This window comes from Aureivirga marina (assembly GCF_015767265.1).
Classification (GTDB): Bacteria; Bacteroidota; Bacteroidia; order Flavobacteriales; family Flavobacteriaceae; genus Aureivirga; species Aureivirga marina.
Genome location: NZ_JADPIB010000001.1, coordinates 346028 through 461370, shown reverse-complemented (window position 1 = coordinate 461370; position 115343 = coordinate 346028). Strand labels below are relative to the sequence as shown.

General features: G+C 29.3%; 90 protein-coding genes and 4 tRNA genes (1 of these 94 cut by a window edge). 70 read left to right on the top strand and 24 right to left on the bottom strand.

All coding sequences use genetic code 11. The features are described from left to right. A protein-coding gene (locus tag I1A51_RS02105) for a hypothetical protein (RefSeq protein WP_196890716.1) crosses the window boundary here: on the bottom strand, window positions 1-79 show its beginning. 200 nt of this gene lie to the left of the window's left edge; only the first 79 of its 279 coding nucleotides appear in the window; it begins with the start codon at window positions 77-79; its stop codon lies off the left edge, out of view. Window positions 80-86: 7 nt separating this feature from the next. Next, window positions 87-854, bottom strand: a complete 768-nt coding sequence (surE, locus tag I1A51_RS02100) for a 5'/3'-nucleotidase SurE (protein WP_196890715.1) — start codon at window positions 852-854, stop codon at window positions 87-89. Window positions 855-1349: 495 nt separating this feature from the next. Between surE and I1A51_RS02095 the strand changes: the two genes are divergently transcribed. The 3 genes from I1A51_RS02095 to I1A51_RS02085 are packed head-to-tail and all read left to right on the top strand — an operon-like array spanning window position 1350 to window position 5010. After that, window positions 1350-3482: a carboxy terminal-processing peptidase gene (locus I1A51_RS02095; protein ID WP_231373937.1), complete on the top strand. Its 2133-nt coding sequence runs from the start codon at window positions 1350-1352 to the stop codon at window positions 3480-3482. A 47-nt stretch (window positions 3483-3529) separates the two neighbouring features. After that, window positions 3530-4573, top strand: coding sequence for an ABC transporter permease (locus I1A51_RS02090; protein ID WP_231373936.1), 1044 nt, complete (start codon window positions 3530-3532; stop codon window positions 4571-4573). Window positions 4574-4578: 5 nt separating this feature from the next. Next, a complete protein-coding gene (locus I1A51_RS02085; RefSeq protein WP_196890713.1) occupies window positions 4579-5010 on the top strand; it encodes an acyl-CoA thioesterase in 432 nt (143 codons plus the stop codon). 28 nt (window positions 5011-5038) lie between these two features. Here I1A51_RS02085 and I1A51_RS02080 read toward each other — a convergent pair whose 3' ends face one another. Next, window positions 5039-6016 (bottom strand): polyprenyl synthetase family protein, encoded by a 978-nt coding sequence (locus I1A51_RS02080; protein WP_196890712.1) that lies wholly within the window; start codon window positions 6014-6016, stop codon window positions 5039-5041. A 329-nt stretch (window positions 6017-6345) separates the two neighbouring features. On the opposite strand from I1A51_RS02080, the gene I1A51_RS02075 reads away from it, so the two are divergent. Next, on the top strand, window positions 6346-6981 hold the full coding sequence (locus I1A51_RS02075) for a LysE family transporter (RefSeq protein ID WP_196890711.1): 636 nt from the start codon (window positions 6346-6348) through the stop codon (window positions 6979-6981). Window positions 6982-7042: 61 nt separating this feature from the next. On the opposite strand, the gene I1A51_RS02070 is transcribed toward I1A51_RS02075, so the two are convergent. Genes I1A51_RS02070 through I1A51_RS02060 form a run of 3 tightly spaced genes read right to left on the bottom strand, consistent with a single transcriptional unit; the run spans window position 7043 to window position 9112 of the window. Beyond that, window positions 7043-7729 carry an RluA family pseudouridine synthase gene (locus I1A51_RS02070; protein ID WP_196890710.1) on the bottom strand — a complete coding sequence of 229 codons (687 nt, stop codon included), beginning with the start codon at window positions 7727-7729 and terminating at the stop codon, window positions 7043-7045. 2 nt (window positions 7730-7731) lie between these two features. After that, window positions 7732-8343, bottom strand: coding sequence for a ribosome biogenesis GTP-binding protein YihA/YsxC (gene yihA, locus I1A51_RS02065; protein ID WP_196890709.1), 612 nt, complete (start codon window positions 8341-8343; stop codon window positions 7732-7734). Window positions 8344-8347: 4 nt separating this feature from the next. After that, entirely contained in the window at window positions 8348-9112 is a 765-nt protein-coding gene (locus I1A51_RS02060; protein ID WP_196890708.1) for an alpha/beta fold hydrolase, read from the bottom strand. 224 nt (window positions 9113-9336) lie between these two features. Here I1A51_RS02060 and mraZ point away from each other — a divergent pair, with 224 nt between their 5' ends. The 15 genes from mraZ to I1A51_RS01985 all read left to right on the top strand — a co-directional run bounded on the left by mraZ (window position 9337) and on the right by I1A51_RS01985 (window position 25354). Further along, a complete protein-coding gene (gene mraZ / locus I1A51_RS02055; RefSeq protein WP_196890707.1) occupies window positions 9337-9810 on the top strand; it encodes a division/cell wall cluster transcriptional repressor MraZ in 474 nt (157 codons plus the stop codon). Beyond that, window positions 9797-10693 (top strand): 16S rRNA (cytosine(1402)-N(4))-methyltransferase RsmH, encoded by an 897-nt coding sequence (rsmH, locus tag I1A51_RS02050; protein WP_196890706.1) that lies wholly within the window; start codon window positions 9797-9799, stop codon window positions 10691-10693. The genes mraZ and rsmH overlap by 14 nt, the downstream gene beginning before the upstream one ends. 2 nt (window positions 10694-10695) lie before the next feature. Beyond that, window positions 10696-11028 (top strand): FtsL-like putative cell division protein, encoded by a 333-nt coding sequence (locus I1A51_RS02045; protein ID WP_231373935.1) that lies wholly within the window; start codon window positions 10696-10698, stop codon window positions 11026-11028. 53 nt (window positions 11029-11081) lie between these two features. Then, window positions 11082-13049 carry a penicillin-binding protein gene (locus I1A51_RS02040; RefSeq protein ID WP_196891373.1) on the top strand — a complete coding sequence of 656 codons (1968 nt, stop codon included), beginning with the start codon at window positions 11082-11084 and terminating at the stop codon, window positions 13047-13049. A 40-nt stretch (window positions 13050-13089) separates the two neighbouring features. After that, window positions 13090-14556 carry a UDP-N-acetylmuramoyl-L-alanyl-D-glutamate--2,6-diaminopimelate ligase gene (locus tag I1A51_RS02035; RefSeq protein ID WP_196890705.1) on the top strand — a complete coding sequence of 489 codons (1467 nt, stop codon included), beginning with the start codon at window positions 13090-13092 and terminating at the stop codon, window positions 14554-14556. A 10-nt stretch (window positions 14557-14566) separates the two neighbouring features. After that, window positions 14567-15808 carry a phospho-N-acetylmuramoyl-pentapeptide-transferase gene (mraY, locus tag I1A51_RS02030; RefSeq protein ID WP_196890704.1) on the top strand — a complete coding sequence of 414 codons (1242 nt, stop codon included), beginning with the start codon at window positions 14567-14569 and terminating at the stop codon, window positions 15806-15808. 1 nt (window position 15809) lies between these two features. Continuing rightward, window positions 15810-17141, top strand: coding sequence for a UDP-N-acetylmuramoyl-L-alanine--D-glutamate ligase (murD, locus tag I1A51_RS02025; protein WP_196890703.1), 1332 nt, complete (start codon window positions 15810-15812; stop codon window positions 17139-17141). 6 nt (window positions 17142-17147) lie between these two features. Beyond that, on the top strand, window positions 17148-18371 hold the full coding sequence (locus I1A51_RS02020) for an FtsW/RodA/SpoVE family cell cycle protein (RefSeq protein WP_196890702.1): 1224 nt from the start codon (window positions 17148-17150) through the stop codon (window positions 18369-18371). After that, window positions 18355-19446: an undecaprenyldiphospho-muramoylpentapeptide beta-N-acetylglucosaminyltransferase gene (gene murG, locus I1A51_RS02015; protein ID WP_196890701.1), complete on the top strand. Its 1092-nt coding sequence runs from the start codon at window positions 18355-18357 to the stop codon at window positions 19444-19446. The genes I1A51_RS02020 and murG overlap by 17 nt, the downstream gene beginning before the upstream one ends. Continuing rightward, window positions 19443-20795: a UDP-N-acetylmuramate--L-alanine ligase gene (murC, locus tag I1A51_RS02010; protein WP_196890700.1), complete on the top strand. Its 1353-nt coding sequence runs from the start codon at window positions 19443-19445 to the stop codon at window positions 20793-20795. Before murG ends, murC begins: the two co-directional genes overlap by 4 nt. Next, a complete protein-coding gene (locus tag I1A51_RS02005) occupies window positions 20779-21501 on the top strand; it encodes a cell division protein FtsQ/DivIB (RefSeq protein ID WP_196890699.1) in 723 nt (240 codons plus the stop codon). The genes murC and I1A51_RS02005 overlap by 17 nt, the downstream gene beginning before the upstream one ends. Before the next feature lie 3 nt (window positions 21502-21504). After that, a complete protein-coding gene (gene ftsA, locus I1A51_RS02000; RefSeq protein WP_196890698.1) occupies window positions 21505-22842 on the top strand; it encodes a cell division protein FtsA in 1338 nt (445 codons plus the stop codon). Between the two features lie 11 nt (window positions 22843-22853). Beyond that, window positions 22854-24689, top strand: a complete 1836-nt coding sequence (gene ftsZ, locus I1A51_RS01995; protein ID WP_231373934.1) for a cell division protein FtsZ — start codon at window positions 22854-22856, stop codon at window positions 24687-24689. A gap of 109 nt (window positions 24690-24798) precedes the next feature. After that, complete coding sequence (locus I1A51_RS01990; protein WP_196890697.1) at window positions 24799-25251, top strand: GatB/YqeY domain-containing protein; 453 nt, start codon at window positions 24799-24801, stop codon at window positions 25249-25251. Between the two features lie 29 nt (window positions 25252-25280). Next, window positions 25281-25354 (top strand) — tRNA-Arg (locus I1A51_RS01985). Between the two features lie 30 nt (window positions 25355-25384). Here I1A51_RS01985 and I1A51_RS01980 read toward each other — a convergent pair. Next, window positions 25385-26419 carry an N-acetylmuramoyl-L-alanine amidase family protein gene (locus I1A51_RS01980; RefSeq protein WP_196890696.1) on the bottom strand — a complete coding sequence of 345 codons (1035 nt, stop codon included), beginning with the start codon at window positions 26417-26419 and terminating at the stop codon, window positions 25385-25387. A 343-nt stretch (window positions 26420-26762) separates the two neighbouring features. Between I1A51_RS01980 and I1A51_RS01975 the strand changes: the two genes are divergently transcribed. The 4 genes from I1A51_RS01975 to I1A51_RS01960 all read left to right on the top strand — a co-directional run bounded on the left by I1A51_RS01975 (window position 26763) and on the right by I1A51_RS01960 (window position 31658). After that, window positions 26763-26981, top strand: a complete 219-nt coding sequence (locus I1A51_RS01975) for a hypothetical protein (RefSeq protein WP_196890695.1) — start codon at window positions 26763-26765, stop codon at window positions 26979-26981. Between the two features lie 180 nt (window positions 26982-27161). Further along, window positions 27162-28808, top strand: a complete 1647-nt coding sequence (locus I1A51_RS01970) for an ABC transporter transmembrane domain-containing protein (RefSeq protein WP_196890694.1) — start codon at window positions 27162-27164, stop codon at window positions 28806-28808. A gap of 103 nt (window positions 28809-28911) precedes the next feature. Further along, the gene (locus I1A51_RS01965) at window positions 28912-30273 is read left to right on the top strand and encodes an HlyD family secretion protein (RefSeq protein WP_196890693.1); all 1362 of its coding nucleotides are present in this window, start codon (window positions 28912-28914) and stop codon (window positions 30271-30273) included. Continuing rightward, the gene (locus tag I1A51_RS01960) at window positions 30270-31658 is read left to right on the top strand and encodes a TolC family protein (protein ID WP_196890692.1); all 1389 of its coding nucleotides are present in this window, start codon (window positions 30270-30272) and stop codon (window positions 31656-31658) included. The genes I1A51_RS01965 and I1A51_RS01960 overlap by 4 nt, the downstream gene beginning before the upstream one ends. A gap of 74 nt (window positions 31659-31732) precedes the next feature. On the opposite strand, the gene I1A51_RS01955 is transcribed toward I1A51_RS01960, so the two are convergent. Further along, complete coding sequence (locus I1A51_RS01955) at window positions 31733-33073, bottom strand: OmpP1/FadL family transporter (protein ID WP_196890691.1); 1341 nt, start codon at window positions 33071-33073, stop codon at window positions 31733-31735. Between the two features lie 37 nt (window positions 33074-33110). Beyond that, entirely contained in the window at window positions 33111-34250 is a 1140-nt protein-coding gene (locus I1A51_RS01950) for a hypothetical protein (RefSeq protein ID WP_196890690.1), read from the bottom strand. A gap of 110 nt (window positions 34251-34360) precedes the next feature. Between I1A51_RS01950 and proS the strand changes: the two genes are divergently transcribed. From proS to I1A51_RS01920, 6 genes are all read left to right on the top strand, one after another. After that, the gene (gene proS, locus I1A51_RS01945; protein ID WP_196890689.1) at window positions 34361-35839 is read left to right on the top strand and encodes a proline--tRNA ligase; all 1479 of its coding nucleotides are present in this window, start codon (window positions 34361-34363) and stop codon (window positions 35837-35839) included. A gap of 207 nt (window positions 35840-36046) precedes the next feature. Then, window positions 36047-36118 (top strand) — tRNA-Glu (locus I1A51_RS01940). A gap of 21 nt (window positions 36119-36139) precedes the next feature. Next, window positions 36140-36211, top strand: a tRNA-Glu gene (locus tag I1A51_RS01935). Between the two features lie 23 nt (window positions 36212-36234). After that, window positions 36235-36306: transfer RNA gene (locus tag I1A51_RS01930), tRNA-Glu, on the top strand. 25 nt (window positions 36307-36331) lie between these two features. Continuing rightward, on the top strand, window positions 36332-36583 hold the full coding sequence (gene rpsT / locus I1A51_RS01925; protein WP_196890688.1) for a 30S ribosomal protein S20: 252 nt from the start codon (window positions 36332-36334) through the stop codon (window positions 36581-36583). A 139-nt stretch (window positions 36584-36722) separates the two neighbouring features. Next, window positions 36723-37946 carry a bifunctional folylpolyglutamate synthase/dihydrofolate synthase gene (locus tag I1A51_RS01920; protein ID WP_196890687.1) on the top strand — a complete coding sequence of 408 codons (1224 nt, stop codon included), beginning with the start codon at window positions 36723-36725 and terminating at the stop codon, window positions 37944-37946. 14 nt (window positions 37947-37960) lie between these two features. Here I1A51_RS01920 and I1A51_RS01915 read toward each other — a convergent pair whose 3' ends face one another. From I1A51_RS01915 to I1A51_RS01900, 4 genes are all read right to left on the bottom strand, one after another. Continuing rightward, entirely contained in the window at window positions 37961-39103 is a 1143-nt protein-coding gene (locus tag I1A51_RS01915; protein WP_196890686.1) for a glycosyltransferase, read from the bottom strand. Next, on the bottom strand, window positions 39093-40184 hold the full coding sequence (locus I1A51_RS01910) for a glycosyltransferase (RefSeq protein WP_196890685.1): 1092 nt from the start codon (window positions 40182-40184) through the stop codon (window positions 39093-39095). The genes I1A51_RS01915 and I1A51_RS01910 overlap by 11 nt, the downstream gene beginning before the upstream one ends. Window positions 40185-40221: 37 nt before the next feature. After that, window positions 40222-40449 carry a uroporphyrinogen decarboxylase gene (locus I1A51_RS01905; RefSeq protein WP_196890684.1) on the bottom strand — a complete coding sequence of 76 codons (228 nt, stop codon included), beginning with the start codon at window positions 40447-40449 and terminating at the stop codon, window positions 40222-40224. 630 nt (window positions 40450-41079) lie between these two features. Beyond that, window positions 41080-43446: an outer membrane beta-barrel family protein gene (locus tag I1A51_RS01900; protein ID WP_196890683.1), complete on the bottom strand. Its 2367-nt coding sequence runs from the start codon at window positions 43444-43446 to the stop codon at window positions 41080-41082. 139 nt (window positions 43447-43585) lie between these two features. Here I1A51_RS01900 and I1A51_RS01895 point away from each other — a divergent pair, with 139 nt between their 5' ends. Then, window positions 43586-44461 carry an MBL fold metallo-hydrolase gene (locus tag I1A51_RS01895; RefSeq protein WP_196890682.1) on the top strand — a complete coding sequence of 292 codons (876 nt, stop codon included), beginning with the start codon at window positions 43586-43588 and terminating at the stop codon, window positions 44459-44461. Here the strand turns inward: I1A51_RS01895 and I1A51_RS01890 are convergent. Next, window positions 44458-45894 carry an arginine deiminase family protein gene (locus tag I1A51_RS01890; protein WP_196890681.1) on the bottom strand — a complete coding sequence of 479 codons (1437 nt, stop codon included), beginning with the start codon at window positions 45892-45894 and terminating at the stop codon, window positions 44458-44460. The two genes, I1A51_RS01895 and I1A51_RS01890, sit on opposite strands and share 4 nt — an antisense overlap. Window positions 45895-46087: 193 nt before the next feature. Here I1A51_RS01890 and I1A51_RS01885 point away from each other — a divergent pair, with 193 nt between their 5' ends. From I1A51_RS01885 to I1A51_RS01840, 10 genes are all read left to right on the top strand, one after another. Beyond that, the gene (locus I1A51_RS01885) at window positions 46088-47179 is read left to right on the top strand and encodes a helix-turn-helix domain-containing protein (protein WP_196890680.1); all 1092 of its coding nucleotides are present in this window, start codon (window positions 46088-46090) and stop codon (window positions 47177-47179) included. A 128-nt stretch (window positions 47180-47307) separates the two neighbouring features. Further along, a complete protein-coding gene (locus tag I1A51_RS01880; protein ID WP_231373933.1) occupies window positions 47308-48102 on the top strand; it encodes an SDR family NAD(P)-dependent oxidoreductase in 795 nt (264 codons plus the stop codon). Then, a complete protein-coding gene (locus I1A51_RS01875) occupies window positions 48095-49063 on the top strand; it encodes an NAD-dependent epimerase/dehydratase family protein (protein WP_196890679.1) in 969 nt (322 codons plus the stop codon). The genes I1A51_RS01880 and I1A51_RS01875 overlap by 8 nt, the downstream gene beginning before the upstream one ends. A 10-nt stretch (window positions 49064-49073) precedes the next feature. Further along, complete coding sequence (locus I1A51_RS01870) at window positions 49074-49730, top strand: SRPBCC family protein (protein ID WP_196890678.1); 657 nt, start codon at window positions 49074-49076, stop codon at window positions 49728-49730. After that, the gene (locus I1A51_RS01865) at window positions 49730-50185 is read left to right on the top strand and encodes a DUF2062 domain-containing protein (RefSeq protein WP_196890677.1); all 456 of its coding nucleotides are present in this window, start codon (window positions 49730-49732) and stop codon (window positions 50183-50185) included. The genes I1A51_RS01870 and I1A51_RS01865 overlap by 1 nt, the downstream gene beginning before the upstream one ends. A gap of 238 nt (window positions 50186-50423) precedes the next feature. Next, window positions 50424-51314: a sensor histidine kinase gene (locus I1A51_RS01860; protein ID WP_231373932.1), complete on the top strand. Its 891-nt coding sequence runs from the start codon at window positions 50424-50426 to the stop codon at window positions 51312-51314. Window positions 51315-51317: 3 nt separating this feature from the next. Then, entirely contained in the window at window positions 51318-52025 is a 708-nt protein-coding gene (locus I1A51_RS01855) for a LytR/AlgR family response regulator transcription factor (protein ID WP_196890675.1), read from the top strand. 5 nt (window positions 52026-52030) lie between these two features. After that, on the top strand, window positions 52031-52468 hold the full coding sequence (locus I1A51_RS01850; RefSeq protein WP_196890674.1) for a hypothetical protein: 438 nt from the start codon (window positions 52031-52033) through the stop codon (window positions 52466-52468). 118 nt (window positions 52469-52586) lie between these two features. Further along, window positions 52587-53678, top strand: a complete 1092-nt coding sequence (locus I1A51_RS01845; protein WP_196890673.1) for a T9SS type A sorting domain-containing protein — start codon at window positions 52587-52589, stop codon at window positions 53676-53678. A gap of 1 nt (window position 53679) precedes the next feature. Beyond that, a complete protein-coding gene (locus tag I1A51_RS01840; RefSeq protein ID WP_196890672.1) occupies window positions 53680-54735 on the top strand; it encodes a T9SS type A sorting domain-containing protein in 1056 nt (351 codons plus the stop codon). Between the two features lie 19 nt (window positions 54736-54754). Here I1A51_RS01840 and I1A51_RS01835 read toward each other — a convergent pair whose 3' ends face one another. Beyond that, entirely contained in the window at window positions 54755-55585 is an 831-nt protein-coding gene (locus I1A51_RS01835) for an SIR2 family NAD-dependent protein deacylase (RefSeq protein ID WP_196890671.1), read from the bottom strand. Window position 55586: 1 nt separating this feature from the next. Further along, window positions 55587-56129, bottom strand: coding sequence for a hypothetical protein (locus I1A51_RS01830; RefSeq protein WP_196890670.1), 543 nt, complete (start codon window positions 56127-56129; stop codon window positions 55587-55589). A 188-nt stretch (window positions 56130-56317) separates the two neighbouring features. Between I1A51_RS01830 and I1A51_RS01825 the strand changes: the two genes are divergently transcribed. From I1A51_RS01825 to I1A51_RS01795, 7 genes are all read left to right on the top strand, one after another. After that, window positions 56318-56740 (top strand): HYC_CC_PP family protein, encoded by a 423-nt coding sequence (locus I1A51_RS01825; RefSeq protein WP_196890669.1) that lies wholly within the window; start codon window positions 56318-56320, stop codon window positions 56738-56740. 140 nt (window positions 56741-56880) lie between these two features. Continuing rightward, a complete protein-coding gene (locus tag I1A51_RS01820) occupies window positions 56881-60567 on the top strand; it encodes an efflux RND transporter permease subunit (RefSeq protein WP_196890668.1) in 3687 nt (1228 codons plus the stop codon). Window positions 60568-60652: 85 nt separating this feature from the next. Then, window positions 60653-61885, top strand: coding sequence for a TolC family protein (locus I1A51_RS01815; RefSeq protein ID WP_196890667.1), 1233 nt, complete (start codon window positions 60653-60655; stop codon window positions 61883-61885). Window positions 61886-61921: 36 nt separating this feature from the next. Next, on the top strand, window positions 61922-65011 hold the full coding sequence (locus tag I1A51_RS01810) for a copper-transporting P-type ATPase (protein ID WP_231373931.1): 3090 nt from the start codon (window positions 61922-61924) through the stop codon (window positions 65009-65011). Between the two features lie 80 nt (window positions 65012-65091). Then, window positions 65092-66771 (top strand): efflux RND transporter periplasmic adaptor subunit, encoded by a 1680-nt coding sequence (locus I1A51_RS01805; RefSeq protein ID WP_196890666.1) that lies wholly within the window; start codon window positions 65092-65094, stop codon window positions 66769-66771. 23 nt (window positions 66772-66794) lie between these two features. Then, window positions 66795-67139, top strand: a complete 345-nt coding sequence (locus I1A51_RS01800) for a heavy metal-binding domain-containing protein (RefSeq protein ID WP_196890665.1) — start codon at window positions 66795-66797, stop codon at window positions 67137-67139. A 189-nt stretch (window positions 67140-67328) separates the two neighbouring features. After that, on the top strand, window positions 67329-70802 hold the full coding sequence (locus I1A51_RS01795; protein ID WP_196890664.1) for a LamG-like jellyroll fold domain-containing protein: 3474 nt from the start codon (window positions 67329-67331) through the stop codon (window positions 70800-70802). A 54-nt stretch (window positions 70803-70856) separates the two neighbouring features. Here I1A51_RS01795 and topA read toward each other — a convergent pair whose 3' ends face one another. Next, window positions 70857-73355: a type I DNA topoisomerase gene (topA, locus tag I1A51_RS01790; RefSeq protein WP_196890663.1), complete on the bottom strand. Its 2499-nt coding sequence runs from the start codon at window positions 73353-73355 to the stop codon at window positions 70857-70859. An 824-nt stretch (window positions 73356-74179) separates the two neighbouring features. On the opposite strand from topA, the gene miaB reads away from it, so the two are divergent. From miaB to I1A51_RS01730, 12 genes are all read left to right on the top strand, one after another. Further along, on the top strand, window positions 74180-75616 hold the full coding sequence (miaB, locus tag I1A51_RS01785; protein ID WP_196890662.1) for a tRNA (N6-isopentenyl adenosine(37)-C2)-methylthiotransferase MiaB: 1437 nt from the start codon (window positions 74180-74182) through the stop codon (window positions 75614-75616). Between the two features lie 20 nt (window positions 75617-75636). Next, window positions 75637-76890 carry a sigma-54 interaction domain-containing protein gene (locus I1A51_RS01780; protein ID WP_196890661.1) on the top strand — a complete coding sequence of 418 codons (1254 nt, stop codon included), beginning with the start codon at window positions 75637-75639 and terminating at the stop codon, window positions 76888-76890. Between the two features lie 45 nt (window positions 76891-76935). Then, window positions 76936-77439, top strand: coding sequence for an LptE family protein (locus I1A51_RS01775; RefSeq protein ID WP_196890660.1), 504 nt, complete (start codon window positions 76936-76938; stop codon window positions 77437-77439). Window positions 77440-77443: 4 nt separating this feature from the next. Next, a complete protein-coding gene (locus tag I1A51_RS01770; protein WP_231373930.1) occupies window positions 77444-78154 on the top strand; it encodes a hypothetical protein in 711 nt (236 codons plus the stop codon). Beyond that, window positions 78151-78510: a preprotein translocase subunit SecG gene (secG, locus tag I1A51_RS01765; protein ID WP_196890659.1), complete on the top strand. Its 360-nt coding sequence runs from the start codon at window positions 78151-78153 to the stop codon at window positions 78508-78510. The genes I1A51_RS01770 and secG overlap by 4 nt, the downstream gene beginning before the upstream one ends. A gap of 164 nt (window positions 78511-78674) precedes the next feature. Further along, window positions 78675-78953, top strand: coding sequence for a co-chaperone GroES (locus I1A51_RS01760; protein WP_196890658.1), 279 nt, complete (start codon window positions 78675-78677; stop codon window positions 78951-78953). A 14-nt stretch (window positions 78954-78967) separates the two neighbouring features. Beyond that, window positions 78968-80602 carry a chaperonin GroEL gene (gene groL / locus I1A51_RS01755; protein ID WP_196890657.1) on the top strand — a complete coding sequence of 545 codons (1635 nt, stop codon included), beginning with the start codon at window positions 78968-78970 and terminating at the stop codon, window positions 80600-80602. A 189-nt stretch (window positions 80603-80791) separates the two neighbouring features. Beyond that, window positions 80792-82054: a polysaccharide deacetylase family protein gene (locus I1A51_RS01750; RefSeq protein WP_317192828.1), complete on the top strand. Its 1263-nt coding sequence runs from the start codon at window positions 80792-80794 to the stop codon at window positions 82052-82054. Beyond that, window positions 82023-82904, top strand: a complete 882-nt coding sequence (locus I1A51_RS01745; RefSeq protein WP_196890655.1) for a GNAT family N-acetyltransferase — start codon at window positions 82023-82025, stop codon at window positions 82902-82904. Before I1A51_RS01750 ends, I1A51_RS01745 begins: the two co-directional genes overlap by 32 nt. 38 nt (window positions 82905-82942) lie before the next feature. Then, window positions 82943-83623: a YjjG family noncanonical pyrimidine nucleotidase gene (locus I1A51_RS01740; RefSeq protein ID WP_196890654.1), complete on the top strand. Its 681-nt coding sequence runs from the start codon at window positions 82943-82945 to the stop codon at window positions 83621-83623. 11 nt (window positions 83624-83634) lie between these two features. Continuing rightward, the gene (locus tag I1A51_RS01735) at window positions 83635-84171 is read left to right on the top strand and encodes a hypothetical protein (protein ID WP_196890653.1); all 537 of its coding nucleotides are present in this window, start codon (window positions 83635-83637) and stop codon (window positions 84169-84171) included. 52 nt (window positions 84172-84223) lie between these two features. After that, the gene (locus I1A51_RS01730) at window positions 84224-85555 is read left to right on the top strand and encodes a DUF5723 family protein (protein ID WP_196890652.1); all 1332 of its coding nucleotides are present in this window, start codon (window positions 84224-84226) and stop codon (window positions 85553-85555) included. A 31-nt stretch (window positions 85556-85586) separates the two neighbouring features. Here I1A51_RS01730 and I1A51_RS01725 read toward each other — a convergent pair whose 3' ends face one another. Further along, window positions 85587-86864 (bottom strand): replication-associated recombination protein A, encoded by a 1278-nt coding sequence (locus tag I1A51_RS01725; RefSeq protein ID WP_196890651.1) that lies wholly within the window; start codon window positions 86862-86864, stop codon window positions 85587-85589. 332 nt (window positions 86865-87196) lie between these two features. Between I1A51_RS01725 and I1A51_RS01720 the strand changes: the two genes are divergently transcribed. From I1A51_RS01720 to I1A51_RS01695, 6 genes are all read left to right on the top strand, one after another. Continuing rightward, window positions 87197-90217: a SusC/RagA family TonB-linked outer membrane protein gene (locus I1A51_RS01720; RefSeq protein ID WP_196890650.1), complete on the top strand. Its 3021-nt coding sequence runs from the start codon at window positions 87197-87199 to the stop codon at window positions 90215-90217. 19 nt (window positions 90218-90236) lie between these two features. Then, a complete protein-coding gene (locus I1A51_RS01715; protein ID WP_196890649.1) occupies window positions 90237-91652 on the top strand; it encodes a RagB/SusD family nutrient uptake outer membrane protein in 1416 nt (471 codons plus the stop codon). A 19-nt stretch (window positions 91653-91671) separates the two neighbouring features. Beyond that, window positions 91672-92643 carry a hypothetical protein gene (locus tag I1A51_RS01710; protein WP_196890648.1) on the top strand — a complete coding sequence of 324 codons (972 nt, stop codon included), beginning with the start codon at window positions 91672-91674 and terminating at the stop codon, window positions 92641-92643. A gap of 11 nt (window positions 92644-92654) precedes the next feature. Then, entirely contained in the window at window positions 92655-93518 is an 864-nt protein-coding gene (locus I1A51_RS01705; RefSeq protein ID WP_196890647.1) for a hypothetical protein, read from the top strand. Window positions 93519-93615: 97 nt separating this feature from the next. Then, window positions 93616-94359: a 23S rRNA (guanosine(2251)-2'-O)-methyltransferase RlmB gene (rlmB, locus tag I1A51_RS01700; protein WP_196890646.1), complete on the top strand. Its 744-nt coding sequence runs from the start codon at window positions 93616-93618 to the stop codon at window positions 94357-94359. Between the two features lie 87 nt (window positions 94360-94446). Then, a complete protein-coding gene (locus I1A51_RS01695) occupies window positions 94447-95253 on the top strand; it encodes a septal ring lytic transglycosylase RlpA family protein (protein ID WP_196890645.1) in 807 nt (268 codons plus the stop codon). Between the two features lie 27 nt (window positions 95254-95280). Here the strand turns inward: I1A51_RS01695 and I1A51_RS01690 are convergent, their stop codons facing one another. After that, window positions 95281-96627 (bottom strand): UDP-N-acetylmuramate--L-alanine ligase, encoded by a 1347-nt coding sequence (locus I1A51_RS01690; RefSeq protein ID WP_196890644.1) that lies wholly within the window; start codon window positions 96625-96627, stop codon window positions 95281-95283. A 353-nt stretch (window positions 96628-96980) separates the two neighbouring features. On the opposite strand from I1A51_RS01690, the gene I1A51_RS01685 reads away from it, so the two are divergent. From I1A51_RS01685 to I1A51_RS01670, 4 genes are all read left to right on the top strand, one after another. Further along, window positions 96981-99059, top strand: a complete 2079-nt coding sequence (locus I1A51_RS01685; protein WP_196890643.1) for a gliding motility-associated C-terminal domain-containing protein — start codon at window positions 96981-96983, stop codon at window positions 99057-99059. A gap of 33 nt (window positions 99060-99092) precedes the next feature. Further along, on the top strand, window positions 99093-100013 hold the full coding sequence (locus tag I1A51_RS01680) for a PorP/SprF family type IX secretion system membrane protein (protein ID WP_196890642.1): 921 nt from the start codon (window positions 99093-99095) through the stop codon (window positions 100011-100013). A gap of 17 nt (window positions 100014-100030) precedes the next feature. Then, a complete protein-coding gene (locus I1A51_RS01675; RefSeq protein ID WP_196890641.1) occupies window positions 100031-101899 on the top strand; it encodes an OmpA family protein in 1869 nt (622 codons plus the stop codon). A 199-nt stretch (window positions 101900-102098) separates the two neighbouring features. Then, the gene (locus I1A51_RS01670) at window positions 102099-108368 is read left to right on the top strand and encodes an alpha-2-macroglobulin family protein (RefSeq protein ID WP_196890640.1); all 6270 of its coding nucleotides are present in this window, start codon (window positions 102099-102101) and stop codon (window positions 108366-108368) included. A 368-nt stretch (window positions 108369-108736) separates the two neighbouring features. Here I1A51_RS01670 and I1A51_RS01665 read toward each other — a convergent pair whose 3' ends face one another. Genes I1A51_RS01665 through I1A51_RS01650 form a run of 4 tightly spaced genes read right to left on the bottom strand, consistent with a single transcriptional unit; the run spans window position 108737 to window position 113794 of the window. Beyond that, window positions 108737-109633: an XdhC family protein gene (locus I1A51_RS01665; RefSeq protein WP_196890639.1), complete on the bottom strand. Its 897-nt coding sequence runs from the start codon at window positions 109631-109633 to the stop codon at window positions 108737-108739. Between the two features lie 10 nt (window positions 109634-109643). After that, window positions 109644-110084, bottom strand: a complete 441-nt coding sequence (locus tag I1A51_RS01660; protein WP_196890638.1) for a hypothetical protein — start codon at window positions 110082-110084, stop codon at window positions 109644-109646. A gap of 57 nt (window positions 110085-110141) precedes the next feature. Next, window positions 110142-112394, bottom strand: a complete 2253-nt coding sequence (locus I1A51_RS01655; protein ID WP_196890637.1) for a xanthine dehydrogenase molybdopterin binding subunit — start codon at window positions 112392-112394, stop codon at window positions 110142-110144. Window positions 112395-112402: 8 nt separating this feature from the next. Further along, window positions 112403-113794: an FAD binding domain-containing protein gene (locus I1A51_RS01650; RefSeq protein ID WP_196890636.1), complete on the bottom strand. Its 1392-nt coding sequence runs from the start codon at window positions 113792-113794 to the stop codon at window positions 112403-112405. A gap of 144 nt (window positions 113795-113938) precedes the next feature. Here I1A51_RS01650 and kdsA point away from each other — a divergent pair, with 144 nt between their 5' ends. Continuing rightward, a complete protein-coding gene (gene kdsA, locus I1A51_RS01645) occupies window positions 113939-114757 on the top strand; it encodes a 3-deoxy-8-phosphooctulonate synthase (protein ID WP_196890635.1) in 819 nt (272 codons plus the stop codon). A gap of 39 nt (window positions 114758-114796) precedes the next feature. Here the strand turns inward: kdsA and I1A51_RS01640 are convergent, their stop codons facing one another. Next, entirely contained in the window at window positions 114797-115255 is a 459-nt protein-coding gene (locus I1A51_RS01640) for a DUF1572 domain-containing protein (protein ID WP_196890634.1), read from the bottom strand. Window positions 115256-115343: the final 88 nt, after the last annotated feature.

Here is a 115343-nt window from a genome sequence, read left to right as displayed (position 1 = left end):
ATAGTTGTAAGTATAAAAACAGACCTACTGCTGTTGCAATAATTCCTGAAAAAAATCCGATTGTTATTTCTTTTTTCATATTCATTTTAAAAATCCCAAGTATTTAAGTTTTGTATAAAGTGATGTGCTGTTAAATCAAATTGCACAGGAACAATTGAGATATATCCATTTGCCAAAGCCCATTCATCAGTATCTTCACCTTTGTCCATGTTTACAAATTTTCCAGTAAGCCAATAATATTCTTTTCCTTGTGGGTTTACTCTTTTATCAAATTTTTCTTCCCAGTTAGCTCTGGCTTGTCGGCAAATTTTAACTCCTTTAAAATCTGATTCAACTTTTGGAAAATTTACGTTTAAAACGATTCCTTCAGGTACATTATTTTCTAAAACATTAAGAGCAATTTGTTTTACAGCACTTTTTAGTTTCGAAAAATCGGCATTCCAAGAATGATCTAAATAAGAAAAACCAATTGCTGGAATTCCTTCGATTCCTGCTTCGATAGCAGCACTCATTGTACCAGAATAGATAATATTTACAGATGAATTTGTACCATGATTGATTCCAGAAACGCACAAGTCAGGTTTTCTTTTTAAAAGTTCGCTTTTTGCCATTTTAACGCAATCGGCTGGAGTTCCTGAAATTTTGTATTCTGTTTGTGGTCCGTCATCAATAACTACTTTTTGGCAACTTAGTGTAGAATCAAGTGTAATTGCGTGTCCCATTCCGCTTTGTGGGCTATCGGGAGCAACCACGATTACATCTCCGATTTCGTTCATAATTTCAATTAAATTACGAATACCAGGAGCTGTAATTCCATCATCATTTGTTACCAAAATTAGAGGTCTTTCTTTCATCAAAAATGCTTTTTTTAATTAGAACAAAGCTAATTAATTTAATGATGTAAAATAAAAATATATTTTAAAAAATAGGCATAATTATGAAATTTAGAAAAGAAATTTGGAATAAATGAGTTTTAAAAAGAGCGTTTTATGTTTAAAAATAAATGAAAAACGCATAAATTAAAAATAAAATAAACCAAAAACGGAAGCTTGTTAGTGTGAAAACTATGAAAATTGTAGTGTTAAAATATTGATTTTTAATGTTTAATAAAATGGTTTGATTTTTGAAGATTTGAAAATTGAAAATAATAATGAATTATTGAAAACTTGTTTAGAATTTAACGACAATTTTAATAATAAATAAAAAATGAAATTTAAAATAGGTATAGTTGTTAAATATGAAAAAAAATATTTTTATGTACCTTTGAAACATTACATTTTAACATATTTTTTACTAATCTATAATAGTATTGACGCTAATTTTATACTTTAGTTCAAAAGACTATTTTAATGCACAAAATCATCAAATTTATGAGGCGAAATTATAAAATCATTATACCAATAATTTTATTGGCAGGAATTTTATTTGGTTTCCAGATAAAAAAAATAAATGATCAGAATGAGGAAGATCGTTTAAAGATTGGTTTAATCCGACTTATTTTAGAAAGATATCATTATGAACCACATAGAATCGATAATGATTTTTCGATTGCTTTATACGATAACTTTATCACGAATCTTGATCCGTCGAAAAGATATTTTACACAAGAAGACGTAGATGAATTTTCGATGTATAAAACACATTTAGATGATCAGATTAAAAATGAAGATTTATCATTTTACAAATTAGTTTATAGTAGATATAAACAAAGAGTTTCTGAAGCGAAAGAATATTATAAAGATATTTTAGCAAATCCATTTGATTTTTCAAAGAATGAAACGTTAGATTTAGATTATGAAAATGCGCCTTTTGGAAAAGGAAAAGATGGTGTTTATAAGATTTGGGAAAAGCAATTAAAAGCAAGCGCTTTGGCATCTTTGTATGATAAAGAAGAAATTCAAAAAGCAAAAGAAAAAGATGGAGAAGAATTTAAAAAGAAATCTTTTACGGATTTAGAAAAAGAAGCTCGTGAAGATGTTCAAAAGAACATGGAAAGATTTTATGAGCTTTGGGGAGATATTGATGATGCACAGTGGTTTTCTACTTATTTAAATAGTATGACAGCGGTTTTTGATCCGCATACAAATTATTTTACACCAAAAAATAAAGAAAGATTTGATGTAGATATGTCTGGAACTTTTGAAGGAATTGGTGCAAGATTAAGTAAAGAGGGAGATTATACAAAAGTTGTGGAATTAATTTCTGGTGGTCCAGCTTGGAGAGATGGAAAATTAGAAGTTGGTGATATAATTTTAAAAGTTGGGCAATCAAATGAAGAACCAATTGATATTGTTGGAATGCGTTTGGATAATGCGATTGAATATATTAAAGGTAAAAAAGGAACAGAAGTTCGTTTAACTGTAAAGAAAATTGATGGAAGTATCAATGTAATTCCAATTATTCGTGATGAAGTTGAATTAGAAGAAACTTTTGCTAAATCATCTACTGTAGAAAAAGGAGGAAATCTTTATGGATTGATTAAATTACCTAAATTCTACATTGATTTTAAAGAGAAAGAAGCTAGAACTGCTGCAACAGATATGAAGCAAGAAGTGGAAAATCTGAAAGCACAAGGAGTAAAAGGATTAATTATCGATTTAAGAAATAATGGAGGAGGTTCTTTATCTACAGCAATTGATATTGCAGGATTATTTATTGATAAAGGTCCAGTTGTGCAAGTAAAATATAGAGGAAGAGATGCAGATGTAAAATCAGATAAGAGTAATAAAATTATTTGGGATGGTCCATTAGTAATTTTAGTTAACGAATTATCCGCTTCTGCTTCGGAAATTTTAGCTGCTGCAATGCAAGATTATAAAAGAGCTGTAATTGTTGGAAGTAAACAAACTTTTGGAAAGGGAACTGTACAAACATTAACTTCTTTAAATGATTTATATAAATATCCAAAACCTTTAGGAGATTTAAAAATTACAATTCAAAAATTCTATAGAATTAACGGAGGTTCTACGCAATTAAGAGGAGTTAGTTCTGACATTGTGATTCCAGACAGATATGAATATATGGAGATTGGAGAAAGAGAACAAGAAAATCCACTTCCTTGGGATATGATTGAGAAAGCAACTTATAGTATTTGGAATGGATATGAAAATTATGAAAATGTAATTAAAGAAAGCCAAAAGGAAATTAATGCAAATACTTATTTCAATTTAATTAATGAAAATGCGAAATGGTTAAAGCAAATTCAAGATGATAATACTGCATATTTAAATTATGATGTGTATAAAAAAGACATCGAAAAAAGAGATGAAGAAGGTAAAAAGTTTGATGGAATCAAAGATTTTAAAACAGATTTAGTTTTCAAATCACCAACGTATGAATTGCCTTTAATTGCAGTAGATTCTCTTTTAGAGAAGAAAAGAAAAGTTTGGCATAAAAACTTAGCAGAAGATGTTTATGTTGATGAAGCTTTAAAAGTATTAGAAAAACTTAAAGTAAAATCACCTAAATTAGTGCAAAATTAGATTTTGTTATTTTGGTGAAAAAATATAAAAATAAAATGCTCCAAGTAATGAGAACTCAATTACTTGGAGTTTTTAGTTTAAGTTGGATTATCATCCTATTTTTTATTGCTGTTTTTGCATATGTAATTGCTCCAGATAATTCTTCCAATGCGAATGCAATGCATTTAGAAATACATTCTAAAAAACCGGGTTTTACAGTTGAAATTTTAAAATTTCCAGAAACACAAAAACAAGAAACAGGTTTTTTTGAAACATTACTTCATGGAAAAAAAACAACAGCTTCAGAATTGGCTATTTCTAGTTATCAAATAAAAAAAGATAGTATTTTTATTAAAGAATATGCAGTAAATCCAGAAATGGCTCAGGAAAAAGTCTTTCCAATTTCCCTTTGGAAAGGAGATTTAAAACAAAATTTATTTCAAAAAACATTTTATTTAGGAACTGATAAATACGGAAGAGATTTATTAAGTAGAATGATTATTGGAGCAAGAATTTCTTTTTTCATTGGATTTATCGCTGTGTTTATTTCTTTATTAATTGGAATTCCGATTGGAGCAATAGCTGGGTTCTATGGAAAGAAAATAGATGCTGCAATTATGTGGATTATCAATGTAACATGGTCAATTCCGACTTTATTATTAGTAATTGCAATTACATTAGGACTAGGAAAAGGTTATTGGCAAGTTTTTATCGCTGTTGGATTAACGATGTGGGTTGAAGTTGCAAGAGTTGTTCGTGGACAAGTCATGAGTGTAAAAGAAATGCAATATATTCAAGCTGCAAGAGTTTTAGGGTATTCAGATATTAGAATTATAATTAAACATATCTTACCAAATATTATCGGACCAATTATCGTGATTTCTGCGGCAAATTTTGCCGCGGCAATTCTTGTAGAAAGCGGATTGAGTTTTCTTGGAATTGGTGCACAACCTCCGACACCTTCTTGGGGAGGAATGATTAAAGATCATTATAATTATATTATTCTAGGAAAACCATATTTGGCAATAGTTCCAGGAATTGCAATAATGTCTTTAGTGATGGCATTTATGATGATTGGAAATAGTTTGAGAGATATTTTAGATGTAAAATAAAAAAGATGAAATTACAATATTCGTTTAAAAGTAAATGGTCAGATTTTGACCCAAATAGACATATGAGACATTCTGCATATAATGATTATGCAGCCGAAGCAAGAGTTCGTTTCTTGATGGAAAATGGTTTTGATATTTTAAAATTAAACAAAATGAGTCTTGGGCCAATTTTATTTCGTGAAGAAACAAATTTCTTTAGAGAAATAAATTTAGGAGAAGATATTACAGTTACAGTTACTTTAGCTGGAATGTCTGAAAAAGGAGATAAATTCAAATTTAAACATCATATCATTAAACCAAATGGAGTAGTAGCAGCCGAATTGATTGTTACAGGAGCTTGGTTAGATTTGACAAAAAGAAAACTTACAACACCTCCAGAAGATATTTTGAATTTATTAGAAAAAGTAGATAAAACAGAAGATTATATCGTTTTATAAAATAGAAATAGTTTGAGAAATTCTCAAACTATTTTTTTCTTTCGATTACATAATTAACCATCGTTTTTAAAGAAGTTTTGTATTCAGATTCTGGATATGTTTCTAAAATATCCATTGCTTTTTGATGGTATTCATTCATTTTTGCAATCGTATATTCCATTCCACCATTTTCTTTTACAAATTTGATGACTTCTTTAACTCGTTTCTTATTATGATTATGTTTTTTTACTGATTTAATCAACCATTTTCTGTGTTCATCTGAGCAAGTATTTAAAGTATGAATTAAAGGTAATGTCATTTTTTGTTCTTTAATATCAATACCTGTTGGTTTTCCAATTTTTTCTTCACCATAATCAAATAAATCATCTTTGATTTGGAAAGCAATCCCAACATATTCACCAAATAATCTCATTTTTTCGATTTCCTCTTTAGAAGCATCTACTGAAGCAGCTCCAATTCCACAACAAGCAGCAATTAAAGTTGCAGTTTTCTGACGAATAATTTCGAAATAAACATCTTCAGTAATATCTAATCTACGAGCTTTTTCAATTTGTAATAATTCTCCTTCACTCATTTCTCTTACAGCGATAGAAATAAGTTTTAAAACATCAAAATCATCATTATCAATAGAAAGTAATAAACCTTTAGAAAGAAGAAAATCTCCAACAAGAACAGCAATTTTATTTTTCCAAAGTGCATTAATAGAGAAAAATCCACGTCTTCTATTACTATCATCCACAACATCATCATGAACTAAAGTTGCTGTATGAATTAATTCGATAATAGATGCTCCTCTATATGTTCTTTCTTTAAAATCACCATTTGAAACCATTTTGGCAACTAAAAAAACAAACATTGGTCGCATTTGTTTCCCTTTTCTTCTAATTATATAATGTGTAATACGATTTAATAGGGGAACTTTCGTCTGCATTGCTTCTTTGAATTTGTCTTCAAAGAGCTCCATCTCTTTTAAAATAGGCTGTTTAATTAACTCTACTGGTTTCATCTGTTTTATTTGGAATGTCAAAGATAAGATTTTCTACAAATTTCTATTCCAATGAAAACACTTAATCTTTTAAATTAGAAAAAGTTTTATCAAATAAAGATGAATTAAGAAAAAAGCACAGTTTGAAAGTAAAAATTTAAGAATAAATGAAACAAATTTTAAAGTGAATCGTCTTATGTGTTAAAGAATTCGGAAAGTAAATTAAGATAAAAGAGTTGTTTATGAATCTTTTTGGTTTTTTTTAGAAAAAACCGTCTTACTTTTGTAATGAACACTTAGAAATACTACTAATTAGAAGACATTGAAATGAAATAACTGAGTTTAGGATTATGATTGGGTTTTTATATTTATTTTTTGGAGTCTCCCTTGCTTTTTTAGGAGCTCTACCTTTAGGAACTGTAAATTTATCAGTTGTGCACACCACGATTCGATATAATTTAATTTCTGCGATGAAAATTGTAATTGCCGCAGCTTTTGCAGAAATAATTTTATCATTTTTTGCACTACATTGTAGCATGTATGTAAATGATTTTATAAGTAAAAATCAAATTATCAATGTAATTATTGCAGTTGTTTTAGTTTTAGTAGGTTCTGCTTTATTTTTTGTGAAGAAAGAACAGAAAGAAAAAGATGAAAACGCAAAACATCCATCATTTTCCAATGCTGTAAAAGGGTTTTTATTAGCATTATTAAATCCGCCAGTTTTAGTTTTTTGGTTATTCGCCTTTACATTTGTAGAAAGTAAAGAATGGTTACATATTAATATAATGCGTCCAATTCATGAATTAATTTTATTCTTTATTGGTGTATATGTAGGAAAATTTTTAGCTTTATTCTTATATGGAAAATTGAGTGTTTTAATTCAAAATAAAGTACAGAATATTTCCAAATATTTAAATAAAGGAATTGGAGCAATTTTATTTATTATTGGAACTTTCCAATTGGTAAAGATGTTCCTTTCATAAGAAGTAAATAAATTTATAGATGAAAAAACTCTCAGTGATTTGCTGAGAGTTTTTTTATTTTTTAATTACAAGCATTCCAAACAGGATCATTTGGTAAATCTGCTGTAAGTGAAATTTTTTCTTTTGAAACAGGATGTGTAAATTCTATAAATCTAGAATGAAGATGAATTCCTGCATTTTTATTACTTCTTTTAAATCCATATTTTAAATCACCTTTTATCGGACAATTAATTGCAGAAAGTTGACAACGAATTTGATGATGTCTTCCTGTTTCCAATAAAACTTGGACTAAATAATAATTCTCTAATTTCTTTAAAACTTCATAATGTAAAATAGCTTTTTTACTACCTTCCACATGTTTAATAAAATGAGAAGCTTTATTGTTTTTTGGATTTTTCTTTAAGTAATGAGTTAAAGTATCTTTAGATTTTGGAGGTTCATTTCGAACAATTGCCCAATATGTTTTTTGAACTTTATGTTCGCGGAACATTTTATTCATTCGCTCCAAAGCTTTAGAAGTTCTTGCAAAGACCACAATTCCAGTTGTTGGTCGATCCAAGCGATGTACAACACCTAGAAAAACATTTCCAGGTTTGTTGTACTTTTCTTTAATATATTGTTTTACAATGTCGCTAAGAGGAGTATCACCAGTTTTATCACCTTGAACGATATCACCAACTTTTTTATTTACGACAATGATATGATTATCTTCATAGATAACTTGTAAATTTTCCTTTGTAGATGCCATTTTTATTTAAAATTATCTTTGACATCCTGATTTACAGAGTCGATAAATTGTAATAATTCTTCTCCACCTTTTTTATGAGCAGAAGAAGTGACAAAATTAATAGGAAGTTCTTCCCAAGTTTTTAATAATTCTTTTTTATACGATTGAATATTTTTATTCAATTGAGAAGATTTTAATTTGTCAGCTTTTGTAAAAATAATTCCAAACGGAATTCCATTTTCACCAAGCCATTGCATAAATTCTACATCAATTTTTTGTGGAGCATGACGAGAATCTACTAAAACAAAAGAGCAAACTAATTGTTCTCTTTGTAAAAAGTAATCTTTTATAAATTTTTGAAATGTTTGTCTTTTTGATTTAGAAACTTGTGCATAACCATATCCAGGTAAATCCACTAAAAACCAATTATCATTAATTTTAAAATGATTGATTAATTGTGTTTTTCCAGGTGTACTAGAAGTTTTTGCAAGACTAGTTCTTCCTGTAATCATATTGATTAAAGAAGATTTTCCAACATTTGAACGACCAATAAAAGCATATTCTGGAATAGCGTCTTTCGGGCATTTACTTACATCAGTATTGCTTATAACAAATTCGCTTTTAGTAATTTTCATAAAATTAGATGTTTCTTTTAGTAAACCAACTATCTAGAATTTCATTAAATGTATCAGGTAATTCCATCATTGCAGCATGACCACATTTGTCAATCCAATACAAGTCGGAATTAGGTAATAATTCATGAAATTCATCTGCAACTTCAGGAGGTGTTACAGTATCATTTTTTCCCCAAATTAAACAAACAGGAATTGTAATATTTGGAAGATCTTTGGCCATGTTATGACGAATTGCACTTTTTGCAATAGCTAAAGTTTTGATTACTTTATTTCTATTATTTACTGTTTCAAAAACATCATCAACAATCTCTTTTGTAGCAACTTCTGGATCATAGAAAACATCTTGTGCTTTCTTTTTAATGAAGTCATAATCACCACGTTTCGGGTAAGTATCGCCCATAGAATTTTCGTATAATCCTGAGCTTCCTGTAAGAATTAATGCTTTTACTCTATCCTGATATAATTTTGTGAAATATAAAGCAATATGTCCTCCTAAAGAGTTTCCTAAAAGGATGACATTTTCAAGTTCTTTATGATCGATAAATTCTTTAACAAATTTTGCTAAATTTTTGACATTTGTTTTGATTAGTGATAATGAATAAATTGGTAATTCAGGCACTAATAACTTATATCCTTTTTTAGGAAAATAGTCTAAAACACCATCAAAATTACTTAATGTTCCCATCAAACCATGTAGTACAACGATAGGTTGTCCTTCACCAATTTCTATATAACTGAATTTATCTTCTTTTATTAGTTTATAGCTCATCAATATTTGGGTTTAAAGCAAGCACAAATATAGCTTTTTTATGATAAAAACATATTTTTTTAAAACTATATATAAATACTCTTCAATTTAAGTTTTAAGATTTTGGTTATCAACTTTTTAACTAAAAATTAAAAAAAACTCATAAAAGTTATCAACAAAGTGGTTTATTGTGGGAAAAAGTGGTAAATTATTGTTACTTTTGATGATTAAAGCAAACATTATCAATGTTGAATCTAATTGGGACATATGAAGGGAAAATGGATGCTAAAGGTAGGATTATGCTGTCCGCTCCATTAAAGAAACAACTCGACGCTGTTTTGCATAAAGGCTTTGTGTTGAAAAGGTCTGTGTTTCAGTCTTGTTTAGAACTTTACCCAATAGATGAGTGGAACAAGATGATGACAAAAATAAACAGTTTAAACCGATTTGTAAAGAAGAATAATGACTTTATTAGAAGCTTTACAGCCGGTGTGAAAATGATTGAATTAGACGGTTCAGGAAGGTTACTTATCCCTAAAGATTTGCAACAATATTCCGGAATTACAAAAGAAATAGTCCAAGCATCTGCGATTAATATTATTGAAATTTGGTCAAAAGATGCTTATGAAAAAACAATTGAAAATACAGTTGATGACTTTGCAGCACTTGCTGAAGAAGTCATGGGAAATTTAAATAATATTGAAGATGGAATATCATAACCCTGTGTTGTTGAAAGAAAGTGTTGATGGATTAGATATAAAACCAGATGGAATTTATGTAGATGTGACATTTGGTGGGGGAGGGCACTCAAGAGAAATTTTGAGTAGACTTGGAGAAAACGGAAAATTATACGCTTTTGATCAAGATGAAGATGCACAGAGAAATGTTATTGAAGACGAAAGATTTACATTAATTCCGCAGAATTTCAGATTTATAAGTCGTTTTTTACGATTTTATGGAGTTCAAAAAGTGGATGGCATACTTGGAGATTTAGGAGTTTCATCGCATCAATTTGATGCTGCTGAAAGAGGATTTTCAACAAGATTTGACGGAGAGTTGGATATGAGAATGAATCAAAGTGATGGACTTTCAGCGTATGAAATCGTAAATAATTACGAAGAAGAAGAAATAGCAAATATTTTATTTCAATATGGTGAATTGCGAAATTCGAGAGCAATTGCAAAAAAAATTGTGGAAGTTCGAGAAGAATCGCCAATTAAAACAAGTTTTCAGTTAAAGGAAGCTTTAAAACAATTTTTACCAGAAGCAAAAGCTCATAAAATTTTAGCACAAATTTATCAAGCAATTCGTATTGAAGTAAATCAAGAATTAGAAGTTCTAAAAGAATTTTTATTACAAACAACAGATTTGTTAGAAAAAAATGGACGATTAAGTATTATTTCATATCATTCTTTGGAAGATCGTTTAGTAAAACGATTTATAAGAAATGGAATGTTTGAAGGAGAACCTGAAAAAGATTTTTACGGAAATATAAGTGTTCCTTTCAAAAAAGTAGGAAAGATGATTGTTCCGGCAAATGAAGAAATAAAACTAAATAATAGAGCTAGAAGTGCCAAATTAAGAATCGCAAAACGTATGTAATCATGATGCAATTATTAAAACAAAAAATTTATGATTTCTTAAAAGTAAAGTTTCTTGTAAGTAAAGATTCTATTAGAAATTGGCAAATTATTGTTTTTGTAGTGATTTTATTTTTAATCATGATTGGAAGTTCGCATAGAGCGGACAGAAAAGTGATGCGAATAGCAAATTTAAATCAAGAAATATTAAAGCTTACTGCTGAATATGTGGATAATCGTTCCAAAGTAGTAAAGATGAAATTGGAATCAACTATCCGAAAAAAAGTTTCAGATAAAGGATTAATTCCATCGAATCATCCTCCAAAAAAAATTAAAGTAATAACAAAAGAAGAATAACCTTGGTAGAGAAAAAGTACATATTGAAACGACTTTACATCATTTTTGCAATGATGTTTATATTCTTTATTACTATAATTTTCAAATTGTTTAATATCCAATTTGGAGAAGGAGAAAAATACCGTAGTCTTTCTGCAAATGAAATTAAACGTGATACAATTCAGGCAAATCGAGGAAATATTTATGCAGAAGATGGAAGTTTATTAGCAACTTCTGTAACAAAATATGAAATTCGAATGGATGCTGCTTCACCAAATATTTCAGATTCTTATTTTGATAGTAATATTGATTCTCTTGCTATTAAATTAGCTGATATGTTAGGGAATACACCAAAGCATTATAAAAATAAAATAACAAGAGCGAGAAAAAATAAAAATAGATATTTATTTATCACGAGAGGATTGGGATATAATGATTATCTAAAGATGAAACGATTTCCAATTTTTGAAAGAGGTGTTTATCGTGGAGGATTTATTGCTGAGCAAAGTACTGTTAGAGAACATCCGCTTGGAAGAGTTGCTGAAAGAACTATAGGTTATGATGATTATCGTGGGAGAGTTGGAATAGAAGGTGCTTTTAGTAAATATTTACGAGGAAAAGATGGTTGGCGAATGAAACAGAAAATCGCCAAAGGACAATATAAACCGATAAATGACGATAATGAAGTAGAGCCAAAAAACGGACAAGATGTTGTAACAACCATTGATGTGAATATTCAAGATATTGCAAATACAGCATTGATGGAGCAATTACAAAAATTTAATGCAGAACATGGCTCAGTTGTTGTGATGGAAACCAAAACTGGTGAGATAAAAGCAATTTCAAATCTTGCCAAAACATCCAAAGGAACTTATTACGAAAAGAGAAATTATGCAGTATATGAATCGCATGAACCAGGTTCTACTTTTAAATTGATGAGTTTAGTTGTTGCTTTAGAAGATAAAGTAATAGATACTGGTCAAGTTGTAAACACTGGAAATGGAATTTATAAAGTTTATAATAGTAATGTAATCGATTCTCATGCTGGAGGTTTTGGTAAAATTTCAGTTGCAAAAACCTTTGAAGTTTCTTCTAATATTGGGATTGTAAAAGTAATTCAGGAACATTATAAAAATAATCCTAAGAAGTTTGTTGATGGTTTAATTCGTATGCGATTAGACAAGCCAATTGGATTAGAAATTAAAGGAGAAGGGAAGCCAAAAATCAGAAAACCTTCTGATAAAGATTGGTCGAGAATTTCTTTACAATGGATGGCTTGGGGATATGGAGTTTCTCTAACACCACTTCAAACATTAACTTTTTATAATGCTGTTGCAAATAATGGAGTAATGGTAAAACCTCAATTTATCAAAGAATTAAGAGGACAAAATGCAGTTGTAGAATCTTTTAATAAAACTGTTTTAAAAGATAAAATTTGTTCGCAAGAAACTATTGATAAAGTTAAGGTGATGATGGAAAACGTTGTGAAACGTGGAACAGCTGACAATATTTATACTTCAAATTTTTCTATGGCTGGAAAAACAGGAACTGCAAAAAAATGGATTCCAATTGAAAGAGATGCTAATGGGAAGAAAATAGGAGGTGGATATTATTCGAATCAAAAATATATTTCCTCATTTGTAGGTTATTTTCCTGCGGATGAACCAAAATATTCATGTATTGTAGTAATTCATGAACCTTTAAAAGAAAAAGGATATTATGGAGCTACAGTTGCTGCGCCAGTTTTTAAGAAAATTGCGCAAAAGATTTATACAGACACTCCATCAGAAATCGAAATTGAATCGGGTTCTTATGGTTCGGAAAAATTGAATCAGAAATTTGATAAATATTTTGAGATTTCAGACAAATATGTAACAATTGTTCCTAGTGTAGTTGGGCTGCCAGGTATGGATGCTATTTCTATTTTAGAAAACTTAGGTTTAAAAGTAAAATACAAAGGAACTGGAGTTGTCAAAAAACAATCAATTAAAAAAGGAGAAAAAATTAAAAAGGGTAATACAATTTATTTGGATTTATTGTAGAATGATTAAAGGAATAAATAATTGATCTAACAAAGGAAGTATGAAATTATTAAAAGACATATTATTAAATGTATCCATAGAAGAAATTCTAGGAAATATGGATACATCTATTAATAATATAACTTTTGATTCTAGAAAAGTTACAGAAAATGACCTTTTTGTTGCAATAAAAGGAACTGTTGTTGATGGACATCAATATGTTGAAAAAGCAATAAAATTAGGAGCTTCTGTAATTGTTTGCGAAGAAAAACCAAAAGAACCAAAAGATACTATTACCTATATAATTGTACAGAGTTCAACAAAAGCTTTGGCAAGAATGGCTTCTAATTTTTATGGAAATCCTTCAAAAAAGCTAAAGTTAGTTGGAATTACTGGAACAAATGGAAAAACAACAATTGCCACATTGTTGTATAATTTATTTGAAAAAGCTGGATTTAAAACAGGACTTTTATCTACTGTTATAAATAAAATCCATGGAGAAAATGTTAAAGCAACTCACACAACACCTGATTCTCTTTCAATTAATTATTTAATGAGAAAAATGGTAAATGCTGGTGTGACACATTGTTTTATGGAAGTAAGTTCACATGGAATTCATCAAAATCGTACAGAAGCTTTAGATTTTGATGGTGCAGTTTTTACAAACCTTACACATGACCATTTAGATTATCATGAAACTTTTAAAGAATATCGTGATGTGAAGAAAATGTTATTTGATAATTTATCTAAAGAAGCATTTGCTTTGGTAAATATTGATGACAAAAATGGTCCAATAATGTTTCAAAATACAAAAGCGAAGAAATATTCCTATGCATTGAAAACAATGGCAGATTTCAAAGGAAAAGTTTTGGAAAATCAAATTTCTGGAATTTGTATTGAAATTAATAATATGCCCGTTTGGACAAGATTGATTGGTTCTTTTAATGCATATAATTTATTAGCAATTTATGGTGTTGCACAACTTTTAGGTTTAGAACAATTAAGAGCTTTAGAACTTTTAAGTGAATTAGAAACAGTTTCGGGACGTTTTCAATACCAAATTTCACCAAATGGAACAATCGCAATTATTGATTATGCACATACTCCAGATGCATTGAAAAATGTATTAGAAACAATTCATGATATCAAAGATGAAAGAGCAAATGTAATTACAGTTGTTGGTTGTGGAGGAGATCGAGATGCAGAAAAACGTCCAAAAATGGGACAAATTGCTTCTAATTTAAGTGATCAAGTTGTATTTACTTCTGATAATCCAAGAACAGAAGACGAAATGCAAATTTTAGATCAAATTATTGAAGGAGTTTTGCCTGAAAACAAGCCAAAAGTAGTTTCAATTCCTGATCGAGAACAAGCAATTCGAATGGCAATTAAATTAGCTGAGAAATCGGATATTGTTTTAGTTGCAGGAAAAGGTCATGAAACATACCAAGAAATTAATGGAATAAGAAACAATTTTGATGATTATCAAGTTGTGGAGAAAATATTTTTAGAACAAGTTAAAATTTAGAGAAGAAGCAATGCTATATTATTTATTTGAATATTTACACAAACATTACCAATTGACTGGAGCAGGAGTGTTTCAATACTTGACATTCCGTTCTGCAATGGCATTTGTTTTCTCTATTTTAATTTCGACAATTTTTGGAAAAAGAATCATAAACTTTTTACGAAAACAACAAATTGGAGAATCGGTAAGAGATTTAGGATTAACAGGACAAGTAGAAAAAGCAGGAACTCCAACAATGGGGGGAGTGATTATTATTTTGGCAACATTGATTCCTGTTTTATTATTTAATAAACTGGATAATATTTATATTATCATTTTGATTATTACGACTGTTTGGATGGGAGCAATCGGATTTATTGATGATTATATTAAAGTATTTAAAAAAGATAAAGAAGGATTAAAAGGAAGATTTAAAGTTCTTGGTCAAGTAGGTCTAGGATTAATTGTCGGAGGAATGTTGTATTTCAACCCACAAGTTACAATTAAAGAGAAACTACCAAAAGATGAAGTATCGAAAATCATTCAAACAGAACAAACTCATGATGCGAGTAAAGTATTTGGAGATGCACATAAATCAATGAAAACTACGATTCCATTTTTAAAAAATAATGAGTTGGATTATAGTTCGATTTTAGGTTCCATAAGTGACAATTTACGACAGTATTCATGGTTAATTTTTATTCCATTAGTGATTTTTATTATCACAGCTGTTTCTAACGGAGCGAATTTGACAGATGGAATTGACGGACTTGCAGCAGGTTCTTCTGCGATTATTGTAGCAACTCTAGGAATTTTTGCTTGGGTTTCTGGAAATATTGTTTTCGCAGATTATCTCAATGTAATGTATATTCCGAATTCAGGAGAAATGACTGTTTTTATCAGTGCAATGACTGGAGGTTTAGTTGGATTTTTATGGTATAATACTTATCCAGCACAAGTTTTTATGGGAGATACAGGTAGTTTGACGATTGGAGGAATTATCGCTGTTTTAGCAATTGCAGTTCGAAAAGAATTATTAATTCCAGTATTAGCAGGGATTTTCTTAATTGAGAATTTATCTGTTGTAATGCAAGTAAGCTTTTTTAAATATACAAAGAAGAAATACGGCGAAGGAAGAAGAATATTTAAGATGGCACCATTACACCATCATTATCAAAAACTAGGTTATCATGAAAGTAAAATTGTAAACAGATTTTGGATTATCGGAATTATGTTGGCAGTTCTTACAATAGTTACATTGAAGTTAAGATAAGATGAAATTAGTTGTTCTAGGTGCAGGAGAAAGTGGTGTTGGAACAGCATTGCTTGCTAAAAGTAAAGGATTTGAAGTTTTTGTTTCGGACAAAAGTGAAATAAAGGAAAATTATAAAAAAGTTCTTTTAGATAATGAGATTCCATTTGAGGAAAAAAAACATTCTTTAGAGAAAATTTTTCAAGCAGATGAAGTGATGAAAAGTCCAGGAATACCAGATAAAATTTCTTTAGTTCAAGAGTTAAAAGAAAAAGGAATTCCAGTGATATCTGAAATCGAATTTGCAAGAAAATATACAAATGCTAAAATTGTTGGAATTACAGGTTCAAATGGAAAAACGACAACAACTTTGCTAACGCATCATATTCTAAAAAAAGGAAAATTAAATGTTGGAATAGCTGGAAATATCGGAGATAGTTTTGCTGCCAGTGTTTTAAAAGATTCTTTTGATAGTTATGTTTTAGAATTAAGTAGTTTTCAGTTGGATGGTATTCAAGATTTTCGCCCAAAAATTGCGATTATTACGAATATTTCTCCAGATCATTTAGATCGATATGATTATAAAATGGAAAACTATATAGCTTCGAAGTTTCGAATCACAATGAATCAAACAGAAGAAGATTATTTAATTTATGATGCAGATGATTTAGAAATCCAGAAATGGTTGGAAAATCATGAAGTAAAGGCGCAATTATTACCTTTTTCAGTTTCTAGAAAATTGGAAAAAGGTGCATATCTAGATGGAAATAATTTAGTGTTAAAATTAAATACAGAAACTTTTACTATGGGAATAGCAGCATTAGCAATACAAGGTAAGCACAACATCAAGAATGCAATGGCAGCCGGAATGACAGCGCAGCTATTAAATGTAGAAAACGAAATAATTCGTGAAAGTTTAGAAGATTTTGAAGGTGCTGAACATCGTTTAGAATCAGTTTTAAAAATTAGCGGAGTACAATATATCAATGATTCTAAAGCAACAAATGTAAATGCAACTTACTATGCTTTGGAAAGTATGAAACAACCAACAATTTGGATTGTTGGAGGTGTAGATAAAGGAAATGATTATATGGAATTAATGCCATTAGTCAGAGAAAAAGTTAAAGCTATTATTTGTTTAGGAGTAGAAAATCAGAAGATTATTTCCACTTTTGAAAATGTAATAAAAACAATTGAAGAAGCAAATAGTGCAGAAGAAGCAGTTCAGAAAGCATATAGAATTGCTGAAAAAGGAGATACTGTTTTGTTATCTCCAGCGTGTGCTAGTTTTGATTTATTTTCGAGTTACGAAGATCGAGGAGAACAATTTAAAAATGCAGTTAGAGAATTGTAAGATTTTATGAAAGAATTATTAAAACAATTAAAAGGAGATAGAGTAATTTGGGCTGTTGTAGCTGCGTTGGCAATTTTTTCATTTATGCCAATTTACAGCGCTAGTACCAATTTAGTTTATGTTGTAGGAAATGGCTCAACAACGGGACATTTGCTTAAACATGCTTTTTTATTGTTTTTTGGTTTCGGAATCATTTATTTCGTACATAAAATCCCTTACAGATATTTTAGTGGAGGATCTATATTGATGCTCTATATTGTGATTCCTCTCTTGGTTTATACGTTATTTCAAGGACAAGTAATTGCGGGAGCAAACGCTGCAAGATGGGTAAGAATCCCTATCGTAAATTTCACTTTTCAACCTTCAACTTTAGCAAGTGTTGTTTTGATGATTTATGTAGCCAGATATTTAGCGCAAAGAAAAAATGAAGATATTGATTTAAAAGAAAGTCTTTGGAAACTTTGGCTGCCTGTTGCAGTAGTTTTAGCATTGATTTTACCTGCTAACTTTTCAACAACGGCAATCTTATTTACAATGGTTCTTTTAGTTTGTTTTATAGGAGGTTATCCATGGAAATATTTGCTAGGTGTTTTAGGTTCAGGTTTAGTTGTTTTGTTAATTTTTGTATTGACTTTTAAGGCTTTTCCTTCCATTGCTCCAAACCGTGTTGATACTTGGATAAATCGAATTGAAAATTATTTTTCAGGAGAAACAGAGAAAAATTATCAAGTAGAAAAAGCAAAAGTAGCAATTGCAACTGGAGGATTGACTGGAAAAGGATTCGGAAAAAGTGTTCAGAAAAACTTTTTACCACAATCTATTTCCGATTTTATCTTTCCAATTATTGTTGAAGAATCTGGATTAGTTGGAGCTTTTATTGTAATGACTTTATACTTTTTACTTTTAGTTAGAATTATAATTGTAGCACAAAAAGCTTCCACGATTTTTGCAACTCTAGTTGTTGTTGGAGTTGGCCTCCCCATTGTTTTTCAGGCGATGATTAATATGGGAGTTTCTGTAAATCTTATTCCAGCAACAGGACAAACTCTTCCATTAATTAGTAGTGGAGGAACGTCTATTTGGATGACTTGTATTGCACTTGGAATTGTACTGAGTGTAAGTACTGCAAGAGATGAAGAAATTTCAGAAGAATTAGAAGAAATAGAACAAAAAGATAATAAGAATTTATACGATAATCCTTTACAAATATTGAATGAAAAAATCGGTTAACATATTACTGAGTGGAGGTGGAACTGGTGGACACATTTATCCAGCAATTGCGATAGCGAACGAATTAAAAGAACGATATCCAGATGCAAATTTTTTATTTGTTGGAGCAAGTGACCGAATGGAAATGGAAAAAGTTCCACAAGCAGGTTATGATATAAAAGGATTATGGATTTCAGGAATTCAACGAAGATTAACTTTAAAAAATTTAATGTTTCCTTTTAAATTAATTTCAAGTTTATGGAAAGCAAAAGGAATCATTAAAAACTTTGAACCAAATATTGTAATTGGAACTGGAGGATTTGCGAGTGGACCAACATTACATGTTGCAAACAAAAAAGGAATTCCTACTTTAATTCAAGAACAAAATTCGTTTCCTGGAATCACAAATAAGCTTTTATCTAAAGAAGTAGATAAAATTTGTGTTGCATATGACAATTTAGAAAGATTTTTTCCTAAAAATAAAATCATAAAAACAGGAAATCCTGTAAGGAATGACTTACTAAACGTGTCAGATTATAGAGAAGAAGCTTTAAAAAGGTTTCAATTAGATACAGAGAAAAAGACTTTATTGATTTTAGGAGGAAGTCTTGGAGCAAGAAGTATTAATAAATTAATCGCTGAAAATATTCAGTGGTTGGTGGAACGAGAAATACAAGTGATTTGGCAAACTGGGAAATTGTATTTTGAACAGTATAAACATTTTGAAGATTTAGAGGGTGTGCAAGTTCATGCATTTTTAAATGAAATGAATTTAGTTTATGCAGCTTCTGATTTTGTGATTAGTAGAGCAGGAGCAAGCTCGATTTCTGAATTATGTTTGGTTGGAAAACCTACAATTTTTATCCCATCACCAAATGTTGCAGAAGATCATCAAACCAAAAATGCACAAGCAATTGTAGATGAAAATGGAGCGATATTAATCAAAGAATCAGAATTAGATTCGTTTCAATTGGTTTTTCAAAGTTTAATTTCAGATAATGCTTATCAAAATGTATTAGCGGAAAATATCAAGAAATTGGCTTTACCAAACGCAACAAAAGATATAGTAAACGAAATAGAATTATTATTAAATTGAATTTAAATAGAATACATACAATATATTTTATAGGTATCGGAGGAATCGGTATGAGCTCGCTTGCGCGTTATTTTAAAAATAATAACAAGCTTGTAGCTGGATATGACAGAACTGCGACACCTATAACGCATGCTTTACAACAATCTGGAATTACAATTAATTTTGAAGATAGATTAGATGTAATTCCGTCGGAGTTTTTGGATGTTGCGACGACTTTAGTTGTATATACACCAGCAATTCCAAAAGATCATAAACAATTTAATTATTTCAAAGAACATGGATTTCATATTTTAAAAAGAGCAGAAGTTCTTGGAGAAATTACACGAAATTCACTTTGTTTAGCAGTTGCAGGAACACATGGAAAGACAACAACATCGACGATGTTAGGTCATATTTTACATGATAATGGAATTAATGCAACGGCATTTTTAGGAGGTATTTCAGAGAATTATAATTCAAATTTAATTCTTGGAGGAGATGATATTTCAGTAGTAGAAGCAGATGAGTTTGATAGATCATTTATGAAGCTTTTTCCAGATATTGCTTGTATTACTTCTATGGATGCTGACCATTTAGATATATATGGAACAAAAGAAGAGTTAGAGGATACATTTGTAGATTTTTCGAATAATGTTAAAAAGGCCTTATTTGTCGAAGAAAATTTACCAATTAAGGGAATAAAATACGGATTTTCAGAAAATGCAAAATATAGGGCTATAAATTTGCAAATTCATAATGGAGTTTATACTTTTGACCTTGTATCCCCAAATAATACAAATAAAAAAATAGAGTTGCCTTTACCAGGAATGCATAATGTAAAAAATGCATTGGCTGCTATTGCAATGGCGTGTGAATATGGAGTTTCTATTGAAAAAATTGCAGCATCTCTAAAAAGGTTTAAGGGAATTAAGCGAAGATTTTCTTATAAGATTAAAACAGATGATTTTGTTTTAATAGATGATTATGCTCATCATCCAACAGAAATTAACGCTGTAGTAGAAACTGCTAGAGAAATGTATCCAGAGAAAAAAATATTGGGGATCTTTCAACCGCATTTGTTTTCTAGAACTCTTGATTTTGCTGATGATTTTGCAGAAAGTTTGTCTAAATTTGACGAACTAATTTTGTTGGATATTTATCCTGCAAGAGAATTACCAATTGAAGGTGTAACTTCTAGTTGGTTATTAGATAAAGTTACTTTAGAAACTAAAAAAATAGGAACTAAAGAAACTGTGTTACATGATATAAGAAATTCTGAAGCTCAGGTTATTGTGATGATTGGAGCTGGAGATATAGGAGAATTAATTAATCAAATACAGTATGAATTAAAAGATGAAGTTGAAAATTAGCCATATTAAAACAATTTTATTAATTGTCTTTATTTCATTTTTATATGGATTTGCAATGCATAGAAATAAAAATAGAGTAATTGATGATATTAACGTGGAATTTGAAAAAGGAAGTAATTTTTTCATGACTACGAATAATGTGGTAAATCTTTTAAATCAAAAAGGAAATAAAGTTTCTAAAAAGAAAAAAGGAGATATTGATGTCCAACTTTTGGAAGAAAAATTAAAAAAGCATCCAATGGTTGAAGAAGCAGAAGTTTATGTTTCTATTGACGGAAAATTAAATACTAGAATAAAACAAAGAGATCCTATTGGTAGAATAAAAACAGATAAAGAAGTTTTCTATATAGATAAATTAGGTAAAAAAATGCCTTTATCTAAAAATTATTCTGCTAGAGTTCCTTTAGTTACTGGAAATGTTGATACGAAAAACTTTAAAGATGTATTTAAATTATTACATTTTGTAAGTAAAGATGAGTTTTTAAAGAAACAAGTTATAGGAATTAAAAGAGATAAAAAGAAAGAATTTTCTTTGGATTTAAGACAAGGAAATCAAAAAGTTTTATTAGGTAAAATAGATAATTTGGAAAATAAGATTTATAATTTAAAAGCATTATATAAGAACCTTATTTTACAAAAAAAAGAAAATAAATATAAGTTGTTGAATTTAAAATACAGCAATCAAGTTGTCTGTGTAAAGAAATAAAATATGGAGTACAATGACGTTTCGGTTGGATTAGATATTGGTACGACAAAAATTGTAGCAATAATTGGCCGTAAAAACGAATACGGAAAAATAGAATTGCTTGGACTTGGTAAAGCTCCAAGTCGTGGTGTACATAGAGGAGTGGTGAATAATATTACACAAACTATCGAATCTATACAGAAAGCAATTGACGAAGCAGTTGCTGTGTCTGGTATTCAGATACAAGAAGCAATTGTTGGTATTGCAGGACAACATATTAGAAGTTTACAGCATAGTGATTATATTACAAGACAAAATGCTGATAAAGTAATTGATGAAGAAGATATTGATTTATTAATTAATCAAGTATATAAATTAGTAATGCTTCCAGGGGAAGAAATTATTCGTGTTTTACCACAAGAATATAAAGTGGATGGTCAAGCAGAAATAAAAGAACCTAGAGGAATGTATGGTGGTCGATTAGAAGCTAATTTTCATGTAGTAATCGGTCAAGTGTCTTCTATTAGAAATATTGGAAGATGTATTAAAAATGCTGGTTTAGAATTATCAGGAGTAACTCTTGAACCTTTGGCTTCTGCAGATGCAGTTTTAAGTCAAGAAGAAAAAGAAGCAGGTGTTGCTTTAATTGATATAGGTGGTGGAACAACAGATTTAGCAATTTTTAAAGATGGAATTATCAGGCATACAGCTGTAATTCCATTTGGAGGAAATGTTATTACAGAAGATATAAAAGAAGGTTGTTCTATCATTGAAAAGCAGGCAGAATTACTGAAAATTAGATTCGGTTCTGCTTGGCCTGGAGAAAATAAAGATAATGAGATTGTTTCAATTCCTGGATTAAGAGGAAGAGAACCAAGAGAGATAACACTAAAGAACTTGTCTAAAATTATTCATGCACGAGTTGTAGAAATTATTGAGCAAGTATATTTAGAAATTAAAAGTTATGGTCATGAAGAACCAAAGAAAAAATTAATTGCAGGAATTGTATTGACAGGTGGAGGTTCACAATTAAAACATGTGAAACAACTTGTAGAATACATTACAGGAATGGATACCAGAATAGGATATCCAAATGAACATCTTGCAGGCAATTCAAATGAAGGTTTTTCGAGTCCTACCTATGCAACCGCAGTAGGATTGCTGATGAAAGGTTTAAGTCTGAAAAATAAAAAAATTCAAGTTGTAAAAGAACCTGAACCTGAACCAGAATTAGAGCCAGAACCAGTAGAAGTACCAATAGAAGAAATCCCTGAGATAAGGGAGGAACCAAAAGAAGTAAAAAAATCTATTCTTGAAAAATGGGCAGACAAATTTCGAGAATTTCTTGATAACGCAGAATAAATTTTAGTATTATGGGGAGTACAGAATTTAACAACATTTCATTTGATTTACCTAAAAATCAATCGAACGTGATTAAAGTAATAGGTGTTGGAGGTGGAGGAAGTAACGCAGTGAATCACATGTATTTACAAGGTATAAACGGCGTTGACTTTGTAGTTTGTAATACAGATGCACAAGCATTACAAAATAGTCCAGTCCCTCACAAAATACAACTAGGAGTATCCTTAACTGAAGGATTAGGAGCAGGAGCAAACCCAGAAATTGGAGAGCAATCTGCGATGGAAAGTATTGAAGAAATTAAATCAATGCTTAGTACAAAAGCAAAAATGGTATTTATTACCGTAGGAATGGGTGGTGGAACTGGAACAGGAGCTGCACCAATCATTGCTAAAATGGCTAAGGAGCTTGATCTTCTTACTATTGGTATTGTAACAATTCCGTTTTCTTTTGAAGGAAAAATGAGAAATGACCAAGCACAAGTTGGTATTGAAACTTTAAGAAATTATGTAGATTCTCTTGTTGTTATTAATAACAATAAATTAAGAGAAGTATATGGTAACTTAGGATTCAAAGCAGGTTTCTCTAAAGCTGATGAAGTATTATCTACTGCTGCAAGAGGAATTGCAGAAGTAATTACACATCACTACACACAAAATATTGACTTGAAAGATGCTAAAACTGTATTGTCTAATAGTGGAACAGCTATTATGGGATCAGCAACAGCATCAGGAACAGGAAGAGCTTCAGAAGCAATTTCTAAAGCTTTAGATTCACCATTATTGAATGATAATAAAATCACAGGTGCTCAAAATGTATTATTATTGATTGTTTCAGGAACAAATGAAATTACAATCGATGAAATTGGAGAAATCAATGATTATATCCAATCAGAAGCACAAACAAATGTGAATATTATCATGGGAGTTGGAGATGATGAAGCACTTGGAGATGCAGTTTCAGTTACTGTAATTGCTACAGGTTTTAATTTAGATCAACAAAATGATATTTCGAATACAGAAGCAAAAAAAATCATTCATAATCTAGATACAAACGAAAAAGAAACTCCAATTATCAAAGAGACAACACCAGTTATTGAAACTCCAGTAACAGAAGTTCCTGAGGAAACAATTTCTTTGAAAACAACATCTAATCCACCTAAAGATAGTGGAAATGCTATTCATGATATGGATGTAACTTTTGAGGAAATAAGAATTCATGATGTTGATGAAGTTCCTTCGTTTGATATTCAACAAGAAGTTTTGAAAAAAGAAAATCAAGAAGCTTCAAGCGATACACAAACTTCTTTTAGTTTTGATTTAAATCCTTCGACGGATATTAAAACAGAAAAAGATGTACAGAATTCTATTCAGGATATCGAAGTTGTAGATTACAAACAAATTGAACCAGAACAAAAAGTAGATGAAAAAATTTATTATAGTTTAGATGATTCTGATTCTACAGATGATGATAAAAATCTTCAATCTAAAAATGATTTGTTTGTAACAGAAGATGATTTAAATTTTAATATCAGAACTGAAAATGAGCCTGAAGCAGCTGATGATTCAAGAGAAATTTCTCCTTTAGATTTAACTATTTCTGAATTACAGAAAAGAGCTAGAGAAAGAAGAGAAAAAATGAAAGAATTCAATTATAAGTTTGTAAATAAAGTGAATCAAAATATTGATGATATCGAAAAAGAACCAGCTTATAAGAGAATGGGAGTAGAATTAAATCAAAATATTTCCTCTTCTCAAACTAATCAATCTAGAACATCTTTAGAAACAGATGATAAAGATGATTTAAAATTTAGATCAAATAATTCTTTTTTACATGATAATGTAGATTAAGATAAAAATTATCCCCAGAGTTAAGATTAATAAAACGACTCGAAATTCTTGAGATAAAATTTAAGAATTTCGAGTTCCTTTTTTATATTCGTATCCTAAAAATAAAATTATGAGCTTACAGAAACAAATCATGACGAGCATGAAAGAAGCAATGAAATCGAAAGATACAATTGCTTTAGAAGCTTTAAGAGCTGTCAAATCAGAGATATTATTAGCACAAACTAAAACAGGAGGATCGGAAGGTTTATCTGAAGACGAAGAAATTAAGTTATTACAAAAATTAGTAAAACAACGTAAAGATAGCGCTGCATTATATACAAAAGAAGGTCGTGAAGACTTAGCAGAGCCTGAAATTGCACAAGCTGAAGTAATTTCTAAATTTTTACCTGAGCAATTAAGTACTGATGAATTAGAAAAATTCATCGAAGGAATTATTGCGGAAACTGGAGCTTCTTCAATGGCTGATATGGGAAAAGTAATGGGAATTGCTTCTTCTAAATTAGCAGGTAAAGCAGATGGAAAATCAATTTCTACTGTTGTTAAAGCGAAATTATCTAACTAAAAATATAAGCTCTTTTTTTAAGAGCTTTAGGCCGTGTAGTTCAACTGGATAGAATATCGGATTTCGGCTCCGAGGGTTGAGGGTTCGAATCCTTCCACGGTCGCAAAGAACTTTGGAACTAAATTCCAAAGTTTTATTTTTTGTACTTATTATAATCTTCTAAAACTCCTTCTTTAATCCATTTAGCCATTGCTTCTCTGTTTTCTGGATTAATAATTCTTTTACGATCTCTAGAATTTCTAATATTTCCTAATTCTATATATACCATCGAAGGATATGTATTTTTAATCATATATAAATTTCTTGAACTTACAGTTCCTTCATAACTTCTTTTTGGTTGATATTTTTTATAATTTCTCTTAAAAGTGTTTCTTAAAGTTGTTGCTAAAGATTTCCCTGTATTACTTCCTTCATAATGATAAAAGAAAACATCAATATTCTGTCTTTTACTTCGACTATCCACATGTAAAACTAAAAGTCGTTGGAATTTCTTTTTATTTTGTTTGTACAATTTATTAATTGCATCTGTTCTTTGTTTTAATCTTTTTCCTTGGTGTAATGGAATTTTTAAATTAGGATGTACAACTTCATCTTTATCTAATTCTAAAATAACATCATCTCTAATTCCATCATTTTTATCCTTAACAATCAAATAAACGGTTGCTCCATGCTGAATTAATTTCCTTGCTAAACGTAAAGTAACATCATAAGCATACTCGTCTTCACAAAGCAATTTTCCTTTATATTTATCAATTGCTCCAGGATCTGGTCCACCATGTCCAGAAACTAAATAATAAACAGCTCCTTCCAATTTATTATCAATCAGTTTGACATCTTTGTGTTTTTTTCCAAAAATATCATAAGTCATGACAATTTTATTTTTATCCTCTTTTTCCTTTACTTTTTCTACAGGTTTTTTAGCATTTTTATTAATAGGAAGTTTATATTTTCTACCAGCGAATAATTGCTTTTTCTTCCCAATACTTTTCTTATTTAATTTGATAAAAGCATAATAATATTTTCCTGGATCTAGTCCATGTTTTCTTAATAAAGAATATATTCCATCTCCTTTTCTTGCCGTAACTATTAAGTTTTTAGTCTGCCCTTGTACTGTAAAAGAAAAAATTAAGAGTGTTATTAGAATAAATTTCTGGACTATTTTTTTCATAAGTTTTAAGCTAAATATTTTAATATTTAAATTACAAATTTTTGAGTAAAGATTAATAAATACAAGGAGAAAATGACTTATAGATTATATAAGTTCATGAAAAAACAAATATACATTAAATAATTTCTTAAGACTGATTAAACGTTTTTAAGTAAAAATAATTGTTAAATATTAGTTAAACAATCAGAATTAATAGTAATACTATTATATTTGCATAGAATTATTTCAGCAAAAATAAAACTTAAAAATGAACTTAAAGAAAAAACACATACAAATATTGCTTAGAATACTGGTAATTCCAGTGTTTTTGTATGCTTTTTTTATAAAGCCAGTTCACTTTTTTATGGCTGATGAAATAAAATCTTCTTATGAATTAGTAGATTTTGAAGAAAATTCTGAAAAAGAAGTCAAAGAAAAAGAAGTAGAATTCGAATTGTTTTTCGAATTTTCAGATAGTTTTCAGCTTTTAACAAATCAAAATCACAAATTCGATAATTATAACTTATTCAAAAAGAGACAACTCTATTCTAAAATCGTCTCACCACCACCAGAATTATCTTAATGAATTTGTCGTAATAATTCCATCAAAAACCAATTTGATAGGAAATATGCGTCGCTGCAATTTATTTTACAAAATCTTTTAGTGAAAAAAATAGAATAATCATCCTAAAAGATAAGGTGTTAATCGATTCATTCAATTTTTTATTCAAAAATCTCTGGCTACACTCAGAGCTGGTAATCTATGAACAAACAAATAAAAATTTCATGGAAGCGTTTGGTTGGAATGCTTTCACTTGATAAAAGAGATATCAAACAAATCTGTTATTACGCAATTTTTGTCGGAATTGTTTCCTTGTCGATTCCTTTGGGAATTCAAGCAATTATTAATCTTTTACAAACAGGTCAAATCTCCTCTTCTTGGGTAGTTTTGGTTGTTTTAGTAACAATTGGTGTTGCTTTTCAAGGAGTTTTACAAATGATGCAGATTCGAATTTTAGAAAATATTCAACAAAAAATATTTACAAGAACTTCTTTTGAATTTTCTTATCGATTTCCAAAAATCAATTGGAAAGCTTTTCAAAAGAAACATACATCTGAATATGCCAATTATTTTTTCGATGTAGTTGGAATCCAAAAAGGTTTATCAAAGATTTTACTTGATTTTCCAGCAGCATTATTACAAATTGTATTTGGTCTGCTTTTGCTTTCCTTTTACCATTCTTTTTTCATCTTTTACGGTTTGTTATTTGTTTTCATCATTTATTTTCTTTTCAAATATTCCATTGAAAAGGGATTAGAAACGAGTTTGGAGGAATCAAATACAAAGTATAGTGCTGCTGTTTGGATTCAGCAAATTGCTTCTCAAGTGCGAAGTTTTAAAACTTCGAATAGCGAAGAATTTATTTTAAATCGAAATAATGAATTGACAGATGCTTATTTAAAATCAAGAGAAAAACATTTCCGATTATTATTATTTCAATTTAAAAAAATGATTGCTTTTAAAGTTTTCATTACTGTTGGATTGTTATTAATTGGTGGAATTTTGGTTTTAAATCAAAAACTAAATATCGGTCAATTTGTTGCCTCTGAAATTATCATTTTAATGATTATTAATTCTGTTGAAAAAATGGTTACAGGATTGGAATCTTTTTATGATGTTTTAACTTCTTTGGAGAAAATCGCTTATGTGGTTGACAAAGATTTAGATGAAGCTAAAAATCCAGATATTCAAGTTTTCAAAGAATCGAATAACAAATTGGAAGTAAAATATATTCCAGAAATGGATTTGCAACAATCGGTTTTTGAACAAGGAAAAACATATATTTTACAAAGTGATTCTAGACATACAGAATCGATGTTTTTTGAAATATTAAGTGGTTTTTCACAAAAGTCAAAACAAGCTATTTTACTAAATGATATTCCTTTTTCACAACTAAATACAGTGGAATATCAAGAAAAAGTAGCAACTGTTTTTGCACAAGAAATGCCATTTAAAGGAACAATTTATGAGAATATTTCCTTCGGAAATAAAAATATTTCTAGAATGGAAGTTTTAGAATTATTAGAAAAATTAGGCTTAAAATCTTTTATACAAAATTTAGAAAATGGTATAGAAACTTTGATTCAACCTTATGGAACAAATTTGCCAGATGCTGTAGCGAAGAAAATTTTATTAGCTAGAGTAATCATGATGAAACCGAAAATTTTGATGTTAGATCATATTTTTTCGCATATGTCCAAAGAAGAATCTCAAGAGATTATTGCATGTTTAGAAGAAGAAAAGAAATGGATTTTGCTGATTGCAAGTAACCATGATTTTTCAAAACATAAAGATGCAATTCCAGTTTCTGTTAGAGAAAATTCATTGAATTTAATTACTAAAAATTAATAACAGTCATCTTTTCCCACTTGTTGAGTTGGAGTTTTTACGAAAGTGAAACTCCAAACTCTTCAAGGTTTATGTATAAAGAAAGATTTAAAGAAAAAGAATTATGCTTAATATATCGAGAAATAAAAATATCAATAAGAAGGAAGTTGATTTGCATAAATTTTCTTCTTTTCAAAGAATAAAAAGAAAGAAAGACTACAAAATATTCAATCGTTTTTTGATTGCTTTTTCATTAATTATTTTAATCACACTGTTTTTACCTTGGACACAAAATGTAAAAGGAAGTGGATTTGTAACTGCACTTTCACCTGATCAAAGACCGCAAACGATTCAATCACCAATTCCTGGAAGAATTGAAAAATGGTTTGTAAAAGAAGGAGATTTTGTGCAAAAAGGAGATACGATTTTGTTTATTTCTGAAATTAAAAACGAATATCAAGATCCAGAATTATTAGAAAAAACAGTAGAGCAAAAAGAAGCAAAAAGTGCGTCAATTCTTTCCTATAAAGAAAAGCAAAATGCTTTAAAAAAGCAGATTCAAGCTTTAGAACAAGAGCGAACGAATAAGATTGCACAAACAAAAAATAAGCAAAAACAATTGGCTTTGAAATATGAGAATGACAGTATTTATTTAATTGCTTTAAAGAATAATGTTGATATAGCTAAAATCCAATTAGACAGAACAAGTTCTCTTCATAAAGAAGGTTTAAAAGCCAAAAAAGATGTTGAAGAGAAAAATTTAAAATGGCAAGATTCGAAAGCAAAATATATTTCTCAGCAAAATAAAATGAATATCACACAAAATGAAATTCAAAATGCAGCTTTTGAAATTAGCAAATTAAAGGCAACTTATTTAGATAAAATAGCAAAATTACAAGGAGAAATTTTTAGTGTAGAATCTGTTTTATTAAATACAAAAGCACAAGTTTCAAAATTAGAAAATCAAACAGCTAGTTATAAAATTCGTCAAGATCAATTATATATTACTGCTCCACAAAAAGGAATAATCAATCGAGCGATTCGAGTAGGAATTGGTGAAGCATTTAAAGAAGGAGAAAAGTTGGTTAGTATTATGCCGATAAATTATGATTTGGCTGTAGAAACTTTTGTAGATCCAATTGATTTGCCTTTGATTCATGTTGGAGGTGAGGTGCGAATTCAGTTTGAAGGTTGGCCAGTTTTATTTTTTAGTGGTTGGCCGAATACTTCTTATGGAACTTTTGCTGGAAAAGTTGTGACAATTGAATCTTTTATGAGCGAAAATGGAAAATTTCGTTTGTTGGTTGTTCCAAATGAAAATGATAAAGAATGGCCAAAAAACGTACGAATTGGAACAGGAGCAAATACAGTTGCTTTGTTAAATGATGTTCCGATTTGGTATGAATTATGGCGACAACTTAATGGTTTTCCAGCAGATTTTTATAAACAAAATGTTGAAAAAAAGAATAAAGAGAAGAAAAAATGAAGTGGATAATTAGTGTTTTCGTTTTATTGTTATTTCAGTTTTCTTTTGGACAAGAAAAATGGAGAGATACATTATCTTTTGAGGAATTTATTTCGATTGTAAAAAAACAACATCCTTTAGCTAAGCAAGCTGATTTGAAAATTCAAGATGCAGAAGCGAAATTGTTAAAAGCAAAAGGATTATTTGATCCAAAATTAGAATCAAATTTTTCGCAAAAAGAATTTAAGAATACAAAATATTATAAAGAATTTTCTTCGACTTTTAAAGTTCCATTATGGTATGGAATTGATGTAAAAGCAAATTATGAAGATAATGATGGAAAATATTTAGATCCGAGTTTGACAGTTCCAGATAATGGATTATATGCGGTTGGAATTTCAGTTCCTTTAGCTCAAGATTTTATCTTTAATAAAAGAGATATTTCTGTAAAAAAAGCTAGAGAATATGGAAATTTAGCAAAAGCGGAACAACAAAAATTGGTTATTGATTTATTATCAGATGCAAGTTTGGCTTATTTTCTTTGGTATAAAACAGATTTAGATGTTGTTGTTTTTCAGAATTCTTTAGAAAATGCAAAAACGAGATTTGAAGCAACAAAGAAAAGTTTTTTGGAAGGAGAAAAAGCAGCCGTTGATACTTTAGAGGCGAAAATCAATTTAGATAATCGAAGATTGGATTTAGAAAATGCTTATTTATCAAGAAATAAAGCGAAATTAAATGTTAGTAATTATTTGTGGATTAATGACATTCCAATGGAAATTCAAGAAGAAATTTTACCTTCTGAAATAGATTTGGAAGAATGGCGATTGAGAACATTTTCAGCTTTAGAAAATCAAAATATCATTGAAAATCACCCGAAAATTCAAATGTTAAATTCAAAATTAGATATTTCAAAGTTTGATAAGAAATTGAAGAAAAATAAGTTATTACCTAAGATAAATTTAGAATATAATTTTTTGAGTTCTAATTTTGATGAAGGTGTACAAGCTTTAGATGTAGATAATTATAAATTTAAAGTAAAATTTAGTTTTCCAATATTTTTGAGAAAAGAAAGAGGAGAATTGAGAATAATTAAGAATAAAATTCAAGATTTAGAATACCAATCGAAATATGAAACTTTAGTTTTACAAAATAAAATAACAGCATATCAAATTGAGTTAGAATCTGTTTCAAAACAAAGAGAAATTGCGATAATAAACACAAAAAACTATGAGAAATTAGTAAAAGCAGAAGAACGAAAATTTTTCTTAGGAGAAAGTGCTTTATTTACGATTAATTATCGAGAGCAAAAATGGATTGAAGCGCAATTGAAAAATAATATTTTGTTATATAAATTAATGAAATCTAAAATAAGTTTATTACAAACTGCTGGAATAGTTTTATAAAAAAAAGAGGCTTTTTAGGCCTCTTTTTTAATAATAATATAAAAACTTATTATGTTGAAAATTGCGTTCTGATTTTACAAATTAATAGATACAGTTGCTAAAATTGAACTTGTATTTACTTTTAATTTAGTTAAGTCCACTTCTTGATATTGTGGGTAAAAATCATAATAAGTATCGTATTGTAAATTTTGATAAGCTAAATCAACTTTTACATTTCCAAAATTATAACCTAAACCAAAAGTAATTCGATTTTTATCTTCTGAACTTGTTGCATTTTTAAATGGACTTTGCTCATAATTATAACCTCCTCTAAGGCTAAAGTTTTTAATTCTCCATTCTGTACCAACTCTTAATTGCGAAACTCCATTTAAATAATCCTCAAAGAATCTATTTTCATCTCTGAAGCTATCATATGGATCATCTAGTTTGATATTTCTATAATTTTGATATGTATAATCCACACTGATTAATCCTTTTTTTCCAAAAATATAAGCAAAACTCAAAGTAGTTTTACTTGGAGTTCTTAAATCATAATCGAAAAAGTTAGGATCAAAATTATTCACATAAGTTGTTTCATCAATACTATAATATTTTCTTTCAATATCATGTGCAGCTTCTGAAACAGAATACCATGTTGGAGATTGGTAAGAAAGACCTAAACGAAATTCCTGAATTGGTTTATAAATAATACCAACTCCAAGAGAAACTCCATTTGCACTTGTTTCTAAAAGCTGATCCAAAGTTGCATCTAATTCGTTTCCTTCATTATCATCATTGAATTCTTGAAGAATTACATTTTGACGATAATCTGTTGCATAAGTTGTAATAGAACCTCCGATTTGGAATTTTTCATTTATTTCTGCTGCAACAAAGAATTCGTATTTATTTTTCTGTCCATCATTCACATTTTGAAATCTTTGTCCAGTTGTATATGTATATGGTTGATTTTCTCCATCTTGATCATAAGTAAAAGTTGCAAAACCACTGTTTCCATTTGCTCGCCAATTATTTTCATAATCACTTGCTAGTGTATAATTTACACCAAAAGCAACTTTATACCAAGTACTAGAATTATATTCTGTCACAAAAACAACACCTGCTTGCTGTAAGTTAAAATAGCTTTCATCAGAAGTGTTTGTTGTTCCATAATAATTTGATTTTAAAGATGTAGATCTTAAACCAATTGTTCCAGAAAATTGAGAATCCATAAAAACTGCAGCACCAGCTGGATTAATCGAAATAGCAGAAATATCTCCACCTAATGCACCAAAAGCTCCACCCATACTAACGAAACGAGAAGTACCGTTTAAATCTTCTGTAGTGAATAAGTTTCCAACATCTGTATAACTAGAAATCTGTGCTTTTGTTTGATATCCAGCAAATATAATAAGTGCTAATGCTAAAATTTTTTTCATAGTTGTGTCAAGTTAAAAATTAAAAATCTAGATAAAATTACCTTCTTGAACCACCTCTTGATGATCCTCCACTTCTAGAAGAACCTCTGTTGTAAGTTCCACTGTTGTTTCTGTTGTAATTGTTACTACTTCTAGATTTATATTGATATTCATTATTTCTTCTAGAAGATCTATTATAATCATTTCTTTTGTTATAAGAATCATTTCTCTTATTATAACTGTTCGATCTTGAATTAGATCTAGTGTTATTTCTATCTTTTTGAGAATAATTATAATTTCTTCTACTGTTGTTTTGTGTAGAATTGCTTCTAGATTTTGAATAATTTGGTGAAGAAGTACCTCTTTTATTGTTATAAGTTGCAGAACTTGGTCTTTTACTTCTAGAATAATAGTCTGAAGTTCTTGACGTACCTCTTTTATTGTAATAATTAGTATTTCTTTTTCCGTAATAATAGTTTGTATTACGGTAAGGAGAATGATAATATCCAGGATTTCTGTGATAATTATAATATGGATAAGGTCGGTTCCAATGATTCCAGCGATTCCAACGATTCCAATAACGGTAAGGGTAGTAACCTGCGTAATAATACGGATTATATGGATAATAGAAATCTGGATAAAATCCAAATCCTACACCCCATCCACCAAAGGAATTCCAATATAAATAATCATAAGTTGGGTAAGTGTAAACATTAACATTTACATTATCTGTATAACCCCAAGGAGCTTCAGAACCTAAATTATTTGGCTGGTATTCGTAAACTGTTTCACTTACAGTTTCACCATTTTCATTTTCTCCACCTTCTTCTTCACTTGAATAAGCATCAATATCTGTAAAGATTTGATTATTCTGTTCTTGTTGGTTTTGAACTTCCTGTAATTTATATGAAAAGTAGTTTTGTGAATTGTTTGTTGAATTTGAGTTATTTGTTGAATTATTAGAATTATTCTGCTCAGAATCTGGAGTTTTATCAAGATATGTATAATTATCATTTGTATTTCTCTCGTATGTATTGGAATCATCCGAGACATATCTTTTAGATGGAGATGCATAAATTCCATCATTATCAGAATATTGAGAATTGTCGATGCTACCGCATGAAACTATTGTCATTGCGAGGGACGCAAAAACAAAGAAACGGAGCTTTTTCTTTTTTTTAAAATCTGAAGCTTTCATAATCCTTATAAGTTTTTATTGTTGAAGAAATCAAAATTAATTAATTTTGTCCAAAATTTTATCGATATTGTGTTAAAAAGCAACAATATTTATGCCAAATAACGTAGGGAATGAGTAAGAAACTAATTAAAAGAGAAGACGATTATTCTAAGTGGTACAATGACTTAGTAGTAAAGGCAGACTTAGCTGAAAACTCAGGTGTAAGAGGTTGTATGGTGATTAAACCATATGGTTTTGCAATCTGGGAAAAAATGCAAGCTGAATTAGACAGAATGTTCAAAGAAACTGGACACGAAAACGCATATTTTCCACTTTTTGTACCTAAAAGTTTATTCGAAGCTGAAGAAAAAAATGCGGAAGGTTTTGCTAAGGAATGTGCTGTAGTAACACATTATAGACTTCAAAATGATCCTGATAACAAAGGAAAGTTAAGAGTTGATCCCGAAGCAAAATTAGAAGAAGAATTAGTAGTTCGCCCTACATCTGAAGCAATTATTTGGAATACTTATAAAGGTTGGGTACAGTCTTATAGAGATTTACCAATTTTAGTAAATCAATGGGCAAATGTTGTACGTTGGGAAATGCGTACAAGATTATTCTTACGTACGGCGGAATTCTTATGGCAAGAAGGACATACTGCACATGCAACAAAACAAGAAGCTATTGCAGAAGCAGAACAAATGCAAAGAGTTTATGCTGATTTTGCAGAAAATTTTATGGCAATGCCTGTTATTAAAGGTGTAAAGTCAGAAAGTGAAAGATTTGCTGGAGCAGATGAAACTTATACAATTGAAGCTTTAATGCAAGATGGTAAAGCATTGCAAGCTGGTACTTCTCACTTCTTAGGTCAAAATTTTGCCAAAGCTTTTGATGTTAAATTTACTTCAAAAGAAGGAAAACAAGAACATGTTTGGGCAACTTCTTGGGGAGTTTCTACTCGTCTAATCGGAGGTTTAATTATGACTCACTCTGATGATAACGGATTAGTACTTCCTCCAAAGTTAGCACCAATTCAAGTTGTAATTGTTCCTATTCATAAAACAGAAGAACAATTAGATATGATTTCTGAAAAAGCAAACGAAATCATCAAAGGATTAAGAGCTAAAGGAATTTCGGTAAAATTTGACCATAGAACAACGCATAAACCAGGTTGGAAATTTGCAGAATATGAATTAAAAGGTGTTCCTGTGAGAATTGCAATGGGACCAAGAGATATGGAAAACGGAACTCTTGAGATTGCAAGAAGAGATACTTTAGAGAAACAAAGTATGGCACAGGAAGGAATCGTTGAGCATATCGAGAAGCTTTTAGAAGAAATTCAAGAAAACCTTTATACAAAGGCTGTAAACTATAGAAATGAGCATATTACAGAAGTAAATTCTTTTGATGAATTTAAAGAAGTAATTGAAAATAAAGGCGGATTTGTTTCAGCACATTGGGATGGTTCTATTGAGACAGAAGAAAAAATCCAAGAGCTTACAAAAGCAACGATTAGATGTATTCCTTTGAGTTTCAAAGAAGAAGATGGAGTTTGTATTTTTTCAGGAAAACCATCTAAGAAAAGAGTGTTATTTGCAAAGGCATATTAACATTAAAAAAAACAAAAAAAGTTTTAAAAATTTCTTGTAGAAATAAAAAAAAGATTTACTTTTGCAACCGCAAATCGAAAGAAATGCGGTTGTTTTTTAACAATTTGTTCTTTGAGAATTTTAAAAAAAGTTTTAAAAGATATTTTGAGATTAAAAAAAAATATTATATTTGCACCGCTTTAGAAATAAAGACAAATATAAAATAATGGTCCGTTCGTCTAGGGGTTAGGACGCCAGGTTTTCATCCTGGTAACAGGGGTTCGATTCCCCTACGGACTACGATTTTTTAATAACTTTAATGGTCCGTTCGTCTAGGGGTTAGGACGCCAGGTTTTCATCCTGGTAACAGGGGTTCGATTCCCCTACGGACTACGATTTTTTAATAACTTTATAATGGTCCGTTCGTCTAGGGGTTAGGACGCCAGGTTTTCATCCTGGTAACAGGGGTTCGATTCCCCTACGGACTACAACTTGTAAAAATATATAACTAAAATGGCAAATCATAAGTCAGCGCTTAAGAGAATAAGAAGTACAGAGACTAAATATCTTAGAAATAGATATTACCACAAAACTACAAGGAATGCTGTAAGAAAATTACGTGCAACTGAAGATAAAGCTGTTGCAGAGGAGTTATTCCCATCTGTGGTTTCTATGTTAGATAAGTTAGCAAAGAGAAACATTATTCACAAGAATAAAGCAGGAAACTTAAAATCTAAATTAGCTAAACACGTAGCTTCTTTATAAGATTTTAATTACGATAAAGAATTTGAACATGTTAAGGTAAATCTTAACATGTTTTTCTGTTTATACATACTTCATTTTATTTAAAAGTATTTTCTTTTAAATTAATATATTTCAAACTTCACTTTTTAAAAATTTTATTTTGACATATCAAGAGACAATTAATTGGATGTTTTCTCAATTGCCAATGTATCAGCAAAAGGGAAAAACTGCATATAAAGCAGATTTATCAAATACGATAAAATTGGTTGATTTTCTTAAGAATCCTGAAAAAAACATTCGAGCAATTCATGTAGCAGGAACAAATGGAAAAGGTTCTACAAGTCATATGATTGCATCTATTTTACAGGAAGCAGGTTATAAAGTGGGTTTATATACTTCACCACATTTAAAGAATTATACAGAAAGAATTAAAATTAATGGAGAAGAAATAGAAGAAAGATTTGTTGTAGATTTTATAGCAGACAATAAACATTTTTTTGAAGAAAATAGTTTGTCTTTTTTTGAAATGACAGTTGGTTTAGCTTTTAGTTATTTCAAAGAAAAAGAAGTTGATTTTGCTGTCATTGAAGTTGGTTTAGGAGGAAGATTAGATTCTACAAATGTTATTCATCCAGAAATTTCAGTGATTACAAATATTGGAAAAGATCATATTCAATTTTTAGGAGATTCTTTACCAGGAATTGCAAAGGAAAAAGCTGGAATTATCAAAGAAAATGTTCCAGTTGTAATTGGAGAATATCAAGAAGAAGTTTTTCCTGTTTTTGAAGCAAAAGCAAAGAAAGAAAATGCAAAATTATATTTAGCAGAAAAAGAAATAATAGAAAATTATAAAACAGATTTATTAGGTTCTTATCAGCAAAAAAATTTAAAAACAGCTGTTCAAACAATCAAAGTTTTAAAAGATTTAAATAAAATAAACATTAGTGAAAATCAATTAAAATTAGGTTTAACAAAAGTTGTTGAAAACACTGGTTTAAAGGGAAGATGGCAGATTTTACAAGAAAAATCTCCAAAAGTGATTTGCGATACAGCACATAATAAAGAAGGATTGTTTTACACCTTAAAACAACTGGAAGAAGAAGATTTTGAAAATTTACATATTGTTTTAGGATTTGTAAATGATAAATCTGTGGAAGAAGTTTTGACAATGTTTCCAAAAGATGCAATTTATTATTTCTGTAAACCAAATATTCCAAGAGGTTTGGAAGTTGAAAAGTTAATTGGAATTGCAGAGAAATGTAATTTAAAAGGAAAAAAATATATTAGTGTTTCTGAGGCTAAAAATGCCGCTTTAAAGCAAAGTTCTGAAAAAGATGTGATTTATATCGGTGGAAGTACTTTTGTAGTCGCAGAAGTAGTTTAAAATAAAAAAGTGTCCTATGAAAGGACACTTTTATTTTTTTTGGAAACTATTAATTCTTTTATTTGAAGCGCATTTTGTTGCGTATTAAATACTCTCAATCCTTCTTGTCTTTGTTTGAATTCTTCTTCTGTAAATTCTTTTTTGGCTAGTTCCATTACTTTTTTTCTAAACTCTTCTTTTGAGTTTGCTATATGACATAAAGATTCTAAACCTGTATCAGAAATCATTTCATCATTTACAATTGCAAACCGACCAGAAAAGAGAACATTAATCAATTTTAATTTGATTCCAGTTTTTTGAAAAGTTGGTAAAATATTGATGTGAGCGCTTTGGATATAATCATCCAATTCTTGCTGTGTTTTAATTTGAATAAAAGAAATATTTTCATATTTATCAGCAAGTTCCATTAATTTTTTATTTTGATGACTACTAACAATTTTTAGAGGATATTTAATTTTAGAAAAAATATCTATTGCAAATTGCGCAGCTCGCTTATTATCTGCTACTCTTAAATCGCCATGATATAAAGCAAATTTTTCACTACATCCTTTATATTTCATTTGATTGTGTTTATGAAATACAGGAATATATCTTACAGAATTAAATTTCTGATTAAAATAATTATGTTCAAAAGGTGAAATGCTTAAAACATAATCCGTTTTAGACAATATATCTTCATAATTTTTTAGTCGAAATGATTCCAATAAAAAGAAGTATTTCTTCAATTTATTCGTTTCACTTTTATACAAACCATTGTAATAATTATGTTCGATATTATGTGCTCTAATCAGCGTAATTCTATCCGAAAAATGTTCTAAAAGTGGTGCTGTTGTGTGTAAACCTTCAAAAAGTATTGGTGCTTCATTCGTTTTAATATTTTTTATAAGATCATCGCTATATCTAGATTGTATAAGAAAAGGTTTTCGTGAGATAAGTTTGGATAGAGAGTTATTTCTAGGATAATAAAATACTTTTTTACAATATTTTTCTAGTTCTTTTTGTTGACCTCTACCATATTCAAAAGTATGTAAAAAAATCTCAACTCCAATTTCGGAAAGTGCTTTGAGTTTGTAAAAAACATCAATTACACCTCCATAATTCGCAGGGTATGGAACATCAAAAGAAATGATATTGAGTTGTAATTTTTTAGATTTCATTAAAAATAGTTAATAATTTGGTTGATTCATGATTCCAGTTTAGATCTTTTTTTGCCTTTTGTAATTGTTGTGTAAAAGACCTAATTTCAAAACTCATAATTTGTTTTGCTATTGTTTCAGAATCTCGTTTTTTTATAATCTCACCGATATCATACTTTTTAACAATATTTGCCATTTCTGGTAAGTTGGAAACAAGAACTGGAATTTCTGCGTGAATATAATCAAAAAGTTTGTTAGGCAACGCAAATTTATAGCTCATTCCTAAGTCTTCTTCAAAGCTAAGACCGATGTGAGCTTTTTGTGTTAGAGTTTTGAGTTTTTTAGGAGTAATTTTTCCTAAAACTTTAATACGATTTTGTAGTTTTTTTTCTTGAACAATAGATTGAATTTTGTTCATAATATCGCCATCTCCAGCGATTAATAAAATATAATTTGATGGAAGAAAATCCATCATTTCTATCATAAGTTCTATTCCTCGTCCTACATTAATAGCACCTTGATAAATAATTACTTTTTTATTGTTTAAATCTAATTCGTCATTTGTATATTCTTCTGTTTTTGGATTTAAAAGAGGAACATTTCGAATGACTTTAAAATTGGAATTATACTTTTTATTATAAAAATCAGCAATCGAATTACAAACTGTATAAGAATGCTTTATTTTTGGTAAAATAGCTTTTTCCAAGGATTCCCAAATAGCCTTTGACTTAGGTCTATGAATTAATTCTGGCACTTCTGTGAACAATTCATGACTATCATAAACTAAAGTTGTATTCGAAATTTTGGAAACGAGATAATTACCTAAAATAGTATCAAGATCATTAGAAAGTAGAATATCTTTTTTAGTGAAAAGAAGCTTCCAAAATAATCGGATATTATATTCTAAATAAAATAATTTTCCTTTTTGAAAAAAAAGTCGCATTCGATGTGTTTTGTAACTTCTATTGATAGGAAGACTATTTGGTAATTTTCTCCCTATCAATAAAACATCATAATCATTTTGAAAAAGCGTATTTGCTACTTTTTCTACTCGTTGATCTGTAACTAAATCATTGATTACTGATATTACAACTTTTTTCAAAAATTATTTGTTTTGATTCATAAATAAGGCTACGAATCTACTCTTTTTTCAGAAATAAATAGTATAAATTAGTAATAAAAATAAAACCGTTAGTTATTACAATAGGCCAAGCAATATCAAGAAGAACTCCATAAACTATAAATGTAAAACAACCTAAAGTATTCACAATACGCAAAGAACGCATATTTTTAAGAGTAAAAGCAATGATTAAAAAAATAGAGGCCAAATATCCTACCATTTCTACATACGTCATATCTATATCCATTTTCTATAATTTCGCGCAAAATTAGAAGTAAATCTGAAATAATGATAGTTAAAACAAAATTTTAACAAAAGAAGATGAATTAGTCTTTTAAAATAGGAAAGTCTATAAAAAAGAAAACCCCACTTGTGTGGGGAAAAATTGCTATGAAAAAGAGGGTAGGAGGGCTCCTACCTGACGACAAATATAAATGCTTTTTTTTAAATAAAATGGATTTTAACAGAAAAAAATAAAATTTAACATTATGTGAAGCTTTAGAAATAATTAGCAAAGTACTTAATTACTGTTAGACTTTTGTAATAATAATTTAAAACTTATTGATAATCAAAAGTGTATTTATTTAGGAATAAAGAAAATTAAAATTTAAAAAAAATAAAATCAAATTACAAAAAAGAAAGAAAAGTTGAATTTTAACATTTTGGAATTTTAAAGAAGAGGTTTTAAACTAAAATTACAGGTTTTTTAAAAATAAGAAAGTTTATAAAAAAGAAAACCCCACTCTAATGAGCGGGGAAAAATTGCTATGAAAAAGAGGGTAGGAGGGCTCCTACCGGTTACAAATATAAATATTTTTTTCTAAATAACAAAAATTACTTTTTAAAAATACGCTTATTTTTTATAAGCGTATTCTTTTTAAAACCTTTTGTGCCCTGAGAATTCCATTGCTTCTCCTTTACCAAACCCGAAGCTAACTCCGAATGTTACAAACCTTCCTCTTTGGTAAGTGCTAGTAACAGTTGTTCCATTAATATCTCTTGTAAAATCAAATGTTCTTGAAGCAAATAAATCACGTACACTTAAATTTAACACCATTCGTCCTTTTAGTATTTTTTTACGTAATCCGACGTTGGCAAACATATTATCCTCATTCTCTCCTTGAATTGTCTGATATTTTGATCTGTAATCTCCACTAAGTTCTAAATCAACAGAAGCTGGAAGTTTAAATTTTCCTGTTACCCTTGTTGTAAAACGATCTCCTGTAAAATCAAAAGATGTGTCTTCATATTGTCCTTTTCTATCAAAATAATTATAATTAAAGTTCCCTGTGAATGTAAACCATCTGAAAGGATTGTATTTTAAATTTAATTCCAATCCAGTTGCTCCATTTGTTCCAATATTTTCTGGCTGTGAAATGAATACCAATCCATCTGTTGTACTGATTCTTTCCATTACATCTGTTGTGTATAAATGATAAACTCCAAGATTTACATTTCCTTTATGAAACTTGTAAATTGCTGTAAACTCATAAGAATCTGTAAATTCTGGTTCTAAATTTGGGTTTCCTGTTGAAATATTATATTTATCTCTAAAAGAAGTAAACGGATTTAAATTCCAAAGATTTGGTCTACGAATTCTTCTAGAATATCCAGCTTGTACAGAAAAATCATCATTAAACTTAAAAGAAGAATGTAAGCTTGGGAAAAGATTTGTATACTTTTGATCATTCGATTCGTTTGTGTTTTTCAATAATGTTTTCACATTCGTGTCTTCCAAACGAAGTCCTAACATAATTCCCCATTTTTTACCCTCATAAGAAGTTGTTCCATAAACTCCTAAAACTTTTTGATCATAATCAAAAATGTTTGTAAAATTTGGATCAATAATAAATTCTCCATTTTCTAAATTAGAAACTGCATAATCATTCGAAACATCATTCATATCATATTGAAAACCAGTTTCAAATTTGTTTTTTTCCAAAAATGGATGTGTATAATCTAGTTTAAAAGAATATTCAGCTTCTTTAAAATCAGTTCTAGTTTTTTGTAAATCTGTACTTGAATCTGCATATAAATCTTCAAATAATGACTCTTTATCTTTTCCAAAGAAAGAACCTGTTGCACTCAATAAAAGTGAATGTTCTTTATGATCTTCAAAGTCTTTTTTATACTGTAAATCGTATTGCCACTTTGGATTGGTTGCTGTTGTATTTTCAAAACGATATGATGTTTCGTCTAAAATATTTGAAAGGTAATTATAATAAGTAAAATCAGAATTTTCACTCTCATCTTCAAATGCAAAATTTCCCGATAAAGTAATCACATTATTTTCATTGATATGATAATCTGTTCCTAAAACAACATTGTAAAATTTTTCATTTTTATCACCTTCACCATCGATAAATAATCTTTCTGTTGCTGTTGCGTTTGTTCTTTCTGATTCAAAAGGGAAAGTTCTTCTTCCAATTCCAAACTGACTGAAAATATTGAATTTTTCTGTTCTTTTGTTTAAACTTAATCCAACACTATGATTATTTGGCGAACCTGTATTTAAAGTTACAGATCCATTTAAACCTTGTTTTTCTTCCTTTTTTAAGATTAAATTGATAATTCCTGAAGTTCCTTCTGCATTGTATTTTGCTGATGGATTTGTAATTACTTCCACTTTTTCAATCATATCTGCTGTAATCGTTCCTAAAGCATTACTATCTCCATTTGTCAAAACAGAAGGTTTTCCATTTATCAAAATTTGAACACCTTGACTTCCTCTTAAACTTATGTCTCCTTCAATACTAACATTTACCGAAGGAACATTATTTAAAACTTCCATCGCGCTGGCTCCAGAACTGATCAAATCTTTTCCAACATTGAAAACTTTTTTATCTAATTTAAATTCTGTTTGCGATTTTTCTGCAATAATTGTTACATCTTCTAACGTTTCTACATCAGCTTTTAAAACAATTTTACCTAAATCTGCTTGCTTATTATTAGTTGAATAATTTTTGATTGTTTTTGTAGTAAACCCCATAAAACTTATTTCAATATAAAAATTGGGATTGTTACTAAGTATTTCAAAAGTTCCATCATCAGAGGTTGTTGTTCCTGTAATGTTTTCATTTGTTGTTTTATCTTTCACGATAATTGTAGCAAAAGCAATTGGCTCTTGGTTTGCTTCTTCGACAACTTTTCCTACAATTTGAATATTTCCTTTTTGTGCGATACTTTGCTGTATTCCGAAAATCACAAAAACGAAAAATAACATATGTGTTACAAATCGATTCATTCTACCTGTTTTATAAAATTATATTCAAAAGTCATTTTTTTTGAAATAACCAGAAAAAAGAATCGATAAACGACCAAAAAAGTTGGGTGAACATCGAAATTCTAATTTTATTGAAAAATTTATAGCTTTGAAGAAAAAAATGAATTTGACAATTACAGCCTATTCTACAGGCTTATTTTCTACATGGATTTTTATCGAAGAATTAGGAATTTTATTAGATGCTGGTGATGGTGTTAGTTCTGGTTTATTGCAAAAAACGAGAAAAATTAAACAAGCTTTTATTACACATCCAGATCGAGATCATATTATGGGATTATTTCAATTGAATCCATTAAGCGCAAGAGAAGGTTATCCAAAAATTTATTATCCTAAAGATTGTGGTTCTTTTCCATATATGCGAGATTTTCAGAGAAAATTCGATGTGCAAAATAATTTTGTTGAATGGAATCCGATTGAAAATTTAAGTGAAATTCCTGTTCGCAAGGATTTTTATGTAAAAGCAATTCGAAATGAACACATCAAAGCTGCTCCAGAAATTTCGAAAAGTTTGAGTTATAAACTCTATGAAACAAAGGAAAAATTAAAGAAAGAATATGTTGATTTAGATAAAAAAACATTGCAAAATTTATTTCAAAAAAAAGGAAAAGAAAATCTTGTGAAAACTATTGAAACGAATATTCTTTCTTATTCAGGTGATACACCTGTAGATGATTATGAAAAATGGAATGGCTCGAAAATTTTAATTCATGAAGCTACTTTTTTAGAAAATTTCGATGATATTAAAATTAACAAAGAAAATAAGCATAGTAAATTGGATGAAGTTTTAAAAATGGTTTCTGAAATTGAAATTGAACAATTGATTTTGTGTCATTTTTCTTCAAGATATTATAAAGAAGATATTGATAAAAATATCTTAGAACTCTGTAAAAAATATCAAATTAAAATTCCAATTCGAGTGATTTACCCAGGAGAAATTCACCGAGATATTTTAAATCAAAAACCTGTAAATTATTAAAAATGTTCTCGTAAAAGAGGCATACTCATACAATGTGTTCCTCCTCTGGCTCTGGAAAGTTCAGAGGATGGAATTGTAATAAATAAATTTTCTACTGTTTCTGGATTAAACTTTCCTGTAAGAAAATCTTCTATGATTTCTGTTGATTTTCGAACTGAAAATCCTTTTTTTCTAAATTCTTCTAATGTTTTTTCATTTCTATCATAACCAATTACAACACCTTCTTTTAATGCTAATAAATTGCAAGAGTCTGTCCATTGCTCTCTTTCATCAAATGGGAATTTTTTTCCTCCACTATAAATAAAATCAATTTCTTCCGTGCAACCAAAATCTTCTTTACTGATATTTTTACATAATTCTTTTATCGATTCAAATTCTTCAACAATTACACCTTCTTCGCAGTTTTTATATTGTTTTACCAATACTTTCTTTTCTTTTGTTTTAGGAATTAAATCTCTTTTAATTTCATCCAATTCTATTTCTGGAGCACAAAGTGGTTGGTATAAAAGCCAAAGATTTCTTTTTACTTGCGAAAAAATAGTATCAATATGCATACAATTACGTTTATTCGGAATTTGAATTACAGAAACTTTCTGAACATCTGTTTTCCTTTGATAAAATAAAGTGTCAATTAATGCATGAATTGCATGTGAAGTCGTACGCTCACTACAACCGACAATCAAATGATTTTTATGAATCATCAACACATCTCCTCCTTCAATGCAAACTTTTGCTTCTTTCTGTTCTTTTTTGGTAAGTAAAGTAAAATTATCATTTTCATGAATGAAAATCAATGGTTTCTTAGAACCAAACAATTCTTTTCCAATAAATTTTGCAAAAATACTTTCTCTTCCACGAGCTTTAAACATGGTTTTACTAATCAATAAATTTTTTCCAATAGTTATACAAATATCTCGAGTAAAAATAAAATTTGGAATCGCAGGAAAAAGATATTTTTCTTCATGATAACCAGTAATTAAAGCTTTTGTCAACTTTGAAGTATCTTTTATTTTTAGTAAATAATCCTTTAAATAAAGCACATTTTCATATACACAAATTGCTTTTACCAATTCGCGTCTGGTTTCTTTATTTTCTAAGACATTTTTTAAAATAGTTTGTGTATCAATTACAAATTCTGAATTGTAATATTCTGGATGATTTGGTTTAAAATAATTCGGACGATTATTTTCAAAATAATCTTTATTTATAGAAGAAATTATTTCTGGAGTAATTTTCTCAGAATCAAGAAAAATCAATAAAACTTTTAAATATTCGTCATATTCTTGTTGCATTTTCTTCAAATCAACAATATCCTCATATAAAAGTTCTTGTGCTTTTTTAGGTGTAATTTTTCCGATTCCTCCGTCTGGACTATGTATTAAAATTCTTCGTAATCTTCCAATTTCCGACTGTACTTCTATGGGTGTTTCCATAATTCCAAAAGATAAAGTGAATCTTTTGCAAAATTAAGTTATATAATCTTAAATGATTTGGTTTTTAGGTGTTTACAAGTGATTTTTAAGAGTTTTTTTAACGTTTGAAAAGAAATATGAATTAAAGTGAAATTTGATAAATACTAAAGTTTATCTTTGCTTTAAAGTGTTTTATAAAAGAAATTTTTAATAAATGATTGTTTATATTTTAGATATTTTAATTTTCGGTTCTTTAGCATTACTATCATTTTTATTGCTAACAAATCCGTTGAAAATTAACAAAAAAGCAAATTTTTATATTGGTATATTCATGCTTCTTTGGGCTTCTTATTGGGTGGATCAAATTTATTTTGCTCTAACACAAAAACCAATTTCTGAACTTTTAGCTTTCATTTTAAAATTCCCACAATTTCTTTTACCAACTTTCTTTTATATTGGAATTCTGCATTTTACAAATCCGAATTATAAGTTTACCAAAAAGAGTTTAATTTTTATCCCATTACCAATTATTTATTATTCATTATTGATATTTGATTATTTGAAAGCTTTTGATGATGACTGGATTCAGCTTAGTTTGGTTTTAATTCAAGGAATTATTTATATCACTATTTCTTATTTGAGAATTCGAAAACACAAAAAGCAAATTCAACTTTTTTCATCAAATACAACAGAAGTTAATTTAGATTGGTTAGAAAAAGTCATTATTGTTTCTTTATTTTTGGTATTTTCTATGACAATTTTTAATATTCTATTTTATAATTTTCCTTTAAATATTTGGATGAATTTGATTGTTATTTTTACCATTTATTTTATTGCTTATTATATTTTAAAACAAAAAGAAATCTTCCCAATTAATGAAAAACAGAAAGAAGAAATTGAAATAATTCAGGAAGCTCCAATACAAAGTCATGCTAAAAAACAATTAATTTCAGATGAAAAATTAGTGAATTTAAAATCGAAATTAAATACTTTAATGCTGGAAAAAGAGCTTTATTTAGATAGTGAAATCAACTTAATCATTTTGTCAGAACAACTGGAAGTAACTTCACATCAATTATCTTATATAATCAACAATGGATTTAATCAAAACTTCTCACAATTCATTAATAAATATCGTGTTGAAAAAGCAAAAGTTTTATTGCAAGAAAAAGAATCAGACAAATTATCCATGTTAGGAATTGCATTTGAATCTGGATTTAATTCAAAATCATCTTTTAATACAACTTTTAAAAAAATTACTGGAAAAACTCCGAGCGAGTTTAAAAAAGAGCGTTCAGGATTATAATTTTATACTTAAATAAATTATAACTATTTGATTTTTAATTCTTTATGAATTATGTTTAACTTTATAATATGGGATAATTTTCCTTGAGTTTGACGATAATTTTGTGTTTGAATTTTAAATCGAATAAAATGAAAACTCCATTGAATGAGAAATATGCAGTTGTAACTGGAGCAAGTCAAGGCTTGGGAAAAGAGTTTTGCATTGAACTCGCTAAGCGAAAAAACAATCTCATACTTGTTAGTTTACCAAATCAAAATTTAGAAGAATTTTCGGATGAAATTTCTGAAAAATATAATGTGAAAACAGATTATTTTGAAACAGATTTATCTTGTGATGCTAATTTAATTGAATTGACAAATTGGTTAAATGCAAATTATGAAATTCATATTTTAATTAATAACGCTGGAATAGGAGGAACTAGAAATTTTGATGAAGTGGATGTAAACTATATCAATAATATCATCCAAGTAAATGTAAAAGCAACTTCTATTTTAACACATCAATTGTTGCCAAATTTAATGAAACAAAGCAATGCTTATATTTTAAATGTTTCAAGTATGGCAGCGCATACACCAATTGGTTATAAAACAGTTTATCCTGCTTCAAAATCGTTTATTCATTCTTTTTCTCTTGGTTTAGCTTCCGAATTAAAAGATACATCTGTTTCGGTTAGTGTAGTAAATCCTGGAGCGATGAAAACCAATCCAGATGTTACTTTTAGAACAGAAAAACAAGGTTTTTTTGGGAAAATAACATTGTTAGAACCACAAAAAGTCGCTAAATATTCCATTCAGAAATTGATGAAAAAAGAACGATTAATTGTGGTAAATCCATTGATGTGGTTATTGACAATTTTACTTCCAAGTAGAATTAAAGTGCCAATTATGACAAGAATTTTAAAAAGAGAAGTAGGAAATGCGTAAGATTTTTGTAACAGGAATAAACGGATTGTTAGGAACAAATTTGGTTCATGAATTACTGGAAAAAGGATTTGAAGTAAAAGGTTTTCTTAGAAATAAAAAGAAGTACAAAGGAAAATTACATTCAAATTTAGAATTAGTAGAAGGAACTTTATTTGATGATTTTACAGAGATTTTAAAAGATATAGATGCTGTAATTCATATTGCTGCTGTAACAGATATGAATTTGTCTTCTTATGAAAATTACTGGGAAATCAACACAAATGCTACAATTCAATTATTTCATGCTGCAATTAAGGCAAAAGTGCAAAAATTTGTGTTTGTAAGTACGGCGAATACATTAGGTTTCGGAACAAAAGGATTAGATGGAACAGAAAAACAACAGATGAAATTTCCTTTTACAAAATCCTTTTATGCAAAAAGTAAAAAAGAAGCCGAAAATCGCTTGTTAGAGAATAAAGATAAAATAGAGACAATTATTGTAAATCCAACTTTTATGCTTGGAAGTTATGATACAAAACCAAGTTCAGGTCAGATTATTTTAATGGGTTGGAAAAAGAAAGTACTATTTTATCCTTCTGGAGGTAAGAATTTTGTACATGTGAAAGATGTCGCAAACGGAATTATTCAAGTTTTAGAACATGGAGTTTCTGGTGAAAAATATCTTTTAGCAAATGAAAATCTTACCTATAAACAATTTTTTCAAAAACTAAATAGCATTACAAATCAACACCCAATAATGATTCAAGTTCCAAAAGGAATTTTGATGTTCGTTGGTTATTTTGGAAATGTTTTACGCTTTTTTAAAGTGAAAACAGGAATAAGTTCTGTGAATATGAAATCACTTTGTATCGAGAATTTTTATTCCAATCAAAAATCAAAGGAAGCATTGAATTTGCAGTATCAACCAATTGAAAATGCAATTCAAGATGCTATTCAATTTTTTGAAAAGTCTAAATCTTAAAATACTATTTATGAAAAAAATATTTTGTATTGTTTTCTGCATTTTAGCTTTAAATGTAGAAGCGCAAACAGGCATGCTACATTCTTTTACAGACTTAAAACAATTTACAGAATTAGCATCCAAAAGTAAATGGGAAGTAGCAAAAAAACGTAAAGGAATTACTTTAAAATATCGAAAATTAAAATTTAGTGATACGTTAGAAGTTCGTGAAATGAAAGCGGAATTTTTTGTAGATGGAACACTTTCTAAAATCTATGAAAACTTGAAAAATCCGAAACAAATTTTGGAATGGAATGTCAATATGAAAGAAGTGAAAGTATTAAAATCTTCAGATTCTGTTTGGGTTTCACATTATGTTTATAAAATTCCACATCCATTTTCGCAACAAGATTTGGTAGCAGAATATGATGCAAAAATGGTAGATGATAATTTGATTATTACTTCTTATGCAAAACCTAAATATATTCCAAGTTTAGAAGATGTTAAGCGAGAAAAATTCTATTTATCAAAATGGGAAGTTATTCCGATGAATTCAGATCAATTTATGGTAGAATTTTCGGTTGTTTCTATTTCAAATTCCAAAATTCCTCGATTTATCAAAGATCCAATTATTCAGAAAAAACTAATTAATTCATTCGTAAATCTCCAAAATCTCTTAAAATCATAATGAAAAACCCCATTAAACTTTTTAAAAGCATTTTTAAAATTGAAGATCATCCAGAGAAAATAGCGAAAGGATTTGCCATGGGTTCTTTTATCGGAATGATGCCAATTCCAGGTTTTCAAGTTTTAGTTTCTCTAGCTTTTGCATCTCTCTTTAAATTAAATAAAAAAGCAGCTTGTGTTGCGGTTTTTAATACAAATTTAGTTACAGGATTATTTATTTTTTCTTTTAATTATTGGCTAGGAAAGAAAATTTTAGGAATTGAATCTGGTTTTACATTTCCTGAAAAATTAGATATACATTTTATTTCTACTATTTTTAAAGCAGGCTCTGAAGTATATATTTCGTTGATTGTTGGCGGAATTGTTACAGGAATTGTATTTGCAATTATCGCATATTACATTCTAAAAAATATTTTATCTCGTAAGCTTAAGCGTGAATATTCAGAATTAAGCTAAAAACAGTTTATACATCGAAAAATGTTGTTTTCATGTTTAAAAATGCTGTTCAACGGTTTTTTGTTTCTAATCCCTTGATAAAGCGTATTTTTGTAATATGAAGTCACGACGTTTTATAAATAAATCAAAAACAGTAAAGGAAATTATTTACCAAACAATAATTTTTATTTTACTGTTTTTATTTTTTTCTTTTGATAAGAAAAATCCGCATTTTCAGTTTTATAAACTGGTTTTCTTCATGAATTATGCTGTGATTGCTTATATCACTAACTATTTTTTGTTGCCTAAATATTTTTACCATAAAAAATATATACACTTTTTTGTAGGCGCAACGATTCTTTTTATTTTTTCAGCTTTAATGGAAGAAGGAGTTTTAGAAGTCATTTATTTTCCAGATACAAGAGGTAAATATTTTCATGGAATTCTTTATAATATCATTGAAATCGTACCAATTTTAGCAATTTTTGTAGGAGCAAAATTTGCTTATGATTCTATTGAGAAACAAAAGCAATTAGAAGAGTTACAATCTTTGGTGAAAGAAAGTGAATTACAGTATTTAAAATCGCAAATAAATCCACATTTTTTATTTAATAATTTAAATAATCTATACGCTTATGCGATAGAAAATTCTCCCAAAACCCCAACCATCATTCTAGAGCTTTCTTCTGTGTTGCGTTATATGTTGTATGATTGTAGAGAAGATTATGTTTCTTTAACAAAGGAAATTGACCATCTGAAAAACTTTACAGAGTTGAGTAAATTACAGATAGAAAATAGAGGAAATATCACTTTTGACATCGATATTGAAAATTCAGATTTTAAGATTGCTCCATTAATCCTAAATGTTTTCATCGAAAATGCTTTTAAGCATAGTACAGCAAGTCAATCTGAAAATATTTCTATCGAAATTTCACTTTTTGTAAATACAGAAGGAAAGCTTCATTTTAGTTGTAAAAATAGTTTTTTAGCAACTTCAAATACAGAAGCAATTTCTGGAGGAATTGGTCTGGAAAATGTGAAAAAACGTTTGAATTTATTGTATCCGAATCAACATAAATTAAAGATTGATTCCGCTTCTGATTTTTATAAAGTAGATTTAGAATTAGAGTTAACCAAATTAAATTCTTAGAAAATGGCTTTACGTTGTATTATCATAGAAGATCAACCTCCTGCACAGCGAATTTTACAGAAATATATTGCTGATTTAGGAAATTTGGAATTGACAGGAACTTTTTCAGATGCGATTTCTGCGATGACTTTTTTGAATGAAAATGATGTAGAAATTATTTTTTTAGATGTGCATTTACCAAAAATTTCTGGGATGGAATTTTTAGAGATTTTAAAAAAAGATACGCAAATCATTTTAACAACAGCTTTTTCTGAATATGCTCTGAAAGGCTATGAATTTAATGTTGTGGATTATTTGTTAAAACCTTTTTCATTTCAGCGATTTGTGAAAGCAGTTTCAAAAGCGGAAACTATTTTAAAAGCAGAAAATAAGGGAGTGAAAACGCAAGCTGAAAATGATTTTATTTTTATCAAATCTGGACATGATTTTATCAAAGTTCTTTTTGAGGAAATTCAATATATAAAATCGGAAGCAGACTACACGGAAATATTTACAAATACGAAAAAGCACCTGACGTCATATCCACTAAAGTTTTGGCTAGAAAAATTAAACAAGAAGCAATTTTGTCAAGTGCATAAGTCGTATATTCTAAACATCCAAAGTATACAAAAAGTTTCAGGAAATCAAATTTTTATAGGAAATAATGTTGCAATTCCATTGGGTAGAGCTTACAAAGAATATTTCCACGAAAATTTTATCAAGAAGATTTAAATTATATGAAAAAGTACGAATTAGTTTCATTTGAAGAAGTTTGGAAAGTTTTAAATGAAAATTATAAAGATGATGATTTTTATGAAATTTCTGGTTATCCTTTTGGACCAAATATTGACCAATTAATAAGATTGTTTTATGAAGACCAAGAATTTCCATTTTTAAATGAAGAAATAAGAGATGAAAAATTGGCAGAATTATTAATTGGGAACCAAAATTTAAATGAAGAAGAATCAATTTATATTTTGATTGATAAATGTTACTCTTTAAGAAAAGTATTTAAAGTGAAAGCAAATTTGTTTTATGAGTTTGTACATGAAATTTTTCCAAGAGATTTCGATGAATCATTTTTTAATAGCGGAGACTTTATTTTAATCACAGAAAAAGAGTTTAAAATTGCTTTTTTACATCATGAAAACCTATTTTCTTCATTTACAATGTGAAATGAAAAACGTTACATAAATCTTTAATTGAATATTGAAAATATAATATAAGATAGAAAGCTATTGAGAAAAAGTAGCTTTTTTACATTAATAATATATATTTGTAAAAAAAATCTAAATGAAATCTTATATTAAATTGCTATGTGCATTATTTATAGTAAATATGTATGCACAAACTTCAGTTGTTGATAATTTGAATAGACCAATCGATTTATCTTTGAGTGAAACAGGTGAAATTTATTTATGTGAATATGGAAATACGGTGGATAGGGGTGAAATTTCAAAATTAATTTTTAATGAAGATGGAACAGTTGACAAACATGTCTTTATTTCAGATATTGTTTATCCACGTGCTATTTGCGTGGTAGGAGATTATTTATATTATCCTTTATATGCAAAACTGTATAGAATTAATATAACGGAACAAAACCCAGTTCCTGAACTAATTTCAGATTCTTGGAATACTAGAGATATATTATTTCATGATGGAATTCTTTATCTAGGAGAAGAAGGAAGGTTAAGTAAAATTGATTTGACACAAGAAAATCTTGTTTTAGAGCATATTTTGGAAGATTTGAATTTTAGTATCCTTTCTCTAGCGATAAAGGATGAATATCTTTATTTTAATCAGGAAAATAATATTTGGAGAATTGATATTAATGAAGAAAATCCTGAACCCTTCGAAATTATTTCTGATATGGAAAAGTCTCCTTATGCAATGATTTTTATAAATAATCAATTGCTAACAGCTACAAGTCATACTTTCCCAGAATCTTCAACATTTATCACATATGGGAAAATTACTCAATATGATATGAATTTTGAAAATACACCATCTTCAACTTTTTTTTATGAAGAAGATTATGATACTGTTTGTTTTTTAGTTAAGGATGAAGAATTATACATGACTAGATCAAAAATTAACTCTGTACAGGAAGTATTTAAAATTACTCTTGAAAATCTAGATATTCAAAAAAATAACACTTTAATAAAAGGTGTTTATCCAAATCCATCCATAGATAAAATTTTTATATCAGGAATAGAAAAAGATTTTACGTATAAAATTTTTGACATAAATGGTCATCTTTTGTTAAAAGGAAAAAATACAAATCAAGAAGAAATTAATATTGATTCTTTGAAATCAGGAATTTATTCTATTATGATTAAATCAGGAAATAGTACACTATTTAAAAAAATTCTAAAAAAATAATATGAAAAAAATTATTACTCTTTTAATTCTAATTAGTTGTTTTAACTTAAAAGCACAAAGAACAAATGTTTTAGATGATTTAAGACATCCAATAGATTTAACTTTAAATCCCGAAGGAAGAATGTTTCTTTGTGAATATGGTGGAGTTTATATTAAAGGAAGAATCTCTGAAGTTGTTTTTGATGAAAGTGGTCAAGCAGAATTATCAGTTTTAGCTACTCTACAACAATACCCTAGATGTATTCAAATCGTTGGAAATGATTTATATTTTGGAAAAGATCATTTATATAAAATTGATATTTCACAAGAAAACCCAGAAGTTGAATTAGTATCGGAAGTTGTTGAAGAATCATATGATTTATTGTTAAAAGAAAACTATCTATACATTGCTGGAAATAACAATATTTTGAAAATGAATCTTGACACCAATGAAATTACAACAGTAATTAGTGGTTTAACAAGAGTTTTGGCTATGGCTTCTAGAGATAATGAACTGTATTTTAGTCAAGGTAAAGAAATTTTTAAAATTGATTTGAATGATGAAGCATCTGAAATGGAGCAAGTAATTGCTAATGTGCCTTTACAACGTGATATTTATGGATTAACTTTCCGATATAATCAATTGATGATTTCTACAAGAGAAAATGTACATTATATGACTCTCAATTTTGAAAATCCTTTATTAATTCATTTTTTTTATGAAAAACATATAAATACACTTGGAATGGTAATTCTTAATGATGAATTATATATGGCAAATGCTACATCAAATGAAGAAATTTATAAAATTAGTGTTAGTACTTTGGATATTGAAGAAAATGAAAATAAAGAATTTAATAAAATTGTTCCAAATCCTTCAACTGATTTTATTAATGTTCTAGGTGTAAATGATGATTTTTCCTACGAAATATATGATCAAAAAGGTCTTTTAGTTGTGAAAGGAGAGAATAAAAAAGAATCTAAAATTGATGTAAGAAAATTAGATTTTGGAATTTATATTTTAGAAATAAAAACAGAAGACAATAGAATTCATAAAATGAAATTTATTAAAAAATAAAAATGAAAAAGCTACTTAATTAATAAGTAGCTTTTTTTATGATTTTCAATATTTCAGGTAAAATATTTTCACTTTTATCTCGAATGATTAGCTTATTCTTTTTGTTTTCTAAAAGCTTGGTGAAATGATTATTTTCTAAATTAATATCTATTACAAAACCTCCATATTTCAAGACATTTCTAGCAATTTGCATAGGAAGATTTGTAGCTCCAGAAGTTCCTAATACAAACAGAACACCAGTATTTTTAGCAACTTTTAAAGCACTATATTTTTTATGTGTTTTTTCATTATAATATTCATCAAACCAAAGTAAATTTGGTCGCATCCAACTTCCACAAGTTTTACATTTTAATTGCGCAATTTCTTGAGAGGTTATATCTTCCTCCAAATTTTTTGGTGAAATAACTTTAGGAATTGGGATTATTTCTTTACAATCATTAGAACATTTCATTTCACGATTATTTCCATGAATTTCAAATAAATTTTCACTTCCAGCTCTTCGATGTAAATTATCGATATTTTGTGTTATTAAATGAAATCTTTCACCAAGCTCTTTTTCTAATTCTACTAAAATTTCATGATTTTTATTTGGCTTCGCTTCTAAAAACATTTTCTTTCGAAACATTGTGAATTGCCAGACTTCTTCTGGATTTTTTAAAAAATATTCAAAAGTTCCAAATTCTTCTGGTTTATGAAATTTTGTTCCTTTTATCCAAATTCCATCAGATCCGCGATATGTTGGAATTCCACTTGCAGAAGAAATTCCAGCGCCAGTTAAAAAAGTAATTTTATTACGATATTCTTTTTGAAGTACTTTTTCTACAATAGATTGAATTGTTATCTTTTCCATATTATTCCATATTTGAGAAAGTCGTTTTTTTTCCATTTAAATTTAATTCAGACACCGTTTCCCTTCTTCCTATTAAATTGGTTTTTATTTCTGAAACAAATGAATAAGAGATTTGATAAATTTTCAAAATGTTATCTAACTTTTCTTTTTTAGGAATTATACTTTTTCTACTTGAATTATAAAATTTATACGCTCCAGTTCCATATCCGATAATAGTTCCACCAATTAAAAATAAAGACAACGAGATTGTAGAAATGACACCAACTTCAAAAATTCGAATTGTGATAAAATAATTTAAAATCCAAACACCAATCCCAATCAAAGAATAAAAAATTAGATTTGAATAAGCATGTTTTTTCATGTATTTCAAATTTTCATATTCTTGATTAATTTCTACAATTTTTTCTTCTAATTTTTCACCAAATTGAATCTTAGAACATCGATTTTTAAATGTTGCTTTTTCTTTTGTTAAAGAACATGTAATTCCATTTATAAAATCAAAACTTTGTAATTCACAAAGCTCACAATGCATATTTTTATTCATAACTTCTTTTTTTTGCAAATATAAATGAAAAAAATAGTATAAAAATTTTATTATTTAATATTCTGTTATTAAGGTTTTTAAGTTTTATAATTCTGATATTTACTTTAAGATTTAAAAGCTTTTCACATTTTTTTAATACAACGGATTTGAAAAATTCCTACCTTTGCAGATACAAACATGAAGAACTCATGAAATCTGCAACAATTAGAATAGCGTCTTGTTTTTTAGCATTTGTAGTGCTTCTTTCTACGTTTTCATTTACGATAGAAAAGCATTTTTGTGCTGAAGAATTAGCGTCAATTTCTTTCTTTGCAAATGCAGATAATTGTGGAATGGAAGCCGAAGAAGGTGAGCAAAATGCAATTTGTCATCAGGTTTCTAAGAAAAAATGTTGTGAAGATGAAGTTTCAAATCTGAAAGCAACAAATACAGATACACAATGTTCTCATGAAAATATCAAACTTCCAAAGTTAGATTTCATCGCTCCTTTTTTATACACTTTTGTGTTTAATTTTGAAGAAAAGAGTATTGAAATTATTCCTAACAAAAAGCACGATTCCCCACCAATTACAAAGGACAGACCAGTTCTTTTTCAAACTTTTTTACTGTAGGATTTTGTAACATTTTAAGAATTCACATACCATAATGTGTGTGAAATGAATTGTCGTATTCGTATGCGATGTATTCACTTGTTTTAATTTAATTTTTTAATCAAAATAGATGTAAAGTCTGTTTTAAAGAAAATTAGCAAATGTTACATAAGATTATACAGTTTCTAATTAAACATAAATTAGTCTCATTTTTAATAGCCGTAATTATTATCGGTTGGGGAGTTTATACAGCTCCTTTCGATTGGAAAGTTGGAAATATTCAACGAAATCCAGTTGCTGTGGATGCAATTCCTGATATTGGAGAAAACCAACAAATTGTTTATACCAAATGGGCAGGACGTTCACCACAAGATATTGAGGATCAAATTACCTATCCTTTAACTACTTCATTACTAGGGATTCCTGGTGTGAAAACAATTCGTAGTTCATCGATGTTTGGTTTCTCAACAATCTATATCATTTTTGAAGAAGATGTAGAGTTTTATTGGAGTCGAAGTCGAATTCTAGAAAAACTGAATGCACTTCCAGCAAATCTTTTACCACCTAATGTACAACCAACTTTAGGACCAGATGCAACAGGTCTTGGACAAATATTTTGGTATACTCTAGAAGGAAGAGATGCAGAAGGAAATGTGACAGGAGGTTGGGATTTGCATGAACTTCGTACAATTCAAGATTATTATGTGAAATATGGATTGAGTGCTGCAAAAGGTGTTTCTGAAGTTGCTTCTATTGGAGGATTTGTTCAAGAATATCAAGTAGATGTGAATCCGAATGCTTTGCAACAATATAATATTTCACTTGCAGAAGTTGCAAATGCTGTAAAGAAAAGTAATAAAGATGTTGGTGCGCAAACTTTAGAAATTAACAATGTAGAATATATTGTTCGAGGTTTGGGGTATGTAGAATCTATTTCAGATATCGGAAATGAAGTAGTTGTTGCAAATGAAAATACACCAATTCGAATTAAAGATATTGCGAAAGTACAACTTGGGCCAGCAGAACGACGAGGAATTTTAGATAAAGAAGGAGCAGAAGTTGTAGGTGGAGCTGTAGTTGCTCGTTATGGTGCAAATCCGATGGAAGTGATTCAAAATGTAAAACAGAAAATTGAATCTATCGGAAAAGGTTTACCTTCCAAAGTTTTAGCGGATGGAAGAACTTCGCAACTAACTATCGTTCCTTTTTATGATCGAACGGAATTAATTCAGGAAACTTTAGAAACTTTAAACGAAGCTTTAATTCTAGAGATTTTAATTACAATTCTAGTAATTGTTGTGATGGTAATGAATTTACGAGCTTCTTTATTAATTTCAAGTTTACTACCAATTTCCGTTCTGATGGTTTTTATTGGGATGAAATTATTTCATATTGATGCGAATATTGTAGCGCTTTCAGGTATCGCAATTGCTATCGGAACTATTGTAGATTTAGGGGTAATTCTCTCCGAAAATATTATTCAACATTTAGATAAATATCGGGATAAACTTTCTGTAAATAAAATTGTTTATAACGCAACAAAAGAAGTTTCAGGAGCAATTCTAACTGCGGTGATTACAACAATTGTGAGTTTTATTCCAGTATTTACAATGGAAGCAGCCGAAGGAAAATTATTTCGACCTTTAGCTTATACAAAAACCTTTGCATTGGTTGCTGCAATTTTAGTTACACTTTTTATTTTGCCACCTTTTGCCGCAGTTTTATTTAAAAATCAAAAAATAAATAAAGGATTAAAATGGTTTTTTACTTCTATTTTAGTTTTAGGAGGAATTGCTTTATTGGTTTTCGGATTTTGGCAAGGAATCTTTATTATTCTTTTAGGAATAGGCTCTTATTTATACAAAAAAGAAAAAATCTCAAAGAAACAATGGCAATACGGATTGATTGGATTAATATCGTTATTAGTTACATGTTCTTTAGCACTTTATTGGAGTCCTTTAGGATTACAAGTAATTCCATTAAAAAATATCTTATTTGTAGGAATTATTGTTTTTGGAATTTTAGGTGGATTTCTTCTTTTTAGAAAATATTATACACAAATTTTACAAAAAGCATTACAATTTAAATTAGCTTTTTTAACGATTCCAATTATTCTTTTTGTCCTTGGTTTAGGAGCTTGGAAGTCTCTTGGAAAAGAATTTATGCCTGCTTTAAATGAAGGTTCATTTTTATTAATGCCAACATCATTGCCACACGCAGGAACTGCTGAAAATAAAAGAGTTTTACAGCAATTAGATATGGGAGTTGCTTCTATTCCTGAAATTGAAACTGTTGTTGGAAAGGCTGGACGAATTGAGTCTGCTTTGGATCCTGCACCGCTTTCTATGTATGAAAATATTATTAATTATAAATCGGAATATATTCAAGATAAGGATAGAAATCAGTTGCGATTTAAAGTAAATGATGATGGAGCATTTGAATTGAAAAATGGAAAAACAACTCAAGATAATCGAGCAATTGAAGTTTCAGAATTGATTCCAGATGAAGATGGAAAGTTTTTCCGTCAATGGCGTTCTCATATAAAATCACCTGATGATATCTGGCATGAAATCGTTAATGCAACAAAACTTCCTGGTGTAACTTCTGCACCGAAATTACAACCAATTCAAACGCGTTTGATTATGCTTCAAACAGGAATGCGTTCACCGATGGGAATAAAAGTAAAAGGAACGAATTTACAAGAAATTGAGAATTTTGGTTTAGAGTTAGAGAAAGTTCTTCAAGGTGTAAAAGGTGTAAAACCTGAAACTGTTTTCGCAGAAAGATTGGTTGGAAAACCTTATTTGCTTTTAGAAATTGATCGACAAGAAATTGCACGTTATGGATTGCATATTGAAGATGTTCAAGATGTAATTGAAATTGCAGTTGGAGGAAAAATCAGTTCGCAAACTGTGGAAGGACGAGAGCGTTTTAATGTTCGTATTCGTTATCCAAGAGAATTACGAAATTCTCCAGAAGCTTTGGAAGATATTTATGTGAAAACTCCAACAAACGGTCAGATTCCTTTAAAGAATTTTGTGAAAATAAAATATGAAAAAGGAAGTCAGGCAATCAAAAGTGAAGATACATTTTTAGTTGGTTATGTGCTTTTTGATAAACAAGATGATTTTGCAGAAGTTTCTGTGGTAGAAAATGCGCAGAATGAGATTGAAAATTTAATCCAAACAGGAGGATTGAAAGTTCCAAAAGGAATCAGTTTTGATTTTACGGGAACTTATGAAAATCAATTACGCGCGGAAGCAACTTTACAAATTATTGTTCCTTTAGTTTTAGTAATTATTTTCATTATTCTTTATTTCCAGTTCCAATCAATTCCTGTTTCTCTAATGGTTTTTAGCGGAATTGCTGTAGCGCTTTCAGGTGGATTTATGTTGCTTTGGTTGTATGGTCAAGATTGGTTCATGAATTTTGATTTGTTTGGAATTAATCTTCGTGATTTGTTTCATATTAAAACCATAAATATGTCTGTTGCTGTGTGGATTGGATTTATTGCCTTATTCGGAATTGCAACGGATGACGGTGTTGTTATGGCAACGTATCTTTCGCAAACTTTCAAGAGAAATAATCCAAAAAATAAACAAGAAATACGAGAATCTGTAATTGAAGCAGGACAAAAAAGAATTCGTCCTTGTTTGATGACAACAGCGACAACTTTATTGGCTTTACTTCCAATTTTGACAGCTTCAGGAAGAGGAAGTGATATCATGATTCCGATGGCAATTCCAGCTTTTGGAGGAATGTTAATTGCTTTAATTTCTCTGTTTGTAGTGCCTGTACTTTTCAGTTTGTATCAGGAAAAAAGAATGAAACTTATTAGTAAAAAATAGAAGAATTTATGTGCTACGAATTTGTAAAGAATTTCAACAATGAAGAATTTTATGAAGAGCGCAAGATTAATTAAAATATAAAAACATGAATTCAAAAAAGGTAAAATATTCAATTTTAGTTTGTTTGTTCTTGTTGTTTTCTTTTTTAGGAAAAGCACAATCTTTGGACGAATATATTCAGATTGCTGTAGAAAATAATTACGGATTACAATCAGAAAGTTTAGAGATTGAAAACTTTGAAAATAAAAAAGAGCAGGTAAAAAGCTTAAAAGACACAAAAATTGATTTTGGTTATTTCATTTCAGAACCAGAAACAAGAGTAGGAAGTCAGCGAGCAAAAGTTGGCGTTGGACAAGAATTTCCTTGGTTTGGAACTTTTAAAGCGAGAGAAGAAATTGTGAATTCTGAAAAAGAAGAGAAGAAGATTTTACAGAATTTAACAAAGAAAGAATTGATTTCTCAGGTGCAACTTTCGTATTATAATTTGTATAAAATTCAAAGTGAAATTCAGACATATGAAGAATATATTAAGAACATTTCTTTATATGAAGAATTGAGTTTAAAAGCTGTGGAAACAAATAAAATGCAATTGACAGATATATTGAAAATTCAGATAAAAAAAGAGGATTTTTTAAATATGTTGGCAAAAAAAGAGCAATTGTTTGTTTTGGAAAAGCGAATTTTTAACAAATTATTACAACGAAATCAGCAAGATAGCATTGTAATTCCTTCAAGATTAGAGATAAAAAATCGTATCTTTAGTAGTAATTCATTGGAGAAAAATAATCCGATGATTTTAAATATTGAACAACAAAAAAAGACGGCGAGTAAGAACGAATTTTTGACCACAAAAGAAAATAAGCCAAAAATTCAGGTAGGAATGGAGTATGTTTTTGTTGATGAAATCAAAGGAATGCAAATTCCAGATAATGGTAAAGATGTTTTTATGCCAAAATTATCTTTAACTATTCCAATTCTTTCCAAAAATTACAAAGCCAAAAAACAACAATTTAAAGTTACGCAAGATGCTTTAGACTTGAAGAAAAAAGAACAAGTAAAAGCATTGGAAATAGAATATAGAAAAGCAGAAACTGCATACAAGAATGCGTATTTAGATATGCAAACAGAACAAAAGAAAATTTCAAAAATGAATGAAATTATTGATGTGAGTTTGACATCATTAAGTACGGGAGATATTGACTATTTAGAGATTCTTTCTTTGGAGGAAGAAAATTTAGAATATGAATTGAAATATAGCGAAAAGGAATATGAGTTTTTTAAAAATGAAGTGATTTTACAGTTTTTGACAGAGGAGTGATTCTTTGTTGAAATTAATTCCAAACACAAAAATAAGATGGATAATAAGAAAGATCAAACAGCAAATAACAATGCAAAATATCATTGTCCTATGTATTGTGAAGGTGACAAAACATATGATGCACCTGGAAGTTGTCCTGTATGTGGGATGTTTTTAACTCAAAATGAAGAAAAACATACACATCAAGAAAAGGAACATAAAGCAGAAGAAAAGCATTCTGAGGAAGAGTTAATACATGATAAACAGTATTATTGTCCGATGGGTTGTAATAATAATAAGCGTTATGATAAACCTGGAAATTGTCCGACTTGTGGAATGACTTTATTGGAAGAAGATGAAAAATCTAAAATGCAAAAGCAAGAAGAGCCAAAGCTTTTTTATTGTCCGATGCATTGTAATAATGATAAGCATTATTCTAAGGCTGGAAATTGTCCAACTTGCGGAATGGATTTATTAAAAGAAGAAACATTAACAACAAAAGAACATCAAAAATATAGTAAAGAGCATTCTATAAAAGAAGCTAAAGAAACGAATAAATTATATTATTGTCCGATGCATTGTAATAATGATGCTCATTATGCAGAAGAAGGAGATTGTCCCAGTTGTGGAATGTCTTTAGTGAAAGAGAAATCTGCTGGTGATAAACCAGACACAGAAATTTACTTCTGTTCGATGCAATGTGAAGGAGATAAAAAATATGATAAACCTGGAAATTGTCCTGTTTGTGGGATGCATTTAGTGACAGAAGATTCTTCAAATGATGAAATTTCTGGAAATGAAAAAGCTTCAAATCCAGAGAACAAAGAAGAAGCTCCAAAAATGAGTTGTTGTGGTGGAGAACATCATAATCATGAACATCACCATAAACAGGAATCAAATTCTGGTTCAGGAGATGGAGCATATTTTTGTCCGATGCGATGTGAAGGAGATAAAATGTATGAAGAGCCAGGGAATTGTCCTGTTTGTGGAATGCATTTAGAAAAAGATTTGACAAAAGTAGTTTCTACAGCAGGAAAATATACATGTCCGATGCATCCAGAAATTATAAAAGATGGACCAGGAAATTGTCCAATTTGTGGAATGGATTTAGTTCCAATGCAAGCAGAAGAAAATGAAGATGATAAAACGTATAGAACCTTGGTGAAAAAACTGAAAATTTCCATTTTATTCACAGTTCCAGTGTTTTTAATTGCAATGATTATTGATTTAATTCCAAATAATTTCTTGTTAAATATTTTACCACAAGAAGGATGGAATTGGATTTCATTTGCCTTGTCAATTCCTGTAGTTTTTTATGGAACATTTATGTTTTTCCAAAGAGCTTGGATTTCTATTAAAACATGGAATTTAAACATGTTTACATTGATTGGAATTGGAGCTGGAGTTGCTTATTTGTTCAGTATTTTCGGATTAATTTTTCCAGAAGTTTTTCCAGCAGAATTTAAAACAGCAAGCGGTACAGTTTATACTTATTTTGAAGCAGTAACTGTAATTCTAACACTAGTTTTAATTGGACAAGTTTTAGAAGCGAGAGCACATAGTCAAACAAACGGAGCTATTAAAGCTTTACTACAATTAGTTCCTTCAGATGCAACTATTGTGGAAGATGGAAAGGAAAAAGTAATTCCAATTTCAGAAATTCCACATGGAGCAACATTAAGAGTAAAACCAGGAGAGAAAATTCCTGTAGATGGAGAAATAATTGAAGGACATGCTGTCGTAGATGAATCGATGATTTCTGGGGAACCAGTTCCTGTAGACAAAAATGTAGAAGATAAAGTAGTTGCAGGGACAATTAATGGAACAACTTCCTTTTTAATGAAAGCAACAAAAGTAGGAAGTGAAACAATGCTTTCTCAAATTATTGAAATGGTAAATAATGCAAGTCGCTCAAAAGCACCAATTCAAAAATTGGTGGATAGAGTTGCAAAAATATTTGTTCCAATTGTAATTGTTGTTGCAATCATCACTTTTATTATTTGGTATTTCTTTGGTCCAGAACCAGCTTTTATTTATGCTTTTGTAAATGCAATTGCAGTTTTAATTATCGCTTGTCCTTGTGCTTTAGGATTGGCAACGCCAATGTCTGTAATGGTTGGAGTTGGACGAGGAGCAAGAGAAGGAGTTTTAATTAAAAATGCAGAAGCTCTGGAAAAGATGAAGAAAGTTGATACAGTTGTTGTAGATAAAACAGGAACTATTACGGAAGGAAAACCATCTGTGGAAAATATTGTTTCTGTAGGAAGTCATTCGGAAACAGAATTAACAGAATGGTCTGCTTCTTTAAATAAAGCTTCAGAACATCCATTGGCATCTGCTGTGGTGAAATATGGAAAAGCGAAAGAAGTTCCTTTTAAAGAAATTAAAAACTTTGAAGTTGTTGCAGGAAAAGGAGCAATTGCTGAAGTTGATAATTTAAAAATTTTGGTAGGAAATGATAAATTGTTAAAACAGTTTAATGTTTCTCTTTCTGAAAAAATAGAAAATGAAGTTGAAGAGCAACAAAAACTTGGTAAAACAATTTCATATATCGTTGTTGGAAATCAAGTAGAAGGATACATTGTTTTTGTAGATGCAATTAAAAAATCTAGTAAAGAAGCAATTCATACTTTGATACGTAAAGGTGTAGATGTGATTATGCTTACTGGAGATAATGAAAATACAGCAAAAGCAGTTGCAGAACAATTAGGTTTAGAGCATTACAAAGCTGGTTGTTTACCAGAAGATAAATTAGAAGAGGTAAAGCGATTGGAAGAAGAAGGTAAGAAAGTTGCGATGTCTGGTGATGGAATTAATGATGCGCCAGCGCTTGCACAAGCTTTTGTTGGAATTGCAATGGGAACTGGTACGGATGTTGCAATTGAGAGCGCCGAAATCACTTTAGTGAAAGGAGATTTACAAGGAATTGTAAAAGCAAAAGTATTGAGTGAAACTGTATTGAAAAATATTCATCAAAATTTATTCTTTGCTTTCTTATATAACACACTTGGAATTCCTGTAGCTGCTGGAGTTTTATTCCCATTCTTTGGAATTTTATTATCTCCAATGATTGCAGCTGCGGCAATGAGTTTGAGTTCACTTTCTGTAATTAGTAATGCATTAAGATTAAAAAGAGCACGTATTTAAAATATAAAAAAGGGTGCTTGATAAATTAATTAAGAGCATCCTTTTTACAAGAATTTAGAATCAAGAAACACGAATTAAAAATGAAATATTTAAAACAAATAATAGGAATTATAGCAATTCTTCTTATAGGTATTTTTATAGGGAAAATTGTTTTTCAAGATACGCATGAGCATACGGAGGAAGAGTTAGCTGCTGAAGGAAGTATAGAATGGACTTGCTCAATGCATCCGCAAATTAGACAAAAACAACCTGGTGATTGTCCAATTTGTGGAATGGATTTAATTAAAGCTTCTGAAGTTTCAGATACAGAGAATACAACGACATTTTCATTGACAAAAGATGCTTTGGCTTTAGCAAATATTCAAACTTTAAAAATTGGAGATGCTGAGGTGAATTCAGAAGATGCTTCTAAGACTGTTTTTGGTAAAATTCAAATTGCAGAAGATTTAGAAGAAACACAACCTGCACATTATTCAGGACGAATCGAAAAGCTTTACATCAATTATTTAGGACAAAAAGTAAATAAGCATGATAAAATTGCTGAGGTGTATTCCCCAGAATTGTTAGTTGCACAAAAGGAGTTTTTAAAAGTTGCAGAAAACAAAGAAAAGCAACCAGAATTATATAATGCTGTTTACAATAAATTGAAACTATGGAAATTTTCCGATAGACAAATTCAACAAATTGAAGCTTCTAATAAAATTATAGATTATATTCCAATTTATGCACATGTTTCTGGTGTTGTAACTGAACAAATGACAAAAGAAGGAGATCATATAATGGATGGAAAAGCAATTTTTAAAGTTGCAAATTTAGATAAAGTTTGGGCTGTAATGGATGTTTATGAATCGGATATTGCAAACTTTAAAATTGGTGATGCAATGAAAATTTATACGAAAGGATATCCAAATGAAACTTTTGAAGGAAAGATTACATTTATTCATCCAACTGTTGATAAGATGAAAAAAACAATTCAAGTTCGTGTTGAATTAGATAATAAAAAAGGTTTATGGAAGCCTGAAATGTTGGTAAATGCAAATTTATTTCCTACAAAAATTAAAGAGAATAATGAGCAAATTACGATTCCGAAATCGGCAGTTTTATGGACAGGAAAAAGATCAATTGTTTACACAAAAACAAAAGATGCACAACCACATTTTGAAATAAAAGAAGTTGTAGTTTCACCAATTTCAGAAACGATGTATCAAGTTCATAAAGGATTAGATTCAGAAGATGAAATTGTAGTTTCAGGAACATTTACAGTGGATGCAGCAGCGCAATTACAAGGAAAGAAAAGTATGATGAAAGTTGTTGCAAAGCAGGAAATAGAACAATCAGAAGTTGAGAATTTAAATTTAATAGTAGATGATTATTTAAAAATAGCTGAAAATATGGTTTCTGGTAATGAAAGTGAAATTAAAAAATTAACAATTCAGACAACAAAAGATCTTCAATTAATAGAGAAGAGTATAAAAGATAAAAAAGTCAAAGAATTGTTAAATAAGGTAAGTAAAGAGTTTCATATATTTGCGAGCCAGCCAGATTTAAAAGCACAAAGAGCTGTTTTCGATAATTTGTCAAAATCTGTAATTCAGTTGGTTGAAAAAGTTTCACTTCAAAGAGAATTAAATGTTTTTTATTGTCCGATGGCAAATAATAATGAAGGAGGGAATTGGATAAATTCGAAAACAGAAGTATTAAATCCATATTTTGGAGAAGCAATGCTTTCTTGTGGAACCTTAGAAAAAGTACTTAATTAACCCTATATAATATTATAACAAAAATGAAAAAAACAATTTTAGCAGTAGTATTTATCGCTACATCATTAGTTGCAGTATCTTGTGGAGAAGCTCCAAAAACAGAAAATAATGAAGCAACAACTCCAAAAACGGAAGCAGTAAAAAAGGAAGAAGCTCCAAAGAAAGTTGAAACTAAAGAGATTGCAAGTGCAGACATTTATCAATGTCCAATGGATTGTGAGAAAGGAAAAACTTACGAGAAAGAAGGAAAATGTCCAACTTGTAAAATGGATTTAGCGAAAGTTGCTAAAGATGCTTCAGAGACTCCTGCAAAGGAAGAATCTCATAAAGGTCACGGTCACGATAGCCACGAAGGACATGCACACTAAGAATTAAAAATTATACATTTTATGTGTGAAAAGCGTATTACTTTTAAAAGTAATACGCTTTTTTATTTATGTTAAAAATATATAATATGTTAATATTATTAAAAACTAATACTATTTTAACGTAAATCATGTTGTTAGTGTAATAATTTAAATGATTGTATATATTTACAATAATTTAAATTTAACAATATGAAAAAACTATTATTTTCTATGCTCTTGGGAGCTTTATTTTCTAACTCACTTTCTGCTCAATCTGTTGGAGACAGTATTACAGTTCAGGCGTTTGATTACTCTGAAACGCATAGTACAAATCCATGGGGAGGTGAGATTCGTGAAAAAGAACTTGACTTCTCGGTACTTCCAGAAGATGCTACATTTTCAAAAATTTTAATGCTTTACTCAATGCGTTGTAAAGACGGATTGGTTTCTGATGCTAATGATCGTAATAAAGGATGTGGGGAGTGGGATTATTCTTGTAACACCTTCCTTCATGATCCTACAAAAAGAGATGAAGTTTTATATACACATCCGAATTATAAAATAGGAGGTTTTGATGGAGATAGCTATGCATATTCTGAAGATCCTACGTTTACGCATTATCAATACACTCATGAAGAAGCTGTAATTACAAGTACAATTAGTGAAACAATTGGAGGAATTGGATCTGGATCTTCTTCTTTATCTGATGTAATTTCTGTGCAAAATAAATCAGGAAAAAGTCAATTTTTAATTACTGCTTCTGAATTATCTTCTGCGGGAATTTCTGCTGGAGAAATTACAGGATTACGTTTAAATGTTTTAAGTGGAACAAATGAAGCAAAATTTTTAAGAATTCGATTTAAAGGAATTTCTGATGCGACGATTGAAGCAGGAAATTTAAATTTAGATGGATTTACACAAGTTTATTTTAATGATTATACAACTTCTGTTGGTGAAAATCACTTCCAATTTACAAATGCATTCAACTGGGATGGAACTTCTAATATTTTGGTGGAATTAAATTTTACAGCGGATTCTGAAACTGGAGCGATTTCAATTGAAGGAGGAAATGCAACTTCAAATACTGTTTTAACAAGTGATATTACAGATCATTATTTAGAATTAGGAGGAACAAATCAATATATTGATGTTCCTGATGCAACTTATGATTTTTCTGAAGGAATGTCTTTTACTGCTTGGGTTTATTATGATTCATTCAAAAAATGGTCGAGAGTTTTTGATTTTGGAAATGGAGCCGGAGTTGATAATATTTTAGTGGCGAATGATGGAACAAATCCACATTTGGTTTTTAGCACTAGAATTGGAAGTGATAGTAAAAGTTTAAAAGCAGAAAATGTTTTAGAAACAAATAAATGGATGCATATTGCAGGAAGTGTAGATCCTTCAGGAAATGGGAAATTATATGTTAATGGAGTTTTAGTGGCTTCAGGAGATTTACATTTACCAGAAAGTATTGAAAGAACAAATAATTATATTGGAAGAAGTAACTGGACAAATGATAAATATTATGATGGAAAGTTAGATGAATTAACAATGTGGAATACAGAATTAACATTGGAAGAAATTCAAGAAGTAATGTATTCAAAAGCTGGAAATTCACATGCGGAATATGATAATTTATTATTCAGTTATACTTTTGATGATGCACATGAAACAGAAGCAATTGATGAATCTTCAAATAGTACAGATGCTGTTTTAATGAATTATATGGTACAACCTGTTTTTGATGGAAAAGAAATTTTTAAAAATATTACAACAAAAACATTAAGACCAAATATTGATTTTGTTCAAGGTGAATATGAGCAAACAATAAATGAAACTACAGAAATTATTTCTGTGCAAAATGAACCTAATTTTGTACAGGAATATGAAATTGTTCCAGATGCAGATGCTTTAGAATCTGATGAAGTTAGCGAAATTAGTGCGACAAATTATTGGCAAGCAATTCCTGAAGAAACTATTGATGGAGAAACAGGTGAAGTTATTTCTACATCGGATGTAACTCCTGATGGAACTTTTGAAATTGAAGATTTAGAATATATCAAAAGATGGGATTCTAAGTTTGAAATTATGTCTTTTGTTACTCCTTATGGATTATTCTTAGATTTAGGAATGGCAGGTAAAACATGGACATTTGATGTAACAGATTTTGCTCCTGTTTTTAAAGGAACGAGAAAAATTACAGTAGAAGATGCTGGAAGATGGCAAGAAGATATGGATATTAAATTTGTATTCATTTTAGGAACACCACCAAGAGATGTGATTGATATTGAACAAATCTGGAGAAGCCAAGGAAGAAATTATGAACAAATTTCAACAGATAGATATTTTGCACCAAAAGATATTACTTTAAATGCAGATGGAGAATTCTTTAAAATTAGATCTGCAATTACTGGACATGGTCAAAATGGTGAATTTGTTCCAAGAACACACCATTTAAATTTAGATGGAGGTTCAAATGAATTTAGTTGGCAAGTTTGGAAAGAATGTGCTGAAAATCCAATTTATCCTCAAGGTGGAACTTGGCTTTTTGATAGAGCGGGATGGTGCCCTGGAATGCCAACAGATGTTCAAGAATCTGATATAACTTCTTATGTAACTCCTGGAGGAACTGTAAATATTGATTATGGTGTAACTGCAACTACAGAAGAAACTAGCTACAAAGTAACACATCAATTGGTTACTTATGGTGCAATTAATCACACATTAGATGCAGAAATTGTTGAAATTATGGAACCTTCGAACAGAGTTGAATATGCTAGATTTAATTCTATTTGTAATGATCCTAAAGTTGTAATTAAAAATACAGGTTCTACAACATTAACTTCATTAAATATTGAATATTGGGTGAATAATGGAGGAGAAAAATTAACACATAACTGGACTGGAAATTTAGATTTTAATGAATCTGAAGTAGTGAATTTACCAACTTCTCCTGAATTATGGTCTTCTGCAGTTTCTACAACGAATACTTTCTTTGCTGAAATTAGTGCACCAAATGGTGGAGCAGATGAATATGTGCATAATAATCTTTATAAGTCTAAATTTGAATTACCAGAAGTTTTACCTTCTACTTTTTCTATCAAATTTAAAACGAATAAAAGAGGAGGAGAAAATGAATATAGAGTCTTAAATGCAAATGGAGATATTGTTTTTGAAAGAACGAATATGCCAAATAATATTGAGCAAACTTTTGAAGATCAAATTACATTATCACCAGGTTGCTATACTTTCGAAGTTACGGATAGTGGAGATGATGGATTAGATTATTGGTTCTGGGCTGCAATTGGACAAGACAGAGGAACAGGATATGTAAGATTCTATGAAAATGGAAATCAAATTAAAGAATTTGAGCCAGATTTTGGAGATAATATTAATTACAACTTTACGGTAGAATATCCGTTATCTTATGAAGATATTAAAGCTGTTTCTAACATTGATATTTTCCCAAATCCTGCTACAGATGAATTCTTTATTACTGGTGAAAAAGTAGAAGAAATGGAAATTACAATTTTTGATAATTTAGGTAGAAAAATAGAAATTCCAATGACAGTTTCTAAAGATAAATTATCATTTAATACAAGAAATACAGCTTCTGGAGTTTATTTTGTAAATATCAAAAAAGGTTCTGGAGTTGAAATCAAAAAGATGGTTATTGAATAATAGTATAAAATGCTGTTAAATGAAAAATCCCTCTATTTTAGAGGGATTTTTGTTTTATTTTTTTGTCGTTTTTTTCTTTGTTGTCGCTTTCTTACGAGTTGTTTTTTTCTTTGGAGCTTTTTCTTCAATAATTTTCTTTACTTCTTCTAAAGTTAAAGCTTGAGCATCCGTTGTTTTAGGCATTTCAATCTTTATTTTTCCCTGAATAATATTGAATCTTCCCCAACGTGCTTTTTCAACTCGAATTCCTTCTTCTTCCCAATTGTGAATTACTTTTTCAATTTCTTTTCTCTTTTTCTCTTCAATTAATTCTACGATATTATCATATGTTAAATTGTCGAAATCATATTTTTTATTCACATTGATAAAAATTCCATTCCATTTGATAAAAGGTCCAAATCGACCAACTCCTTTTTGAACTGGAAGATTTTCATATTCTGCAATTGGAGCATCCGCTTTTTGCTTTGCTTTAATTAATTCAATTGCTCTTTCTAAATCAATGTCTAATGGGTTTTCATCTTTTGGTAGAGAAACGTACATCGTTCCATATTTCACATAAGGACCAAATCTTCCATTAGAAACTACAACATCTGTTCCTTCAAAAATTCCTAAATCTTTTGGTAAAAGGAATAAATCTAAAGCTTCTTCTAATGTAATTGTTCCTAATTGTTGATCTTTCTGTAAACTTGCAAATTGCTTGTTTTCATCTTCTTTATCACCAATTTGAGCCATTGCCCCAAATCTACCAAGACGAACGCTAACTTGCTTTCCTGTTTTTGGATCTGTTCCTAAAATTCTTTCTCCACTTTCTCTTTCAGCATTTTCAGCAACATTTTGAACTGTTGGATGGAATTCTTTATAGAATCCTTTAATCATCTCTGTCCAATTTTCATTTCCAATTGCGATTTCGTCAAAATCTGCTTCTACTTTTGCTGTAAACCCGAAATCTAAAATATTTGAGAAATGTGCAACTAAGAAATCATTTACAATATTTCCGATGTCTGTTGGGATTAATTTTCCTTTTTCAGAACCAACTTTTTCCGTTAATTGCTTAGAAGAAATTTCATTATTAGTTAATACTAATTGTGTATAATTTCTTTCTGTTCCTTCCATAGTTCCTTTTTCGATATAACCTCTTCTTTGAACCGTAGAAATTGTCGGAGCATAAGTAGAAGGTCTACCAATTCCAAGTTCTTCTAATTTCTTCACTAAAGCAGCTTCTGAAAAACGATAAGGAGCTTTTGAATATCTTTCCGTTGCAGAAATATAATTGTTTAAAAGTGTTTCACTTACTTCTAATTTTGGTAACATTCCAGATTGTTCATCATCTTCATTATCAGTTCCTTCTAAATATACTTTTAAGAAACCTTCAAAAGTGATAACTTCTCCATTGGAAACAAAAATATAATCATTTTTATCATTGGAAATCTTCACATTTGTACGCTCTAATTGTGCGTCGCTCATCTGAGAAGCAATTGTTCTTTTCCAAATTAAATTGTATAATCTATCCTGATCAAAATCAACAGAAATTGTTTGTTTTGTTAAATCTGTCGGACGAATTGCCTCGTGTGCTTCTTGTGCTCCTTTAGATTTTGTTTTAAAATTTCTTGGATTGCTAAAATTCTCACCATACGTATTTGAAATTACTTCCTGAGCAGTTGCAATTGCTTCGTTTGATAAGTTCAAACTATCTGTTCTCATATACGTAATCAATCCTGCCTCATATAATCTTTGTGCAATCATCATTGTTTTTGCAACTGGAAAACCTAATTTTCTTGAAGCTTCCTGTTGTAAAGTAGATGTTGTAAATGGTGCTGTAGGCGATTTTTTAGCTGGTTTTGTTTGAATGTCTGAAACCTTAAAGTTTCCATTCATACAAGAATTTAAAAAAGCAGTCGCATCTTCTTTTGAATCGAAATTACTGGTAATTTTTGCTTTAAATTTCTTTCCATCAGTATTTGAAAATTCTGCTTCAATTTTATAAGATGCTTTTGGAGTAAAAGCTTGAATATCTCTTTCTCTTTCTACAATTAAACGAACGGCTACAGATTGAACGCGTCCTGCTGATAATCCTCCTTTTACTTTTCTCCATAAAACAGGAGATAGTTCATATCCTACAATTCTATCTAACACACGTCTTGCTTGCTGTGCGTTTACTAAATCGTAATTTATTTGTCTTGGAGTTTCTACAGCTTTCAGAATTGCTTTCTTAGTAATCTCATGAAATACAATTCTTTTTGTTTTATCTTCTTTTAATTTTAATTGTTCTTGTAAATGCCAAGCAATTGCTTCTCCTTCACGATCCTCATCACTTGCTAACCAAACAGTTTCGGCTTTTTTCGACAAATCTTTTAGTTTCTTTACAACTGCTTTCTTATCAGAGGAAACAATATATTTTGGACTAAAATCACCATCTGTATCAATTCCCAATTCATTTGAAGGTAAATCTGCAATATGTCCGAAACTAGACTCTACTTGAAAATCTTTACCTAAAAATTTTTCTATTGTTTTTGCTTTTGCTGGTGACTCTACTATTACTAAATTCTTTGCCATAAAATCTTAAAATTTGTTTTATAAATAACCCTTACAATTCATTTAAAAATTCTACATCTTGAGTTATTGGGCTACAAAAGTATATAGAAATTTTAATTATACTAATCTTATTCCTAATAAGAGTTAATTATAAGAGAAAATTAACTAAGTGTTAATCAAAAGATTAAGCTTCTTGTTTTTAAAATTAAAAATAATCTTTCTGTTTTTGTAATTATTTGTAAATCAAATTTTTACAAAAAAATAGTGTTAAATTTTTTTAAAAATAATAGGTTTTTTCATCTTCAAACTCGAAAAAATACATTTTACACAATTTCCGTGATAAAAATCAGGTTTGAATTATCACTTGTTTCCGTGAAATGTTAAAATTTTAGCAAGTGAAAATTTTTTTTAGGGAGCATAAAGATAGTTTTTTTATCTAAATACAAATGATAATTCTTGTATTTTGACTTTTGAAGAAGAAATCAAGATGTAAAACTTAACAATTATTTTAATCCTGACTTCTTTTTAAAATTAATTATAAAAAAATATGATAAAAAACACAGGAGGTCTGTCGTAACATTTTTTGAAAGCTTACTTTTCTATTTTTAAGATTAAAATTTTCTTAAAAAAAAAGAGTAGAAGACTTATTTAGAATTGATTTTAGCTAATAAAAATTTATTTTTTTTACTGAAAATATTATAACATCAAAAAAATCAATGAATTAGTTTCTGAAATTGAAAAAATATAAGAAAACTGATGCTGAACTGATGAAAAATGTAAAGCTACTGTCAATATGTCATAATTAAAAATATTAGTTATATCTTTGCCCCACAATTTGATATAGAATGAGTACTGAAAAAGTTATCGAAGCTAAAAAGCAAGGAAATGCTTTAATGACAGAGCATAAAGAAGAAAACACAAAGAAGTTATATATAGAGAATTACGGATGTCAAATGAATTTCAACGATAGTGAAATCGTAGCATCTATTTTATCTGAAGAAGGATATAACACAACACAACACATGGATGAAGCTGACTTAGTGTTGGTAAATACATGTTCGATTCGTGAAAAAGCGGAGCAAACAGTTCGTAAGCGTTTAGAGAAATTTAATGCTGTAAAAAAGATTAATCCGACGATGAAAGTTGGTGTTCTTGGTTGTATGGCTGAGCGTTTAAAATCTAAATTTTTAGAAGAAGAAAAAATTGTTGATTTAGTTGTTGGACCAGATGCTTATCGTGATATTCCGAATTTATTAAAAGAAGTGAATGAAGGAAGAGATGCAGTAAATGTAATTTTGTCAAAAGATGAAACATATGGTGATGTTTCTCCAGTTCGTTTGAATACAAATGGTGTTTCTGCTTTTGTTTCAATTACGCGTGGATGTGATAATATGTGTACATTCTGTGTAGTTCCTTTTACAAGAGGAAGAGAAAGAAGTAGAGATCCACAAAGTATTTTAGAAGAAGTACAACAATTAGTTGATAAAAATTATAAAGAAGTTACGCTTTTAGGACAAAACGTAGATAGTTACCTTTGGTATGGAGGAGGATTGAAAAAAGATTTCAAAAATGCTTCAGAAATTGCCAAGGCTACAGCTGTTGATTTTGCACAATTATTAGACATGGTTGCAACTCGTTTTCCTAAATTACGCATTCGTTTCTCTACCTCAAATCCTCAAGATATGTCATTAAATGTTTTACACGCAATGGCAAAACATGAGAATATTTGTAAATATATTCACCTTCCAATTCAATCAGGAAGTGACAATATGTTAAAAGCAATGAATCGTCAACATACAAGAGAAGAGTATATGGAATTAATCAGAAATGTTCGTGAAATAATTCCAGGATGTGCTTTATCTCAAGATATGATTGCTGGTTTCTGTGGAGAATCAGAAGAAGATCATCAGGATACTTTAACAATGATGGATTTTGTTCGTTATGACTTTGGTTTCATGTTCGCTTATTCAGAAAGACCAGGGACTTTAGCGGCGAAGAAAATGCCAGATGATGTACCAAATGATGTGAAAAAACGTCGATTAAATGAAATTATTAATAAGCAATTAGAACACAGTTTACAAAGAGCACAAGCTTTTGTAGGGCAAACTGTTGAAGTTTTAATTGAAGGGAATTCTAAAAAGTCTGACCAACATTGGATGGGTAGAAATTCTCAAAATCATGTAGTAGTTTTTCCTAAAAATGGAGAGCAAATTGGAGATTTTGCGATGGTAGAAGTAGAAGATTGTACTTCTGCAACACTTATTGGTAAAGCTGCTAAATAATATTTTTTGAAAAAGAAAATATGGAGTCATTACAAGCAATAAAGCAACGCTTTGGTATCATAGGAAACGATTCACATTTGAATCTAGCCTTGGAGAAAGCCATTCGCGTTGCTCCAACAGATATTTCTGTGTTAGTAACAGGAGAAAGTGGTGTTGGAAAGGAAAGTATTCCGAAAATTATTCACCAACTTTCTCATAGAAAACATGCAAAATATATTGCAGTCAATTGTGGAGCAATTCCAGAAGGAACAATTGATAGTGAATTATTTGGGCATGAAAAAGGAGCTTTTACAGGAGCAACTGCAACTCGAAAAGGATATTTTGAAGTTGCAGATGGAGGAACCATATTTTTAGATGAAGTAGGAGAATTACCACTTACAACACAAGTTCGTTTGCTTCGTGTTTTGGAAAATGGAGAATTTATTAAAGTGGGTTCTTCTGTTGTTCAAAAAACGAATGTTAGAATTGTTGCAGCCACGAATCTAAAAATGATGGAAGCGATACAAAAGAACAAATTCCGTGAAGATTTGTATTATCGTTTAAGCACTGTAGAAATTCAATTACCACCTCTAAGAGAACGAAAAGGAGATATTCATTTATTATTTAGAAAATTTTCAGCAGATTTTGCACAAAAATATCGAATGCCAACAATTCGATTGACAGATGGTGCTGTTGATTTATTAAGAAATTATAATTTTCCTGGAAATATTCGTCAATTACGAAATATTGCAGAACAAATCTCTGTGGTAGAAGAAGGAAGAGAAATTACACCTGAAATATTAAGTGGTTATTTACCGAATTTTGGTTCTAATCTTCCAACAGTAATAGAAAATAGCTCTTCAAGTGGAGGAAGTGATTTTGCAAATGAAAGAGAAATCATGTATAAAATTCTATTTGATATGCGAAACGATATCAATGATTTAAAGAAATTAACACATGATTTATTACAACATGGTTATAATGAACATGTTCATGAGCGAAACCAACATGTAATTGAAAAAATTTACAAAGACCAAGATACATCTAATAATGATGAAGGAGATGTGGAAGTTTTACAAATTTCACATAATCCTACTTATTCAGAACCTTCGGATAATTCGATAAAATATATTGAAGCAGAAGATACAGATGAATCTTTATCACTTCAAGAAAAAGAAGTAGAAATGATTAAAAAGTCTTTGGAAAGAAATAATGGAAAGCGAAAATTGGCTGCAAAAGAGCTTGGAATTTCAGAGAGAACTTTATACAGAAAAATAAAACAATATAATTTATAGATTTTCCAAAACAATTTATAAATTTGATATAATACACGATTGTAAATGAGGATATTAAAACAAATAAGCGTATTGGTAGTTTTGTGTGCGATTACGATTTCATGTGGAGTTTATTCTTTCACAGGAGCGAATACAAATGCAAAATCGGTACAAATTAATTTCTTTCCAAATAATGCTCCATTGGTTGAACCAACTTTGAGTCAGGAATTTACATTAGCTCTTCAAGATTTATTTTTATCTCAGACAAATTTAAGTTTGGTAAAAACGGGTGGAGAATTAGTAATTGATGGAGAAATAACAGGATACAGAATTACGCCAATGAGTGCAACAGCAAACCAAACTGCAGCACAAAATAGATTGACAATTACTGTGAATGTTCGTTTCTACAATACTTTGGATGAAAATGATGATTTTGAAAGGAATTTTTCTTTCTTCTATGATTATCCAGCGGATAGACAATTAGTTGGAAGTACTTTAGCAGATGCTTATCAAGTTATTTTTGAAAGAATTACACAAGATATTTTTAATGCTACTGTAGCAAAATGGTAAGAATATGATTAGCTCAAATGATTTTTTAAAACTTTTAGAAGAAACTTCTGTAATAGAAGAAAAAGAAACAAAAAAAATAGAGGAAATTTTAGAGAAATTTCCATATTTTCAAGCTGCTAGAGCTTTGTATTTAAAAGGATTGAAGAATCAGGAAAGCTATGAATATAATAGAGAATTAAAAAAAGCAGCTGCATACACGGCTGACAGAAGTATTCTATTCAATTTTATTACTTCTGAGAATTTTACATTTAAGAAAGAAGAAGTATTAAATGAAAGTCCAGAACCAAAAATAGAAGAGAAAGAAGTAGAAGAAATTTTAGATTTAGGAAAACCTCTTGATTTTGAAAAGAATGATTATTTGTCTTTTACAGAATGGCTTCAAGTAGGAAGTGTAAAAAAAGTAAATCGTTCAAAGATTGCAGAGATTCCTAAGAATATTACGGAGAAATTTGAATTAATAGATAAGTTTATTGCAACGAATCCGAAAATAAAATCACCAAATTCAAACGAAAAAAACGAAAATATTGCAGTAGAAAGTACCAAGATAAATGACCATATAATGACTGAAACATTGGCAAAAGTTTATCTTGAACAAAAGAAATATGATAGTGCAATTAAAGCATATCGCATATTAAGTTTGAAATATCCAGAAAAAAGTGTTTTATTTGCAAATCAGATTAAAGCAATAAAAGTTTTACAAAAAAATAAATCATGACAACATATAGTATATTTTTAGTTTTAATTATGATTGTAGCATTTTTGCTAATCTTAATTATTATGGTTCAAAACCCTAAAGGAGGAGGATTATCTTCATCTTTTGGAGGCGGAGGTTCTCAATTAGGTGGTGGTGTGCAGAGCACAAATGACTTTTTAGATAAAGGAACATGGACTTTAGCAATCGTTTTATTAGCTTTAATTTTATTATCAAATTTTGCAGCACCTAAACAATCAAGTGCAGCATCGGAGTCTTCAATTAAAAATAAAATTGAAAACAGAGAGATTTTAGAAACTGAAATTCCTACAACAACTCCAGCTGAAACAACTACGACAGCACAAGATACTGCTAAATAATTTTTATATTTTGTAAAATTATTTAATAGATAAAAAACATATTTCAATTTAAAAAAATGCCAACGTGTCATCGTTGGCATTTTTTTTTAACCATTTGTCAGGAAAAATCCAATGGCATAATTTTCGTAAATTAGACATCGTTGAAATTAAAAACTAAAAATCAAATGAAAGAAGTAAATATAAAACCATTAGCAGATAGAGTTCTTATCGAGCCTTTAGCAGCTGAAACTACGACTGCTGCAGGAATTATTATTCCAGATTCAGCAAAAGAAAAACCACAAAAAGGAACTGTGGTAGCTGTAGGAGCAGGAACGAAAGACGCACCATTAACTGTAAAAGTTGGTGACACTGTTTTATATGGTAAATATGCTGGTACTGAGTTAAAATATGAAGGTACTGATTATTTGATTATGAGAGAGAGTGACATTTTCGCAATTCTATAAAAAATTAAACAAAAATGGCAAAAGATATAAAATTTGATATTGAAGCACGTGATGGTTTAAAACGTGGTGTGGATGCTTTAGCAAACGCAGTAAAAGTAACTTTAGGACCAAAAGGAAGAAATGTAGTAATTGAGAAACCATTTGGTGGACCAACAATTACAAAAGATGGAGTTTCTGTTGCTAAAGAAATCGAATTAGAAGATAAAATCGAGAACATGGGAGCTCAAATGGTAAAAGAAGTAGCTTCTAAAACTAATGATATTGCAGGAGATGGAACAACTACTGCAACTGTTCTTGCACAAGCAATTGTAAAAGAAGGTTTAAAAAATGTTGCTGCTGGAGCAAATCCTTTAGATTTAAAAAGAGGAATTGACAAAGCTGTAAATGCCATTGTTGCTGAATTAAAATCAACTTCTCAAGAAGTAGGTGATAATTCAGATAAAATTAAACAAGTTGCTTCTATTTCTGCTAACAATGATAGTACTGTTGGAGATTTAATCGCAGAAGCTTTTGATAAAGTAGGAAAAGAAGGAGTAATTACTGTAGAAGAAGCAAAAGGTAGAGAAACTTATGTGGATATTGTAGAAGGAATGCAATTTGACAGAGGATATTTATCTCCTTATTTTGTTACTGATTCTGAGAAAATGGTAGTTGACTTAGAAAATCCATATATCTTATTATTTGAGAAGAAAATTGGATCATTAAAAGATTTATTACCAATTTTAGAGCCAGTTGCAAAGAGTGGAAAACCTTTATTAATCATCGCTGAAGATGTGGAAGGAGAAGCTTTAGCTACTTTAGTAATGAATAAATTAAGAGGAGCTCTTAAAATTGCTGCTGTAAAAGCTCCAGGATTTGGAGATAGAAGAAAAGCAATGTTAGAAGATATTGCTATTTTAACAGGTGGAACTGTAATTTCTGAAGAAAGAGGATTTACTTTAGAAAATGCTACAGTTGAAATGTTAGGAACTGCAGAGAAAGTAACTATTGATAAAGATAATACTACAATCGTAAACGGAGCAGGAGCTGAAGATGCAATCAAGAATCGTGTGAATCAAATTAAAGCACAAATTGAAACTTCAACTTCTGATTATGATAAAGAAAAACTTCAAGAGCGTTTGGCTAAATTAGCTGGAGGTGTTGCTGTTCTTTATGTTGGAGCTGCTTCTGAAGTAGAAATGAAAGAAAAGAAAGATCGTGTGGATGATGCATTACATGCAACTAGAGCTGCTGTTGAAGAAGGAATTGTTCCTGGAGGAGGAGTTGCTTTAGTACGTTCTAAAGCTGTTTTAGGAAATGCAGCAGCAGAAAATGCAGATGAAGAAACAGGAATTAACATTATTGATAGAGCAATCGAAGAGCCATTACGTCAAATTGTGCAAAATGCAGGAGGAGAAGGATCTGTGGTTGTTGCGAAAGTAATAGAAGGTTCAGGAGATTTCGGATATAATGCTAAGAATGAAGAGTATGTTCAAATGCTTTCAGCTGGGATTATTGATCCAACTAAAGTAACTCGTGTTGCTTTAGAAAATGCAGCTTCAGTTGCAGGAATGATTTTAACAACTGCTTGTACATTAGTAGATGTTAAGTCGGAAGGAGATGCCCCAGCAATGCCACCAATGGGTGGAGGAATGCCAGGAATGATGTAAAATAGATGTTTAAATAAGATTTGAAAAAGGCTATCTCATTTTGAGATGGTCTTTTTTGTTTTTTTAAACTACCTTTGTAATAAACCAATAGCACTCAAGCGACCAAATTTTAATGCTTTGATTTTAGTTTATTCACATAAAATTACACCGCGACTGACCTATATTTTCCGACATTTTTTTGTCAGAATATTGCAAGTTCCAGTTTCATTTACAACTAATATTTCTGAATTTGTAGCTTTTAATGGACCAAAATTAACTTATGCAAAACAAGCATTAGGTAAAGAGTTTTTTATTCGAAGTCATGATTTACTTTTTCAGCAAGGTATTCAAGATGTAGAAATTAGCATGAATTCTTGGGATGACATTCCATGTTTTTTTTCTACGGTAAATTCTACAATTCCTTTTGATATTTTTGCAGCAGGATTTTATCTTTTAAGTCGATATGAAGAATATTTTCCACATAAAGAAGATCAATATGAACGATTTCCTGCAAATGAAAGTTTAGCGTATAAAAGTGGTTTTTTAGAACTTCCAGTTATTGATATTTGGGCATTTAAATTTTTAAAGGTTTTACAAGATAGATATCCAGATTTTGAACCAAAAAAAAGAGAATTTAATTATATTTCGACTTTTGATGTAGATATTGCTTTTGATTATAAACATAAAGGAATGATTAGAACTTTAGGAGGAACATCAAGAGATATTTTAAACTTAAGAATTGGAAAATTAATTCATCGTTATTTATCGATTTTTGGCTTAAAAAAAGATCCTTTTGATGCTTTTGATCGTATTCTTCAGATTCAAGAAAGATATAATATTAAAACGCTATTTTTCTTTCAAATAGGAGATTATACAACATATGATAAGAATATTTCTGCAACAAACACAAAGTTTCGCTCTTTGATTAAATCCGTTTCAGATTATGCAGATATCGGATTACATCCGTCGTATTTTACCATGCGAAATGGAGATAAATTAAAGAAAGAAAAAAATAGATTAGAAAAAATAGTAAATAGACCAGTTTGTAAATCACGCCAACATTTCTTGCGATTAGACTTACCAGAAACATACCAGAATTTGATTGATTTAGAAATTATGGAAGATTATACAATGGGATATGCAAGTCATATAGGTTTTCGTGCAAGTACTTGTACACCTTTTTATTTTTACGATTTAGATTATGAAATTCAAACACCGTTGAAAGTTTTTCCTTTTGCTGTGATGGATGCAACTTTGAGAGATTATTTAAAGTTAAAACCAAAAGAAGCTTTTCGAAAAATGGTGGCAATCAAAAATGAAGTTCGAGCAGTAAATGGAACTTTAATTACACTTTTTCATAATGAAATATTTAGTAAGAATGAGCGCTGGAAAGGTTGGGAAAATATGTATGAAGGATTTATAAAAGAAATGAAATTAGCAGATGATAAATCTAAAAAGAAAGAACGAACTTAATATTGAGAAATATAATAATTGTATTGAAAAAGCGAAGAATTCAAGAATTTATGCGTTTAGTTGGTATTTAGATGAAGTTACTGAAAATTGGGAAGTTTTAGTTTATAAAGATTATGAAATGGTGATGCCTTTGCCAATTCGAAAAAAATATGGAATTAAATATGTTTACCAACCTTTTTGGGTTTTAGAATTAGGAATATTTTATTTGGAAAAAAACGAAGAAATTGAAAGAGAATTTTTAAAAATGGTTTCTAAAAAATATTTGTTTTCAGAATTTCGCTTAAATACAGAAAATGTTCAAGTTGAAAATTTGGGAAATATTAGTATAATTGATTTACGTTTTGACTACGATTTTATTTCTAAAAAATATAACAAAGGAAGAAGAAAAGATATTCGAAGAGCAAATGAAGCTAATTTGAGGATAGCTTCAGATGGAACTATCGAAAATTTAATAAAATTGTTTAGAGAAAATATCGGTTCAAGAGTCTCAAATATTCTTGAAAACGACTATGAAAATCTTAAAAATGTATTAAAATTATGTTTAGATAAAAAGTTGGGAGAATTACATACAATTAAAGATGAAAACTCTAATATTGTGGCAATTGGCTTCTTTTTACTGCATAAAACAAAGGTAACAACACTGATTACAGCCACAGATTTTAAAAATAGAAAGAATGGAGCAAATACTTTTTTGCTAGATTCTGTCGTTAAAAAATATATAGAAAAAGATTATTTTTTTGATTTTGGTGGCTCAAATATTCCTTCAATAGCAGACTTTTTTAATAGTTTTGGTGCTGAAGAAAAACAGTACACTTTATTTAAGTCTGGAATTCTATCAAAAATTAAATAATTGCTTTCTATACTGATAGATAAAATAAAACATGATAGATGAATAATATTAAACACATTTTTTTTGATTTAGATCATACTTTGTGGGATTTTGAAGCGAATTCTGATTTGGCTTTAGAAGCTATTTTGAAAGAAAATACGACCATAAATGTTACTGATTTTATTGAAAAATACCGTCCAATAAATTCGGAATATTGGAAGAAATATGCAGTACATGAAGTGACAAAAGAAGCTTTAAAATATGGACGATTAAAAGATACTTTTGATGCATTAGATTATGAAATAGATGATGAATTAATTCATTTTTTAAGCGAAGAATATCTTAGAAAATTACCAGATTTTGATAAGCTTTTTGACAATACACATGAGGTTTTAAACTATTTAAAAGAAAAATATAAACTTCATATAATCACTAATGGATTTAAAGAGGTTCAAAATAAAAAAATTGAAAATTCTAATTTGAAAGCATATTTTGATGTAATCATTACATCGGAATGTGTAGGAGTAAATAAGCCAAATCCAAAGATTTTTAATCATGCAATGGAAAGTGCAGCAGCAGCAACTGAAAATTCATTAATGATTGGTGATAATTTGCAAACAGATATTAAAGGAGCTCAAAGTATAGGTATGAATGTTATTTTTTGTAACTTTAATAGAGAGCCTCTCGAAGAAGAAATTATTCAGATACATGAATTAAAGGAATTGCTTAATCTTTTATAAAAGACGGATGTATGAAGAACTGGAAATTGTTAATAGGTCTATGGACCTTATTATTCGTTTTTGCATCATGTACAGATAGCTTGGATTTTGATCAGGCAGATGGTGCAGAATTTTTGACGCAGAATAAACTTTCGATTGTTCATTTTAAATTGGACGGAATTGACTTTGTAGATCATCAAGATTTGAATTTAGTTACAGCAAAAGACAGTACAAGATTTGATGTTTTTCAAGAAGAATTTATACAAAATCACTTAGTAAAGTTAGACTTACAATTCACTATTAATAATAAATTTAATTACAACACTCTTGTGAATCTTTATTTTAAAAATCAACAAGGAGTGAGAGAATATCAAGTTGGGCCTTTATTAGCTCCAGCTGGGCAAGAAGAAATGTTTATTCATGAAATTGATGACGCTGGATTAGAAGCTTTGAAAAGATCTAATGAAATTGTTATTGAATTGACATCACAAAAAGATAGTGATGCTTTTAATGAAGAAATGTTTTTAGATTTTCAGTCTTCAGGTATTTTTTATTTAAATATTCATTAATATGAAAAAGAGTGTATTTTTAGTCATAGCTTTTATTTGTTCTTTAAAAGCTATGAGCCAACAGAAACCTGTGTTATATAATTTTAGAGAAATTCCACAAGCACAATTGTTGAATCCTTCCATAATTCCTGAATATAAATTTCATATTGGTTTTCCAGGATTGTCTGGTGTTTATACAAATGTAGGATTGAAAAATGTGTCTGTTTATGATGTTTTTTCTAAAAATAATAATGATTTTGTAGAAAAACTTCGTGAAATAGCGTATGATTTAGATAAAAATGACTTTTTTGAAATTACACAACAAGTAGATGTTTTTAATGTTGGATTTCAACTTCCTAAATCGAAACTTTATATTTCTACAGGAATTTACCAAGAATTAGATTTATTTATGTATTATCCTCAAGATGCTGTACAATTTTTCTTTGAAGGAACTTCTGTTTTAGATAAAAGATATAATTTGGGAGATTTAACTGTAAAAGGAGAATTATTAGGAGTTTTTCATATTGGAGTTGCAAAGCAATTGAATGAAAGATTGTCTGTTGGAGGTAGATTTAAGCTATATTCAAGTGCGGCAAATATTCAAATTAAAAACAGCCGAGGAACTTATTATACAACTCAAGGAACAGATAATTATTATTCACACAATTTTGAAGATGTTTATGTAAAACTTCAAACTTCTGGAATTATTTATGAAGATGATCAAGAAGATCCAACAACAAGTGATTATATCAAAAATACATTTTTTGGTGGAGGATTAGGAGTTGGATTAGATGGAGGTTTTACTTATAATGTTACCGACCAATGGACAGTTACTGGAAGTTTTCAAGATTTAGGATTTGTAAATAATACAGTAAATACAAAAAGTTATACAGCAAAAGGGAATTTTGAAACACAAGGAATTGATTTTCAATTTAACCCAGATGAGCCTTTAGATTATTGGCAACAATTAGAAGATGATTTGGATGAAAATATTCCAAGAGATACAATCTATTCTAGTTATACAACTATGCGACCTTTAAAATTGCATGCTTCTGCTTCTTATCGTTTTCATATTTTAGAAAAATGTGAGTGTTATAATACTTTAGAAGATATAGAATATAGAGAAGAAGTTGGAGGACAAATTTATACTGTTTTTCGTCCGAAAAAACCTAGAATTGCTTTAACTGCTTTTTATGCAAGAAGACTTTTCAAAAATATTTATTCAAAAATTACATATACAGTTGACTCTTATTCTTATACAAATGTTGGAGTAGGATTATCTGCAAAATTTGGAGCTTTCCAAATGTATGGAATCTTTGATAATGTATTAGAAATTCCAAATATTTATAAGGCAAATCAAGTTGGTTTACAATTTGGAATGAATTTTATATTTGGTGGAAAATAGCATTTTATTTTAAAAAAAGGAAAATATGATTTTAATAACCATATTTTCCTTTCCATTTACCATGTAAATACGTTCGTAAACTCTCTTCTCTTTGATTTTTACTAGGTTTAAAAAGTATTGTATTTGTTATCTCTTTAGGTAAAAATTCCTGTGTAACAAAATTGCCTTCAAAATCATGTGCATATTTATAATCTTGCCCATAATTTAAATCTTTCATCAGTTTTGTTGGAGCATTTCTTAAATGAAGTGGAACAGCTAAATCACCAGTTTTTTTGACTAATTCTTGTGCTTGATTTATAGCCATATAAGCAGAGTTACTTTTTACTGAAGAAGCTAAATAAATTGCACACTGACTAAGAATAATTCTAGATTCTGGCATTCCAACAACATTTACAGATTGGAACGTATTATTTGCCATTATTAAAGCAGTTGGATTTGCATTTCCAATATCTTCAGAAGCTAAAATAATCATTCTTCGAGCAATAAATTTTGGGTCTTCACCACCTTCAATCATTCTTGCTAACCAATAAACAGCAGCATTTGGATCACTTCCACGAATCGATTTGATAAAAGCGGATATAATATCATAATGTTGTTCGCCAGTTTTGTCATAACGTACATTATTTTTTTGCACTTTTTTCAAAACCATTTTATTGGTAATTATAATTTTGTCTGTTTTTTCTGAAAGAACAACTAATTCAAAGGTATTTAAAAGCTTTCTAGCATCACCACTTGAAATTTGTAATAAAGCTTCTGTTTCTTTTAAAATAATTTCTTTTTTAGTTAATATTTCATCTGTTTTTATCGCTTTTTTTAATAAGGAAATTAAATCATCGTTACTAAAAGGTTCTAAAGTATATACTTGACATCTAGATAATAATGCTGGAATTACTTCGAAGCTTGGGTTTTCAGTTGTTGCACCAATTAGTGTTATCCAACCCTTTTCTACAGCTCCTAATAAAGAATCTTGTTGAGATTTGCTAAATCGATGAATTTCATCAATAAAAAGAATTGGATTTTTGGTCGTAAAAAGCCCTTTTTCTTGTTTTGCTCTTTCAATAATCTCTCTAACATCTTTTACTCCTGAATTTATGGCACTTAATGCAAAAAAAGGACGATCTGTTGTATTCGAGATAATAGTTGCAAGCGTTGTTTTTCCAACTCCTGGAGGTCCCCAAAAAATTAAAGATGGAATTATTCCATTTAAAATCTGAATTCTTAATGGAGCATTTTTACCAATTAGATGATTTTGACTAAAAAAATCATCTAAATTATTAGGTCTCATTCTTTCTGCAAGTGGTTTGTTCATACTGTAAATTTAAACATGAATACTGTTAAGTTAAACATTGTTTTTTGTTAAAAAATACATTTTATTTTAAGTGTAATGTTAAATAAATATAGAAGAATATTTGTAATGAATTCTAAATTAATTAAATGTTAATAAATTAATACAAAACATATCAAATGTGTAAAAAAGCGTAATTAGACTTTATAAATATTGAGTATAATTGAATATATCGATAATATATTTCTAATATATTAAGTTAAAATTAAAATATATTTACTTTTTTTTAACTAAAAAGTTGGAATTTTAAGTATTATTTAAGATTTTTGGCACTAATTAATTCAAATAATTATATAATGAAAACAAAGTTTAATGGAATTTTAACACTATTATTAGTGTTAGTAGGGCATGTTGTTTTTGCCCAACAAAAGACTGTTACTGGTACAGTTTCAGATGAGACGGGACCTCTTTTGGGAGCAACTGTCTTGATTAAAGGTACTGCATCAGGTACGGAAACTGATTTTGATGGAAATTATACTATTCAAGTTGAAAAAGGTCAAACTTTAGTTTTTAGTTTTACTGGAACAGATGGTAAAGAAGTTGTAGTTGGAGATTCAAATACAATCAATGTTCAATTAAAATCTGTAAACTTAATTGATGAAGTTTCTTTAGGATATGTTAAGAAGAAAAGAGGAGCAACTGCAGCAGGTATTTCTACTGTATCAGCTCAAGATATCCAAGAGGTAGCTCAAACAACAAATATTGCAAATGCACTTCAAGGTAAAGCATCAGGGGTGACAGTTACTGCAAGAAACGGACAACCAGGTCAAACTGCATTCGTAAGAATTAGAGGAGTTGGTTCTATTTCTTCTGGTCAAGAGCCACTTTATATTGTGGATGGTGTGCCAATTGATGAAGCTTCGTTGAACTTAATCAACAATTCAGATATTGAAAGTATGTCTGTATTAAAAGACGCTGGAGCTGCTGCAATCTATGGAGCTCGTGCATCTAACGGGGTTGTAATTATTACAACTAAAGGTGGTAAAAGAAACCAAGATGCTAAATTCTCTGTTACTGCACAATATGGTAGTACTGAAAGATTAGATGGAGGAATTGAATTAATGAATGCTGAGCAGAAATTAAGATATGAGAGAGAATTAGGAGTTGGTGTTGGAGCTGGAATCACTTCTCAAACAGAATGGGATAGATTAGTTGGTTTAAACCATGACTGGAGAAACACTATCTTAAGAGATGGTACTGTTACTTCTTTAGGATTTAACGTTGCAGGTGGTAACGAAAAATCTACTTACTATGTTTCTTTACAAAAAGATTCTGATACAGGTATTATCAAAGACGTGAATGGATTTGATAAAACTACTGCTCGTGTTAATATCAACTTTGACGCTAAAGATTGGTTAACATTAGATGCTAAGACTTCTGTTTCTTATACTAAGAGTGTTGGATTTAGAGATAGAAATAACGTACAAAGTCCATTCGTTGCGGCTATGACATATAATCCTTATGAGACTGTATATCAAAGAGATGCAGATGGAAATTATGTTTTCAATGAAAGAGGAGAAAGAGAGTATAACTTAACTCACTCTGGATATAATGTAATTGAGGCAATCAGAAAAAATCCTTCTCAAGATGAGTTCGTAAGATTATTTGGATCTTTCTCTGCGGATGCTAAAATTTTAGAAAACTTAGTTTATTCTCCAAAATTAGGGGTAAACTATAACGTTAATAGAAGTGAAAACTTTATGTTCCCATCTAGTATTTTATCACAATTCGTAAGTGAGGATGGAACTCCAGGAAGAAAAGGTGAATCAGGATACTACGATTTTACTTATAACTTCCAAAATATTATTCGTTACAACACTACGTTTAACGATAAGCATAACTTAAGTGTTTTAGCATTTACTGAATATATTAGTAATGATTTCAGAAACTATAGTGTATCTGCTGTTGGATTCTCAAAAGATAACATTAGCCAATTAGGAACTGGAGCTGAGCCTGATGGAGCAGGAGGAGGAAGAAGTCAAAAAAGAACTTTCTCTATTGCTGGTAACGTAGATTATAACTATGATGAAAAATATATCTTCGCTGGAACATTAAGACGTGATGGTTCTTCAGTATTCGGTGCAGATAACAGATTTGGTACTTTCTTCTCTGTTTCTGGAGCATGGAACTTACACAATGAGAAATTCTTAGCTGATAACAAATACATCAGTTCATTAAAATTCAGAGCTTCTTACGGTACATTAGGTAACGATAGAATTGGAAGATATTCTTCTTTAGGATTAACTAGCTATAGTACTAGTTATGGAAACCAACCAGCATCTGCGCCTGGACAAGTAGAGAATCCTAACTTAAAATGGGAGTCTAAAGCTATTACTGACGTTGCTGTTGAGTATGGATTATTTAACAACCGTATCCGTGGTATCGTAGATTACTATAAATCTGTAACTTCTGATTTATTATTAAGTGTTCCACTTCCAGCTGAGGGAGGAAGATTTAGTAGAATTGAGAACGTTGGTGAGATTCAAACTCAAGGTATCGAATTAGAATTAAGTGGAGATATCTTAAGAAACTACCATGATGTAACTTGGACTGTTGGAGGTAACATTGCTTTCACTGATACTAAAGTAAATAAATTAGTAGGTGATGAGCCATATTATGAAACAGGATTAATCTTAGAAGAAGGAGAAGAAATTTATACTCACTACTTAGTAAGATATGCAGGAGTTAATCCAGCAAATGGACACGCTTTATACTATGATAAAGATGGAAATGTAACTGATCAATTTAGTGGAGATCACACTGTAGCATTAAAAGGTAAAACTGTAAATGCTGATTTTGATGGTACTATCTATACAAGAGTTAACTGGAGAGGATTAGAGTTATCTGCTAACTTCTACTACAAATATGGAAACTACATCTTAAACGGAAGAAAATGGAGATTAGAGTCTGATGGATCTAATGCATTAGATAATCAACAAGTATCTGCATTTAACTACTGGAGACAACCAGGAGATACAGGAGTATTACCTGCGCCACAACAATTATCAGGAATTGATTCAAATCAATTAACTGACCGTTTCTTACAAGATGGATCTTACATCAGATTAAGAACTGTAAAGCTTTCTTATAACTTACCACAAAAATTAGTTGAAAAAGCTTACTTATCAAGAGTAAATGTTTATGTTCAAGGACAAAACTTATGGACTTATGCTCCAAACTATGAAGGAGATCCAGAGATTGGAATCCAAACTGGAGAGAGCTATACTGCAGGAGAGGTAAGAGTTCCTGGAGCATATGATAACGGATCATACCCAACTACTAGAAGTTATATGTTCGGTATCGATATTAGTTTCTAATTAACTTAAAAACAACAAAATGAAAAAAATAATATTATCTATAGGTTTACTTGTTTCTGCAATTTCTTTTACTTCTTGTGAAAGTGAATTAGAAGTGAAACCTTTTAGTAGTGTTGTTACTGATGACAATACTTACGTAACTGAAGAAGAATTTGACCAAGGGGTTAAAGGAATTTATTCAAATATGAGAGGAGGAGGTTACTATGGAGGAACTATGTTTATCGTTCCTGATGTAACTAGTGATAACGTAATCATTTCTCAAACAGGAAGATTAACACAAAGAACTGCTAATAGCTGGTTGTATAATTCAATTTCTACAGTTGGAGCTTATTATACTAACTATGGAGTTATTAACAGAGCAAACACTATATTAAAATATTTAGAAAATTATCAAGGTTCAGAAAGTTCTAAGAATAACTTTAAAGGAGAAGCTTTAGCTACTAGAGCAATCTCTCATTTTGATATCTTGAGACAATTTTCTAAAATTCCTACACAAAGCGCTGATGCAAATCAAAGCTTAGGTATCGCTTACGTTACTGAAGTTGATGCTTTACAAACTCCAGCAAGATTAAATGTAGCAGATTCTTATGCTAAAGTGATTGCTGATTTAGAAGAAGCTTTAACTATCATTGGAGCTGATAATGGAACTGGTAGATTAAATGAAAATGCAGTAAAAGCAATTTTAACAAGAGTATATTTATATAACGGTGATTACCAAAAAGCATTAGATATGTCTAATGATGTGAATGGTGAATTAGCAACTGGATCTACTTTTGAACAAATCTGGACTGACCAAAGTGAAACAGAAGTATTATTTAAATTATTAATTACTCCTGAAGATAATATCGCTATTGGTACTCTTTATTCTCAATCTTCTTCTGATACTGAAATCAGATCTGAGTATGTATTTGATTACGAATTCTTCCAATTATATGAAGGAGGAGATATCAGAAGATCAGCTTATTATAAGCCAGGAACTTGGGATGGTAATGATTATAATGCTATCAAGAAATGGTTAGGTAAGGGAACAAACAGAAATGGTGAAGTTGATGCTAAAGTAATGCGTTTTGGAGAAGTTATTTTAAACAGAGCTGAATCTGCATTCATGTTAGGTGATGAAACTGCTGCTTTAACTGCTGTAAACTTATTAAGAAATGCTAGAGGATTAACTAATTTTTCAGGATCTGGAGAGCAGTTATTAAACGAAATTAAACTTCAAAGAAGATTAGATTTAGCTTTCGAAGGTCATAGATTCTTTGATATTAAGCGTTGGGGAGAAAGTGTGATTCGTTCAAACAAAGGAGATTTAGCTGATGGTACAGGAACACCTGCATTAGTAAGAGAATTACCTTCTGGAGATCACAGATTCCAATTCCCGATTTCACTAGCTGCTTTACAAGCAAATGAAAATCTACAACAGAATCCAGGTTATTAATCAATTAAAGTAGGAACAAATGAAACATTTTATAAAATCATCAATTTTAACTGCTGCAATTGGGATGTCATTAATCTCTTGTGAAGATAACGAAGTTACTTCTCATGATTTAAGTTTCCCAGGTAATGCATTTGCGGCATTTGAAAATACAACAGCGCAAACTTCAGAAACTAGTTCTGACGTAATTAATATCGTTGCTTTTTATGCAAATTCTAACCAGAGTGCTAATACTGATGTACAATTTTCTATAACTGAAAATAATATCACTTCTTCAGATTATGAAATCGTTGATGGGAAAACAGCTTTTAGCTTTAACCCAGCAGAACGTCAGTTTACAGATACTCTTAAAGTTAAAGTATTTGATAACAACGTAACAGATGATAACAAATCTTTAGTATTCACATTAACAGGATCTAATAATAATATCACTTTCGGATACCCAGGAGAAGCTATGAATAATAGTACTTTTGAATTATTTATCGAAACTGATGAGTGTGCATTATTTGCTGAAGAATTTGGAGGAGAAGCAGGTTCACCTATTACTCCAGGATCAAGAAAAGAAACTTCAATTGATCAATTTAGTGGAGATGAGTTTAATGCTCCTGTAACTTCTGAAATTTCTGCTGGTGCAGGAACTCAAGTAGTTACTTATAAAATTTCTAACTTATATAAAGAAGTTTTAGCTACTTTAGAAGGAGGAACTTTTGAACATGCAGAAAACCAAGGTTATGCATTCTTTGAATTAAATAATTCAGATTTCAATAATCCGATTGTTAATATCACAGGACAAGGTGCAAATTCATATTTTGCAACTTACGATTCAAAAGAATTAAGAATTCAAGAGGCACATGATTTTGATTCAGGATCATACCCACAATCTACTTTTGACACTTGTGAGAAGACTGTAACAGCTCATTACGTATTATATTACGTTGATGGAGGTGGTAATAACGTAGTTTTTGACGTAGTAACAATTAATTTAGGATTCTAAAAATTTAAAAAATGAAAAAATTAACATTAAAATATTTAAGCATGTTGTTCGTACTTGCAATATGCTTTACATCATGTAGTGATGATGATCCAGCAGACGTAAATTTATCAGAAGATAGATTAGCATCACTTTATTTTAGCTCTGGTTCAGGAAATGTTTTTGTAACTGAAGATGATGGTTCAGCAGTTGCTAAAATTCCAGTAGCGGCTTCTTATATTTATTCAACTGATAGAGCTATTGCTGTAACAGTTGATTCAGATAAGTCTACTGTTGATCCTGCTGATTATTCAATTGTAGATGCAAGTTTAAAAATTCCTGCAAATTCAGTTGAAGGGTTTATTGAAATCAATATTAATTTTAATAATGGAACACCTTTAGAAGAAGAAAATTTAATCGTTCTTGATTTATCTGCTATTGATCCAAATCTATTACCTTTAGTAGATGTTAGTAATGCACGTTTAAACTATGAGTTAACTGTAGTTCAAGTGAACTGTCCAGTAGTTTTATCTGCTCCATTAGCAGGAAACTGGACTGCTACTAGTAACGGAACAAATGCTGATAACCAACAAGGTGGAGTTGCTGTAGATTATGAATATGCTGTAACTATTATTGATAATGGAGATGGAACATTAAATTTCTCTGATGCATTAGGAGGATTATACCGTTACTGGTATGAAGCTCCATATGGATATAACCGTGATACACCAAGAGATTTAAACTTCAATATTTGTGGTGAAATGTCTGGTACGTTTGATACATTTTTTAATAATGATGTTGTAACGTATACTGGTTCTTATGATTCAACAACTGATGAAATTACTGTTACATGGTCAAATGTTTTCGGTGATCAAGCGACAGCTGTTTACTCAAGATAATTAGAATTCTAATATAAATTAAAAACCACCTTTTTTAAAAGGTGGTTTTTTTTTGAAAATAACTTATATATGAAGAAATTCTCTATAACTTTGCAACATGGAAAAAACATTGAGTAAAGTATTTGGATTAAGAGCTGTAATAGAAGCTATTCAATCTGGAAAAACTGTTGAAAAAGCTTTTGTTCAAAAAGGCTTAAGTGGGAATTTATATAGTGAGTTTAACAAATTAGCTAAAGAGAAAAATATTGCTATTAGTTTTGTTCCTGTTGAAAAATTAGATAGACTTTCTAAAAATCAAAACCACCAAGGTATTGTTGTCCAAATTTCACCAATTGAATATTATGAAGCTGAAATTTTGATTGATGAAATTTGTTCAAATAAAGAAAAGCCTTTATTTTTAATATTAGATCATTTAACAGATGTTAGAAATTATGGTTCTATTATAAGAACTGCTGAATGTACTGGAGTAGATGCGATTATTGTTCCAAAATCAGGAAGTGCTTCTTTAAATGCAGATGCAATTAAAACTTCTGCGGGAGCAGCATTTAAAGTACCAATTTGTAAAGTTAATCATATTAAAGATGCTGTATTTTTAATGCAATCTTATGATGTACAAGTTGTGGCAGCAACAGAAAAAACTGAAGATACAATTTATGATGTGAATTTTAATACAGCATCAGCAATAATCATGGGAGCTGAAGACAGAGGAGTTAATCCATCTGTTTTAAAAGTTGTGAATAACAAAGCAAAATTACCTCTATTAGGTGAAATCGGTTCTCTGAATGTATCAGTTGCATGCGGTGCATTTTTATATGAAGTTGTAAGACAAAGAACTAAATAATAAAATAAATGCTATTAACTTAGCATTTATTTTCTCTCTCTTCCCCTAAGTACAATTGAAAATCATAACAATTTAATTGATAATTATATGAAAAAAAATTTAAAGTTTTTGATGTTTATTATTTGTGTTGGAACTTTTGCTCAAGAAGGATATAAAGCAAAAGGAAAGGCATCTTATTATAATGATAAATATAACGGGGCTAAAACAGCAAATGGGGAAAAATATTCCAATAAAAAATATACTGCAGCCCATTTAACATTACCTTTTGGAACACTTTTAAAAGTTACAAATCCAGAAAATCAGAAATCAGTTATTGTAAGAGTAAATGATAGAGGACCAAGTAAAAAAAGTGGAAGAATCATTGATTTGAGTAAAATTGCAGCACAAGAATTAGAGATAATTAAAAAAGGAGTTGCAGAAGTTGAGTTAAAAGAAGTTGAAAATACAGAAATTGCTCAAGATAATTCTTTTGAAGTTACAAATGAAACTAAAGAAGAAATTAAAAAAGAAAAAAAGGAGGAAACCAAAAAAGAAGGAGTTGCAGAGGTAGTTAAAAAAGAAGATGTTGTAAAAGAAGCTGTTGAAAATATTAAAGAAATTACATCTAATTTCACTAAAAACACCGCAGAATATTATTCTTTAGAATCAAAAAAGATGAATATTTCTGGTTTTGGAATACAAATAGGAAATTATAAAGAGATGGTTAATTTAATGGAGTTATCTACTAAATTAAAAGAAGCTTTTGGATATCCTGTTCATGTAAAAGTAGTTAAAAGTGAAACAGAAAAACATTATAAAATATCTTTAGGAAATTTTAAATCAAAGGAAAAAGCAGCAAATGCTAAAGAAAAGATTAAAGATAAATTTCCAGATTGTTTTATTATAGAATATTAAAAAAAGAGGGAATTAACTCCCTCTTTTTTATTTTTTGAATTTATTTAAATCAATTCCTCCATAATTTCCTGAACTCATAAATAGAAGGACATTTTTATTAAGATTTTTATTTAGTAAATAATTTTTTAACTCTTCTGAATTTGTGAATACTTTTAAATTTGGATGGTTAAAAGATGCAATAATTTTTTCTTCGGGAATAATTTCTTTTCCTTTAATTTTTAAAGCTTCAATATCATAGAAAATAATTGCTTCATCTGCGTCATTTAAACTTTTATCATATTGAGATAAAAATTCTGGACTTAAACTACTATAAGTATGTAATTCAAAACATGCTAAAATAGAAAAGTTTGAAAATTGCTCTTTTACAGCAGTAGTTGTTGCTTTTACTTTAGAAGGAGAATGTGCAAAATCTTTGAAAATAATTAAGTCATTTGAAGCATAAATTTTCTCAAGTCTTTTATTTGCTCCTTTAAAAGAAGAAATTGCTTCATAAAACTCTTCCTCTCCAATTCCAATATGTTGACAAATCCATTTTGCTCCTGCAATATTTTGTAAATTATGTTTACCAAAAATTTCTAGAGGAACCAATCCTTCGTGAGTTTCAAGAAAAGTAGTGTTATTTTCTATTTGATAGTCATGTACATGATAAGGATATTTTTTAATTGGATTTTCGGCTTTTTCGACAATAGAATTTAAAACTTCATCTTCCTCATTATAAACTAAAATTCCACCATTTGTTATTGAATTAATAAAAATCTCAAATTGTTCATTATAGTTTTCTTCTGTTGGAAAAACATTGATATGATCCCAAGCAATTCCGCTAATTAAAGCAATATTTGGTTTGTATAAATGGAATTTGGGTCTCTTATCAATTGGAGAAGAAAGATATTCATCACCTTCTAAAATAATAAATTCATTTTCATTGGTTAGATTTACCATTGTGTCAAATCCATCTAATTGAGCACCAACCATATAATCTACGTTCATGTCATGATAAGCAAGCACATGAAGAATCATTGCTGTAATTGAAGTCTTTCCATGAGAACCACCAATTACAACTCGAGTTTTTTCTTTTGATTGTTCAAAAATAAATTCAGGATATGAATATATTTTAAGTCCTAATTCTTGTGCTTTTTTAAGTTCTGGATTATCAATTTTGGCATGCATTCCTAAGATAATTGCATCTAAATCTGAAGTGATTTTTTCAGGAAACCAACCGAACTCAGAGGGTAGAAGGTTATGCTTTTCTAATCGTGATTTTGAAGGTTCAAAAATAGTATCATCGCTTCCAGAAACCTGATGACCTTTATTTTTTAAAGCAATAGCAAGATTGTGCATTGCGCTACCTCCAATAGCTATAAAATGTATATTCATTGTAATAATTTCAGTCATTAAAATATACTACAAATATTCTATTTATCCTCTTTAAATTCAAGTTTTATCTAAGAAAAAAATTACAAATTTTCGGTAATGTTTTTTATGAAGAATTTTTTGTAAAATATTGATAATACTATATAAATGACAATAAAATAGAGTATTATAAAGAAAAAAAATATAATTACCGTGTTTAAAAATATTGTGAAATATTTAAAATAGACGGTTAAAATATTAAATAACATATTCTTTTATATAAAAAAATAAAAAAATAATGATTTTTTAACCTTTTTAATATTAATAAAGACATATTTTTTATATTAGCAAACTAATTTTTATAAAAAGATAATCCTATGATAAAAAATTACACAGCATTTCTTTTGCTATCACTATCTCTTATAGGCCTTAAGGGATATTCTCAAAGTACAGAAGATCCTGGAAATCCATTGGATGGAATTTCTGTAGAAGGGGATTTAATTGTTGGTTGTAATGCACCATCTACTTCCGTTTCATTAAATTTTTTCGATGTAGGAACTACAGAAGATTATATTGTGGAACCAATTCCTTTTAGCCCACCTTATCCTTTTACAGGAGGAACTGAACTAGATGATTTAGTAGATGACGTTTGGACAGATGCTATTTCGCTAGGGTTTACATTTGATTTTTACCAACAAATCTTCTCTGAAGCAGCAGTAGGAACAAATGGACAGGTTACTTTTGATACTAATTTATTTGGTGGATTTAGTCAATGGAGTTTTGATGAAACTTTACCTTCAACAGCATTACAAGAAAATACAATTTATGGAGCATACCATGATATTGATATTACTGTTGATAACTTAGGTCAAAACAGTTTTAATTATTACATTGTTGGAGAAGCACCATTTAGAGCTTTAGTAGCGAACTTTTATAAAATTAAACATTTTGGTGGAAGTTGTAATGAAGATTTTGAAACAACTCAACAAATTGTTTTATATGAAGCTACAAACATTATTGATGTTTACATTAAATCTAAGCCATTATGTACTGCATGGAATGATGGTAACGCAGTAATTGGTATTCAAAATGGAGATGGAACTGAAGCTGTTGTTGCTCCAGATAGAAATACTAGTCAATGGGAAGCTTATAACGAAGGATGGAGATTTACTCCAGACGGAACTGTTGTAGGTGGAGGAGAAGTAGAAACTATTACTTGGTATGATAATGATGGAAACGTTGTTGGAACTGGACCAGATGTAGAATTATCGCCAACTGAAACTACAGAATATCATGTTGAAATTACTTATTTACAATCTGATGGTGTTTTGTTGTCTGATACAGAATATTTTATAGTTGAATATTCTAATTTAGAATTACAAGCTATTGATGATATTGCTGTTTGTGATACAAATGATGATGGATTCCAAATTTTTGATTTATCAGGAATTGAACAATCTATTGTTGATCAACATCCTAATGATGAATTAGTATTTACTTATGTGGATGGAAATGGTGTAGCAATAGAAGAATTAACAGATGCTTATCAAAATGCTATTGTTAATGGAGAAACAATTACGATTAAAGCTGTAAGTTCAATTACAGGTTGTGAAAGTGAAATTGATTTAAATTTAGTTGTTGATCAATTAACTTTAAATACAATTGAAACATTAAATTCATGTGATTTAGGTAACGGATTTGGACAGTTTGATACTTCAAATGTTGAAGCAATGTTAGTTGAAGGATTAACAGGAAACTTCCAATTTTCTTTTGTAGATGGAAGTGGAAATACTTACGAATCATTACCAGATGTATTCGAAAATACTCTTCCTTATGATGAAACAATCACTGCTACAGTTTCTACTGATTCAGGATGTATTTCTACAAAAATTATAACATTAAATGTTTTAGATAGTAATTTAGTAATAAATGTACCTGCTATTGAGAAAGTTTGTTCTGGAAGAAATTTTGATTCTTCTAATGTACATGACTTTATTGTTGGAGGACAAGATGTTACAGTTTATTATACAGATGCCAGTGGAAATTCAATTGCAAGCCCTTTTCCTAATCAATATGGAAATAGTGGGGTAATTACTTTTGTTTTAGAAGATAATCAAACAGGTTGTAGAACTGCACCAGAATCTTTTTCATTTGGGTATAAAAGCGATGAAGATTGCGAATTAGGTGATATACCAGAGGGATTCTCTCCTAATGGAAATGGAATCAATGATAGTTTCATTATTGAAAATATTAGAATTGCTTATCCAAATTTTAAACTAGAATTCTATAACCGTTGGGGTAATGTAGTTTATACTGCCGAAGCAGGAAAACCTGATTGGAATGGACAATTAGATGGAGATGGAAGACGTGCGCCAGCTGGAGTATATTTCTATGTTCTTCATTATAATGATGGAGCAAAAGGTCCAGATCAAGGAAGATTATACTTAAATAGATAATTCTAAAAATTAAATAGAAAGAAAAGATAACACATGAAACAAAAGTTACTATTATTTGTATTTGCAGCTTTTTTTGCAGCGAATACATTTGCACAGCAAGACCCACAGTATACTCAATATATGTATAATATGAGTATCGTGAATCCAGCCTATACAACAGGAACAGAAAATATATTAAGTTTTGGAGCTTTATACCGTGCACAATGGGTAGGAGCCGAAGGAGGACCAGAAACATTTACAGGATTTGTACATATGCCAGTATCTGACAATATTGAAGTTGGACTTTCACTTGTACATGACGAAATAGGAGGTATTGTAAAAGAAAATGTAGTTACAGGAGATTTTGCATATCGCTTAAATTTTGCTAATGATTTACATTTATCATTTGGTTTAAAAGCAGGAGTTTCTTTATATGATGCAAATATTGCAGGATTATTAACTATTGTTGATGATCCAGATTTTCAAAGTAATATTAATAAAACTTACTTCAACTTAGGAGCAGGAGTTTATTTTAATTCAGATAAATTTTATGTTGGATTATCTGTTCCATCATTTATTCCACAACCACATTTAGATTCAACAGATACAGAAGATTTATGGGCTAGAGAATCTAATATGTTTTTAACTGGAGGATATGTATTTGATTTAAGTTCAAAATGGCGTTTCAAACCAGCTTTCTTAGCAAAATATATTTCTGGAGAACCAGTTTCGTTTGATTTAACAGCAAACTTCTTATATAATAATTTTGTTGAATTTGGAGCAGGTTACCGTTTCGAAGATGCAATAAGTGGTTTAGTAAACTTTAGAATTTCTGAAGTTGTTCGTTTAGGATATGCTTACGATTATACAACATCAGATTTTAGAGATTATGTAGGTTCTACACATGAATTATTCTTGTTATTTAACATTGATACTTCAACGAAAGGATACGATAAATCACCAAGATTCTTCTAATTCAAAACACGATAATCATGAAAAAAGTTATACTATCTATATGTATTTTGGCATCAGCAGTTCAATATGCTAATGCACAAAGTAGCACACAAAAAAGAGCTGATAAATTATTTGGAAAAGCTCGTTATGTTCAAGCAGCAGAATTATATGAGAAAGAAGTAGAAAATAACAAGTCTTTAGATTTATTAGAAAAATTAGGAGATTGTTATTATTATAATGGAAAAATGAACGATGCATCAAAATATTATGCACAGGCTTTAGAATTATATCCTGAGCAAGTTGATGCAGAACATTTACACCGTTATGCAATGTCTTTAAAAGGAAATAAAGATTACGCAAAAGCAGATAAAGTAATGCAAAAATATAATGCAAAAGTTGGAAGAGTGAAAACTGCTCCAAATACTTTAGCATATTTTGCTGAGCTTGAGAAAAAAGAAAGACGTCCATTTATCGTAACAAATAGTTCAATTAGCACGAAAGATTCAGAATGGGGAGCGGCTTTTAATGCAAATCAAATTGTTTTTGCTTCTTCAAGAGAAGGCGGAGTTAAAGGGAAAAAATATAAATGGAATAATGAGAATTATTTAGATTTATTTATCGCTGAAGTAGATGAAGAAGGAAATGCAACTGGAGCTACACCTTTTTCAGACGAAATTAATTCGCCTGCACATGAAGGAGGAGTTACTTTTAGTGGAGATGGAAATACAATTTACTTCACAAGAAATGTAAAGCCAAAAAATAGAAAAGGAGATAAAGTATCTCATTTAAAAATATTTAAATCTACTAAATCTGGAGGAAACTGGTCAGAACCTATAGAGGTTTCATTCAACCAAGAAGGATATTCTACAGCACATCCTGCATTGAACAAAAATAATACAAAATTATACTTTGCTTCAGATATGCCAGGAACAGAAGGAGGGTTTGATATTTTCGTAGTTGACATCAATAAAGATGGAAGTTTTGGAGAACCAAAGAATGTTGGGCCAAATGTAAATACAGAAAATAGAGAGCAATTCCCGTTTGTAAGTGATGAAGATAATTTATATTTCTCTTCAGATGGTCATATGACTTTAGGAGGAATGGATGTTTTTGTTAGTGAAATTAACGGAAATTCATATTCTAAAGCTCAAAATCTTGGAAATGTAATTAACTCAAATAAAGATGACTTCGGATTTATCTATGATGAAGGAACTGAAAAAGGATTCTTATCATCAAATAGAGATGGAGGACAAGGATCAGATGATATTTATAGAGTTGATCGTAAGCAAATTTACTTCGTAGAAGGAGTTGCACAAGACAGTAAAACAGGAGAATTACTTCCTGGAGCTAAAGTTGTAATGTTTGATAATGCAGGAAGAGAAATCGCGAAAACAACAGTTGGAGCAGATGGAGCTTTTGCATTTGAAATTCAACCAACATCAGACTATAAATTAACTGGTTCAAAATTAACTTATGATCCAGCTAACGTAGAATTTTCAACTGGAAAGAAAGGAAATGTTGAACAAAATGTTGTTCTTAAATTAATCCAAGTAGTTGAAAAACCAAAGTTAGATACAAAACCAATTTATTTCGAGTTTGATAAAGCAATCTTAGTTGAAGAATCTAAAACAGAGTTAGATAGAATTATCAACTTTATGAAAGAACATTCAACTTTCAGAATTGAAGTTGCTTCTTATACAGATAATCGAGGAACTGATGCTTATAACATGAGTTTATCATCTAGAAGAGCAAATGCTGTAAAAGCTTATTTCGTAGAGCAAGGAATTGCTGAAGACAGATTAGTTTCTGTTGGATATGGAGAAACAAAACCAGTTGAAGATTGTACGAAGTGTACGGATGAGCAACATGCTAAGAACCGTAGATCTGAGTTCACTCTAATTGAATAGAATTTTCTCAAAAATTTACTATAACTATACTAACCAAACTTAACTTAAGAGTCATTTCCAAATCGGGAATGGCTCTTTTTTATTAAATGATTTTATTTCAGTTATCTAAGATTTAATTTGTAATTTTCGATGATAAATTTCAAAAAATTGCATGGTTTTTGGAATTTATAATGGCAATTGACGAACCAAATTAGATTATATGAAACTTAAACAGCTACTTATTCTTTTTTTGTTCAGTGTAACAACGATTTTTGCACAACAAAAAAACTATGAAAAAACATGGGAAAAAGTGGAAGACTTAGAAAAGAATGGTCTTCCAAAATCAGCTTTAAAGATTGTAGATTCACTTTTTAAAGTTGCTGAAAAAGAGAAAAATAATGCTCAAATTATTAAAATAATTATAGCAAAGAATCATTTAAGAACTTCATTTGAAGAAAATTCTGAAACCAAATCAATAGACTTTTTAAAAGAACAAATTAAAGTTCAAGAATTTCCTGTAAATGCTATTTTAGAAAATATTTTAGCTAAAGAATATTGGGATTATTTTCAAAAAAATAGATATAGACATTATAATAGAACAAGAAACAAAGAAGTAAATAATGAAGATTTTAAAACTTGGGATACTTATAAGTTTTTGGAAGTTGTAGAGAATTTATATTCTGAAAGTTTAGAAAAGGCTGATGCTTTGAAAAAAATTAAGTTAAAAGATTATGAAGCAATGCTAGTAAATATAAAAGATTCCAAGATATTTCGTCCTACTTTATATGATTTTTTAGCGCATAATGCTTTAACTTTTTTTAATAATAGTGAAAGTTCTATCACAAAGCCAAAAGATGCTTTTCAGATAGATGACAAAAAATATTTTTCAAATATTGATGTTTTTATTCCATTAAAAATTAATTCTAAAGATACTCTATCTCAGAAAGTGAAATCTTTAAAATTATACCAAGATTTATTGGCTTTTCATAAAGAAAATAAGAATGTTTTACCTCTAGCAATGGTAAACATAGAACGTTTGAAATATGTAAGAAATCACACAAATTATATAAATAAAGAGCAAGATTATGAAGAAGCTTTAAAAACATTTTTAAACCAAAATAAAAACACAAATGCTTTTCCTTTAATTTCGTATGAGTTAGCTTCTTTTTATTTAGAACTAGGAAATCAATATTCTACTTCAAATCCAAAATATCAGTGGAAGTTGAAGGAAGCAGTTGCAGTTTGCGAAGCAGCAATTGCAAAAAATGAAAAAGGAAAATTTACAAAGGATTGTAAGGTTTTATTGAAGAATATAAAAAATGATTTTATAATTATTCAGCAAGAAAAATTTTTACCAATTGAACAAAATTCGAAGGTTTTAATTACTTATAAAAACACAAAAGATATTTATTTCAGAATTATAAAAATTGATGAAAAAGATTTTAAATTCATAGCAAAATATAGATATAATTATAATAGAAAAGATACTATAAAAACATATTTAAAAAATAAAACTCCTTTAGATAAATTACATTATTCTTTAAAAGATATTGGAGATTTTCAGAGTCATTCTACAGAAGCTTTAATTCCGCCTCTAGGAAATGGAAGATATGTTTTAGCTTTTAGTTCTTCTGAAAATTTTAAAGATTTTAATTATAATATTTTTCAGGTAACAGATCTGACTTTAATTCAAAATGAAAATGAAGGAACTTATATTTATCAAGTTGTAGATCGAAATACTGGAAAACCAATTTCAAATGCAAAAGTTCATTTGACAAGTAAAGATCAAAATTCTTTTGATAAAGGTTTTATTACTAATAAGAAAGGAGAGTTTTCATTTGTAAATAGAGAAAAACACAATTTATATAATTTAAATGTTCATATTTATACAAATAAAGAGGAAGCTTTTTTTAGTGGATTATATCAGTATAGAGAAAATGAAAGAAAGAGAAGTTATGATGAAAAATATTTAGATGGACATTCTTATACATTTACAGATAGAAGTATTTATAGACCTGGTCAAACAGTATATTTTAAAACGATTGCTTTTACAAATGATGGTAAAAAAACAGAGGTAATTCAGAATAGAAATTTCATTGCTATTTTAGAAGGACCAAATGGAGATGAAATAAAAAAGTTGAATTTTAAAACAAATGAATTTGGTTCTTTTGCTGGAGTTTTTCAATTACCTAGTTCTGGCTTAACAGGAAATTATGACATTTATATTGAAGTAGATGATGAAAAAGATGAAGCTTATTTTGATGATACTTTAGATGATTTTGAAGATCATGAAGTTTATTTTAATGTAGAAGAATATAAAAGACCAAAATTTGAAACAGAACTTCTACCAATTAAAAAAACATATCAAGTTAATGATAGTGTTTTTGTAAAAGGAAATGCAACATCTTTTACAGGAAGTGCAATCTCAGAAGCAAAAGTTGTTTATACAGTAGAAAGAAAAGTGAATTTACCTAATTGGTATTATCGAACGAATGGATATAGTTATTCTCCTGCACAGCAAATTGCAAATGGAGAAGTGATAACAGATGCAGAGGGGAATTATACAATTCCATTTAAGGCAATTCCTGATGAAAGTTATTCGAAAGAATTTTTACCTGTTTTTAATTATGAAATAAATGTTTCAGTGACGGATATCAATGGAGAAACACATACTGCAAATACAAATGTAAAAGTAGGATATCAGTCTTATGAAGTAAAAATTAATTCACCAAGTGAAATTTCTTTTAAAGAAAAAGATGTTACGCTTAAATTAAATGTTACAAATCTAAATGGTGAAAAAGCTACTGCGTCAGGTAAAATAAAAATTTATGCTTTAAAGGCACCAAAATTGGCCAGAAAAAGAACTTGGAATGCACCAGATTTTCCAATGTATTCTAAAGAAGAATTTAACCAACTTTTTCCACATGATTTTTATGGAAATAATACTAATTTCAATCAACTTATTCCACATGGTTTAAATGAAAATAATACAAATTTTAAAGATTGGGAAAAAGAAAAAATTGTTTTTGAGAAAACTTTTGATACAAAAAAATCAGATTCTATTATTTTACCAAGTTTGAAAAATTGGAAACTTGGAAAATATTTTGTAGAAGTGGAAATCGAGGATAAAAATGATCTTAAAATAAAAGAGGAAACTTATTTTGATTTAATAAACCCAAAATCGAAGAAAGTTTTAAATAATGAATTGTTTACAATTCAAACAGATAAGAATTTTTATTTTGATGAAGAAAAAGCAACTATAAAAATTGGAACAGCTTCTCCAGCAATGTATATAACACTAAGAATAGTCAATGATGAGAAAATAATTAAAGAAGAAATTATCAAGCTTTCAAATAAAATAAAAGAAGTTTCGATTCCTTTTGATGGTAAAAAGAAAGATTTTTATGTGAATTATTCTTGGGTGAATTTTAATTCTTCAGGGCAAGGAACAGAAACAATAAGGTTTGCGGAAGAGGAAAGAAGAAAACTACAAATTGTGGCCAAAACTTTTAGAGATAAACTAGAACCAGGAAAAAAAGAAAAATGGTCTTTTATTATCACGAATGATGAAGGAAATGTGGTTGCATCAGAACTTTTAGCCAATATGTATGATGCTTCTTTAGATAAATTAACAGGACATAATTGGAGTTTTCATAGTTATCCAAGAAAAGATTACAGTCATAATACTTTAGTGTCAAATGCAAATTATTCTTTTGGAAATATATCAAAATCTTTTAGTTTTCCAATTAAAAATACTTATGTTGAAAAACAATATTTCGATTCTTTTTTAAACTTTAATTATTATCAATATAGAAGAGCTAAAAACGGAAGGGAGCAGGAAATAGCTACTTATTTTGATTCCGAGAAACCACAAGGTAAAGCATCAGGTGTGACAGTTACAGCAGCGGGGCAAACTAATGCTATAAGGATAAGAGGTGTTGGTTCTGTTGTTGAAGGAGGGAAATCATTGTATATAGTAGATGGTGTACAAGTATCTGAAAGTGAATTTAATTCATTAACAAATTTAGATATAAAATCAATGTCTGTTCTAAAAGGTGAGCAAGCTAGTGCAATTTATGGAGCAGCAGCTGTAAATGGAGTTGTGATTATCACTACTAAAAATGTTCAGAAGAAAAAACAACCAATCCAAATTCGTAAAAATCTTCAAGAAACTGCTTTCTTTTATCCTCAGTTGCGAACAGATAAAGACGGAAATGTACAATTTGAATTTACAAGTCCTGAAGCTTTGACAAAATGGAAATTACAATTATTAGCACATACAAAAGATGTGATTTATAAAATTGAAGAATTGACCACAGTTACTCAAAAAGAATTAATGGTAATTCCGAATGCTCCAAGATTTTTTAGAGAAGGAGATGCAATGACTTTTACGACGAAAATTGCAAGTTTAAGCGATGAAAAATTAGAAGGAAAAGCACGTTTAGAATTCTTTGATGGAATTACTGAAAAACCAATTAATCATTTATTGGATAATTCAGATTTTGAGAAAGATTTTACGGTGGTAGCAAATGGAAATACTGCTGTAAGTTGGAATATTAAAATTCCAGAAGGAATCCAAGCGATTCAATATAGAGTAGTAGCAGAAACTTCTACTTTTTCGGATGGAGAACAAAATACACTTCCAGTTTTGTCTAATAGAATGTTAGTGACAGAAACTTTACCAATGTGGATAAATTCAAATGAAACAAAAACATTCACTTTAGATAAACTAAAAAATACAAATTCGGAAACAAGAACAAATTATAAACTGACTTTAGAAGTTACTTCCAATCCGATTTGGTATGCGATTCAGTCTTTACCTTATTTAATGGAATATCCATATGAATGTAGCGAACAAACTTTTGCTAGATTTTATGCGAATGCTTTAGCAAAACAACTTTTGAATCAACATCCGAAAATTCAAAGAGTTTTTGAGCAATGGAATAATACGGAAGCTTTACTTTCTAATTTAGAGAAAAATCAAGAATTAAAATCTTTATTAATTGAAGAAACTCCTTGGTTAAGAGATGCGCAATCGGAAACGGAACAGAAAAAGCGAATTGCTTTATTATTTGAGTTAAATCAATTACAAAATGCACAGCAAAATACGATTTTAAAGTTGGAGCAAATGCAATTAGGTAACGGAGGTTTTCCTTGGTTTAGTGGAAATAATAGAGTGAATGATAGAATTACATTACACATCGCAATTGGTTTTGCACATTTACAAAAAATGGGTGTTTCTTTAAACGAAAAGGAATCTGAAATTTTTGAGAAAGCAAAAACTTATCTGAATAAAAACTTTATAGAAGATTATGATAAATTAATAAAGAATTCAAAAAAACAGAAGAGTTCAAAGAAGTATTTAGAACAAAATCATTTGACAAATGATATAATTTCTTACTTGTATTTATATAGTTTTAAACCGACAAAAAATCAAGATAATGAAAAAGCTTTAACTTATTTTAAAAAGCAAGCAGAGAAATTTTGGTTAAAAACAAATTTAGGTTCACAAGGGAAAATTGCAATGTTGTTTTCGAGAATTGGAAATGAAAAAACCGCAAAAAACATCTTGAAGTCTTTAAAAGAAAGAAGTACAACAAATGAAGAGTTAGGAACGTATTGGAAATCGAATGTTTCTAGTTGGTTTTGGTATCAAGCTCCAATTGAAACACAAGCTTTATTGATTGAGACTTTTGCAGAAATTGATTCAGACATAAAATTTGTGGATGGTTTAAAACAATGGTTATTGAAAAATAAACAAACAAATCGTTGGGCAACTACAAAAGCGACTACAGAAGCAATTTATGCTTTAGTTTCTACAGGTACAAAGTGGATTGAAAATGATGAAAATGTTGCGATTAAAATTGGAACTAAAGCTTTAGATATTTCAAAATTAGAAAACCAAAAACCTGAGGTTGGAACAGGTTATATCAAAGAAACTTGGTCGAAAACAGAAATTAAACCAGAAATGGCGACCGTTACTTTAGAGAAAAAAGGAGAAGGAATTGCTTGGGGAGCTTTGTATTGGCAATATTTTGAAGATTTAGATAAAATCACAACTTCTGAAACTGGACTTTCGATTCAGAAAGAATTATTTATAAAGAAAGTTACTTCGGAAGGAGATATTTTAAATAAAATAACAAAAGAAAATCCTGCGAAAATTGGAGATTTGGTTACAATAAGAATTGTTTTAAAAGCGGATCGAGATATGGATTTTGTTCATATGAAAGATATGAGAGCTTCAGGATTTGAACCTGTGGATGTGATTTCGAAATATAAATGGCAAGATGGATTAGGTTATTATCAAAGCACAAAAGATGCAAGTACAAATTTCTTCTTTTCAGAAATAAGAAAAGGAACGTACGTTTTTGAATATAATGTAAGAGCGAACAATGCAGGAGATTTTTCTAATGGAATAACAACAATTCAAAGTATGTATGCTCCAGAATTTTCTAGTCATACTGAGGGAATTCGTGTAGAGATTAAATAAGAAAGTATTTAAATTAATATAAAAAATCCGAGTTTATGGCTCGGATTTTTTTAGATATTTTAGTTAATAATTGTCCATAGGAACTGAATCACCTAAAAATCCTGATAATATTCCGAAAAATAATATTACCTCAAAATAAAACAATAAACCTAAAATTAGGATATATATTAATGTCCAAAAAGATTGTAATTTATATTTTATAATTGAAATAGAAATACAAAGAACTAATTGTATTAATGAAATGGTAAGAGTTATTTTTGAAAATGTAAAATATTGAGGATTATCACTTTTAATTCCAAAAAATAACAATGAAAAAAGCATGAACATTAATATAATGCCAAAAAGTAAATTATATATCCAAAACTTTTTCATGTTTTATTTTTCACTAAAATAATTTCGGATAAAATACTAATAGCAATTTCATGAGGAGTTTCACTTTTAATTGACAAACCAATTGGCGCATGAACTTGTTGCAATTTATCTTCTGAAATTCCTTGTTTTTTATAGGAATTCCACATGTTTGTAAGTTTTGCTTTACTTCCTAAAATTCCAATATATTTAAATTGAAATTCCAATAAATTTTTTAATACAATAAAATCATCTGTAAATTTATTTGTCATGATGACAATGTAAGCTTCTTCTTTATGTTGAATAAAGGATGAAATATCTTCGTAATTAATGACCTTTTTTACATCTGCAAAAATATTTGATTCTAACGTATTTAATTTTGTACGATTGTCATAAACAGTTATTTTAAAATCTAATTTTGATGCAAATTCTGATAAAGCCAAACTAATATGTCCACCTCCAATTATATGTAATTCAGATTTTTGAATTACCTTTTCTTGATAAAAAATGTCACCACTTTTTTGAAGAGAAATGGAATTCAAATTCCAATAAATTGTTTCCGATTTAGAATGAATGATTTTTTCTATAGTTGGAAGAAAAGATTGGTTCAAAAAATGAAACATAATTGTTTGCTTTCCTGAACAAATCATACCAGAACTTTTTTCAACATTTTTTTGATGAATTTGCTCTTTCAGATAGTTTTTTTGAATACCATTTTTTAAATTTCTTTTAGCTTCTTCAATCAAGTCAAATTCCATGATTCCTCCGCCAATGGAGCCAAACAAATCACCAGAATCATTTACAAACATTTTAAATCCTTTCTTTCCAGGAGAACTTCCTTCATTTGCTATGACAGTTAATAAATAAAGACGTTTCTTTTGATTTAATTGTTGTGAAATTTCTTTCCAAATAGACATAAAATAGGGTTTAAAAAAAAGTAATACTTAAAGCATAATAAATTGCCATCAATCCAGAAAAAATAGCACTTGCAAGAAAGCGATAGGAAAGATGTATTTTATTTTGGATGATATAATTTGCAAAAAGTGAAATAGGAATATTCACCAAAAAAGAAAAAACTGCAATGGTTAATAATTTCCATGTAATATTTGAAAAATCTTTATTTAAAAGTTCAATAAAAAAAAGATGCCTAGCAATCCATAGAGGATTAAAATAACTAATTGCTAGAAAAGTTTTAATAAGAGCTAATTTTCGTTTGCTAAATTTTGCAGTTTTTTTCTCAATCCAATGAAAATAATTTGGAATTTCAAAAGCGTATAATGTTGCACCAATAAACATAATTCCGAAAACTCGAAGCCATGAAAATTCGTGTAATAACAAAGCTGCAATTGTGTCTCCAATACTGTACACAAGTGCGCCTCGAAGGACATTATATTTGGTGTAAATTACTTTTATTTTGGTGTAAATTTAAGATTCGTATAAAGCTAATAATACTTTTTCTGGTGTAAAAGGCGCATGAAACTTTTGTTCGTAATTTGGATTAAAATTTTGAATCGCATCTTGAATCGCAAAATAAGTTCCAATTCCATACATCAATGGAGGTTCTCCAACAGCTTTCGATTTGTAAATTGCCAAATCGTTTCCATTTGTTTCAATTGCTTTAATATTAATTTTCTTAGGAACAGCAAATACATCTGGAATTTTGTATGTTGATAAACTATTAGAAGTTAAAATCCCTTCCTTATTATATGCAATTTCTTCTAAAGTCATCCAACCAATTCCTTGTACAAGTCCACCTTCAATTTGCCCCAAATCTATATCTAAATTCATACTTTTTCCAAAATCATGAGCAATATCAACTTGATCAATTTCATAGGTTCCTCTTATACAATCTAAAGTGATTGTTGTTACAGAAGTTCCATAAACATGATATGCAAACGGATGTCCTTTTTCTGCTTTTTTATCAAAATAAATTTCAGGAGTTGCATAATGTGCTTTTTCTGATAATTGTACTCTTTCTAAAGCTGCAATTGTAATTAATTCTTCCCAAGATATTTTTTTAGTTTGAGTTAAATTAATAACATAATTGTTTTCAAATTTTAAATCTTTTTTATCACTTAATAATTCTCTTGCAGCAATATTAATTAAACGATTTTTAAGTACTATACAAGCTTTTAGTAAAGCTTTTCCGTTTAAATCAGTAGTAGAGCTTGCAGCAGAAGGAGAAGTATTTGCAACTCGAGTTGTATTTGTAGATTCAATTTTAATTTTGGAAGCATCAATTCCAAATTCTTGACTAGCAATTTGAAGCATTTTTGTATTCACACCTTGCCCCATTTCAACCGCAGCTGTACTTATACCAACACTTCCATCAAGATAAATATGAACTAAAGCTCGTGCATGATTCATGGAAGTATTTGTAAAAGAAATTCCAAATGTGATTGGCATAATTGCCATTCCTTTTTTTATGTATTTATTGTTTTTATTGAATTGTTTAATTTCTTCTTTTATTATAGAAAAATTGGAAAGTTCCATTGCTAAATTCCAAGAATTTTCTGTTTCTACATTTTTTGCAATTTGTCCATAAGAAAAGATGTCATTTTCTTGTAATAAATTTTTCTTTTGAATTATTGATTTACAAACGCCAATTTGATGTGCAGCTTTTGCAATTGCACTTTCAATGACAAACATTCCTTGTGGACCACCAAATCCACGAAATGCAGTATTTGGAGGTAAATTTGTTTTACAAGGATAAACAGAAGTATGTACATTTTTTATGGAATAACAATTAGTAGCATGAAAAAGTGTTCGTTCTGCAACTGCTGGAGAAAGATCTGCGGAAGCACCAGAATTTTGTAAAAAATCGGCTTCAAATGCATGAATTTTTAAATCTTTTGTCAATCCAATTTTAAAGCTACTCTCATAAGGATGCCTTTTTCCAGTGAATTTTATATCATCATGTCGATCTAAAATAATTTTAATAGGAACATTTAAATGTTGTGCAGCTACAGCAGCCATCACTCCCCAAGAAGTTGCTTGATCTTCTTTTCCTCCAAATCCGCCTCCCAAACGTAAAACATCCACTTCGATTTGATACATAGGAATTCCAAGAACACGTGCAGCAATTTTTTGTAGAATCGTTGGTCCTTGTGTAGAAGAATATATTTTAAAATGTCCGTTTTCTTCTGGACAAACATAACAACCTTGTGTTTCTAAATAAAGATGTTCTTGACCATTTGTAAAAGTTACGTCTTCAAAAATATAAGTACATTCATTAAAAGCTTCTTCTGTATTTCCAATAGAAAAATGTCTTGGATTACTAACAAATAATTTTTTTTCTTTAGCTTCGGAAGCAGTAGTAATTACTTTAAATTCTTCAATTTCGATAGAAATTAAACCTCTTGCTTGTCTTGCAATAAAACTACTTTTAGCAACAATCAAAGCAATTGGTTGCCCCGCATAATGAACTTCATCTTTAGCCCAAAGAGCTTCATCTTGTATAATTCCACCAATTTGATTTTCTCCTTTAATATCTTTGAATGTAAAAATACGTTCAACACCTTCTAATTTTTCTGCTTCTGAATAATCAATTGAAATTATTTTTCCATGAGCTTTTTGGGAAGCGAAAATAACTCCGTGTAAAGTGTCACTTCTTGTAATGATGTCATCAATGTAAATAGAAGTACCTGTGACATGTGAAATACTATCTTTATTTTTCATAATTAATTTTAAAATAAGTTAGGAAAGAGAGTAATAAAATGTGCTTTAACCAATTGTTTTGCAAGTAATCTTTTATATGCTGAGGTTCCTCGAATGTCAGAAATCGGAGCAATTTCATCATTTAAAATTTCTAAGGATTTCTCTATATTTTCTTCATTTAATTCATTTTGATTTAAAAAAGAAACAGTATTTTTTGCATAAAAAGGAATTGGAGCAACTCCACCAATAGAAAGATGAATATTTGTTATTTGATTTTCTATAATTTCAATTTGCATGGCAGAATTTACACTTGCAATATCTAAATGAGTTCGTTTTGAAACTTTTTCAAAATTAAAAGAGGCATTTTTTTCTAAAATTTTAAAAGAAACAGTTTCTATAATTTCATTTTCTTTTAAATCATAAGTTTTATATCCTTTATAAAAGTCTTTCAAATGAACTTCTCGTAAATTTCCATGTGGATTTTTAATATGTAAAACAGCATTTAAAGCTAAAAAGAAAACAGACAAATCTCCAATAGGTGAAGCATTTACAAAATTTCCACCTAAAGTTCCCATATTTCTAATTTGTTCTGAAGAAACTTTTTTTAGAAATTCAGGTAATTTTGGAATTTGTTTTAGAAAAATAGAATTTTCTAATAAATGAGAAACAGTTGTATTTGCACCAATAAAACAAGTTTTTTCTTTCTGTTGAATTGTTTGATGTTCTTTATTTAAAGTGATCAGGTGAACATCTTTTTTTCTTAAATGATCTGCTTGTTGTACATATAAATCGGAACCACTTGCAACAATTTTCCCTTTTTTTGGATTTTCTTTTTTTGGAATATTTTTTAATTTTTCTGGAATTGTAGCAAAATAGGAAGGTAAAAATTGATGTTGAATTAAATCGTTAATCGAATTTTTAATAGAAAAACCTTTCAATGAATTATTAATAATTTCTCCAGCTTTTTCAATCGATTTATAACCTGTACATCTGCAAATATTTCCACTAATCACATCTTGAAAAGTATTTAATGGATTATGATTATGTTGTGTTTTTTTAATAGCAAAACCAGTTAAAGAAACAACAAAACCAGGTGTGCAGAAACCACATTGCGTTCCATTATTCGAAATCATTTCTTCTTGAACACGATTTAAACCATTTTCTAAAGAAATTCCTTCTACTGTAACTACATGCTTTCCATGAACATTTCCAAGAGGAGAAATACAAGAAGTTATCGAATGATAAATTACATTATCATCGTGAAGTTCACCGATTAAAATTGTGCAAGCTCCACAATCACCTTCTCTACAACCAATTTTTGTTCCTTTTAAGTTTCGGTATTCTCTTAAGAAATCTACCAAAGGTTCTCCTTGATGTACAGAAGTTTTTATTGTTTTGTTATTTAATATAAATTCAATCATTATTTTCTTCAGCGTATTGTTTTTTAAAAGATTAAGATACTAATTAGAAATGTAAAAAAGTAGGTGATTTCGTTAAAATGAATTGTAAAATGATTTATTAAAATTATTTCAAGGAAGCTCGTATCTTTGTGAAAAATTAAAATCATGGACTTAAAGTTAATACCAAATATAAAACACGCTGATTCGGATAATTTCTTTTTACTTGCTGGGCCTTGTGCTATTGAAGGAGAAGAAATGGCGATGCGAATTGCTGAACATATTTTAAAAGTTACAGATAAATTAGAAATTCCTACAATTTTTAAAGGAAGTTTTAAAAAAGCAAATCGTTCAAGAATTGATAGTTTTACAGGAATTGGAGATGAAAAAGCTTTAGAAATTTTACAAAAAGTAGGAGAGAAGTTTCAAGTTCCTACAGTTACTGATATTCATGAAGCAAATGATGCTGCTTTTGCTGCGCAATTTGTAGATGTTCTTCAAATTCCAGCATTTTTAGTTCGTCAAACAGATTTAGTTGTTGCTGCTGCTAAAACAGGAAAAGTAGTGAATTTAAAAAAAGGACAATTTATGAGTCCTGATGCGATGAAACACGCTGTTAAAAAAGTAACAGATTCTGGAAATTCACAAGTGATGGTAACGGATAGAGGAACAATGTTTGGATATCAAGATATGATTGTAGATTTTAGAGGAATTCCTGAAATGCAAAAATATGCTCCTACAATTTTAGATATTACACATTCATTACAACAACCAAATCAGGCAAGTGGTGTAACTGGAGGAAAACCAGAATTAATAGAAACAATTGCAAGGGCAGGAATTGCAGCAGGAGTGGATGGATTATTTTTAGAAACACATTTTGATCCAGCAAATGCAAAATCTGACGGAGCAAATATGTTAGATTTACAACATTTTGAAAAGTTAATGACAAACTTAACTGCGATTCGTAAAGTAGTTAAGAGTTTATAAAATATTATTTCTAACCCTTCTAAAAAGAAGGGTTTTTTATTATAATTTTTTTAATAAAGAAATTTGTCCAAGATGATAATAAGAATGTTCTATCATTCCTTCAATATTTCTTTGATAATCTCCATATTCTTTTTTTACAAAAGGTTTCGATAGTTTTTCCTCTTCAAGGTTTTCAACAAAAACAGCAAATTTTTCTGCATTTTTAATTAAATTATTTTTTAATAAACTCCATTCTTCTTCAGAATTTATAGGAATCATATCAAAACTATATTTATCGGAAATTTCTAGTTTTCCAGTTTCAAAAAAGTGATTAATTCCCGAGATATAATAATTTATATGGAAAGTTAAAATTGCAATTGAATTTAAATTTTCAACTTTCCTAATTGCTTTTTTCCAATCTATATCTTTTAAAGTTTCTTGATAATTTGTATTAGAAATCCATTTTCCATTTAGTAAAACTTCTCTAAATCTATCAGCTAATTTTTTTGAATTTGTCATTTGAGTTTTATTTAGTGATAAAGATAAAATTAATTATAGATAAAACCGTTATTGATTTAAAAATGTAACAAATAAGAAAACAGACAGT

Coding starts and splice junctions, on each gene's coding strand:
- yihA (WP_196890709.1), bottom strand. CDS start 8,343: ATGAAAATTACTAAAAGCGAATTTGTTATAAGCAATACTGATGTAAGT.
- I1A51_RS01895 (WP_196890682.1), top strand. CDS start 43,586: ATGAATTTGACAATTACAGCCTATTCTACAGGCTTATTTTCTACATGG.
- I1A51_RS01885 (WP_196890680.1), top strand. CDS start 46,088: ATGATTGTTTATATTTTAGATATTTTAATTTTCGGTTCTTTAGCATTA.
- I1A51_RS01665 (WP_196890639.1), bottom strand. CDS start 109,633: ATGTCTATTTGGAAAGAAATTTCACAACAATTAAATCAAAAGAAACGT.
- I1A51_RS01975 (WP_196890695.1), top strand. CDS start 26,763: ATGGCTGATGAAATAAAATCTTCTTATGAATTAGTAGATTTTGAAGAA.
- murG (WP_196890701.1), top strand. CDS start 18,355: ATGAAAAAATCGGTTAACATATTACTGAGTGGAGGTGGAACTGGTGGA.
- groL (WP_196890657.1), top strand. CDS start 78,968: ATGGCAAAAGATATAAAATTTGATATTGAAGCACGTGATGGTTTAAAA.
- I1A51_RS02075 (WP_196890711.1), top strand. CDS start 6,346: ATGATTGGGTTTTTATATTTATTTTTTGGAGTCTCCCTTGCTTTTTTA.
- I1A51_RS01690 (WP_196890644.1), bottom strand. CDS start 96,627: ATGAATATACATTTTATAGCTATTGGAGGTAGCGCAATGCACAATCTT.
- I1A51_RS01655 (WP_196890637.1), bottom strand. CDS start 112,394: ATGAAAAATAAAGATAGTATTTCACATGTCACAGGTACTTCTATTTAC.
- I1A51_RS01900 (WP_196890683.1), bottom strand. CDS start 43,446: ATGAATCGATTTGTAACACATATGTTATTTTTCGTTTTTGTGATTTTC.
- I1A51_RS01840 (WP_196890672.1), top strand. CDS start 53,680: ATGAAAAAAATTATTACTCTTTTAATTCTAATTAGTTGTTTTAACTTA.
- kdsA (WP_196890635.1), top strand. CDS start 113,939: ATGGACTTAAAGTTAATACCAAATATAAAACACGCTGATTCGGATAAT.
- I1A51_RS01715 (WP_196890649.1), top strand. CDS start 90,237: ATGAAAAAAATAATATTATCTATAGGTTTACTTGTTTCTGCAATTTCT.
- I1A51_RS02020 (WP_196890702.1), top strand. CDS start 17,148: ATGAAAGAATTATTAAAACAATTAAAAGGAGATAGAGTAATTTGGGCT.
- ftsZ (WP_231373934.1), top strand. CDS start 22,854: ATGGGGAGTACAGAATTTAACAACATTTCATTTGATTTACCTAAAAAT.
- I1A51_RS01730 (WP_196890652.1), top strand. CDS start 84,224: ATGAGCCAACAGAAACCTGTGTTATATAATTTTAGAGAAATTCCACAA.
- I1A51_RS01820 (WP_196890668.1), top strand. CDS start 56,881: ATGTTACATAAGATTATACAGTTTCTAATTAAACATAAATTAGTCTCA.
- mraZ (WP_196890707.1), top strand. CDS start 9,337: ATGTTGAATCTAATTGGGACATATGAAGGGAAAATGGATGCTAAAGGT.
- I1A51_RS01800 (WP_196890665.1), top strand. CDS start 66,795: ATGAAAAAAACAATTTTAGCAGTAGTATTTATCGCTACATCATTAGTT.
- I1A51_RS01725 (WP_196890651.1), bottom strand. CDS start 86,864: ATGAACAAACCACTTGCAGAAAGAATGAGACCTAATAATTTAGATGAT.
- I1A51_RS01710 (WP_196890648.1), top strand. CDS start 91,672: ATGAAACATTTTATAAAATCATCAATTTTAACTGCTGCAATTGGGATG.
- I1A51_RS02060 (WP_196890708.1), bottom strand. CDS start 9,112: ATGAGCTATAAACTAATAAAAGAAGATAAATTCAGTTATATAGAAATT.
- I1A51_RS01735 (WP_196890653.1), top strand. CDS start 83,635: ATGAAGAACTGGAAATTGTTAATAGGTCTATGGACCTTATTATTCGTT.
- I1A51_RS01695 (WP_196890645.1), top strand. CDS start 94,447: ATGAAAAAAAATTTAAAGTTTTTGATGTTTATTATTTGTGTTGGAACT.
- I1A51_RS01720 (WP_196890650.1), top strand. CDS start 87,197: ATGAAAACAAAGTTTAATGGAATTTTAACACTATTATTAGTGTTAGTA.
- I1A51_RS01815 (WP_196890667.1), top strand. CDS start 60,653: ATGAATTCAAAAAAGGTAAAATATTCAATTTTAGTTTGTTTGTTCTTG.
- I1A51_RS01760 (WP_196890658.1), top strand. CDS start 78,675: ATGAAAGAAGTAAATATAAAACCATTAGCAGATAGAGTTCTTATCGAG.
- I1A51_RS01810 (WP_231373931.1), top strand. CDS start 61,922: ATGGATAATAAGAAAGATCAAACAGCAAATAACAATGCAAAATATCAT.
- I1A51_RS01915 (WP_196890686.1), bottom strand. CDS start 39,103: ATGAAATCTAAAAAATTACAACTCAATATCATTTCTTTTGATGTTCCA.
- I1A51_RS01905 (WP_196890684.1), bottom strand. CDS start 40,449: ATGGATATAGATATGACGTATGTAGAAATGGTAGGATATTTGGCCTCT.
- mraY (WP_196890704.1), top strand. CDS start 14,567: ATGCTATATTATTTATTTGAATATTTACACAAACATTACCAATTGACT.
- I1A51_RS01980 (WP_196890696.1), bottom strand. CDS start 26,419: ATGAAAAAAATAGTCCAGAAATTTATTCTAATAACACTCTTAATTTTT.
- I1A51_RS01780 (WP_196890661.1), top strand. CDS start 75,637: ATGGAGTCATTACAAGCAATAAAGCAACGCTTTGGTATCATAGGAAAC.
- I1A51_RS01835 (WP_196890671.1), bottom strand. CDS start 55,585: ATGGAAAAGATAACAATTCAATCTATTGTAGAAAAAGTACTTCAAAAA.
- I1A51_RS01745 (WP_196890655.1), top strand. CDS start 82,023: ATGATAAATCTAAAAAGAAAGAACGAACTTAATATTGAGAAATATAAT.
- proS (WP_196890689.1), top strand. CDS start 34,361: ATGAGTAAGAAACTAATTAAAAGAGAAGACGATTATTCTAAGTGGTAC.
- I1A51_RS01875 (WP_196890679.1), top strand. CDS start 48,095: ATGCGTAAGATTTTTGTAACAGGAATAAACGGATTGTTAGGAACAAAT.
- I1A51_RS02090 (WP_231373936.1), top strand. CDS start 3,530: ATGAGAACTCAATTACTTGGAGTTTTTAGTTTAAGTTGGATTATCATC.
- I1A51_RS01870 (WP_196890678.1), top strand. CDS start 49,074: ATGAAAAAAATATTTTGTATTGTTTTCTGCATTTTAGCTTTAAATGTA.
- I1A51_RS01955 (WP_196890691.1), bottom strand. CDS start 33,073: ATGAAAAAAATTTTAGCATTAGCACTTATTATATTTGCTGGATATCAA.
- I1A51_RS01685 (WP_196890643.1), top strand. CDS start 96,981: ATGATAAAAAATTACACAGCATTTCTTTTGCTATCACTATCTCTTATA.
- rsmH (WP_196890706.1), top strand. CDS start 9,797: ATGGAATATCATAACCCTGTGTTGTTGAAAGAAAGTGTTGATGGATTA.
- I1A51_RS01805 (WP_196890666.1), top strand. CDS start 65,092: ATGAAATATTTAAAACAAATAATAGGAATTATAGCAATTCTTCTTATA.
- ftsA (WP_196890698.1), top strand. CDS start 21,505: ATGGAGTACAATGACGTTTCGGTTGGATTAGATATTGGTACGACAAAA.
- murD (WP_196890703.1), top strand. CDS start 15,810: ATGAAATTAGTTGTTCTAGGTGCAGGAGAAAGTGGTGTTGGAACAGCA.
- I1A51_RS01775 (WP_196890660.1), top strand. CDS start 76,936: ATGAGGATATTAAAACAAATAAGCGTATTGGTAGTTTTGTGTGCGATT.
- I1A51_RS01705 (WP_196890647.1), top strand. CDS start 92,655: ATGAAAAAATTAACATTAAAATATTTAAGCATGTTGTTCGTACTTGCA.
- I1A51_RS01680 (WP_196890642.1), top strand. CDS start 99,093: ATGAAACAAAAGTTACTATTATTTGTATTTGCAGCTTTTTTTGCAGCG.
- I1A51_RS01950 (WP_196890690.1), bottom strand. CDS start 34,250: ATGAAAGCTTCAGATTTTAAAAAAAAGAAAAAGCTCCGTTTCTTTGTT.
- I1A51_RS01650 (WP_196890636.1), bottom strand. CDS start 113,794: ATGATTGAATTTATATTAAATAACAAAACAATAAAAACTTCTGTACAT.
- miaB (WP_196890662.1), top strand. CDS start 74,180: ATGAGTACTGAAAAAGTTATCGAAGCTAAAAAGCAAGGAAATGCTTTA.
- I1A51_RS01865 (WP_196890677.1), top strand. CDS start 49,730: ATGAAAAACCCCATTAAACTTTTTAAAAGCATTTTTAAAATTGAAGAT.
- I1A51_RS01675 (WP_196890641.1), top strand. CDS start 100,031: ATGAAAAAAGTTATACTATCTATATGTATTTTGGCATCAGCAGTTCAA.
- I1A51_RS01970 (WP_196890694.1), top strand. CDS start 27,162: ATGAACAAACAAATAAAAATTTCATGGAAGCGTTTGGTTGGAATGCTT.
- I1A51_RS01740 (WP_196890654.1), top strand. CDS start 82,943: ATGAATAATATTAAACACATTTTTTTTGATTTAGATCATACTTTGTGG.
- I1A51_RS01670 (WP_196890640.1), top strand. CDS start 102,099: ATGAAACTTAAACAGCTACTTATTCTTTTTTTGTTCAGTGTAACAACG.
- I1A51_RS01860 (WP_231373932.1), top strand. CDS start 50,424: ATGAATTATGCTGTGATTGCTTATATCACTAACTATTTTTTGTTGCCT.
- surE (WP_196890715.1), bottom strand. CDS start 854: ATGAAAGAAAGACCTCTAATTTTGGTAACAAATGATGATGGAATTACA.
- I1A51_RS02035 (WP_196890705.1), top strand. CDS start 13,090: ATGAAATTATTAAAAGACATATTATTAAATGTATCCATAGAAGAAATT.
- I1A51_RS01770 (WP_231373930.1), top strand. CDS start 77,444: ATGATTAGCTCAAATGATTTTTTAAAACTTTTAGAAGAAACTTCTGTA.
- I1A51_RS01960 (WP_196890692.1), top strand. CDS start 30,270: ATGAAGTGGATAATTAGTGTTTTCGTTTTATTGTTATTTCAGTTTTCT.
- secG (WP_196890659.1), top strand. CDS start 78,151: ATGACAACATATAGTATATTTTTAGTTTTAATTATGATTGTAGCATTT.
- I1A51_RS01825 (WP_196890669.1), top strand. CDS start 56,318: ATGAAATCTGCAACAATTAGAATAGCGTCTTGTTTTTTAGCATTTGTA.
- I1A51_RS01855 (WP_196890675.1), top strand. CDS start 51,318: ATGGCTTTACGTTGTATTATCATAGAAGATCAACCTCCTGCACAGCGA.
- I1A51_RS01795 (WP_196890664.1), top strand. CDS start 67,329: ATGAAAAAACTATTATTTTCTATGCTCTTGGGAGCTTTATTTTCTAAC.
- I1A51_RS02080 (WP_196890712.1), bottom strand. CDS start 6,016: ATGAAACCAGTAGAGTTAATTAAACAGCCTATTTTAAAAGAGATGGAG.
- I1A51_RS01640 (WP_196890634.1), bottom strand. CDS start 115,255: ATGACAAATTCAAAAAAATTAGCTGATAGATTTAGAGAAGTTTTACTA.
- I1A51_RS02095 (WP_231373937.1), top strand. CDS start 1,350: ATGCACAAAATCATCAAATTTATGAGGCGAAATTATAAAATCATTATA.
- I1A51_RS01845 (WP_196890673.1), top strand. CDS start 52,587: ATGAAATCTTATATTAAATTGCTATGTGCATTATTTATAGTAAATATG.
- I1A51_RS01850 (WP_196890674.1), top strand. CDS start 52,031: ATGAAAAAGTACGAATTAGTTTCATTTGAAGAAGTTTGGAAAGTTTTA.
- I1A51_RS02085 (WP_196890713.1), top strand. CDS start 4,579: ATGAAATTACAATATTCGTTTAAAAGTAAATGGTCAGATTTTGACCCA.
- rpsT (WP_196890688.1), top strand. CDS start 36,332: ATGGCAAATCATAAGTCAGCGCTTAAGAGAATAAGAAGTACAGAGACT.
- rlmB (WP_196890646.1), top strand. CDS start 93,616: ATGGAAAAAACATTGAGTAAAGTATTTGGATTAAGAGCTGTAATAGAA.
- I1A51_RS01830 (WP_196890670.1), bottom strand. CDS start 56,129: ATGAATAAAAATATGCATTGTGAGCTTTGTGAATTACAAAGTTTTGAT.
- I1A51_RS02005 (WP_196890699.1), top strand. CDS start 20,779: ATGAAGTTGAAAATTAGCCATATTAAAACAATTTTATTAATTGTCTTT.
- topA (WP_196890663.1), bottom strand. CDS start 73,355: ATGGCAAAGAATTTAGTAATAGTAGAGTCACCAGCAAAAGCAAAAACA.
- I1A51_RS01965 (WP_196890693.1), top strand. CDS start 28,912: ATGCTTAATATATCGAGAAATAAAAATATCAATAAGAAGGAAGTTGAT.
- I1A51_RS01890 (WP_196890681.1), bottom strand. CDS start 45,894: ATGGAAACACCCATAGAAGTACAGTCGGAAATTGGAAGATTACGAAGA.
- I1A51_RS01880 (WP_231373933.1), top strand. CDS start 47,308: ATGAAAACTCCATTGAATGAGAAATATGCAGTTGTAACTGGAGCAAGT.
- I1A51_RS02045 (WP_231373935.1), top strand. CDS start 10,696: ATGATGCAATTATTAAAACAAAAAATTTATGATTTCTTAAAAGTAAAG.
- I1A51_RS01990 (WP_196890697.1), top strand. CDS start 24,799: ATGAGCTTACAGAAACAAATCATGACGAGCATGAAAGAAGCAATGAAA.
- I1A51_RS02040 (WP_196891373.1), top strand. CDS start 11,082: ATGTTTATATTCTTTATTACTATAATTTTCAAATTGTTTAATATCCAA.
- I1A51_RS02070 (WP_196890710.1), bottom strand. CDS start 7,729: ATGGCATCTACAAAGGAAAATTTACAAGTTATCTATGAAGATAATCAT.